The sequence below is a fragment of the Actinosynnema sp. NPDC050801 genome (genome assembly GCF_040673975.1).
Lineage (GTDB): Bacteria > Actinomycetota > Actinomycetes > Mycobacteriales > Pseudonocardiaceae > Actinosynnema.
In genome coordinates this window covers 115,343-201,855 of the sequence record NZ_JBFAQZ010000015.1, presented here as the reverse complement: position 1 = coordinate 201,855, position 86,513 = coordinate 115,343, and the positions used below count along the sequence as shown (strand labels likewise).

At 71.6% G+C, this 86,513-nt stretch carries 62 protein-coding genes (1 of these 62 cut by a window edge); 35 read left to right on the top strand and 27 right to left on the bottom strand.

What is annotated here, in order from left to right; translation table 11 throughout:
* A partial coding sequence (locus AB0K14_RS29115; protein ID WP_364339305.1) for a CHAT domain-containing protein occupies positions 1-3,027 on the bottom strand: 3,027 nt, incomplete at its 3' end.
* A gap of 6 nt (positions 3,028-3,033) precedes the next feature.
* Positions 3,034-3,261: a hypothetical protein gene (locus tag AB0K14_RS29110; protein ID WP_360460531.1), complete on the bottom strand. Its 228-nt coding sequence runs from the start codon at positions 3,259-3,261 to the stop codon at positions 3,034-3,036.
* A gap of 565 nt (positions 3,262-3,826) precedes the next feature.
* Here AB0K14_RS29110 and AB0K14_RS29105 point away from each other — a divergent pair.
* Positions 3,827-4,159 (top strand): hypothetical protein, encoded by a 333-nt coding sequence (locus tag AB0K14_RS29105; RefSeq protein WP_360460528.1) that lies wholly within the window; start codon positions 3,827-3,829, stop codon positions 4,157-4,159.
* A gap of 355 nt (positions 4,160-4,514) precedes the next feature.
* Positions 4,515-8,111, top strand: coding sequence for a tetratricopeptide repeat protein (locus AB0K14_RS29100; RefSeq protein ID WP_360460594.1), 3,597 nt, complete (start codon positions 4,515-4,517; stop codon positions 8,109-8,111).
* 93 nt (positions 8,112-8,204) lie between these two features.
* Here AB0K14_RS29100 and AB0K14_RS29095 read toward each other — a convergent pair whose 3' ends face one another.
* The 3 genes from AB0K14_RS29095 to AB0K14_RS29085 form a co-directional block, all read right to left on the bottom strand.
* Positions 8,205-9,062: an alpha/beta hydrolase gene (locus tag AB0K14_RS29095; RefSeq protein ID WP_360460526.1), complete on the bottom strand. Its 858-nt coding sequence runs from the start codon at positions 9,060-9,062 to the stop codon at positions 8,205-8,207.
* Positions 9,063-9,126: 64 nt separating this feature from the next.
* Positions 9,127-9,540 (bottom strand): hypothetical protein, encoded by a 414-nt coding sequence (locus AB0K14_RS29090; RefSeq protein ID WP_360460525.1) that lies wholly within the window; start codon positions 9,538-9,540, stop codon positions 9,127-9,129.
* Between the two features lie 4 nt (positions 9,541-9,544).
* The gene (locus tag AB0K14_RS29085) at positions 9,545-10,165 is read right to left on the bottom strand and encodes a helix-turn-helix domain-containing protein (protein ID WP_360460523.1); all 621 of its coding nucleotides are present in this window, start codon (positions 10,163-10,165) and stop codon (positions 9,545-9,547) included.
* Positions 10,166-10,225: 60 nt separating this feature from the next.
* On the opposite strand from AB0K14_RS29085, the gene AB0K14_RS29080 reads away from it, so the two are divergent.
* The gene (locus tag AB0K14_RS29080; protein WP_360460521.1) at positions 10,226-10,498 is read left to right on the top strand and encodes a hypothetical protein; all 273 of its coding nucleotides are present in this window, start codon (positions 10,226-10,228) and stop codon (positions 10,496-10,498) included.
* 92 nt (positions 10,499-10,590) lie between these two features.
* A complete protein-coding gene (locus AB0K14_RS29075; protein WP_360460519.1) occupies positions 10,591-11,241 on the top strand; it encodes a hypothetical protein in 651 nt (216 codons plus the stop codon).
* 29 nt (positions 11,242-11,270) lie between these two features.
* Here AB0K14_RS29075 and AB0K14_RS29070 read toward each other — a convergent pair whose 3' ends face one another.
* The 3 genes from AB0K14_RS29070 to AB0K14_RS29060 form a co-directional block, all read right to left on the bottom strand.
* Positions 11,271-12,587, bottom strand: a complete 1,317-nt coding sequence (locus tag AB0K14_RS29070; RefSeq protein ID WP_360460518.1) for a UDP-glucose/GDP-mannose dehydrogenase family protein — start codon at positions 12,585-12,587, stop codon at positions 11,271-11,273.
* Positions 12,588-12,620: 33 nt separating this feature from the next.
* Positions 12,621-13,601, bottom strand: a complete 981-nt coding sequence (locus AB0K14_RS29065; RefSeq protein ID WP_360460516.1) for an NAD-dependent epimerase/dehydratase family protein — start codon at positions 13,599-13,601, stop codon at positions 12,621-12,623.
* A gap of 136 nt (positions 13,602-13,737) precedes the next feature.
* The gene (locus AB0K14_RS29060) at positions 13,738-15,132 is read right to left on the bottom strand and encodes a glycosyltransferase family 4 protein (protein ID WP_360460514.1); all 1,395 of its coding nucleotides are present in this window, start codon (positions 15,130-15,132) and stop codon (positions 13,738-13,740) included.
* Between the two features lie 522 nt (positions 15,133-15,654).
* Here AB0K14_RS29060 and AB0K14_RS29055 point away from each other — a divergent pair.
* The 17 genes from AB0K14_RS29055 to AB0K14_RS28975 all read left to right on the top strand — a co-directional run bounded on the left by AB0K14_RS29055 (position 15,655) and on the right by AB0K14_RS28975 (position 37,824).
* The gene (locus AB0K14_RS29055) at positions 15,655-18,453 is read left to right on the top strand and encodes a glycoside hydrolase family 3 C-terminal domain-containing protein (RefSeq protein ID WP_360460512.1); all 2,799 of its coding nucleotides are present in this window, start codon (positions 15,655-15,657) and stop codon (positions 18,451-18,453) included.
* A gap of 89 nt (positions 18,454-18,542) precedes the next feature.
* Positions 18,543-21,398, top strand: a complete 2,856-nt coding sequence (locus AB0K14_RS29050; RefSeq protein ID WP_360460510.1) for a glycoside hydrolase family 3 C-terminal domain-containing protein — start codon at positions 18,543-18,545, stop codon at positions 21,396-21,398.
* Entirely contained in the window at positions 21,395-22,015 is a 621-nt protein-coding gene (locus AB0K14_RS29045; RefSeq protein ID WP_360460508.1) for a class I SAM-dependent methyltransferase, read from the top strand. The genes AB0K14_RS29050 and AB0K14_RS29045 overlap by 4 nt, the downstream gene beginning before the upstream one ends.
* The gene (locus AB0K14_RS29040; RefSeq protein ID WP_360460507.1) at positions 22,012-22,635 is read left to right on the top strand and encodes an NADPH-dependent FMN reductase; all 624 of its coding nucleotides are present in this window, start codon (positions 22,012-22,014) and stop codon (positions 22,633-22,635) included. The genes AB0K14_RS29045 and AB0K14_RS29040 overlap by 4 nt, the downstream gene beginning before the upstream one ends.
* Positions 22,632-23,912: a glycosyltransferase gene (locus tag AB0K14_RS29035; protein ID WP_360460505.1), complete on the top strand. Its 1,281-nt coding sequence runs from the start codon at positions 22,632-22,634 to the stop codon at positions 23,910-23,912. Before AB0K14_RS29040 ends, AB0K14_RS29035 begins: the two co-directional genes overlap by 4 nt.
* Positions 23,913-24,230: 318 nt before the next feature.
* The gene (locus AB0K14_RS29030) at positions 24,231-26,126 is read left to right on the top strand and encodes an ABC transporter ATP-binding protein (protein WP_360460504.1); all 1,896 of its coding nucleotides are present in this window, start codon (positions 24,231-24,233) and stop codon (positions 26,124-26,126) included.
* Positions 26,123-27,928 (top strand): ABC transporter ATP-binding protein, encoded by a 1,806-nt coding sequence (locus AB0K14_RS29025; protein ID WP_360460502.1) that lies wholly within the window; start codon positions 26,123-26,125, stop codon positions 27,926-27,928. Before AB0K14_RS29030 ends, AB0K14_RS29025 begins: the two co-directional genes overlap by 4 nt.
* A gap of 23 nt (positions 27,929-27,951) precedes the next feature.
* On the top strand, positions 27,952-28,719 hold the full coding sequence (locus tag AB0K14_RS29020; RefSeq protein ID WP_360460500.1) for a PIG-L family deacetylase: 768 nt from the start codon (positions 27,952-27,954) through the stop codon (positions 28,717-28,719).
* Positions 28,720-28,724: 5 nt separating this feature from the next.
* The gene (locus AB0K14_RS29015) at positions 28,725-29,864 is read left to right on the top strand and encodes a histidinol-phosphate transaminase (RefSeq protein WP_360460498.1); all 1,140 of its coding nucleotides are present in this window, start codon (positions 28,725-28,727) and stop codon (positions 29,862-29,864) included.
* Positions 29,861-31,153 carry a glycosyltransferase gene (locus AB0K14_RS29010; RefSeq protein WP_360460496.1) on the top strand — a complete coding sequence of 431 codons (1,293 nt, stop codon included), beginning with the start codon at positions 29,861-29,863 and terminating at the stop codon, positions 31,151-31,153. The genes AB0K14_RS29015 and AB0K14_RS29010 overlap by 4 nt, the downstream gene beginning before the upstream one ends.
* The gene (locus AB0K14_RS29005; protein ID WP_360460494.1) at positions 31,150-32,853 is read left to right on the top strand and encodes a thiamine pyrophosphate-binding protein; all 1,704 of its coding nucleotides are present in this window, start codon (positions 31,150-31,152) and stop codon (positions 32,851-32,853) included. The genes AB0K14_RS29010 and AB0K14_RS29005 overlap by 4 nt, the downstream gene beginning before the upstream one ends.
* A complete protein-coding gene (locus AB0K14_RS29000; protein WP_360460492.1) occupies positions 32,850-33,596 on the top strand; it encodes an SDR family oxidoreductase in 747 nt (248 codons plus the stop codon). Before AB0K14_RS29005 ends, AB0K14_RS29000 begins: the two co-directional genes overlap by 4 nt.
* 8 nt (positions 33,597-33,604) lie before the next feature.
* Complete coding sequence (locus tag AB0K14_RS28995) at positions 33,605-33,982, top strand: cupin domain-containing protein (protein WP_360460490.1); 378 nt, start codon at positions 33,605-33,607, stop codon at positions 33,980-33,982.
* Entirely contained in the window at positions 33,979-35,220 is a 1,242-nt protein-coding gene (locus tag AB0K14_RS28990) for a glycosyltransferase (protein WP_360460488.1), read from the top strand. The genes AB0K14_RS28995 and AB0K14_RS28990 overlap by 4 nt, the downstream gene beginning before the upstream one ends.
* Before the next feature lie 97 nt (positions 35,221-35,317).
* Positions 35,318-36,430 carry a radical SAM protein gene (locus tag AB0K14_RS28985; protein ID WP_360460486.1) on the top strand — a complete coding sequence of 371 codons (1,113 nt, stop codon included), beginning with the start codon at positions 35,318-35,320 and terminating at the stop codon, positions 36,428-36,430.
* A gap of 9 nt (positions 36,431-36,439) precedes the next feature.
* A complete protein-coding gene (locus AB0K14_RS28980) occupies positions 36,440-37,129 on the top strand; it encodes a hypothetical protein (protein WP_360460484.1) in 690 nt (229 codons plus the stop codon).
* Positions 37,126-37,824 (top strand): HAD-IA family hydrolase, encoded by a 699-nt coding sequence (locus tag AB0K14_RS28975; RefSeq protein WP_360460482.1) that lies wholly within the window; start codon positions 37,126-37,128, stop codon positions 37,822-37,824. Before AB0K14_RS28980 ends, AB0K14_RS28975 begins: the two co-directional genes overlap by 4 nt.
* A gap of 46 nt (positions 37,825-37,870) precedes the next feature.
* Here the strand turns inward: AB0K14_RS28975 and AB0K14_RS28970 are convergent, their stop codons facing one another.
* Positions 37,871-38,905, bottom strand: coding sequence for an SAM-dependent methyltransferase (locus tag AB0K14_RS28970; protein ID WP_360460480.1), 1,035 nt, complete (start codon positions 38,903-38,905; stop codon positions 37,871-37,873).
* Between the two features lie 137 nt (positions 38,906-39,042).
* Here AB0K14_RS28970 and AB0K14_RS28965 point away from each other — a divergent pair, with 137 nt between their 5' ends.
* Positions 39,043-40,086, top strand: a complete 1,044-nt coding sequence (locus tag AB0K14_RS28965; protein WP_360460478.1) for a glycosyltransferase family 4 protein — start codon at positions 39,043-39,045, stop codon at positions 40,084-40,086.
* A gap of 8 nt (positions 40,087-40,094) precedes the next feature.
* Here the strand turns inward: AB0K14_RS28965 and AB0K14_RS28960 are convergent, their stop codons facing one another.
* The gene (locus AB0K14_RS28960) at positions 40,095-41,492 is read right to left on the bottom strand and encodes a hypothetical protein (RefSeq protein ID WP_360460476.1); all 1,398 of its coding nucleotides are present in this window, start codon (positions 41,490-41,492) and stop codon (positions 40,095-40,097) included.
* Positions 41,493-41,868: 376 nt separating this feature from the next.
* Between AB0K14_RS28960 and AB0K14_RS28955 the strand changes: the two genes are divergently transcribed.
* Both AB0K14_RS28955 and AB0K14_RS28950 read left to right on the top strand, forming a co-directional pair.
* Positions 41,869-42,432, top strand: a complete 564-nt coding sequence (locus AB0K14_RS28955) for a DJ-1/PfpI family protein (protein WP_360460474.1) — start codon at positions 41,869-41,871, stop codon at positions 42,430-42,432.
* Between the two features lie 223 nt (positions 42,433-42,655).
* A complete protein-coding gene (locus AB0K14_RS28950) occupies positions 42,656-45,550 on the top strand; it encodes an RICIN domain-containing protein (protein WP_360465797.1) in 2,895 nt (964 codons plus the stop codon).
* Between the two features lie 8 nt (positions 45,551-45,558).
* Here the strand turns inward: AB0K14_RS28950 and AB0K14_RS28945 are convergent, their stop codons facing one another.
* Positions 45,559-46,383, bottom strand: coding sequence for a helix-turn-helix transcriptional regulator (locus tag AB0K14_RS28945; RefSeq protein ID WP_360465799.1), 825 nt, complete (start codon positions 46,381-46,383; stop codon positions 45,559-45,561).
* A 70-nt stretch (positions 46,384-46,453) separates the two neighbouring features.
* On the opposite strand from AB0K14_RS28945, the gene AB0K14_RS28940 reads away from it, so the two are divergent.
* Positions 46,454-47,266, top strand: coding sequence for a phytanoyl-CoA dioxygenase family protein (locus AB0K14_RS28940; protein ID WP_360465802.1), 813 nt, complete (start codon positions 46,454-46,456; stop codon positions 47,264-47,266).
* Positions 47,263-47,523 carry a hypothetical protein gene (locus tag AB0K14_RS28935; protein WP_360465805.1) on the top strand — a complete coding sequence of 87 codons (261 nt, stop codon included), beginning with the start codon at positions 47,263-47,265 and terminating at the stop codon, positions 47,521-47,523. The genes AB0K14_RS28940 and AB0K14_RS28935 overlap by 4 nt, the downstream gene beginning before the upstream one ends.
* A gap of 24 nt (positions 47,524-47,547) precedes the next feature.
* On the opposite strand, the gene AB0K14_RS28930 is transcribed toward AB0K14_RS28935, so the two are convergent.
* The 7 genes from AB0K14_RS28930 to AB0K14_RS28900 form a co-directional block, all read right to left on the bottom strand.
* A complete protein-coding gene (locus tag AB0K14_RS28930; protein WP_360465808.1) occupies positions 47,548-48,429 on the bottom strand; it encodes an expansin EXLX1 family cellulose-binding protein in 882 nt (293 codons plus the stop codon).
* Between the two features lie 226 nt (positions 48,430-48,655).
* Entirely contained in the window at positions 48,656-49,678 is a 1,023-nt protein-coding gene (locus AB0K14_RS28925; protein ID WP_360465811.1) for a succinylglutamate desuccinylase/aspartoacylase family protein, read from the bottom strand.
* A gap of 105 nt (positions 49,679-49,783) precedes the next feature.
* A complete protein-coding gene (locus AB0K14_RS28920; RefSeq protein WP_360465814.1) occupies positions 49,784-51,043 on the bottom strand; it encodes an aminotransferase class III-fold pyridoxal phosphate-dependent enzyme in 1,260 nt (419 codons plus the stop codon).
* Between the two features lie 91 nt (positions 51,044-51,134).
* Positions 51,135-51,932, bottom strand: a complete 798-nt coding sequence (locus tag AB0K14_RS28915; protein ID WP_360465817.1) for an ATP-binding cassette domain-containing protein — start codon at positions 51,930-51,932, stop codon at positions 51,135-51,137.
* Positions 51,929-52,936: an ABC transporter ATP-binding protein gene (locus AB0K14_RS28910; protein ID WP_360465820.1), complete on the bottom strand. Its 1,008-nt coding sequence runs from the start codon at positions 52,934-52,936 to the stop codon at positions 51,929-51,931. The genes AB0K14_RS28915 and AB0K14_RS28910 overlap by 4 nt, the downstream gene beginning before the upstream one ends.
* Positions 52,933-54,735 (bottom strand): ABC transporter permease subunit, encoded by a 1,803-nt coding sequence (locus tag AB0K14_RS28905; RefSeq protein WP_360465823.1) that lies wholly within the window; start codon positions 54,733-54,735, stop codon positions 52,933-52,935. Before AB0K14_RS28905 ends, AB0K14_RS28910 begins: the two co-directional genes overlap by 4 nt.
* 5 nt (positions 54,736-54,740) lie before the next feature.
* Entirely contained in the window at positions 54,741-56,201 is a 1,461-nt protein-coding gene (locus tag AB0K14_RS28900) for an ABC transporter substrate-binding protein (RefSeq protein ID WP_360465826.1), read from the bottom strand.
* 238 nt (positions 56,202-56,439) lie between these two features.
* On the opposite strand from AB0K14_RS28900, the gene AB0K14_RS28895 reads away from it, so the two are divergent.
* From AB0K14_RS28895 to AB0K14_RS28880, 4 genes are all read left to right on the top strand, one after another.
* Positions 56,440-57,957: an ABC transporter substrate-binding protein gene (locus tag AB0K14_RS28895; protein WP_360465829.1), complete on the top strand. Its 1,518-nt coding sequence runs from the start codon at positions 56,440-56,442 to the stop codon at positions 57,955-57,957.
* A 6-nt stretch (positions 57,958-57,963) separates the two neighbouring features.
* A complete protein-coding gene (locus AB0K14_RS28890) occupies positions 57,964-59,739 on the top strand; it encodes an ABC transporter permease subunit (RefSeq protein ID WP_360465831.1) in 1,776 nt (591 codons plus the stop codon).
* A 137-nt stretch (positions 59,740-59,876) separates the two neighbouring features.
* Entirely contained in the window at positions 59,877-61,004 is a 1,128-nt protein-coding gene (locus AB0K14_RS28885) for a hypothetical protein (RefSeq protein ID WP_360465834.1), read from the top strand.
* 546 nt (positions 61,005-61,550) lie between these two features.
* Positions 61,551-62,972, top strand: a complete 1,422-nt coding sequence (locus tag AB0K14_RS28880; protein WP_364339280.1) for an endo-1,4-beta-xylanase — start codon at positions 61,551-61,553, stop codon at positions 62,970-62,972.
* Positions 62,973-63,128: 156 nt separating this feature from the next.
* On the opposite strand, the gene AB0K14_RS28875 is transcribed toward AB0K14_RS28880, so the two are convergent.
* Entirely contained in the window at positions 63,129-64,151 is a 1,023-nt protein-coding gene (locus AB0K14_RS28875) for a PaaX family transcriptional regulator C-terminal domain-containing protein (protein ID WP_360466291.1), read from the bottom strand.
* 271 nt (positions 64,152-64,422) lie between these two features.
* Between AB0K14_RS28875 and AB0K14_RS28870 the strand changes: the two genes are divergently transcribed.
* Positions 64,423-65,775, top strand: coding sequence for a PHB depolymerase family esterase (locus AB0K14_RS28870; RefSeq protein WP_360466295.1), 1,353 nt, complete (start codon positions 64,423-64,425; stop codon positions 65,773-65,775).
* A gap of 143 nt (positions 65,776-65,918) precedes the next feature.
* Here AB0K14_RS28870 and AB0K14_RS28865 read toward each other — a convergent pair whose 3' ends face one another.
* The 4 genes from AB0K14_RS28865 to AB0K14_RS28850 all read right to left on the bottom strand — a co-directional run bounded on the left by AB0K14_RS28865 (position 65,919) and on the right by AB0K14_RS28850 (position 72,765).
* Entirely contained in the window at positions 65,919-67,265 is a 1,347-nt protein-coding gene (locus AB0K14_RS28865) for a glycoside hydrolase family 6 protein (protein WP_360466298.1), read from the bottom strand.
* A 12-nt stretch (positions 67,266-67,277) separates the two neighbouring features.
* Entirely contained in the window at positions 67,278-69,086 is a 1,809-nt protein-coding gene (locus AB0K14_RS28860; RefSeq protein WP_360466301.1) for a glycoside hydrolase family 6 protein, read from the bottom strand.
* 402 nt (positions 69,087-69,488) lie between these two features.
* Positions 69,489-70,961 (bottom strand): glycoside hydrolase family 43 protein, encoded by a 1,473-nt coding sequence (locus tag AB0K14_RS28855; RefSeq protein WP_364339275.1) that lies wholly within the window; start codon positions 70,959-70,961, stop codon positions 69,489-69,491.
* Between the two features lie 157 nt (positions 70,962-71,118).
* A complete protein-coding gene (locus AB0K14_RS28850) occupies positions 71,119-72,765 on the bottom strand; it encodes an RICIN domain-containing protein (RefSeq protein WP_360466307.1) in 1,647 nt (548 codons plus the stop codon).
* Between the two features lie 1,220 nt (positions 72,766-73,985).
* Between AB0K14_RS28850 and AB0K14_RS28845 the strand changes: the two genes are divergently transcribed.
* The 4 genes from AB0K14_RS28845 to AB0K14_RS28830 all read left to right on the top strand — a co-directional run bounded on the left by AB0K14_RS28845 (position 73,986) and on the right by AB0K14_RS28830 (position 80,882).
* Positions 73,986-75,422: an endo-1,4-beta-xylanase gene (locus tag AB0K14_RS28845; protein WP_364339272.1), complete on the top strand. Its 1,437-nt coding sequence runs from the start codon at positions 73,986-73,988 to the stop codon at positions 75,420-75,422.
* A gap of 136 nt (positions 75,423-75,558) precedes the next feature.
* Complete coding sequence (locus tag AB0K14_RS28840) at positions 75,559-77,079, top strand: non-reducing end alpha-L-arabinofuranosidase family hydrolase (RefSeq protein WP_364339269.1); 1,521 nt, start codon at positions 75,559-75,561, stop codon at positions 77,077-77,079.
* Between the two features lie 75 nt (positions 77,080-77,154).
* Complete coding sequence (locus AB0K14_RS28835) at positions 77,155-79,257, top strand: family 43 glycosylhydrolase (protein ID WP_360466692.1); 2,103 nt, start codon at positions 77,155-77,157, stop codon at positions 79,255-79,257.
* A 107-nt stretch (positions 79,258-79,364) separates the two neighbouring features.
* Positions 79,365-80,882, top strand: a complete 1,518-nt coding sequence (locus tag AB0K14_RS28830) for a glycoside hydrolase family 43 protein (RefSeq protein WP_360466695.1) — start codon at positions 79,365-79,367, stop codon at positions 80,880-80,882.
* Between the two features lie 52 nt (positions 80,883-80,934).
* Here AB0K14_RS28830 and AB0K14_RS28825 read toward each other — a convergent pair whose 3' ends face one another.
* The 4 genes from AB0K14_RS28825 to AB0K14_RS28810 form a co-directional block, all read right to left on the bottom strand.
* Positions 80,935-81,675 carry a hypothetical protein gene (locus AB0K14_RS28825; RefSeq protein WP_364339265.1) on the bottom strand — a complete coding sequence of 247 codons (741 nt, stop codon included), beginning with the start codon at positions 81,673-81,675 and terminating at the stop codon, positions 80,935-80,937.
* A gap of 238 nt (positions 81,676-81,913) precedes the next feature.
* Positions 81,914-83,038 (bottom strand): ricin-type beta-trefoil lectin domain protein, encoded by a 1,125-nt coding sequence (locus tag AB0K14_RS28820; RefSeq protein ID WP_360466409.1) that lies wholly within the window; start codon positions 83,036-83,038, stop codon positions 81,914-81,916.
* Between the two features lie 77 nt (positions 83,039-83,115).
* Complete coding sequence (locus tag AB0K14_RS28815; RefSeq protein WP_364339319.1) at positions 83,116-84,552, bottom strand: arabinofuranosidase catalytic domain-containing protein; 1,437 nt, start codon at positions 84,550-84,552, stop codon at positions 83,116-83,118.
* A gap of 373 nt (positions 84,553-84,925) precedes the next feature.
* Positions 84,926-86,513, bottom strand: the 3' portion of a protein-coding gene (locus AB0K14_RS28810; protein ID WP_360466404.1) for an alpha-galactosidase. The gene runs 236 nt beyond the window's last position; 1,588 of the gene's 1,824 nt are visible here — the last part of the coding sequence; the start codon falls outside the window, past its right edge; its stop codon occupies positions 84,926-84,928.

Sequence of the window (86,513 nt, the reverse complement as noted above, 5' to 3'; positions counted from 1 at the left end):
GGAGCGGGTATCGCCGAGACGTTCGTAAACCGGGAGTTCGACCTCGCGACGGATGCGCAGGGCCTCGTCGTAATCCCCACGCTGATAAAGGATGTCACCGATCCGGCCCCAGGTGACGGCGGCGGAGCGGGTATCGCCGAGACGTTCGTAAACCGGGAGTTCGACCTCGCGACGGATGCGCAGGGCCTCGTCGTAATCCCCACGCTGATAAAGGATGTCACCGATCTGTCCCCAGGTGATGGCGGCGGAGCGGGTATCGCCGAGGCGTTCGTAAACCGGGAGTTCGACCTCGCGACGGATGCGCAGAGCCTCGTCGTAATCCCCGCGCCGCTCGACGATGTCGCCAATCCGGCCCCAGGTGATGGCGGCGGCACGGGTGTCGCCGAGGCGTTCGTAGACCGGGAGTTGGATCTCGCGGCGGATGCGCAACGCCTCGTCGTAATGCCCGCGCTGCTCGGCGATGTCGCCAATGGTGCCGGTCACCGCAGCGGCTTCAAGTTCGGATCCCTCGGTGATGAACAGGTGGCGTGCCTGGTGGAGGAGTTGTTCGGCCTGGTGTGGTTCGCCGGTGGTGATGAGGCGGCGGGCCTGTTCGGTGAGGACTCTGGCGCGCTCCAGGGGATCGTCGTGGTCCTCGGTGGTGGCCTGGTGTGCGGCTCGGTCCAGCAGGGCGTGGCCTGCGGGCCCCTCGCCGCTGGTGAGGGCCGCGTCGGCGGTCGCGCGCAGGAGGGGGATGGGCATCGGTCGTTGGTGGCGGTCGAGGAGGCCGATCGCGTCGTAGCCCAGTGCGGCGGCATCGGCCGCCGGACCGGTACGCAGGTGTCGGACGGCACCGAAGGCGCACACGGCGGTGACAGTGGGGTTGTCGGCCAGCAGCGCCAGCCGGGTGAGCTGCAGTTCCTGTTCTCCTGTCCGGAAGCCGGATGCGGTGTCCGGGGTCCAGGCGGTCAAGAGGGCATCGACGGTGACGTCGGCGAGCGCGGACCGTTCGGCGGGGGTCAGTGGCGGGATTCGTCCGGCGGCGAGGGGATTGGTGGCCAGGGCGGTGCGTCCCCGTTCGACGGGGTCGGGGTAGGGCTCCAGCAGCCCGAGGCCGCGCAGGCGGGTCGGTGATCCGCCGACGTGGTCGGCGACGCGGTCGACCACAGGTTCCGGGACGGGCAGGTCGAAGAGTGTGACGGCACGCAGCAGGGCGTGGTCGGTCGTGCCTGCCTCGTCGAGGAGCGTGTCCAGGGCGAGGTTCTCCAGGAACTCCCGAACCTCGCCGTCGGCGGGAAGATCCCCCCGGCTGAGGTAGTCCTCCATCCCCGCCACCGCTGCCTGCACCCGCGAGAGGGGCACTTGCTCGTTGTACGCCAGACGCAGGCAGGTCAGGTCCTGAAGTCCGGGATTGCCGCGGCTCACCGCGACCGCCCGGTGTGCGAGGCGGGCGCGCTCGGCCTGCCGGTCCGCCGGGGCGAGGGCCTGTTGGCGGCGGTGCAGTTTGCGTTGCGCCACGGTGGACAGAGGCCGCAGGTGGATGTGGTCGAGGGTGGCTTGCGCGCCGTCGAGGGTGAAGGTGAACCGGCTGGTGAGCAGCAGACGGCTGTCGGTCTCGGCGGGGTCGAAGGCCCGCAGCACGGCGGCCAGCACGAGGGCGTGTTCCGGCGCGACCCGGTGTGGCCCGGCAGGGTCCGGCACGAGGATCTGTTCCAGGTCGTCGACGACCAGCAGCAGGGGCTTGCGCCCGTCGTCGGCCTGGGCGCACGGCCCGGACAGCAGGTCGACCAGGACCTCGCTGATCGCCTCGGGCCGATCGCGCACCTCAGGGAGCCGGCTGTCGATCAGGTCCCGGGCCGCCTGGTTGGTGCGCACCGCGTCGCGCACCGCGTCCAAGACCGCCAGTGCACCGTAGTCGCCGAACACCACGGCGGTGGAGTAGTCGCCGGCGACCCGGTCGGCGATCCGTGCCGCGAGGCTGGACTTGCCCAACCGGCCCTGCCCGTGCAACAACACCCCGGCCCGGTCGCCGTTCCTCAACGCTCGCAGAGCACGCCGCAGTTCCTCGCGGCGGCCGACGAACATCTGCGCTTTGGCCACCGGCACCTGCTGCTTGTGGTCAAGGAACCTCTTCGTGCCGTGCACGGCCGACACCAGCGACCGCTTGCGGCCGCCCGCCACCACCGGTCCGCCCCCGGCCGGCCCCAGCCACAACCGGGCCATGTGCCAGTCCGCCCGCACGACCGGGTCCTCGGAGCCCAACAACGCCCGGCGCGCGTCACCCACCGCGACCGCCAGGTCCACCCGATCGGCCAACGCCCGGTACAGCCGCCCGGCGAACAGCGTGGCCGCCCGGTCCTCCACCGAGCCGTCCCACCCGATCACCGCCGGTATGCCCGCGGTGACCAAACCGGTCGACAGCGAGTGCGCCAGCAGCCCGTCCCGCCCTTCCGGACCCGTCCCGGCCTTCCGCCCACCGCCCGCGGGCAGATGCGCGGAAGCGTCGGCCCCGGTCGCGGTCAGACACGCCGACACGAACACCAACCGCGTACTCCCCGGAAGCAGACCGACCAGTTCCGCCGCCGTGGTCGGCCGGGCACCTCCCGTCTCGTCCTCCATCAGCAGCACCGGCTCGCCGCCCTTGCCCGGCCACGCGTTCACCCCGTGACACGACAGGTGCACCACCGGAAGCCCCGCGCCGGACAGCCGCTCGCCCAACTGCTCCGGATCGCCGGTGTCCTCGACCAGCAGGTCGACACGGGCGTCACCCACCGCGTCGAGAATCGCCATCTCCTCGGCCTCGAAGTCGAGCTCGTGCTGCCCCACCGGCGAGGACGCCATGAACGCCAACCCCAACCGGAACCCGTCCAACCCCGCCAGCCGAGACACCGGGCCCAGACGCCGAACCACACCGAACCGGGTCAACTCGTCCCCGGCCAGAAAGCCCCCGTCCGGCCACGCCAACAACTCGAACGGAGCACGCAGAACCCACCACGCCGCAGCCGACGGCCACTGCGGCCCCCGCACCTCCATCACGACCGGCGCCACCGCCCGCTACAACCACACCCGCAACTGCCCACGCTCACCGTCCAACCAGCCGAACAGCTCCCGCCCCAACCCCAACAGCACATCACCCGAACCTGCCTGCACCGCCCGCACATACCGGGCGGCCAACTCCTCCAAGAACTCGACATCCGCGCGCCCGAGAACCCGCCGCGGACCGATCCGCTCGTCACCCAGGACCAGCTCAAACCCCGAGCCGTCCACCACGAGACCGGTCATAAGCCCTTCCCCACACCCATCCGGTAACCCACACCACCAGCCAGGCCATCCTCCACCTCGACAGGACTCCCCCAAGATCGCAGACCCATCCCCGATGGTTACCGAACACTCCGAACAAACAGCCACTATCCCTCAAATGGCCTAACCAAAATCGAACCACCCGCCCGTACCCGGCCATCCCACCCCGAACGACGCCGTCACAAACCACAGGTGACGACGGGCACAACCACGCTCGCGATCTGTGCCAGGTAGAAGTCAGAGTTCCATGACCGTAAGCCCAGTCGCAGCGCCGACATCCGCTTCTCGGTAGAAAGCGGACATTGCGTACCGCTCGATCAGCGGCATGAGCGGACGTCCGTCGGGTCGAGTCGCGTGGTCAGTGGTGGTGTGGTTGTCATGACGGGGCGAGCAGTCACCGAAAAGTGAGTCATGTTCAGTTCATGTGCTGGTTTTTGCCGTCCGCAGTTGTGCGGTCGGCAGGTCGTCGGTGGTGCTTCGTGTAACGGTTCGTGGGTGTCGAAGTGATATCCGTTGATGTTCGTGTCGGTGGCGGGGAGGGGTGGGTGTGTCGTCTTTTCTGGTGGTGATCGAGCCGGGTGTCGGGTTGTCGACGGCGGAGTTCGTGGCGGCCTGGGGTGCGGACGAGCAGGCGGCCGAGGCCGGTCCGGTGTCGGTGGAGGAGGCGGTGCCGGGGCAGTTCGGTCCGGAGATCCTGGAGTGGATCGCGGTGCCGTTCGCGGTGAACCTGGCGAGCAACGTGGTGTACGACCTGGTCAAGCGGGTGGTGGCGCGGGTGCGTGCGGGTCGGGTGGAGCGGTCGCCGGAGATCGAGTACGTGCGTGCGACGACGGCGTCGGGTGACGAGGTTGTGGTCGTGAGGGTGTCGCGTGGGGCGTGAGGTGGAGACGATCCGGATCGGCGAGCGTGGCCGTGACGGGGAGGGTGTGTTCTCGGTCCGGGTGTCTTTTCCCGGTGGCAGGGAATACGACGTCGCGGTGACCGATCCCGCACGGGATCGGGACGAGGCGGAACTGGAGTGGTACTTCGAGCAGCACCTGCGGTATCCGTTCCTGGACGGTGAGCGGCGGCTGGGCGCGGTGGAGTTGTTGCGTTCCTACGGCGAGTCGCTGTTCGGTCAGGTTTTCGGCGGGGCGGCGCATCGGGCGTTCCTGGACGTGCGGGAGGCGGCGTTCGACGGCTGCCGGGTGGAGGTGGCCGGGTCGGCGGCGTTGCACCGGTTGCACTGGGAGGCGATGAGAGAGCCCGCTGCGGCCTCGCCGTTGGCGGTGCTGGTGCCGGTGTCGCGGCGGGTGGAGCTGCCGGGGTCGGCGTTCGCGATGCCGCCGCCGCGGGGGTCGTTGAACATCCTGGTGGTGACGGCGCGGCCGGACGGTCCGCGGGACGTGGGGTACCGGACCGTGTCGCGGCCGCTGCTGGAGGCGGTGCGTCGTTCGGAGCTGTCGGTGACGGTGGACCTGGTGCGGCCGGGGACGTGGACGGCGTTGCGGGAGCACCTGCGTGCGGCCAGCGAGGAGCACGGGTCGGGGTGGTACCAGTTGGTGCACTTCGACGTGCACGGCACGTTCACCGACTACGCGAGCCTGGACTCGGGGCGCCGCGCGGGTCGTCTGCTGTTCGCGTCGGACAAGGTCGCGGAGTTCGAGGGCCGACGGGGGTTCCTGTCGTTCGAGACCGCGCGCGACGGGGAGCCGGTGCTGGTCGGCGCGTCGGAGGTGGCGGCGTTGTTGGCCGAGCACCGGGTTCCGATGGCGGTGCTCAACGCCTGCCAGTCGGCCAAGCAGACCGCCAGTGAGGCGGCGTTGGCGCAGCAGTTGGTGGAGGCCGGGGTGCCCACGGTGGTGGGCATGGCGTACTCGGTGACGGTGTCCGCGGCGCGGGCGGCGATGCCGGTGCTGTACGAGCGGTTGTCGCGCGGTGTGGACCCGGACCTGGCGCTGCGCGCGATGCGGCGCAGCCTGTTCGACGAGCGCGCCCGGCAGGCGTACTTCGACCAGCAGGTCGAGTTGGAGGACTGGGTGCTGCCGGTGGTGTTCCGGCAGCAGCCGCTCGCGTTGTCGCTGCGCGAGATGACGCCGCAGGAGGAGGAACGGTTCCTCGCGCGGGAGGCCCTGGTCAAGGAGGAACCCCGCCCTGAGTACGGTTTCGTGGGCCGCGATCTGGACGTGCAGGCCGTGGAACGGCGCTTGCTGCTCGACACCAATCGCAACCAGTTGCTGTTGCGCGGCATGGCGGGCGCCGGGAAGTCCACGCTGATCACCCATCTGGGGTGGTGGTGGCAGCGCACCGGCCTGGTCGACCGGGTGTTCGTGTTCGACTACGCCGACCGTGCCTGGACCGCCGGGCAGATGATCCGCGAGATCGCCAAGGCACTGCTGGGCAGGGTCGACCTGGCCCGGTGGGAGGAGCTGTCGGAGCAGGCCGCGACGCAGCGGATCGTGCGGATGCTGCGGGCGGCCCGCCACCTGCTGGTGGTCGACAACGCCGAGTCGATCACCGCCAGCCCCGCCGCGATCCCCCACGCCCTGGACACCGGGCAACGCGACGCGCTGCGGGACCTGCTGTCCCGGCTGCGCGGCGGTCGGACCCTGGTCGTGCTCGGCTCACGTGAGTCGGAGACCTGGCTGGCACCCGCCACGTTCGAGGCCAACGTCTACGACCTGCCGGGCCTGGACCAGCAGGCCGCCTCAACCCTGGCCGAACGCATCCTGGCCCGTCACCACGCCACGCACCACCACACCGACCCCGACCAACGACGCGCCCTGCAACGCCTGCTGACCCTGCTGGGCGGCTATCCGTTGCCGCTGGAGGTCGTGCTACCCACCCTCGCCGACACCGACCCGACCACCGTGCTGGCCGAGCTGGACACCGGCGGCACCATCGCCGACCCCGTCGGCCTGATCCGCACCGCCATCGAGTACAGCCACGGCAAACTCGACCCCGCCACCCAGAACGCCCTGCTGCTGTTGGCCCCGTTCACCACCACCGTCCCGACCGGCCCGGTCCTGGACCGGTACCACGAGCTGCTCACCGAAGATCCTGCTGCCACCCTCGCCGGACCACCTGACCCCCAGGCGGGGTTGCGTGCCGCCGTCACGATCGGCCTTGCCGCCACCGCCGGCGGAAGCGACGCGCAGATCGTGCCGGTCCTGCCCTACTTCCTGCGCCACCGACTCCGCGAACAACCCGACCTGCTCGCCGCCACCCAGACCGCCCACTACCGCCTGTACGCCGAACTCGGCAACATGCTCGGACGCATGCTCGTCTCCCCACAACCTGACGATCGCACTGCGGCACGGGCGGCGGTGCACGCGTGGTATGCCAACCTCACCGCCGCGCTCGACCACGCCCTGCGCAACGTCCTGCCATGCATGCCCCTCCTCGAACCGCTGGAGGAGTACCTCGACCAGATCAGGCAGAACAACACACGCCGAGAACTCCTCGACACCGCCCTCAACGCACTCACCACCGCCGACCGCAACACCGTCCACGCCGAACTGGCGCAGCTACGGCACTTGGCGGGAATTGTCGCGCAGGAGCAGCGACGATTCGACGACGCCGAAAACCTATACCACCAGGCACTCGAACTACTGCTGGAGTTCGGTAATCGGCACAGTGCCGCGTCAACATACCACCAGCTAGGGATGGTCGCTCAGGAGCAGCGACGGTTCGAGGATGCCGGCAACCTATACCACCAAGCACTCGAACTACTGCTGGAGTTCGGTAATCGGCACAGCGCGGCGTTGACCTACCACCAGCTGGGGCGAGTCGCGCAGGAGCAACAGCGATTCGAAGACGCCGAAAACCTATACCACCAAGCACTCGAACTACTGCTGGAGTTCGGTAATCGGCACAGCGCGGCGTCGACCTACCACCAGCTGGGGCGAGTCGCGCAGGAGCAACAGCGATTCGAAGACGCCGAAAACCTCTACCACCAAGCACTCGAACTCAAGCTCGAGTTCGGTGATCGACACAGCGCGGCGTCGACCTACCACCAGCTGGGAACGGTCGCGCAGGAGCAGCGACGATTCGAAGACGCCGACAACCTCTACCGCCAAGCACTCGACCTGGAACTGGAGTTCGGTGATCGACACGGCGCGGCGTCGACCTACCACCAGCTGGGGCGAGTCGCGCAGGAGCAGCGACGATTCGAAGACGCCGACAACCTCTACCGCCAAGCACTCGACCTCAAGCTCGAGTTCGGTAATCGGCACAGTGCGGCGTCGACCTACCACCAGCTGGGAACGGTCGCGCAGGAGCAGCAGCGACTCGAAGACGCCGACAACCTCTACCGCCAAGCACTCGACCTGGAACTGGAGTTCGGTGATCGACACGGCGCGGCGTCGACCTACCACCGGCTGGGGCGAGTTGGGCTGGAGCAGCGGCGATTCGAAGATGCCGACAACTTCTACCGCCAAGCACTCGAACTACTGCTGGAGTTCGGTGATCGACACGGCGCGGCGTCGACCTACCACCAGCTCGGGCGAGTCGCGCAGGAGCAACAGCGACTCGAAGACGCCGACAACCTCTACCGCCAAGCACTGGCTATTTTGACGCAATCCGATCCGAGATCGGCCTCGATCGTCGCAACGCAACTCGGCAAACTACTCGTCGAACAGAATCGCTACAACGATGCACTCGACCTCGTATTGGAAGCCGCTATAGGATGGTATCGATTCAGCGGAAACCTCGACACCTCCGATGTCGACCTCATCGCAGTAATACGAAAAGCCATTGGCGACGAGCATTTTCTCACTCGAGTTGATTCTCTCGTTCCAGAAGACCTTCAAGACCTGATCACAACCACCACAGTTGAGCGTCCGTCTGAGTGAATCGAACGTGTCTACAGGTATGGGAGGGCAGACTTCCCTTCGATGGCTCGCCCCACGCGAGGACGGTGTGGCCGGGTGGCGAACGCTCGGTGGTCAGCCGCGCGGGATGGTCGGCAGGTCGAGCATCGCGGTGGCGACCCGGTCGGTGGCGTCATCGGGAAGGGCGGTGGCCATGTCGTCCAGGACGAGCAACCGTGCGTCGGGGATTTGGGTGGCGAGTGCTTCGCCGTTGCCGACTGGGAAGAACAGGTTCGCGCGGCCGTGTATGACGAGGGTTGGTAGGGCCAGGTCGGCGAGACGCTCGCGCCACCGCGGGGTGCAGTCGAGGCGGGCGAAGACCATTCCGAGTTGGTTCGCCTCGTGCGCTGACGGGGCGGTCGACGTGGTGCGGTCCCACATCCGGGCGGCGGTCGTGCGGGCCTGGTCCGGGTCGTCGCCGAGCAGCGACGCTCGGTCGGCGGGGTATTCGGCGACCGCGGTTCGGTCGCTCCAATCAGGCGCCGACAGGGAGAAGACAGCGCCCATAGCTGCCGCGTCGTGGTCGGGCAGGTCCTCGTCGACGGGGCCTGGCGCGACCGGGCGCGTGTTGATCAGGGTCAAGGCCGAGAACACGTCCGGGTGGTTGAGGGCGGCGACCTGCGCGACCATTCCGCCGACGCCGAAGCCGCCGAGGTGGGCGGTGGTGGCGTCGAGTGCGTCGACGAGCGCGGCGGCGTCGGTGGCGAGGTCGCGGAGTGTGTAGTCGGGTGCCTCCGGATCGACGGTGGTGGAGTTTCCGCAGTCGCGCAGGTCGTAGCGGACCACCCGACGTCCGCCGGCGGCGAGCCGCGTGCACAGCGCGTCCGGCCAGGACAGCATCGTGGTGCCGCCGGCCAGCAGCACGAGAGGATCGGTGTCGCGGCCGAAGATCTCCACGCCGAGTTCGACACCGTTGGCCCGCAACGAAAGCATGCGTCACCGTAGCAAGGGTCGAACCGGCCCGATCGGGTCCGGGGAACCCGGAGTGGACCGACGGTCAGGCGAGGTCTTCGAAGGAGTCCTCTCCTGGGCGCCAGCACATCCACCGGCCGTCGGTGAAGCCGGTCAAGGTGGCGATCTCGGGTCCTTCCAGTTCGGCGGGTGTCGGGTGCAGGGAGAGGGTGCCGTTGTCGAGTTCGATGCGCAGCCCGGTGCCGGTGGCCTCCTGGGTGGCGACCACGGCCGCGGAGATCAACGACCGCAGGGCGTCGGCGTAACCGGGCCGGCCGTCGGTGTGCGGGCCGCCGATGACGGTGACCGTGGGCATGACGTCGCAGGTGAGGACCGGTAGGCCGTGGTCGGGGGCGTCGAAGTGCAGTTGGACGTAGTCGTACACGAACTGCACGGAGTAGAGCCTGGACCCGACCAGCCTGCCCAGCAACTCGTTCGGAACGTACCCACGCGCGCCCATGTCGTCATCCTGCCGGAGCGGCCGGCACGGCATCGGCCATCGGGAAGACGGTGCCCAGGACGTGGGTGAGGATGGCGGCGGAGTCGGCGGGCGGGGCGATCGTCTGGCGCAGGGCCAGTCCGATCCCCAGTGCGCCCAGCATGACGACCGCCTGGTGCAGGGGCATCGCGGGTTCGAGTCGCAGGCGTCGGGTGTGCTCGGTGAGCAGGGCGACGACCTCCTCGTCGTGGCGTTGCTGGACGGCGGCGATCAGCGGGGCGGTGTCGGGTTGCTGTGCCGTTGCGGCGAGCACTTCCGCGGCGGCGGCGCTCCACTTGGCGGCGTGCTCGTCGGCCGGGTCGACGGGGACGAGGGCCGCGATCAGGTCGTCGCGGTCGGTGGTGTGGGCGAGGGCGTCGCGCAGGTGGCGCAGGTGGGCGCCCGCGTCGGCTTCGATGATCGCCAGCCACAGTCCCTCCTTGCCGCCGAAGTGCTTGTAGACGGCACCGCGGGTGTAGCCGGCGTCGGCCGCGATCTCCTCGACCGTCGCGGCCAGGAAGCCGCGCCGGAGGAACACCTGCCGTCCGGCGTCCAGCAGGTGTTCGTGAGTGCGTCGCTGCTGCTCGGCCCGTGTCAGCCTGACCATCGCCCACCACTCGGTAACGAAGCGTTTCTGGAAACGCGATGTTACTATAAGCTCCGGTGCATGGAGTTCCTGGCTGTCGCGGCCTCGTTGCTCAGCCTCCCCCTCTGCCTGGCGGGCTTCGCCTGGTACGCCGTGCGCGCCCGCCGCGGCGGCGGAGGCCAGTCGCTCATGTCGCCGTTCGAGGAGATCTGGGACCCGATCAGCCACCGGACGAACATCGAGATCCAAATAGAGGCCCAGCGGTCCCCCGAGACACCCTCACCCGGCGACCCGCCCCTGCCGCTGCGGATCCCACCGCCGTCCGGTGACGATCAGGTGGACGCACGAGGCTGAGGTCGATCGTGCGGTGCTACGGTGGAAGTGCTGGAGACCCCTTCCGCGCGTCGGACGTGTCTGTCGTCGTCACGTGGAAGGACACGCGAACCATGCCGCGTCTCTACGGTCCCGGGCACTTCACCGAGGACCCCTACGCACAGATCCTCTCGCCGCACGGCATCCCGGTGGACGACCTCGTCTCCGTCCTGCACAAGGAGATCAGGCGCAGCCGCGTCGACAACGCCGTGCTCGCCGCCCACGAGATGTTCACGACCTCGGCGGATGTCGCTCAACACCTGTGGCGACGCCTGCGGATCATCGCGGTGGAGGACGTGGGGATGGGGCTGCCGCTCGGGCCGGTGCTGATCGACGTGCTCCACCGCAACTCCGATGTGAACCCCGGTGGGGACTGGATGATGGCGTGCCACGCGGTGCGCCTGCTCGCCTCCGCGCCCAAGGACCGGACCAGTTCCGAGCACGCCGACTGGGTCGCCACCAAGGTCGCCCTCGGCGAAGCGCTGGTCGAGATCCCGGACTACGCCCACTGCGTGCACACCCGCGCCGGTCAGGAGATGGGCCGCGGTCTCGTGCAGTGGTGGGACAACGGCGCCCGAGTGCGCGACGAACTGCCCTCGGCGGATCACCGGTACCGCGAGGAGCTGATCGAGATCCACCGCCGGGACGAAGCCGAGAACGGGACCGCGCCCCGCCCGTCCCGATGGGCGAGCACCACCGCACCGCCCGACCGCGACGAGGTGTAGGCACCTCGCCGACGCGCCCTCGGCCGGGTTCATCGCCGGCCGAGGGCGCGGTAGTCCCACGAGGCACGGCGCCAGCGCTCCGGGTCGAGCGCGTTGCGGGCGTCGACCACGTGCCGATGGGCCACGACGGTGCCCAGCGCCTCGGGGTCGACCTCCCTGAACTGCGCCCACTCCGTGGCGAGCACGACGGCGTCGGCACCGGCGCAGGCGTCCTCGACCGTGTCCGCGCAGACCAACGCGGGGTGGTGGCGGCGGATGTTGTCGTTCGCCACCGGGTCGTACGCCGTGACCTCGGCCCCGCCGCGGCGCAGTTCCTCCGCCACGTGCAGGGCCGGCGAGTCACGGATGTCGTCGGAGTCCGGCTTGAACGCCCCGCCCAGCACGGCCACGCGACGGCCGTCGAGGGTGCCCCCGCACTGCTCGCGGACCAGGTGCACGGCCCTGGCACGACGGCGCAGGTTGATCGAGTCGACCTCGCGCAGGAACGACAGGGCGTCGCCCACGCCGAGCTCTTCGGCACGAGCCGCGAACGCCCGGATGTCCTTGGGCAGGCAGCCGCCGCCGAAGCCCAGACCGGCGTCGAGGAACCGGTCGCCGATCCGGGGGTCGTAGGACAAGCCCTTGGCCAGCAGGGTGACGTCCGCGCCGGCCACCTCGCACACCTCGGCCATCGCGTTGATGAAGGAGATCTTCGTGGCGAGGAAGGCGTTGGCGGCGGATTTGATCAGCTCGGCGGTGGCGAGGTCGGTGACCACGAACGGCACGCCGGCGTCCGCGAGGGGCGCGTACACGTCCCGCAGGACCTTCTCCGACTCCTGGCCCGTGACGCCCAGGACGATGCGGTCGGGCGACAGGGTGTCCGCGACCGCGTGGCCCTCGCGGAGGAACTCCGGGTTCCACGCCAGGCGCACCGCCACCGCCGCCGGCGCCAGGTCCGCGACGACACCGGCCAGCCGGGCCGCCGTGCCGACCGGCACCGTCGACTTGCCGACCAGGAGGCACTCCCGCCGCAGCAGCGGCACCAGCCGGTGCACGGCGGCTTCCAGGTGGCTCAGGTCCGCCACCTCCCCGCCCGGCTGCTGCGGCGTGTTCACGCACAGGAAGTGGACGTCCGCGAACTCGGCCGCCTCGTCGTAGGACGTGGTGAACCGGAGCCTGCCCGAGGTGACGTGCTCGCGCACCAGCTCGGCCAGGCCGGGTTCGTGGAACGGCAGCTCGCCGCGGGCCAGTCGTGCGACCTTCGCCTCGTCCAGGTCGAGCCCCACCACCTCGCACCCGAGCTCCGCCAGGCCCGCCGCGTGCGTGACGCCGAGGTACCCGCTGCCCACCACCGAGATCCGCTGCACCGATTCCCCCTTCTCCCCCTCGGAACCCCGGGCCTACGACCGCCGGTCGAGCCCGGTCGAGGCGAACCACGAGATCGTCCGCCGCAACCCCTCGTCCAGGTCGACCTCCGGAGCCCAACCCAGCTCACGCCGCGCCAGCGCGATGTCCGGGCACCGGCGCTTCGGGTCGTCCGCCGCCGCCTCCACGAACCGCAGCGGCGACGAGCTGCCGGCCAGGTCGCGGATGCGCACGGCCAGGTCCCGCACCGTCACCTCCTGCGGGTTGCCGATGTTGACCGGGCCGCGGTGGCCGGAGCGCGCCAGGGCGAGGACACCGCGGACCAGGTCGTCGACGTAGCACAGCGAACGGGTCTGCCGCCCGTCGCCGGCCACCGTGATCGGTTCTCCGGCGAGCGCCTGCCGGATGAAGTTGGGCACCGCACGGCCGTCGTGCGGTCGGAGTCCGGGACCGTAGGTGTTGAAGATGCGCACGATGCCCACGTCGACGCCCTCGGCATGGCCGAAAGCGGTGGTCAACGCCTCCGCGAAGCGCTTGGCCTCGTCGTAGACCGACCGGGGGCCGACCGGGTTGACGTTGCCCCAGTAGTCCTCGCGTTGTGGGTGCCGCAACGGATCCCCGTAGACCTCGGACGTCGATGCCATGACGAACCGCGCGCCGCGGTCGCGGGCCAGGCACAGGGCGTGGTGGGTGCCCGCACTGCCCACCCGCAACGTCTCCACCGGGCGGGCCAGGTACTGGGGTGGCGACGCAGCCGAGGCGAAGTGCAGGACGAGGTCCACGTCCCCGGCCACGGAGAGCCCGTCGCTCACGTCCGCGACGACCAGCTCGAACCCGGGATCCCCGCGCAACGGCTCGACCGCCTCGGCGGTGCCGGTCGACAGGTCGTCGACGCACACGACCCGGGTGCCGGCCGCGAGGAGCGCCCGGCACAGGTTCGACCCCAGGAACCCGGCGCCTCCGGTCACCACGGCGCGGCGGAAAACCCTGCCACCGCTCGGGGAACCTGGCGTCATCACGACGACCTCCGTCGGTCCGGCACGTGGTCGGGGGTGATCCCCCGGCTGCCGCGAGCGCGCGGCGACCGCCCGCCCGTCCTGCCGGCAGGACACCCGCCGCCACGCCGCGCACCGGGCCCCGTCGGGCGGAGGGTCACCGGACGCCCGGTTGGTGCTGGGCCATGTCCTCGTCGGGGCGCGAGATCAGCGGCGCGGTCGCGGCGATCGCCTCGTGGATCCCCGCGACCGACCGCGACAGCCGGAACTCGCCCTCGGCGGCGTGCCGGCCGGCCCGCGCGTACCACCGGCGTTCGGCGGGGTTCAGCCAGGCCCAGAGGATGCGCGCCGCCAGGGACGCCGGGTCGTCGCCCTCCGCGATCGCCGCCGCGGCCCGCTCACCGTAGGCGTGCAGGACCGCTTCGGTCTGGCTGCCGTCACCGGTGGTCAGCACCATGCGTTCACTGGACATCCCCTCGATCACGGCCTGGCACAACCCTTCCAACGTCTGCTCGGCGCGCGTGCCGGCCACGGTCGGGCGTTGTGACGGCGTCACGACCAGGTCGGCCGCGCGGTGCGCCGCCGGCATGTCGTCGTACGGCAGCGCCACCAGGGTGACCTGGTCCTGCACGCCGTGTTCGGTCGCCAGCTGCCGCAGCGGTAGCCGGTAGTCGCGTCGTGCGTCCGGATCGGGGTCGAGGGAGTCGCAGAGCACGACGCCGAAGCCGGCAGCGGTCACCGCCCGGAACCGCTCGGCGGACACGCCCAGACCCGGCAACGCCGGGAACTGCTCGGCGAGGAACCCGGTCCCCTCCTCGGCCGCACGGGCGGTCCACAGCTTGATCAGGCCGGCCGCCGCGATGAGGTACTCGGCGCCCTTCACGCGGGAGGCGCGCCCCGGGAGGAACACCTTGAACCCGGGCAAGCGGGAGATCCGCGGGTCGGCCGGCCCGTCGGGGGTGAAGAGGTCGGGGTCGACCCCGGGCCGCGTCACGATGCCGTCGGCGGGCCACGCGCCGCGGGCGGCGTACGCGTCGAGGATCCCCCGGCTGCCGCTGTGGTGCCGGTAACCGGCCGGCACGTAGCGGGGGTCCTCGCCGGGCAGCACCGGCCAGACGTTGTTCGCGAGGTGCACCGCGGGGATCCCGAGGTCGTTCGCGGCGGCGGCCAGGCCTTCGGCCATCGGTCGCACGGCGACGGCGTGGATGTTGTTCGCGTGCACGACCCCGACGCGGCCCACCTCGTCCGTGATGTCCTGGAGGATGCGGTGGAACTCGTCGCGCAGTCGTCCGGTGGCGTCGTCCTCGCCGAACCGGGAGCGGTAGTCGAGGGCCCGCTCGACCGACGCAGTGGGGGTCGCGATCATCGTCGCGCCCAGGAACTCCCAGCGGCGGTGCGCCGTCCACGTCCGGTCTTGGTGGAGGGCGTAGACCGGGTAGCCCCGCGTGGCGAAGTGGTCGATCCACTGGCTCAGCATCGTCTCGATCCCGCCTGTGTAGAGCGGAGGAACGGTGGGGTGCACGAAGACCACGGCAGGCCGTCCATTCGACATGGATCCAGTTATACCGATCGGACGGTGTCCCACGTCGGTCCGATGGACATCCGTGCGGGCCTACTTCCCTTCCGCCTGAACGAAAATCGCTCGCCGTGACCCGAACAGTCGTATGTGGAACCGGCCGTCACTCCACTGTGGGCCGACGCCGCACCACGGCCGCCGGCGCGGCGCTCGCCTGGCACAACGCACGTCTCGCGCGCGGGACATGCCGGTACCACGAGGGCGTCCGACAGGGCCGATAAGGCGACCAATTGATACGTCGTTGGGTCATACGGGTCAAGTTTCCGGCCGTGTCGCGACACAGCGTAATACTCGCTCGTGACACCCCTGTATTTACTCCCGCACGACCTTGTCGAACGTATTCGACAGCCGCCCACGGCGTCCCTGGATCGGTTGACAGGCTCTGCCGGGTCTATCTATGGTCGAACTAAGCGAAGCGCTTCGATTTTCCGGGGACCTGCGGAGCGCGCGTCGGTTGGGGGATCTTTGCGCCAGATTGACTCTCACGTCGATTCCTTGTTGTCCCGACTCACCCTGGACGAGAAGGTGGGCCTGCTGCACCAGTACGCGCCCGCCGTCCCGCGACTGGGCATGGCCGCGTTCCGAACGGGCACCGAAGTGCTCCACGGGGTAGGCTTCACGGGTGTCGCGACGGTGTTTCCGCAGGCAGTGGGCCTGGCGGCGACCTGGGAGCCGGACCTGGTGCGACAGGTGGGCGCCACAGTCGGCAGCGAGGTGAGAGCGCTGCACGAGCGCGACCCCTCGATCGGCCTGAACGTGTGGGGCCCCGTGGTGAACCTCCTGCGCGACCCCCGGTGGGGCCGCAACGAAGAGGGATATTCCGAAGACCCGACGTTGACCAGAGAACTCGCGATCGCCTACTGCCAAGGATTGCGCGGTGAGCACGAGGAGTTTCTCCGGGTCACGCCGACACTGAAAGCCTTCCTGGCCTACAACCATGAAACCGCGAAATTCGAGCGGAGTTCGCAGGTGCCCGCGCGGGTGCTCCACGAGTACGACCTGCGCCCATTCCTGGAGATTATCCGCGCCGGTGTCGCGTCCGCGGTGATGCCCTCCTACGGCCTGGTCAACGGCCGCCCCAGCCACGTCGGCGAGCACCTGCGGGCGCTGTGCGCGGAGTTCCCGGACCTGGTCGTCGTCGCCGACGCCTTCGCGCCGTCGGACCTGGTGGACAAGAGCGGGTACTTCGCCGATCCGGACGTCGCCTCCGCCGCGCTCCTGGGCACCGGATTGGACAACTTCACCGACCACGACGACGATCCGGGCCCCACGACCGAAGTGTTGCGGCGCGCGCTCGACAGCGGTCTGCTGGAGGAGTCCGCGCTCGACGGTCCGGTGCGACGGCTGCTGCGCCTGCGTGCGGAGACCGGCGAGTTCCTGGGCCCCGGCGAGGATCCGCACGCCGACCACGTGGTCGAGGTCGGAACCGGTGCCCCGCAACGGGAACTCGCGCGGGAAGCGGCGCGGCGGGCGATCGTGCTGCTGCGCAACGACCACGACGTGCTGCCGCTGCGGTCGGACCGGGTCACGTCGATCGCCGTGGTGGGCCAGTTCGCCGACCGGGTCTGCAACGACTGGTACGCGCCGGAACCACCGTACGAGGTGACACCGCTCGACGGCCTGCGGACGCGGTTCGCCGGTTCCGCCGTCCGCCACGTCGAAGGCGTCGACCGGGTCGCCTTCAGGTTGTCCGGCACCGACCTCCGCATCACCGCCGATCCGACGACCGGCGGAGGTGTCCTGCGGGTCGCGGACGGGGACGGGGACGGGGACGACAGCACGCTGTTCGACGTCTTCGACTGGGGCGAGGGAGGTCTGTCGTTCCGGTCCGTCGCGAACCGCCGGTTCCTCTCCGGCTCCGACGACTACGAACTGGTCGATGACAAGGAACGCCCCTGGGGCTGGGTGGTGCGGGAGACGTTCCGCCTCGTCCCCTCGGGACCGGACTTCCTGATCTACAACGCGGCCGCGCGCAAGTACGTCACGGTCGTGCCCGAAAGCGGTGCACTCGTCATGACGGCCGCCGGACCCGACACCGCGGCGGCCTTCACCGTGGAACGGTTGTCCGACGGCGTCGCGGCGGCCGTGGAGGCGGCACGCGGCGCGGACGCGGTCGTGGTCGTCGTGGGCAGCTATCCCCAGATCAACGGCCGCGAGATGCACGACCGCACGGAACTGGAGCTGGCGCCGCGCCAGGTGGCGGTCGCCCGGGCCGTGGTGGCCGCGAACCCCTCGACGGTCGTGGTGGTGGCCAGTGGCCACCCCGTGACGATGGACGGGATCGACGGGCAGGCGCCGACGGTGCTCTGGTCCGCGCACGGCGGGCAGGAGTTCGGCACGGCGCTCGCGGAGGTGATCGCCGGCGACCAGGCGCCGACGGGACGGCTGCCCCAGACCTGGCACCGCGACGTCGACCAACTCGGGGACCTGTTCGAGTACGACATCATCAAGAGCGGCGCCACCTACCTGTACCTGCGCGAACCGCCGCTGTACCCGTTCGGGCACGGCCTGTCGTACACGTCGTTCCACTACTCGGACCTGCGCCTGGGCGCCGACGTCGTCACCGAGGCCGACCGGGTCGCGGTGCACGTCACCGTGACCAACACCGGCAAGGTCGACGGTGAGGAGGTCGTCCAGCTGTACGTGCGCGCGCCGGACGGGCCGGTGCCGCGCCCGCTGCGGCAGCTGCTCGGGTTCCGCCGGGTGAGGCTGGCCGCCGGCGGGTCCGCCACGGTGGAGCTGTCGGTCGACGTCGCGGAGTTCGCCTACTGGGACGTCGCCCGCAACCGGTGGCGCGTCGCGCCCGGCGCGCACCGCATCATGGTGGGCAGCTCCTCGGCGGACATCAGGCTGAGCACCGAGGTGGACGTGCGGGCCGATCCGCCACCGCCGCGATCCCTCGGCCCCACGCTCGTGCGGGCCGCCGACTTCGACGACTACCACGGGATCCGCCTCACGGCCGAGCACCGCACCTCCGGCGAGGCGGTCCAGGCGGCCGGAGCGGGCAGCTGGCTGCTGTTCCGCGACGTCGACCTGAGCGACGCGCCCGACACCTTCGTCGCCAGGGTGAGCGGCGGCACGTCCGCCACCTCCTGCCTGGAGGTGCGGTTGGACGACCCCCTGTACGGGCGGATCCTGGCCGCCGTCCCGGTCACGCCGGACATGGCCGGGGGCGGCTGGACGACCGTGCGGATCCCCTGTGACCCGCTGCGCCGACCCGATCCGGTCCAGAACATCTTCCTCAGCTTCACCGGCCCGGTGGCGGTGTCCTCTTTCGCCCTGTACCGGGCTGCCTGAACCACCGTTCCGGTCCCACCCGGCCGCACCGCCACCCCTACCCCACACCGGGCTCCGCCGACCGCGCCCGGCCGAAGGAGATGTGCGCATTGACCGAGTTCGTCGAGTCGGGTCCGCCGCGGACCGGGCTGTCCTTCCGCGATCCGACGCTGCCGCTGGACCACCGGGTCGACGCGTTGCTCCGGTGCCTGACCCTCGACGAGAAGGTGGCGATGCTGCACCAGCACGCGCCGGGGGTGCCCACACTGGGCGTCGACGCGTTCCGCACCGGCACGGAAGCGCTGCACGGCGTCGCGTGGCTCGGTCCCGCCACCGTGTTCCCCCAGGCCGTCGGTCTCGGGGCGACGTGGGACCCGGACCTGCTGCGCGAGGTCGGACGGGCCGTCGGCAAGGAGGTGGAGGCCTTCCACCGCGCCGACCCGACCGTGAGCCGCAACGTGTGGGCGCCCGTGGTGTGCCTGCTGCGCGATCCGCGGTGGGGCCGCAACGAGGAGGGGTACTCCGAGGACCCCGTGCTGACCTCCGCGCTCGCCATCGCCTACTGCACCGGGCTGCGCGGCCCGGACGGCGGGCCGTTGACCACCGCGCCGACGCTGAAGTCCTTCCTGGCCTACAACCACGAGGACGGCAAGCTGGGCGCCTCGGCGCAGGTCCGCCCGAGGGTGTTCTGGGAGTACGAGGCACGGCCGTTCCTGGACGCGATCCGGGCGGGGGTGGTGTCCGGTGTCATGCCGTCCTACCACCGCGTCAACGGCCGTCCGGCGCACGTGGGGCCGTGGTTCGGGGTGCTGCGCGACATCGACCCCGACCTGGTGGTCTTCACCGACGCGTCCGGACCGTCCGCCCTGGTCGAGCGGACCGGGTACTTCCCCGACCACCCGCGGGCGCTGGCCGCCGCGCTGCGGTCCGGAGTGGACAGCTTCACCGACCACAACAAGAACCCCGCGCCGACCGTGGCGGGGTTCCGCGCCGCGCTGGACACCGGGCTGCTGCACGAGGACGACGTTGACGTCGCCGTGCGCCGCCTGCTGCGGATGCGCTTCCAGCTCGGCGAGTTCGACGGGCGGCCGGACACCGGGCCCTCGGTCGAGGAGCTGTACGGGTCGGACGAGCACCGGGCGCTGGCGCTGCGGGCCGCGCGCGAGGCGGTCGTGCTCCTGAAGAACGCGGCGGTCGGCGACACCCCGCTGCTGCCCCTCGGGGAGGACGTCACGAGCGTCGCGGTCGTCGGGCCGCTCGCCGACGAGGTGCACACCGACTGGTACTCGGGCGCCCTGCCCTACCGGCGGACGATCCTCGACGGCGTGCGCGAGCGGTGGCCCGGCGCGGAGGTCACCTTCGCCGGCGGCGCCGACCGGGTCGCGCTGCTGGTCCGCGGCCACGGCTACCTGGCCTCGCCGCCCGACGCCGACGGGGGCCCGCTCGGGATCGACGCCGTCGACACCCCCGACCTGGCGCACCTGTTCGACCGCACCGACTGGGGAGAGGGCGTGGTGTCGCTGCGCAGCGCGGCCAACGACCGGCTGCTGTCGGTGCGCCGCGTCGACGACGTGCTGGTCAACACGGCGTCCTGGCCGCCGGGGTGGATGGTCCGCGAGACGTTCGCGATCGAACCGCACGACGACGCGTTCGTGCTGTGGAACATCGCGACCGGGAGCTACCTCGCGGCACCCGGGCCGGACGGACCGCTGCGGTTCGGCGCGACCACGGCCGGCGCGGCGGTGCACTTCACGCTCGAAGTGCACCGCGACGGGGTCGCCGCGGCCGTCGAGGCGGCGGCGGGCGCCGACGTCGCGCTCGTCACCGTCGGCAACCACCCGCACATCAACGGCAAGGAGGGCGAGGACCGGCCGGGGCTCGAACTGCCCGACCAGCAGGACCGCCTGGCCCGCGCCGTGGTGGCCGCCCAGCGCCGCACGGTGGGGATCGTCGTGAGCAGCTACCCGTTCGCCGTGCCGTGGCTCGCCGAGCACGCGCCTGCCCTGCTCTGGACCTGTCACGGCGGGCAGGAGCTCGGCCGGGCGGTGGCCGACGTCCTGTCCGGGGACCACTCGCCCGCCGGGCGGCTGCCGCAGACCTGGTACCGCGACGAAGCCGACCTGCCACCCCTCGCCGACTACGACATCATCAAGTCGCGGCAGACCTACCTCTACACCGAAGCCACTCCCCTGTTCCCGTTCGGGCACGGCCTGGGCTACGGCACGTTCGAGTACTCGTCCCTGCGCATCGTGCGCACCGACGACGCCATGACGGTCACGTGTGCCGTGGCGAACACGGCCGACCGCGCGGCGGACGAGGTGGTGCAGCTCTACGTGCGTGCGGTCGACCCCGTCGTGCCACGACCGCGTCGGGAGCTGAAGGGCTTCCGACGCGTGCGCGTCGAGGCCGGTGCGACCGTCGACGTGGAGTTCACGGTCGAGGACTCCGACCTGTCCACCTGGGACACCGCGAGCGGGCGGTACCAGGTGACGTCGGGCCGGTTCGAGGTCCTCCTGGGCGGTTCGTCCGAGGACATCCGGCTCACCGGGACCGTCGACGTCGTCGGCCCCGACCTGGAACCACGGCGGCTGGACACCCGGCTGGTGCGCGCGGTGGACTTCGACGACTACCGCGCCACGCGGTTGGTCGCGGAGACCGCGCTGGGCGGTGACGCGGTCGAGGCCGACGAGTCGGGTGCCTGGCTGACGTTCAGGTCCGGCGAGTTCACCACCGGGGCGACGAGCGCCGTGGCCCGCGTCGCCGGGGACGGACCCGGCAGCGTGCTGATCCGCTTGGAGGACCCGGAGGACGGCCCGGTGGTCGCCGAGACCGAGGTCGTGGGCGACGGGCGGTGGCGGACCGTCCAGTTCCCGGCGGTCGTGCCGGTCGGGCGGCACGACGTCCACGTGGTGCTGTCGAAGGGCGTGCGGATCGCGACCTTCACGTTCACCGGGGAGCAGGGATGAGCACGCGGGAGATCGCCAAGCAGACCATGGACTACCTGCTCGGGTGGGGGTATGTGGCGTTCGAGGGGTCGTCGGGGCAGGAGGAGCTGGCCTACCTGGCGGAACTCGTGCGGCGCACGTCGGCGGTGGCCGTCCTGGAGATCGGGTTCAACGCGGGCCTGTCGAGCCAGGCCCTGCTGTCGGCGTCGCCCGCCACCCGTGTCGTCTCGTTCGACGTGGGCGACCACCCGTACGTGCACCGCGCCAAGGAGTACGTCGACCGGCGCTTCCCCGGTCGGCACGAGCTGATCCTCGGCGACTCCCGGACGACCCTGCCGCGCTACGCGGCCGACAGCGCGCGCCCGGTGTTCGACCTCGCCTTCGTCGACGGCGGGCACGAGGTCGACGTGGTGCGCGCCGACCTGCGCAACACGCGGACCCTGTGCAAGCCGAACGCCCACGTCGTGGTGGACGACCTGACGCCGTGGCGGCCCTGGGGCGTCGGCCCCGCGACCGCGTGGCGCGAAGCGCTCCAGGAGGGACTGATCGTGCAGGAGGAGATGCTCAAGGACGGGCAGGTCGTGGACAGCGCGCGTGAACCCGCGGACCGGGTCTTGGCACTGGGGAGGTACACGTGAGCGCGGAGCGGGACGAGGCGCGGAACGTGGCGCGGACCGAGTCCGCGGAGACGACGATCCTCGCGATGTCGGGCAGCCTGCGCCGGGACTCGTACAACAGCAGGCTCATCGGGTACGCGGTGCGCCTCGCCCAGCCCGGTGTCCTCGTGGAGCCCTACGAGCGGTTGCGCGACGTACCTCCCTACGACCAGGACGACGACGGGGCCGAGGTGCCGGAGCCGGTGGCGGACCTCCGCGGACGGGTGCGCCGGGCCGACGGCCTGCTGATCCTCACGCCGGAGTACAACTACGGCGTCCCGGGCCAGCTGAAGAACGCCCTCGACTGGCTGTCCCGGCCGTTCGGGCAGTCGCCGCTGACCCGCAAGCCCGTGGCCGTCGGTGGAGCGTCGATCACGAACTTCGGCACGGTCCGCGCCCAGCTCGCGCTGCGCCAAGCCCTGCTGTGGACCGACTCGCAGGTGGTCGCCAGGCCCGAGCTGCACGTGGCGCTGGCGCACGAGAAGTTCGACAGCTCCGGGTCGCTGGTCGACGAGAGCACCCGCGAACTGCTCGGCGACCTGGTGGCCGCCCTGGCGCGGTTGGTCGGCGAGGTGCGCAAGCTGGCGGTCGAGGCGCCGTGACCGGACGGCCGGACGGATCGGGTCCCGGCGCCCGTCACGGACCTCTGCGGGTCCTGCTCGTCAACGGCAACTTCGAGGACGGCACGGTCGGCGGCACCCAGACGTTCACCCGCAACCTGGCTCACGCGCTGGCCGAGGCCGGTCACGAGGTGGCGGTGCTCTGCCAGGGCGACGACGACCACCAGGAGCGCGTCGGACCGGTGCGGGTCTTCCGGGTCCGACCGCCCGTCCTGCGGTTCGGCGGCGACCGCTACTGGGCGCACCTGGTCAACCAGACCCTCGCGATCCAGAACCCGGCGGTGGCCCCGAAGGTCGCGGCGGTGCTGCGCGGGTTCCGCCCGCAGGTCTGCCACGTCCAGATGCTGCGCAGGCTGACACCGACCGTGCTCGCCGAAGTGAGGCGCCATCCCCGGGTGGCGGTCGTGCAGACCGTGCACGAGCCCTTCTCCTTGTGGAACTTCAACGCCTACCAGCGCGAGGAAACCCCGGACAAGCTGTACACCCGGCGGCCCGCCGCGGTCACCGTTCTCAAACGACACCATCGCAGGCTGTCGGCCACGGTCGATCACCTTTGCGCGCCGTCGGCCACCGCGCTGAGCCCTTATCTGGCGGACGGGTACTTCACGGGCGTGCCCCGCACGATCATCCCGAACACGGTTCCGTTCGAATGGGGAAACCCGCTGCACGCCGCGCGGCGCCGCCGGCAAGCCGACGCGCGCGAGGACGTCACCCGATTCTTGTTCGTCGGCAGGCTCGACCACTACAAAGGTGTGCGCCCGCTCCTGGCGGCATTCGAAGCGCTGGACGTCCCGTCGGCCCGGCTCGACGTCGCGGGCGAGGGGATCCTGGCCGCCGAAGTGGCCGAGCACGCCCGGCGTGACCCGCGGACCACCTTCCACGGTCCGGTCGAAGGCGAGCGCCGCCGCGACCTGTTCGACCGGGCCGATGTCCTGCTCTGCCCGTCCACCTGGGACGAGCCGTTCGGGCTCGTGGTGCTGGAGGCGTACGCCGCCGGGCTGCCCGTCGTCGTCGCCCGCTCCGGCGCACTGCCCGAGCTGGTCGACGACGGCGGGACCGGGCTGGTCGTGGCACCGGGCTCGGCCGGCGCGCTGACCGCGGCGATGCGCCGCGTGCTGGATCCGGCCGATCGCCACCGCATGGCCGCCAACGCCGCGAACCGGGCCTGGACCTACCGCCCGGATCGATTTCTCACCGACCAGCTCACCGTCTACCACCGGGCTCTCGCCGCGAGACCGAGGAACGGAACCCGAACGTGATCCGCCGTTTGTCCCGCCGGGCGGGATTGCGGTGGGTCACGGGCGTCGGGCACCGCCCGAAATCGAACGCATTCGAGTCGAACGCGGTCGAGAGTAAATAAACGGAATCCGGTTGACAGCGTTCAACCGACGAACCTATGGTCGAATGAGCGAAGCGCTTCGATTGCAATGAAGCCGATCCGGAGTGCGCACCTGATTTGGGGGTCTCGTGCACCACGCTGATTCTTTCGAATTCACCGCGAGGATTTCCGCTGCCACCGGACCGACCGGTCGACGCGGTGCGCGCACGGCGGTGCGCGAGCAGGCGGTCGGGGCGCCGTGACCGCCCACCCGCACGGTGGCGCGTTCCGGCAGGCCTGGTCGGACCGGGTGCTCCTGCTGTCCGCGCTGCGGGACGCCCGGCCCGCGACGGTGGCCGGGCTGCTCGTGGCGTCCCTCGTGCAGAACCTGGTGCCGGCCGGCGCCGCGGTGGCGGTGGCGGCGGTGATCGCCGGGCTCGGGTCGTCCGCGACCTGGTGGCCGCTGGTGTGGTTCGGCGTCGTGGTGCTTGCCGGGCACCTGGCCGACATCGCGCTGGTGCCGCTGTCCCAGGCGGTGAAGGCGGGGGTGGACGGACGGCACCGGGCGCGGGTGGCGCGCATCGCCTCGACCCGGATGGGCCTGGTGGAGCTGGAGGACCCGGCGGTGGCGGACCTGATCAGGGTCGCGTCGGCCGACCAGGAGAACTGGGTGGAGCGCAGCCCCGGCTCCGGTGCGGTGGCCCTGCTCGGTCTGCTCGCGAAGTCCGTCGGTGTCGTCGGCATCGCGTTCGTCCTCGCGTCCTGGGAGTGGTGGCTGGTGCCCGTCGTGGTGGTGCCCGCGCTCGCGGGCCGGGTGATCCGGCGGCGCAACATCCTGCGCATCGCCCGCACGTGGGCGTCGGGCGCGTCGGCCGGCCGACAGGCGGAGTACTGGAAAGACCTGGTCATGGCGCCGGCCCAGGGGCGGGAACAGCGGATCTACGGCTTCGGGGACTGGGCGGTCGACCGCGTGGTGGGGCACGTGCGGGAGATGTTCGAGCCGATCTGGCGGTTCGGTCGGCGGGACCGGGCGGTCCAGCTCGGTTTCGCGGCGCTCATGGCCGTGCCGCTCGGGGTGGCCTACACCGCCACCGGCCTGGCCGTCGTCAACGGCCACACCGAGGTGGCGGTGTTCACCGCCGTGATCACCGCGGGCGTCGCGCTCTACCAGGCGGTGGGGCAGACCGACGACGCGTTGGACGTGGAGGGGTCGATCCCGGCGGTCCGGGCGCTGGCGGAGCTGGCCCGCGATCACCCCGTCGAGCAGTCCGCCGCCACCCCCTCCGCCTCTTCCTCTTCCTCTTCCTCTTCCGCAGACGCGGACGCGGACGCGGACGCGGACGCGGACCAACGATCCGACCGGCCTCCGACGATCCGGTTCGACGGCGTGCGGTTCGCCTACCCGGGCGCGACGCGGCCCGTCATCGACCGCCTCGACCTGACCATCAGGCCCGGCGAGCTGTTGGCGGTCGTCGGCCTCAACGGCGCGGGCAAGTCCACCCTGATCAAGCTGCTCACCGGGCTCCTCGCACCGACCGCGGGCCGGATCTCCGCCGACGGCGCGGACATCGCCCGCCTGGGAGACCGGTGGCCGCGCCGCCTCGCCGTGGTGTTCCAGGACTTCGTCCGCTACCCGCTGCCGCTCGCCGACAACGTGGCACCGCTGCGGGCCGCACGCACGGCGGGCGGGTTGCGGGCCGCCGCGGCCGACGCCGGGTTGCACGACGTGCTGGAGCAATTGCCCGACGGCTGGGACACCGTGCTGTCCCGTTCCTACGCGGGCGGCGTGGACCTCTCCGGCGGCCAGTGGCAGCACGTCGCGCTCGCCCGCGCGGCGCACGAATTGCGGCGGGGAGCCGACGTGCTCGTGCTGGACGAGCCGACCGCCCACCTGGACGTGCGCAGCGAGGCGGCGCTGTTCGGTCGGGTGAGCGGCCTGGCCGGGCGCAACACCATCGTGCTCATCTCGCACCGCCTGGCCACGGTGAGGCAAGCCGACCGGATCGCCTACCTGGAGGACGGCCGCGTGGCCGAACTCGGCTCCCACGACGAGTTGATGCGCCTGGGCGGCAGGTACGCCGACGACTTCCGCCGGCAGGCGGCCCGCTTCCACCAGGGCTACGACGACCGGCTGGAGAGGGGCGACCTGACGTGAGCGCCCGACGGTTCCCGCGGTACGTGGCGGTGTGGCTCGACGTACTGCGTCGGTGCCACCGGGTCCGACCGGGCCTGACCAGGGCGGCGCTGCTGTGCCGGCTGGCCGGTCTGGTCACGCTCCCCGCCACCGGTCTCGCCGCTCGCGAGGCGATCGACGCGTCCGGGCGCGGGGTGCCCGACGCGGTCGTGGTCGCGGCGGTCGTCGGCGCGGTGGCGTTCGCGCTCAACGCCACGATCGAGGTGCTGGCCAACGCCTACCGCACCGAGGTCGTCTCCAGGGTCGGGTTGACCGTCCTGGACGCCGAGATCGTCGGCGCGGTGTGCGCGTTGGAGGACACCGACCACCTGGAGAAACCCGAGTACCTCGACCGCGTGACCGTGCTGCGCGGCGCCGCCTGGAGCATCGTCGACGGCGCGTGGGGCGCGCTGGACGGCCTGCTCAACCTCGCCCGGCTGGGCATCGTGCTCCTCCTGCTCGGCACCGTGCACCCGGCGCTGCTCGGGCTGCTCGCCTTCGCCGCGATCCCGTTGTGGTTCGACGTGCGCGGCAGGCGCGCGATCACCCGGGCGGAGGTCGACACCGCCTGGCGGCTGCGGCTGCACCGGCAGCTCTTCTCGCTGCTGACCTCGGCGCACGCGCACAAGGAGGTCAGGCTCGGTGGCACGGCGGCCGAACTGGTCGACCGCGCGGAACGGGAGTGGGACCTGACGCACCGCGCCCGCGTCCGCGCGCAGGCGACCGGTGCCGCGTGGCGGTTCGGCGGGTGGGTGGTGTTCACGGCCGGTTTCGTCGGCACCGTCGCGCTGGTCGTGCACCAGGCACGCGTCGGGCACGCCTCGGCGGGCGATGTGGTGTTGTTGACGACGATCGCGGTCACCTTGCGCACCACCGTGCAGCGGACGGTCGACCGCGCGGCGGAGACCGCGGGCGCCGGGCGGCTCCTGGAGCCGTACCTGTGGCTGCGGGCCTACGCGGAGCGGCACGAGCGTGAGGGCGCCGGAGTGCCCGCTCCCGACCGGCTGCGCCAGGGCATCGGCCTGCACGGCGTGGGCTACCGCTACCCGGGCACCGGGCGGGACGTGCTGCACGACGTGACCGTCGACCTCCCGGCGGGCAGCACGGTCGCGATCGTGGGCGAGTACGGGTCGGGGAAGTCGACGCTGGTCAAGCTGCTGTGCGGGTTCCACCGACCGACCAGCGGCACGATCCGGGTCGACGGCGAGGACCTCGACCGGTTGGACCGGCGGTCGTGGTGGCGGGCCACCGCCGCCGCGTTCCAGGACTTCGGCCGGTTCGAGGTGCCGTTCCGCGAGGCCGTCGGGCTGGGCGACCTGCCCCGCATCGACGACCGCGACGCGGTGCGGGAGGCGGTGGTGTCCGCCGGTGGCGCCGGTCTGCTCGAACGGCTGCCGGACGGCCTCGACACCCGGCTGGGTCGTGCGTTCGGCGGGCTGGAGCTGTCCGAGGGGCAGTGGCAGAAGACCGCGCTGGCGCGCGCGTCGATGCGCCCGGCTCCCGTGCTGTTCGTCCTCGACGAGCCGACGGCGTCGCTCGACGCGCCCAGCGAACGGGAGGTCTTCGGCCGGTACCTGGCGAGGGCACGGGCGGTCGCGGCGGCGACGGGCGGCGTCACCGTCGTGGTGTCGCACCGCTTCTCCACCGTCGCCGACGCCGACCTGATCCTCGTGCTGGAGGGCGGACGGCTGGTCCAGAGCGGCACCCACGCCGAGTTGATGGCGAGGGGTGGTGGCTACGCCGATCTGTTCACGTTGAGCGAGAAGTCGTTCGCGAATCCGTGACCGCAGCTGCCGGGGAGGGCCGCGTGGACGTGCTGATGGTGTTCTCGCCGCACTTGGACGACGCCGTGCTGTCCGTCGGCGCGTCCCTCGCGGCGGTCGTCGAGTCCGAGGGGAAGGTCGTCGTGTGCACGGTGTTCGCCGGTGATCCGCCCGAGCCGTTGTCGCCGGCGGGCCGGGCGTTCCACCGGCACTGCGGACTGGGCGACGACGGCGTGGCCGCCCGCCGGGCCGAGGACCGGGACGCCGCCGCGGTGCTCGGGGTCGAGGTGGTGCACCTGCCGGTGCCGGACTGCCTGTACCGGCGGGGCCCGAGCGGGTGGCTCTACGACCGGCCGGGCGCGTCGCTCGACCCGGGGTGGCCGCCCGAGCCCGCGGTGGCGGCGGAGGTCGCCCGGCACGTGCAACGCCTGCTGCGGGTGATCCGGCCGGCCGCGGTGTGGACGTGCCTGGCGCTCGGCGGCCACGTGGACCACCGCCTCTGCCGGACCGCGGTGGAAACCGCGTGCGCCGGGGAAGGCATCACGCCGCACCTGTGGGAAGACCTGCCGTACGCGCTCGGCACCCCGGCACCGGCCGGGCCCGTCACCGCCCGCCCGGTCCGCGGGACGCACCTCGCCACCAAGCTGGCCGCCGTGGAGCGCTACCGCTCGCAGGTGCGCGTCCTGTGGCCGGACGGCGCCGACTGGCGTGCCGACCTGCTGACCCACCACGCCGGCCGGCGAACCGCGGCGGGCGGGGCCGAACCCCTTCGCCAACCGGCCGCGAGCACCCCTTCCGGAACGAGGAGTTGATCACCGTGTCCCCGCGTTCGACACCGGTGCCGACGGTGCCGCAGCCGCGGCTGCCCCTGTTCGTGCCCCCGCAGTCCGGGCCGTTCGACGACGGGTGGCTGCGGCTCAGCCTGAGTGAGAGCGCCTTCGGGTGCAGCCCGGCCGCCCGGGTGGCCGCCGAGGCGGCGTTGGCCGACGCCGAGCGCTACCCCGACGCCGACGCGACCTCGCTCGCGCAGGCCGTCGCGCGGGTGCACGGGGTGACGCGGGATCACATCGTGGTCGGCAACGGGGTGGACGAACTGCTGCTGTTGTCCGCGTTGGCACTGTCCACACCGGACGCGGGCGGGGTCGTCAGCGCGCAGACCTACGCCGGGCACGCGAACGCGGTCGGTGCGGCGCGGTCGCCGTTGACGACCGTGCCGCTCGCGGCGGGTCGTGTGGACGTCGAGCGGGTCGTGGCGGCCGCCGCACCGGGGGTGGTGGTCTACGTGTGCAACCCGCACAACCCGACCGGGTCGGCCCTGACCGCGGCCGAGTTGCGGACCGTGGTCGAGGGTGTGGCGTCGGCGGGCGGTGTGCTGGTGCTGGACGAGGCGTACATCGAGTACGCCGGACCCGATCGGGCGAGTTCCGGGGTGCGGTACGTGCGGCAGGGGCTGCCGGTGGTCGTGCTGCGCACGTTCTCCAAGATCCACGGCCTGGCCGGGCTGCGCTGCGGCTACTCCGTGACGACACCCGTCCTGGCGCGGGAGTTGCGCCGGTTGAAGAACGTGCTGGTGTTCAACGTCAACCGGGTCGCCCTCGCGGCCGCCGAGGCCAGCCTCGGCGACCCGGCGTTCACCGCGGCGGTGGCACGCGGGACGCGCGCCGTGCTCGGCGGGTTCCGCCGCGCGGTGGACGAGACGGGTTGGGCCGAGGCGCTGCCGTCGGAGACGAACTTCGTGCTGGTGCGCAGCCCCCTGCCCGCCGACGAGCTCACGGCCGAACTCGCCCGGCGGCGCATCGCGGTGAAGTCGCTCGCCGCTCTGGGGTTCCCCCGGCACATCCGCGTCGCCGCGGGACGCGAGGAGGACATGCGACGCATGGCCGCCGCGCTCCACGAGGTCGCCGACCTGCACCGCGGCGCGGCGGGGGCGGACCGGCTGCGCGAGGCGCACCGATGAGCCGTTCAACCGCGTCCGGCCGGGGCGTCGAGGTAACCGACACGACCAACTCGCACATCGACGCGGCCGGCACGCCCGGCCGAGACGTCGGTCTGGTCAGCACAAACGACCCGCAGGTCGATGTGGCCGGCACGCCCGGCCGAGACGTCGGCCTGATCGGCACAGCCGACCGGCAGGCCGACGTGGCCGCCGCGCCCGGGCAGGGCGTCGGCCTGGTCAGCACAGCCGACCGGCAGGTCGACGTGGCCGGCCGGGGCGTCCGTCTGGTCGGCACAACCGATCCGCAGGTCGACGTGGTCGGCACGCCCGACCCACGCGTGCCCGACGTGTCGATCGTCGTCCCCGTCCGGGCGCGCAGTGGACCGCTGCGCCGCCTGCTCGCCTCCGTGGCCGGCCAGGTCGGCGACGGTCCGCGCGTCGAGGTCGTGGTCGTCGACAACCCCACACCGGACAACGCCGGGTGGCTGCGCACCGCCGACCTCCCGTTCCCCGTCCTCTACACGTGCGTGTCGACCGCGAACCGCGGGCTCGCCCGCAACGTCGGCGCGCACCTCGCGCGCGGCGCGACGCTGTTGTTCACCGACTCCGACGTGCGGTTCGCCGCCGGCGCGGTGCGGCGGGTGGCGAAGGCATCGGCCGCGCTCCCGCGCACCCTGGTGATGGCCGACGTGGTGTTCCCGCCCGACGAGCCGCGCGGCCTGGGCACCCACCTGTTCGACGTCGCCGCGTACTTCCGCGCCTACCGCTCGCAGCGCCGGCTCGGCCCGCTCCAGTTCCGCCACTTCGTGTCCTGCTGCTTCGCCGTGCCGCGCGAGGACTTCCTCGGTCTCGGCGGGTTCGACCCGGGGTTCACCGCGTACGGCTACGAGGACGTCGAGTTCGCGATCCGGGCGGAGCGGGACGGACTTTCGTTCGACCTCGAACCGGCCAGGGTCTACCACCACAAGCCGCTGGCGCCCGCGTCGGTGCTGGCGCGGTCGGTCGAACTGGGCCGGTCGGCGGTCCGGCTGGTCGACCTGCACCCCGACATCGAGCGGGTCATGCCGGTCGGCGTGGCCGCCGCGGCGGCGGGCGAGCTCCACTTCGACCCCGACTTCGACGTGCGGGACCTGCTCGACCGCGCACGCCGCGTCGAACGGCGCTGGGCGGGCGGACGCCGGTCCGCACCGCTGTCGGAGACGCGGTCGCTGCTGGCCGAGGCCAGGGACGTCTACGAGCGCATCGCCCGCTACGGGCGCTTCACCGGCATCCGCGAGCACGTACCCACCGACCCGGAGGCGGTCCGATGATCCTCAGCGAGTACGTCCACCGACAACTGTCCGCGCACGACGTCGAGGTGGCCTTCGGCATCCCCGGCTACTTCGTCATGCCAATCTGGCAGGAGTTCAAGAAATCACCGCGGATCGTGCTCTCCAGGCACGAGTCGGGCGCCGCGTTCATGGCCGACGGCTACAGCCGCGCGACCGGCAGGCTGGGCGTGGTGCTCGCCACCAGCGGCCCCGGCATGACCAACTGCGTGACCGGTGTGGCGTGCGCCTACCGCGACTCGCTGCCCATGCTGGTGATCACCGGTCAGGCGCCGACCGCGAGCTTCGGCCGGGGCGCGTTCCTGGAGTCCTACGTGCTCGACCGGGCGGTGTCGCCCGCGGCGCTGTTCGCGCCGATCACCAAGAAGTCGATCGAGGTCGTCGACTCGGCCAACGCGGCGTTCCTCATCGCCACGGCGATCGACCTCGCCCTCTCCGGCCGGCCGGGACCGGTGCACCTCAGCATCCCCGTCGACCTGCAGTCGCAGGACATCCCGGTGCCGGACGGCGTCGAGCGGGCATCGACCACCCTGCCGGTGGCGCCCGGCGCGCTGCGGGACACCGCCGAGCTGCTCGCCGGTGCGCAACGGCCGCTGCTGCTCGTCGGGTGGGGTGTGCCCCGCGCCGGTGTCGGCGCCGACGTGGCGCGGCTGGCCGAGGAGATCGGGGCACCGGTCGTGACGACGACCAAGGCGATCTCCGCGCTCGCCGCGGACGACCCGCTGCTCGCGTGCCACCTGGGGCCCGGCCAGCGGTCGGACGCACCCGCGTTCGTCCGGGACTACCGGCCCGACGTGGTCGTGGCGCTCGGCGCGAGCATGTCGTCGTACTACGCGGAGCCGGTGCTGCCGGTGTTCGAGGGCGCGACGCTCGTCCGCGCCGACGTCGACGCCGACCAGTTGCGCCTGCGGGTCCGCCCCGACATCGCGCTGCACGGCGACCTCGCGGTCATCGCGCCCGCGTTGTCCGACGCCGTGGCGCAGGCCCAGCGATCGGCTCCTCCACCGCACGCCGCCGCGAGGTCGGAGCACGCACGGGCGGTCGTGGCCCGCTTCCGCGACCGCGGCCGCCGGGCCGCCGAGGTGCAGCCGCACGACCACGACGGCGCGCCGTCGATGTCGGGCACCATCGCACGCCTGGCGGACCTGCTGCCGCGCGACGCCGTGGTGCTGCCGGACGCGGGCAACCACTGGCTGGACACCCTGTCCCTGCACCACTCCCCCGTCGCCGACGGCCTCCAGCTCAACTGCGGCATCGGCGCGATGGGCTGGGCGATCGGCGCGGCGGTCGGCATGGCGTTCGGCCGGCCGGACCGGCGCACGGTGTGCGTCACCGGCGACGGCTCGCTGCTCATGCACGGCACGGAGCTGTCGGTGGCCGCCGAGCACGGCCTGGACCTGCTCGTCATCGTGTTCAACAACCGGTCCCACGCGCGGGTGCGCATCAACCAGGCCATGGCGTTCGACGGCGACGTGGTCGGCTCGGACGTCCCGGACCTGCGGCTGCACCGCTGGCTGGCCGAAATGGGGTTGCGCACGTTCGTGGTCGAGCGACCGGAGGACGTCGAGGACGTGCTGCGGGAAGCTATCGCGACGCCGGGGACCGTGGGCGTCGAGGTGCGGTGCAGCCCGGACGAGGCGCCCGCGAGCCTGCGGGCCTGGATCGACGGCGTGGCACCGTGACGCCGGTTGCCGTGGTGACCGGTGCGTCGCGCGGGATCGGCCTCGCCACGCTGCGGCGCCTGGTCTCCGCCGGCTACGACTGCGTCGCGATCGGCCTGCACGCCCCGGACGTCGACGGCCGGGTCGCGTTCCTGCGGCACGACCTCGCCGACCCGCGCGGCGCGCAGGCGGCCGCGGCGGCCGTCACGGAGCTGGCCGCCGGCTCCGGGCCGGTGTCGCTGCTGGTCAACAACGCCGGTGGCGCGGATCCGGTCGCCGCGGCGGAGCTCGACCACGCGCGGGTCGAGCGCGACGTGACGCTCAACCTCACCGCGCCGATGCTGCTGTGCGCCGCGGTGCTGCCCGGCATGTGCGCTGCTGGTGAGGGTGCGGTGGTCAACGTCGCGTCCACGGCCGGGCGGAGGGGCGTGCGGTACCTGCCGACCTACAGCGCGGCGAAAGCGGGTCTGATCGCCTACACGCAGAGCGTGGCCGACGAGCACGCGTCCTCGGGTGTGCGGGCGAACTGCGTCTGTCCCGGCGCGGTCGCCACCGCGCTGGCGACCGCGGGCCGGGCGGAGCTGTCCCGGCGCAACGGCCTCGACCCGGGCGCCTACGAGGCGGCCATGGCGGCCCGCACCGGACTGGGCCGGCTCCTCGACGCCGACGAGGTGGCCGAGGTCGTGGTGTGGCTCGGCACCGGGGTCGGGCGGGCCGTCAACGGCCAGACCATCAACGTCTGCGGCACTGCGAGCATGGATTGAGGACAGGGATGTTCCAACGACTCCGCATCGAAGAACCCGTGCTGCCGGCCGTGCGTGAGATGTTCACGCACCTCGGCGAGCCCCTGCAGGTGCTCACCCCGGACAGCGGCCGGCCGCTCGTCGTCCACCACGTCATGGGGCAGCTGACGATGATCGACCGGGGCACCGGCTACATCACCGTCGACGGCCAGGCGTTCCCGCTGACCGCCGGCGACCTCTACGTCATCGCTCCCGGGACACCGCACTCGTTCCGCAGCACCGGCGATGAGCTGCACCTGCGGCACTGGCACTGGCCTCAGCACCTGCTGCACACCGACCGGGAGATCCTCCTGCCGCACGTCGAGTTCGGCCCCGAGGACGACGTGCCGGCAGGAGGAGCGCCATGAGCCGCGCGGCGCCGGCCGACCCGATCGGGAAGGTGCTGCTGGTCAACGGCAACTACGAGGACGGCACGGTCGGGGGTACGCAGGTCCACACGCGCCTCCTGGCCCACGCCCTGCGCGACGAGGGCCGCACGGTCGCCGTGCTGTGCCAGGGCGACGAGGACGACGTGACGACGCTGGACGGCATCGAGGTCCACCGGATCAAGCCGCCGCGCCTGCCGTCCGGCACGAGGAGCGCCGTCCGGCACGCGGTGAACCAGACGCTGGCGATCCACAACCCGTTCGTGCGCCGCCGCGTGCACGCCGCGGTCCGCCGGTTCCGCCCGGACCTGTGCCACGTCCACATGCTGCGCAGGCTGACCCCGGCCGTGCTGCCGGTGCTGCGCGCGCACCGGCTCCCCGTCGTGCAGACCGTGCACGAGCTGTTCTCCCTGTGGAACTTCAACGCCTACCTGCGCGACGACCGGCCCGAGAAGATCCACTCGAAGCGCCCGTGGCCGGTGACCGCCCTGAAGGAGTGGCACCGGCGGCTGTCCACGACCGTGCACCACGTCTGCGCGCCGTCGCGGTTCGCGCTGGACGCCTATCGGCGCGACGGCTACTTCGCCGGTGTGCCGGCCAGCGTCGTGCCCCTGTCCGTGCCGTTCGAGTGGGGTGACCCGGAACGGATCGCGCGCCGAAAGGCCGCCGAGTCGCGCGATCGCCCCCTGCGCCTGCTGTTCGTGGGCCGGCTGGACAACTACAAGGGGGTGCGTGAGCTGCTGGCGGCCGTGCACGCGCTGCGCGACCTGGACCTGCGACTCGACGTGGCGGGGGACGGCCTGCTCGCCCCGCTGGTCGCCGGGTCCGCCGAGCGCGACCGGCGCATCACGTTCCACGGCCCGGTGCACGGCGCCCGCCGGCACGACCTGTACCGGCGGGCGGACGTGCTGCTGTGCCCGTCGACCTGGACCGAGACGTTCGGGTACGTGGTCCTGGAGGCCTACGCCGCCGGGCTGCCCGTCATCGCCTCCTCCGTCGGCGCGCTCCCCGACGTGGTGCGCCACCGCCGCACGGGGCTGCTGGTGCGGCCCGGCTCCGTCGCCGACCTGGTGGCGGCCATCCGGGCGATGACCGACCGGGTGACCCGGTGCGACCTGGGCGGCGGCGCGGCGCGGTGGATCCGCTCGTTCCAGTCGGCGCGTCCGGTCGACGCGCAGTTGGCCGCCTACCGGGCCGCCGTCGGGCGGCACGCCGGCTGAAGGCACCGGCGTTCCCCCCCTCCACCAGGCCGTCCCACGACGGCGAGACCCCCGCAGCTGATCGACAAGCCCGTGATCGGGCCGGAAGGAGCTCCACGTGCTCACGGACACCGCTTCACCGGACACCCGCAGAGCCCGCAACGCCGCGCTCAACCTGGAGGAGAGCCGCGCCGGCGCCCTGGTGCTGCGCAGCAAGCCGCGCTACGTGCTGGTCGAGCTCACCCAGGGGTGCAACCTCCAGTGCCCGATGTGCCGGGACCGGGCCATCGGCTACCGCGAACGTGAGATGGACCGGGACGTCCTGGCCCACATCGCCGAGGAGCTGTTCCCGACCGCGGAGATGGTCGACATCCGGGGCTGGGGCGAGAGCCTCCTCGTGTCCGACGTCGACGACATCGTCCGGGAGGTCGCGGCCCACGGCGCCCGGTGCCGGGTCGTCACGAACCTGTCGTTCCGCAAGCCCGCGACCCTGGACCTGCTCACCGAGGTCGGTGCGATGGTCGACGTCTCGCTGGACGCGGCGCAACAGGGTCCGCTCGGCGAGGCCCGCAAGGGCGCGAAGCTGCCCCTGATCACCGAGAACCTGCGCCGGCTGGTCGACGGGTTCGCCCGCAACGGCAAACCGGCCGACTCGCTGCGCATCGTCGCCACCGTCCAGCCGGTCACGGTGCCCGAGCTGGCCGGGCTCGTCCGCTACGCCGCCGAGGTGGGCGTCCCGCAGATCGTGCTGAACGCGGTGACCGTCGCGGAGGGCGATCCGACCGGTCTGCACGGCCGGGAGGTCGAGGTGGACCGCGCCGTCGACGAGGCGCGCGAGGTGGCCGCCGAGCTGGGTGTCGACCTGTTCGCCGGCACGTCCCTCGGCCACTGCGTGCCCGCGTTGAAGAACAGCTCGACGTGCATCCACCCGTGGTCGTACCTCACCGTGGGCTACGACGGCAGCGTCGGCTACTGCGACCACCTGGTCGGTCCGATCATGCAGCACTACAGCCTCGGCCACGCCGGGCAGGCGAGCGTGGAGGACATCTGGAACGGTCCGCGCTGGCAGGAGCTGCGCCGCTGGCACGCGGACCCGCACCGCGCCGACCAACGCGCCTTCCACGGCTGCTTCCGCTGCTACCAGCACCGCAACGTGGACTTCGAGGACGTGTTCGAGCCCGCGCTGGAGCGCTACCGGCTCGGCATCGAGCCGGTGACGGGGACGCGGTAGGCGCGACCGGTGGACCTGTACCTCATCAACGACCTGCCCCTCATGGGCGCGTGCGCGGACGAGCAACGCCTCGACGCGCACGTGCGCCGGGTCGTGCGACGCCAGGCCGAGGCGGTCCCGGCGGTGCTCACGTGGCTGGACTTCGCCGAGTTCGAGCGGCTGTGGGCGCGAACGGCGGCCGTGGACGCGGACTGCTACGTCCTGGTCGGCACCCGGCCGGTGCGGCTGTGGGCACGTGATCCGGCGCGCGCCGCAGCCAAGCCCGTCGTCCACGTGCGCACGACCCGCGTGCACGACGACGACGGGCGCACCGGGTCGGTGCGCCTGGCCGATGACGTGTCCGGCCTGAGCGGGCGGATCTGCGTGCTCGACGACGTGCTGATGTCGGGTCTGACGATCCGCGCGGTGGTGGACGGGTGCGGCGGACGTCCCGAGGTCCGGGTGGTCGTCGGCACCGCCGCCGGCGTGCGCAGCCTGTCCACTGTGGACGTGTCGGCGCAGGTGCTGCTCACGGGCGAACCGGTCGTGGACGTGACGGTGATCTTCCTGGCGGACCTGCTGCACGGGTCGTTGCGCGGCAAGCCCTTCCTGGACCAGCGGGAACTGCTGCGCCCGTTCCTCGGCCCCGACCTGGAGCCGTGGCGGCGACTGCGGGACGACCTGGTCTCGGGCGGTCACTGGGCGGGACCGTCGTGGTGACCGGCGGTCGGCCGTGCGACGCCGTGCTGTTCGACTTCGACGGCGTGCTGGTGGACACCGAGACCACGCTGCTGACGAGCTGGCAGGAGGTGTTCCGGGCGCTGGGCGTGCCGTTCGGGCGCACGGAGTACCTGCGCGCCGGTTTCCACTCCCCTCCGCTTCCCCTGGAGGACCGGGTCGCGGCCGCGTTGGCCGAACGTGCCGGGGAGGGCCGGGCCGTGACCGACCTGATCAGGTCGACCAACCTGCGCATGGCGAGCCTGCTGGACACCAGGCCGGGTGTGCGGGAGCTGATCGCCGACGCGCGCCGGCACGGCGTGCCCACCGGCGTGGTCAGCAGTTCGGGCCGGGACTGGGTCGGCCGCCACCTCGCCCGGCTCGACCTCGCGTCGGAGTTCGACGTCGTGGTGTGCCGCGAGGACGTGCGGGAGCGGAAACCGGCGCCGGAGCCGTACGCCGCCGCGGTCGCCCGGCTGGGCGTCGATCCCGGGCGCGCGCTCGCCGTCGAGGACGCGCCCCTGGGGGTGCGGGCGGCGAAGGCGGCGGGACTGCGCTGCGTGGCCGTGCCCGGCCCGGTCACGGCGTCGCTCGACTTCGCCGAGGCCGACGCGGTCGTGACGACGGTGGAGGGCATGTCCCTGGCGGCGCTCGTCGCGCTGACCGGACCGGCCGCGTCCGCCCCGACCGGGAGGTGAGCGCCGTGTCGAGGTCGCTGCCGGGCCGAGGTCGGTGCCGGGTCGGTCAGGCCCGGCGGGTGGCCACCACCGTCAGCTCGTGGCGGTTGTGGTGCAGCTGACGGGCGAAGGTGATGTCGTAGCGCTTGCGCAGCAGCCGCCGGCAGCGGTCCACCACCTCCACCGGGCGGTACGTGCCCGTCTTGAGGGTGAGGATCGCGATCGCGCCGGGTCGCAGGTGCGTCGCCGCGTCGAGCATCACCTCGCAGCTCAGCTCCGGGTCCATCCGCATGTCGTTGACGACCACGTCGAACGCCCGGTTCGAGCGGCGGAAGAACTCGCCCGCGGTCGTGCGCTCGTGGTGCACCCGGCGGTCGCCCGTCAGCTGCGGCGCGAGGTCGCCCGGGTCGACCGCCCACACGTCGAAGCCCTTGGTCCGCAGGATCCGCGTCCAGCCACCGGGGGACGCGCCCAGGTCGACCGCGCGGCCGCCGGTCGGCAGGTCCGAGGGGAACACCTGGAACAGCTCTTCGAGCTTGAACTCGGCCCGGGAGACCTGCGCCGGGTCCCGCGCCAGCCGCACGCGCCCGCCCGGCCAGTCGGTGAGGCTGTCCGCGGCGGTGTTCACGCCCAGGCGCACGCCCTCGGGCGTGATGCAGCAGGACAGCACGACGGGCTCGCCGGCGCGACCGACCCGGACGCCGTCCTCGCCCAACGATTCGGCGATGGCGGTGAACAACTCCCCCGACGTGTAACCCATCCGCGGCGAGCCGCTGGCCCAGGCCTGCACCGCGAGCCCGTGCCCGTCACCGAGGTCGAGCCCCGACACGACCTCGCGCGCCACCCGGCTGATCGCCGCCGGATCGGCCTGGTCGGCGCCCGTGACGTGGGCGACCTGGTTCGTCAGGTGCTTGATGAAGACGATCTCGGCATTCCGGCAGGCTTCGGCGACCTGCGCGGCGGTGAGGCCGACGACCATTCCCTCGTCCGGGCCGACCCGCTTGATGTCGGTCTGCCGGCCGAAAGCGTTCTTCAATTCCAGGGAGGCGGCGCGGTAGCTGTCCTCCGCAGTGGCGAAGAGAACGCCTTCGGGTGAAGTCATCTTGTGGCCAATCGTGAAGAGGGGGAACTGTTCGACGGAGGTTGGCGTGCGAGCGCCGGTAAATCTTACCACTCGGGCCGGTAAGGCGGATTCACGCTCCGGCGGACCGCCCGGTTCACTTAGCGGAGGAGTCACGGGTGCGGGAAAGCGGACGGCCGTTGCGGATCGGGATGGTGGCGCCACCCTGGCTGTCGATTCCGCCGGACGGCTACGGCGGCATCGAGAGCGTGGTCGCCACCCTGGTCGACGGCCTGGTGGACCTCGGTCACGAGGTCACCCTGTTCGCGGCCGGGCCGCACGGCACGAAGGCGCAGCACGCGGTGCGGGTCTTCGACGAGGTGGCCGTTCCCGGTCAGGACGGGGAGTTCCCGGCACTGCTCTACACCGCCCTGGTCTCCGCGGCGGTCGCCGACGCCGGGCTCGACCTCGTCCACGAGCACACCATCACCGGTCTGCTCGCCGCTCCCGCCCGCACCGCGCCGACCGTCCACACCGTACACAACCCGGTCCACGCGCGCTTCGGCGAATACCTCCGGCGCATCGGCGATGCGGTCTCGCTGGTCGCTCTCACGGATTACCAGATCGAGTGCGCGGAGGACCTGAATTGGGTCGGTCGGGTGTTCAACGCGATCGACACGAACGCTTTCCGCCATGTCCCGCTGAAGGACGACTACCTGCTGTACCTCGGTCGGATCACGCCGGAGAAGGGCGTGCACGTGGCGATCGACGCGGCCCGTGCCGCCGGGCGCCGGATCGTGGTCGCCGGGCGGTGCGCCGAGCCGCGGGAGCGGGAGTACTTCGAGCAGGAGGTCGGGCCGCGGCTCGGTCCGGGGGTGGAGTGGTTCGGCCACGCCGACTTCGCGCAGAAGGCGGCGCTGCTCGGCGGGGCGTCGGGCGTGCTGTGCCCGTTCCAGTGGCCGGAGCCGTTCTGCATGGTCATCCCGGAAGCACTGGCGTGCGGCACGCCCGTGGTGGCCCTGCGCCGCGGGTCGGCGGCGGAGCTCGTCGTGGACGGTTACAACGGCTACGCGGTGGACGACGCCGCGGACCTCCCGTCGGCGATCGCCGCGCTGGCGGACGTCGACCCCCGCGACTGCCGCCGTGACGCGGAGGAGCGGTTCGGGGCGGAGCGGATGGCCCGGGCCTACCAGGACGTGTACCGCGCTGTGCTGGGCGGGTGAACCCGTGCTCAGCCGTGGGGAGGGCCGAGGAGCAGCGGTGCGGCGACGGTTTCGAGGACCTGCCAGGCGTTGCGCCACGCCAGTTTCACCGGGTCCCCGACCTCGGGATCGGCCAGGAGGGTGACCAGGTGGGGGCGGAGGTCGCCCATCGCGTACTGCATGAACACCTCGGCGCAGAACTCGTCGAACTTGCCCGCCTGGTAGGACCGGCGTTGTCCGGGTGACAGGCGGTTGCCCTTGGGGTCGCGCCACAGGTCCAGTCCGAGCAGGTGCTGCCGGTGATCGCGCAGCGTCAGCCAGGCGTGGTAGAAGGTCTTGGCGTGCACCGACATGCGGTCCCAGTAGTCCTGCAGCTGCTGGACCTCGTGGCCGAGCTGCGTGAGGTCCTTGTCCTCGTGCACACCGGTCGGCAGGGGGTCGTACTCGGACGGCAGGCCGTCCGCCTTGCCTGCGGTCAGCAGGGGCGGCATGGGGTGGTCGTCCAGGAGGGTCGACTCGAACAGGGCGTGGCCCGTCTCGTGCACCAGCAGGCGGACGAACGCGCCGGGCGGCGTGACGCCCAGCAGGGACATGTAGATCGTCTTCTCCCGCGGTTCGTACAGCCCGCCACCGCGGCTGTTCGCGCGGGAGGAGTTGAACACGATGGTGCACCCCTTCCGCACGAGGTTGCCCCAGAACGCGGGGTAGACCTCCAGGAAGTGCGCGAACGCGGCCGCCTGGGGCAGCGGGAGGTCGAGGTCCGGCACGGCGACCCGGTCGCACAGCGACGCCAACTTCGGCTTGGCGGCCAGCATCGTCGACAGGATCACGACGTGCGGCTCCTCCGGGTCGACGGTCGCGTGGCCGTCGGAGAGCGCCAGGTAGCGGGTCTTGATGCTCGCGACCGGCCCTGCCAGGGTCGCCGCCGTCATCCCGTACCCACCGCCCGCGATGACGAGCTGGATGATGCCCGCCTCGGTGGTGTCGTCGACCGTCATCGCCAGGTCATCGGGGTCGAACGCGGCGAACAGGGCGCCGTCCAGCGTGTTGTGCACGACGACCGGCAGAGGGCTCTCACCCGACGGCGAGGAGCCCCGGTCCGCCGCCGCGTCGACCGTGATGGACCTGAGCAGCCGCTCCGCCTGCTTCCGGACCGCCGCCCGCGCCTCCCCCGTCGACGCCGTGGCCATGTCGGCCAGCATGCCGTCCAGGTCGAGCCCGCCCAGGCCCGCGTCGACGGAGATGGTGTCGTCATCGTCGGCGAGCGTGGGCAGCGCGCGGGTCGGTCGACCCTGGTGCGTCGCGCCGTCGACGGGGTCCGAGTCCTCCATCTGCGCGAGCATCTCCTCGAAGGTCAGCTCGCGGCCCGCTCCGGGTTCGCGGCCGCCCGTGCCGTGCACCGGTAATCCCTCGCCGTTCGGATCCACGGAAGTTCTCCTCGTGCCGCGCTTCGCCCTGCTCCGGGGGCACCGTAGCCCGCACACCCCGCCCGGCCTCCGCCCTTTGTGGGACCGGAGCTCACGATCCGACCACGGCGGACGATCGCGGCACCGGTCGCCGGCCGGCGAGCCCGGCCGGCGAGTCGGGCCCGCCGGCATTTCGGTTGTCAAGGCTCGCCGGTCGCTAAAAAATGCGCGACGAATTTAGCGCCTCCCCCTGGCCTGGAATTGTTCGTGGGTGTGCGGAGACCCGGCGCGAACAATTCGGCCGATCGGTCATTGCTCCTTGTGAACGCGAACGATCCCGTGCCACGCTGGGTCGGAATCCCGTGAACTCCGACGACTGTCCGATGTGGAGTGGCCAATGGCGCGAGTGCTGATCCTGACCGCCGACGCCGCCGAGGAACTCGACTCGATGTACCCGGTCTTCCGCCTGCGCGAGGGCGGTCACGAGGCGATCGTGACCGCTCCGACGACGCGCGCGGTGAAGCTCGTGGTGCACGACTTCGAGCCCGGCTGGGACGCCTACACCGAGAAGCCGGGCCACCTGCTGCCGGTGGACCTGGCGTTCGGCGACGTGGACCCCGCGGACTACGACGCGCTGGTGATCCCCGGCGGCCGGGCACCGGAGTACATCCGGACGGACCCGGACGTGGCCCGGATCGTCGGGCACTTCTTCGACCGCGAACTCCCCGTCGGCACGATCTGCCACGGCCCGCAGGTGCCGGCCGCGCTGGGGCTCCTGCAAGGTCGCACCACGGCCGCGTACCCGCCCCTGAAGTTCGACGTGGAGCTGGCCGGCGCCACGTTCGTCGACGAGCCCGACGTCGTGGACGGCGCGATGGTCTCCTGCCGCGGCTGGCCCGACCTGCCCCTGTGGTCCCGCGCGTTCATGCAGGTGCTGGAGAAGTCGGCCAACCGGGCCTGAGCACAGGAGGAAGGCCCGGCTTCGACCCGCGAGCCCGGACACGACGGGCACGCGGGTCGAAGCCGGGCCTTCGTCGTGTCGGAGGGAGCTCGTCCGGGTCCGGGTCCGGGTCCGAGGCCGGGCCCGGGTCCGAGGCCGGGTTCGGGTCCGGTGCCTCGGTCCCGGCCGCCGTGCTCCCGACCGACGAGCATCCCTGTTCCCACCGCACGAAGGAGTTCGCGTGATGGACGGTCCAGTGGACCGGCGGCGCTTCCTCGCCCTCACCGCGTTGACGACCGGCGCCGCCGTCCTCCCCGGCGTCCTGGCGGCCGGGCGGGCCGACGCCGCCGTGCCCCCGCAGGTCACCCTGCCCGAGCGCGGCATCTACGACACCGGTCAGGCCACGTCCTGGACCGACGGCTTCCTCACCGGGAACGGCGAGTGCGGCGCACTGCTGTACGGCGCGCCCGCGCTGGAGAAGGTGATCTTCAACCACCACCGGCTGGTCTTGCCGAACGGCACGCGCTCCCTCACCCCGCCGGTGATCGCCGGCCGGCTGCCGGGGGTGCGCGACAAGGCCATCGCCGGCGACTACGCCGGGGCGAACCGGGACTTCTCGGCCGGGTGGTCGCTGCGCTGGACGCAGACCTACCACCCGGCCTACGAACTGCGGATCTCCACCGCCGGCCTGACGGCGGTCGACAACTACGCCCGCATCACCGACTTCCGCACCGGCGAGGTCACCTCGACGTGGACCGACGGCAGCGGCACCTGGACCCGCCGCGCGTTCACCTCCCGGGCCGACCGCGTGGTCGTGCACGAGCTGCTGCCGGCTCCCGGCCGGACCGTCGACGTCACGCTCAGCGTCGTCACCGCGCTGGACGGGGTGCCCAACAGCCTGGTCTACCGCACCCTGGCCACGGTCGCCGGCGGCTCGGGTTACCTGAACCTGCGCGGCACCTACCCGGCGGGGCAGGGGGCTTTCGGCTACGAGGGCGTCACCCGGGTCGTCCCGACCGGCGGCACCGTCAGCGCGAACGGGTCGACCGTCGTCGTGACCGGGGCGACCAGGCTGCTGCTGCTCACCAAGCTCGACCGGTACGAGTCGTCGACCGCCTGGGACTCCCGACCGCTGCACGCCCAGCTGGCCGCACTGGCCGCCGACTACCCGGCGCTGCGCTCCCGGCACACCGCGATCCACACCGAGGTCTACGACCGCTCGCGTCTGGACCTGAACGTGTCCGACGCCGACCGGCGGCTGTCCACCGGCGAGCTGATCGCCCGGCAGAACGCCGACCGGAACGTCATCGACATCGCCCTGCTGGAACGCCTCTACGACTCGGGCCGATACCTCTTCATCAGCTCCAGCGGCATCCTGCCGCCCCGGCTGACCGGCATCTGGACCGGCACGTGGTCCGGCGCGTGGGCCGACGACTTCACCACCGACGCCAACGTCAACCTCCAGGTCGCGGGCGGCAACATCCTGGACACCACCGAGGCCATGCAGGGCTACTTCGCCCTGGTCCTCGGCCAACTCGGCCACTGGCGCACCAACGCGCGCAACCTCTACGGCGCCCGGGGCTTCCTCGCGCCGTCGCGCACCGACGGCGAGTACGGCCACATGCTCCACTTCGACGCGGGCTTCCCGGGCCACACCTGGACCGGCGGCGCCGACTGGCTGCTCTACCCGTTGATCGAGTACTACGAGGTCACCGGCGACCAGGCGTTCCTGCGGGACAAGCTCGGTCCCGCGCTCATGGAGCTCGCGCTGTTCTACGAGGACTTCCTGACCCGGACCGACTCGAACGGCAAGGTGGTCTTCGCGCCGTCGTTCTCGATGGAGAACAGCCCCGGCAACACCGGCGTCCTGCTGTCGGTCAACGCGACCGGCGACGTCATGGCGGGCAAGCACGCCCTCCAGGCCGCGATCGCCGCGGCCAACGCCCTTGGTGTCGAGCAGGGCCCGGGCCTCGGCGTCGCGCGCTGGACGGCGTTGCTGAACAAGATCCCCGCCTACCGGATCAACGGCGACAACGCGCTCGCCGAGTGGTCCTGGCCGAGCCTGGGCGACCGGTACGACCACCGCCACGTCCACCACCTCTACGGCGCGTGGCCGCTGCACGAGATCAACCCCGAGGAGAAGCCCGAACTCGTCCGCCCGGCGCTGCGCGCGCTGGAACTGCGCGGCGACCAGAACATCTCCGCCCACGGCAGCCTGCACCGGGCCCTGGCCGGCGCGCGGCTCAAGGACGGCGGCAAGGTCTACCAGAACCTGCGCAAGATCATCGGCAACAACATGGTCTTCAGGTCGTTGATGACCTCGCACAACCCCGACCTGGACATCTACAACGCCGACGCCGCCAACGCGATCCCGGGCGTGCTGGCCGAAGCGCTGGTCTACTCCCGGCCCGGGGTGCTGGAGATCCTCCCGGCGCTGCCCGTGCAGCTGACCAAGGGCGCGATCACCGGTGTGCGTGCCCGCGGCCGGATCCGCGTCCACCGCCTCGGCTGGGACCTGACCGCCCGCACGGCCGTGCTGTCGATCACCTCGGACGTCGGCCAGGAGGTCACCCTGATCAGCCGGCCCGGGATGGCGTCGGTGACCACCTCGGCGCCCGTGGCGGCGTCGCCCCTGGGCAGCCACGCCCGGAAGGTCACGCTCACCGCCGGGCAGCGCACGGACATCACCGTGTTCCTCCCGGCCCCGTCCCTGCCGACCGGGTGGTGCCGGCTGGTCAACCGGGCGGGCGGCAAGGTCCTGGACGTCAACGGCGGTAGCACCGCCGACGGCGGCAAGGTCATCCAGTGGAGCCCGACGGGCAGCACCAACCAGCAGTGGCGGTTCCTCCCCAACCCCGACGGCTCGTTCCGCCTCGCCGCCCGGCACAGCGGACGCGTGCTCAACAGCCCGGGAGGGTCGGGCCAGGGCGTCCAGCTCGACCAGTGGCAGGACACCGGCGGCGACAACCAGTGGTGGCGGCTCGTCGACGCGGGCGGCGGCCACCACCGCATCGTCAACGTGCGCAGCGGCCTGTGCGCGGACGTGGAGGGCGGTTCGACCGCCGACGGCGCCCGCGTCGTCCAGTGGCCCACGACCGGCGGCGCCAACCAGGAGTGGCGGATCGTCGCGGCGGAATGACCGTCCGCTCAGTCGGCGCGAGGTCCCGACGACCGGCGCGGTGCCCGGTGGGCCGACGCACCCGTGCGCCGGCCCACCGCTCCTGCTCGCACGGCGCGCGGTGAGGCGCCCAGCTCGCGGCGGCAAGCCTTGTTGAACGCCTGGAGGTCGCCGAATCCCACCGCCGCCGCGACCGCCGGTATGGGCAACGTCGACTCGCGCAGGAGGTGGCGCGCCCGCTCCAGCCGGCGCCGTCGGATGTAGGCCACCACGGTGTGCCCGGTCTCGGCGCGGAACAGCCTGGTCAGGTGGTTGTGCGAGACCCCGGCCGCCGCGGCGACCCCCGGCACGGTCAGCGGCCCGGCCAGGTGCGCCTCGACGTACGCGACGGCCGCGGCCACCGCGCCGCCCGGCTTCCCGGACGCCGCCAGGTCGGCCACCCGCCACAGCACGGTCCAGACCTCCGCGGCCGCCATCACCTCGGCCGTGGGTGCGATCGCGATGGCGTGCCGCAGCAGGCCGGAGAGCAGCGGTGTGTCGACGCCCGCGTGCTGCATGACCGGCACGGTCAGCGCCGGGCCCTTCCCCGGCAGGCGCAGGTGCGCGTAGAGGTGCTCGGACCGGCCCTGGTAGCGGTAGGCCACCCGCACGCCCGGTGGGACCAGGCTCACGTGCCCCGGTCGGATGGGGTGCGTCGTGCCGCCGACGGTCAGCTCGGCGGTGTAGCCGTACAGGTGCAGCTGCCACAGCTCGGGCAGCAGGAACTCGTCACGACGGCTTGCCACACCGTGCACGGCCACGCCCAGGTTGGCGACGACCGGCGGCGCGTCCAGCCGGACGGCCACGTGGTCCATGGTGAAAAATTACCACTAATGGTGAACACAACCCACTACACGGCAACGTTGCGCACCTAGTGTCGAACGCATGACAACCACCAGCCACCTGCTGTCCTCGGTGCTGATGGCGCGCTTCGCGGCACAGGGGTTCCTCCGCCTCGACGCGGTCGTGCCGGACGACCTCAACTCCGCGGCGATCGAGGCCATGGAGCGCGGCATCCCGGGCGTGCCCCACGGGATCCCGCTGGACGTGGCGTTCCCGGCCGGCTCGTTCGCCCGCCGTCTCGTCGACCTGCCACCCGTCGCCGGGGCGCTGCGCGGCCTCGTCGGCCCCGACCCCGCCGTCGACCACCTGGCCGTGCACGTGCGCGAGCCGAACGAGGGCAGCGCCCAGCCCCTGCACGGCGACGCGATCATCGACACCCGGCGCGACACGTTCGACGTCCAGCTCATGTACTACCCGCACGAGGTCACCCCGGACATGGGCGGAACGCTGCTGGTCCCCGGCAGCCACCTGCGCCTCACCAACGAGAGCGACACCGGGCGCTACCAGAACCTGCTCGGGCAGGTCCGGCTGACCTGCCCGGCGGGCACGGTGCTGCTGCTGCACCACGGCATCTGGCACGGCGGGCGCCGCAACGACTCCGACCGGCGCCGGTACATGTTCAAGATCAGGTTCAACCCGACCGCGCCCCAGGTCCGGCTGTGGGACACCGACGACCTGGACGACCCCGCCGTGAGGGCCGAGCTGTCGACCACCTTCCCCTGGTACGAGTACGCGACCGGGCGACTGGAGGTCTACAACAGGATCGCCCTGTGGCGGACCCTGACCGGTGACGACACCTTCGACATCGAGCACTGGGCCACCAGGGTGCACAACCGTCCCGGGAGGACCGCGTGAAGCAGCGGGTGCTGGTGCTCTACCTGTCCTCGTCGGCCCTCGACGACCGGGTCGTCGGCTGGGCGTCCTACGACGGCACCGGCCGCACGAAGCCCACCACCGGGGACGGCGACGACCCGCCGTACGTGACCGGGGTCGACGCCCTGCGCGACGGATGGCGGCTCTTCCAGGCCTCCCAGCTGATCCCTCCCTACCCGGGGCACGAGTACGACACCTCGTTCCTCAAGCACGAGTTCTTCTTCGAGAAGCTGGAGTGACGTCCCCGGCCGCCCCGCACCGGGTCAGGGTGCGGGGAACTGCAGGCCCGTGGCCTGGACGACGTCGGGCTTGACCGGCAAGGGGTCCACGACCAGGCGCCGGCCGTGGATGTCGGTGACCGCGATGGCCCCGCCGCAGCCCGCGCCGTTCTCGGAGAGGAAGTAGTTGTAGTCGGTGCGGGTCAGCTGCTTCCACTGCCCGCCCGCCTGGACCTCCACCCGGGCCAACGGGTTGCGGTGGTCGATGGCCTGGATGCCGCACCAGTACTGGCTGGACCCGGTCTTGTAGCGGATGGAGATGGTCTTCGACAGCTCGGGGCTCACCAGCGTCCACGTGATCGGGATCTCGCCCAGGTTCGGCGCGGCCAGGCGGGCGAACGCCTCCGCGCTCAGGTCCAACTGCCCCACCCGGCACGGTTGCGGGCACAGGTTGGTGATCCGCACCGTCAGGCTCGCACCGTTGGCCGCGCGGACCAGGACGTACGCGCCGCACGCCTTGGAGTCCTCGTAGTCGGCCCAGTTCATCGCGGCGGTCAACGGATCAGGACCGGGGTCGTACGAGCACGCGCCACCGCCGTCGGAGTCGTAGAACGTCGCCACGCCCTGGTTGGCGACCCCCGGCTTGATCCTCCCGGCCAGCGGCGCGTCACCCGCGGCCGCGGCGGGTGGCGGCGTCGGCGCGGCCACCGGGGTCGACGGTGCGGTGTCGGCCTCGCCGATCGCCGCACTCGGCGACGTGGGCACCGACTCGCTCGCACCCGGTGTCGTCGACGACGTACCGGAGGCGGACAGGTCCACCCCGGCAACGGCGACCGGGGATCCCGCGACACCCCGGTCCTGGACCACGACCACGGCCGCCGACAACACGGCCACCACCACCGAGGCCACCAACCAGCGTCTTGGCACCGAACCTCCTACGCGACGAAGCAATGGCCGGCGCGCCGGGCACGGCGGCCGTGATCGTGCCAAACGCGGACCCACCCCGGCAAGCGAACGTCTCGCACGTCTCCTGCGCCCGACCGCTGCGCGCCACCCGGGTCAACGCGGTGTCGGGTCAACGGGGGTGTCGGGTCAGCGGGGTGCCGGGTCAGCGGGTGCCGGGTCAGCGGGTGCCGGGTCAGCGGGTGCCGGGTCAGCGGGGTGCCGCGATGGCGGCGAGGTCGGTGCCGGGCACCACGGTCAAGCCGTGCATGCCGTAGAAGACGCGTCCGGTCGCCGTCGCGCGGACCTCGTGCTCCCGACCGTCGACGGGGTCGGTGATGCGGCCGATGACCTGGCCCTCGGTCACGTCGGTGCCCGCGGCGAAGTGCGGGTACCACAGGCCGGTGGCCTCGCAGACCACGGCTCCGGCCCAGACCCACTCGGTGACCGGTGGGGTTCCGACGTCGTCGCCGTCGAGGAAGTCGAGCAACCTCAGCAGCGCGTCGACGAGGCGCTCGGCCGCCCGCGGGTCGCGCTCGCCGAGCTGGCCGGTCTCGACCAGGATGGCCGGGATGCCCCGGCGGGCCGCCGCCGCGTGGCTGTTGCCACCGTCGGCGTCCAGGCCGAGGACCACGTCCTCGTAGCCGATGACGCGGGCCATGGCGGCGGCCTTCGCGTCGAGTTCCGGGTCGCCGGTGAGGCGGTAGCCGACGAAGTCGCGGAGGAACTCGTCGATGCGACCGGAGTGCAGGTCGACGTACGCGTCGGCGCCGTCGACCACGTTGGCGAACAGCCAGGCCGCCAACCGCTCGGTGGGGCCGCCCCGGGGGTCGCCGGGGAAGACGCGGTTGATGTTGACCCCGTCGAGCGGGGACGTGCCGAGCCGTCCGTCGTAGACGGCGGGAGGGTTGGCGACCAGGCAGAGGAGCACCTGTCCGCGCACCCGATCGGGGTCCAGGCGGGTCGCGAGCCGGTGGGCCGCGTCGATCCCGGTGAACTCGCCGCCGTGGACACCGGCGGTGATCACAACGCGGGGGCCCGGCCTGCTGCCGTTGACCAGGACCAGCGGGATGTCGACGGTGAGCGTGCCGAGGTCGGCCCGCACGCTGTCGCGCACCTTGGTCCCCGGTCCGGCGGCCAGCGCGCCGACGACGAGCGTGGTCGCACGGCTGTCGGTGATCGCTGCGTCGGTGATCGCTGTGTCGGTCGCTGCGTCGGTCGCTGTGTCGGTCATGGTGGCGTCACGCCTCCGTCCGGTTCGAGGTGGAGTTGAAGTCGATGGGCTGCGTGGACGCGGGTCGAGCGCGAGGCCGCGCCGACGTCGTCGAAGCGTCCGCCGTCACGGCGCCACCACGCCCACCTCGACCGCGGACGCCCACGCCCGCAGCCCTTCGTCGACGGACTGCTCGTCGATCACCAGCGCGGGGATCATCCGCACGACCTGGTTCCACGCGCCGCACAGCAGCAGGAGCAACCCCTCCTCCGCGGCGGCGCGCTGCACCCGGGCGGCGGTCTCCCCGTCGGGGCGGCCGTCCGGGGTGACGAACTCCGTGCCCAGCATCAGGCCGAGGCCACGCACGTCACCGATCGCCGGCGTCGTGGCGGCGACCGCCTCCAGCCCGGCGCGCAGCCGTCGGCCCATCCGCTCGGCGTTGTCGACCAGCCCCTCGTCGCGGACCACGTCCAGCGTCGCGCAGGCGGCGGCGCAGGCGACCGCATTGGCCCCGTACGTGCCGCCCTGCGAGCCCGGCCACGCCTTGCGCATCAGCGACTCGGGCGCCGCGATGCCGGACAGCGGGAAGCCGCTGGCCAGCCCCTTGGCGGTGACCAGGACGTCCGGCACGACGCCGAAGTGGTCGTGCCCCCAGAAGCGGCCCGTGCGGCCGACGCCGGTCTGCACCTCGTCCAGGACCAGCAGGAAGCCGTGCCGGTCGGCGCGTTCGCGCAGGCCCTGCACGAAGCGGCGGGTCGCGGGCACGTACCCGCCCTCGCCCAGCACCGGCTCCACGACGACCGCGGCCGTGTCGGCGGGAGCGGACACGGTCTGCAGCACGTAGTCCAGCTCGCGCAGCGCGAAGTCGGTGGCGGTCTCCTCGTCCCAGCCGTACCGGAACGCGGTCGGGAACGGCGTGACGACCACCCCGCCCATCAGCGGCGAGAACCCGGCCCGGAACCGCGTGCCGGAGGTGGTCATGGACGCGGCGGCCACCGTGCGGCCGTGGAAGCCGCCGTGGCAGACCAGCACGTTCGGGCGGCCCGTGGCGTGCCGCGCCAGCCGCAACGCCGCCTCGACCGCCTCGCTGCCCGAGTTGGCGAAGAAGAGGCTGTCCAGGCCCTCCGGCAGCACCTCGCCGAGCTTGTCCACCAGCCGCAGCAACGGCTGGTGGAGCACCGTCGTGTACTGGCCGTGCACGAGCTTGCCGACCTGCTCCTGGGCCGCGGCCACCACGGCCGGGTGACAGTGACCGGTGCTGGTGACGCCGATCCCGGCGGTGAAGTCGAGGTAGCGCCTGTCGTCCTCGCCGTACAGGTGGACGCCCTCCCCCCGAACCGCGACCATGGGCGTGGCCTGGCGGAGGTGCGGCGACAGTGCGGTCATGGTCGTCTCCCTGGGTCTCGCGGGCGACATAGAGCATCTCCGGGACCGGCAGGCTCGACAACGCGAGCTCCGTCCGCCCGGGGCGTGGACCTCATGGCGCCGGGTCTGCCCAGACGGGGCTCACGACGGACCGCAGCAGCTCGCGCGTGTGGTCGTGGGCGGGTGCGTCGCACACCCGGCGAGCCGGACCGGACTCGACGATGCGGCCGCGGTGCAGCACCGCCACCCGGTGCGCGACGTGCCGGACCAGTGCGAGGTCGTGGCAGATGAACAGCTGGGCGAGCCCCAGTCGGTCCTGCAACTCGGTGAACAGGTTGATCACCCCGGCGCGCACCGACGGGTCGAGCGCCGACACCGGTTCGTCGAGCACCAGCAGCCTCGGCTCGCTCGCCAGCGCCCGCGCGATGCCGACCCGTTGGCACTGCCCGCCGGACAGCTCGTGCGGCAGCCTCCGGGCGACGGACCGGTCGAGGTGCACGAGGTCGAGCAGTTCGGCCACGCGCGCGGGGCCGGCCGCGGCATCCCAGCGACCTTGGACGCGCAGCGGCTCGGCGACCGCGTCGAACACCGTCTTGCGCGGGCTGAGCGCGGCGTGCGGGTCCTGGAACACCGGCTGGACACCGCGCCTGAGCGTGCGGAGTCCGCGTTGGTCCACAGTGGTCAGCTCACGGCCTTCGAACCGGACCGACCCGCCGTCCGGCCTGCGCAGCACGAGCACCGCGGCGGCGGTGCTGGACTTGCCGGACCCGGACTCGCCGACCAGGGCGAGCGTCTCCCCCGCGGCCACGGTGAAGGAGATCCGGTCCACCGCCGTCACGGGCGGGGTGCGGCGTCCCCGTGCCGGGTAGCGGACGACGAGGTCGCGGACTTCGAGCAGTGGCGCGGTCATGCCGCGGACCCCTCGAACAGGTCCGTGGTGCGGCGCGGCAGGTCGTCGAGCCGGTGGCAGGACGCCCAGTGCCCCTCCCGCCACTCGGTGGGCTCGGGCTCGTGGGCCGTGCAGGAGTCCGTCGCCGCGGGGCAACGCGGGGCGAAGGCGCACCCCGGTGGCGGGGAACCGCTCGTCGCGGGCGTTCCGGACATCGCGGGCAGGTACCTGCTCTTCGCGTGCCGCGGCGGCAACGACGCGATCAAGCCGGCCGTGTAGGGGGCACGCGGCTCGCGCAGGACCCGGTGGACCGGTCCGGACTCCACGTGCCGGCCCGCGTACACCACGAGCACGCGGTCGGCGTGGGCGGCGGCGACGGCGAGGTCGTGCGTGACCAGGACGACCGCCATCCCGGCCCGCTCGCGGAGCGTGCCGAGCATGTCCAGGATCCGGGCTTGGACGGTCGGGTCCAGCGCGGTGGTCGGCTCGTCGGCCACCACGAGGTCCGGCTCGTTGACCGTCGCCATGGCGATCACCGCGCGCTGGCGCATGCCACCGGAGAACTCGTGCGGGTAGGCGCGGGCACGGCGGGCGGCGTCCGGGATGCCGACGCGGTCGAGCGCGGCGACAGCCCGTTCCAGCGCCGCCCTGCGCCCGCCTCCCCGCACGGACCGGACGGCGAGGGCGAGTTGGTCCCCGACGGTGTGCACGGGACTGAGCACGGACAGGGCGTCCTGCGGCACGAAGGCCATCCGGCGTCCCCACAACGCCCGGTGCGCCGCACCCGCGGCACCGACCAGCTCCTCGCCGTCGAACCGGATCCGACCGCGCACGCGCATCCCGGTGGGCAGCAACCCGAGCACGGCTCGCGCGATGAGGGACTTCCCGGCGCCCGACTCCCCCACCACGGCGAGCATCTCGCCCGCCGCGACGTCGAAGGACACGTCGCGCACCAGTTCGACCTCGTGCGGCCGGGTCGCGGTGATCCGCAGGCCGCGGACTTCCAGCAGCGCTCCAGCGCTCATCGCGCACCAACCCCTTCGACGATCGGCACCCGGCGTCGCCGGCGCATCGCGCCGAACGGCCCGGAGCCCGTTCGGCCCGATCCGCTCAGCGTGGACAACGAGACCGCGAGCGCGGCGAGCAGCAGCAGCATCGCCGCCGGTGCGAGTGCCGCCAGCGGAGCGCGCTCGACGTAGGGCAGCGACTCGGCCAGCATCAGGCCCCACTCCGGCGCGGGTGGCTGCGCGCCGAGCCCGAGGAAGCCCAGGGACGCCAGGGCGAGCGCGATGATCGGCAGGCGCAGGACGGCGTGGCGGGCGACCGGACCGGCCACCGCCGGCAGCACGTGGCGCAGCAGGATCCACGACGGTGGCGACCCGATGGCGCGCAACGCCGTCACGTAGGAGGCGGCTCGCGTTTCCTGGACCAGTGCCGCCGCGTGGGAGGCCAGCGGCGGCCAGGACACGAGCGCGACCGCGATGGACGCGCCCACGGTGCCGGGGCCGAGCACGGCGGCGACCAGGATGCCGGCGATCACCGGCGGCACGGCGTTGGCCGTCTCCGCCACGCCCGACGCCAGGCTCGGCAGGAATCCCAGCACCACCGCGAGCACGTAGGAGCACAGGCACACGCCCGCCGCCACACCGAGCGTCGCGGCGGCGCCGTGGCCGACCCTGGCGAGGACGTCCCGGCCGAGTGCGTCGGTGCCCAGCGGGTGCGCCCACGACGGGCCCGCGAGCCGGTCGGCCACGTCCAGCCGCAGCGGCTCCAGCAGCAACCCCCAGCAGATGACCACGGCCGGCACCACCGCGCACACGAGCGGGACCACCTGCCGCGCACGGCCGGTCGTCCCCGCCACCGGCGCGGGCAGCGACAACGCGGCGTCGCGCAACCCGGGTCCGAGCAGCCGGTGCCGGACGAGCGCCGCCACCGTTCCCGCGACCACGCCCAGGAGCACCAGCGCGAGCACCGAAGCCTGCAGCAGCGGCAAGTCCTGGGATTCCGCGGCGCCCAGGGCGGCGCGGCCGATGCCGGGCACCGCGAACACGGTCTCGACGGCCACCGCGCCACCGGTCAGGCCGACGGCCACGAGGCCGATCTGCGGCAGCAGGGGAGGCAGGACGCGGCGCAACGCCGCCCACGCGATGACGCGCGGCGTGCACCCCGAGGACCGCCACAGCCCGACCCAGCGCTCCCGCAGCGCGGCCGGCAGGGCGTCGTCGACCAGTCGTCCCAGCACCGCACCCGCCGGGATGCCCATCGCGAGCGCGGGCAGCACCAGGTGCCGCGGTCCGTCCCAGCCGTACGGCGGGAACCACCCCAGCCACACCGAGACGACGATCAACAGGATCGTGGCGACCAGGAACTCCGGCAGCGCCGCCAGCGCCGCGGCCCCACCGCCGCCCGGACCGCCTCGCAGCGTGCCCCGCGCCCCGCGCACGACCGTCCGCGCGCACAACGCGCCGGCCACCAGCAGGGCGACGACCAGCGCCGCGCCCATCAGGGTCGACGAGACGCCCAAACCCGACAGCACCGACGGCAGCACGTCACCGCCGCTGACCCAGGACCGCCCGAGGTCGCCGCGCAGCACCCCGCCCAGCCAGTCACCGAACAGCCCCGCCGGGCCCGCGTCCAGGCCGAGTTCCCGCCGCACGGACGCCAGTGCCTCCGGCGTCGCCTCCTGTTCGGCGGAACGGGCACGCAGCACCGACAGCGCCGCATCACGACCCGACAGCCAGGGCAGCGACCCGACGACCGCGACGACCAGCGCGAGCGCACCGGCGCGGGACAGGAGCGCACCGGCGCGGTCGCGCACCGACACGCCGCTCACCTCAACCGGGTGGCCGCGGTGACCAGCATCCGCTCCCGCGGGTCCTTGGCCGAGTCCGCCACCGACGCCAGGTCGCCTTGGATGACGCGTTCGTGCAGCATCGGGATCGCCGCGTCGGTCCGCAGCACCGCCGCCTCGACCTCCAGGATCGCGGCCCGGCGCTGATCGCCGGCTTCCACCCCCGCCGCCTTCGCCACGGCCGCGTCCACCGCCGGGTCGCACAGCCCCGCGATGTTGAACGACCCGTCGCAGGCGAAGTCCGACCTCAGGTAGGCGACGGGATCGCCGGAGTCCAGCACCGTCGCCCTGGACAGGATGAACGCGTCGAACCTGCCGGCCAGCATGTCCTGTTCGATGTGCGCGTACTCGCGCACGACCTGGTTCACCGTGAAGCCCTTGTCCTGCAGTTGCTGTTGCAGCACCGATGCGACCTCGGGCAGCTCGGCCCGGTCGGTGAACGTCGCGAGGGTGATGGTCGCCCCCGCCGGAGCCGCGGCCTTCGTCCGATCGCCCGGGGCTTTCCGCCCCTCGGCCGCCCACGGCAGCGCCGGTCCGAGCAGGCCCTGCGCCACGTCGGCCCGTCCTTCGTAGACGCCCTTCACGATCGCCTCGGCGTCGATCGCCTCCCGTGCCGCGGCACGCAGTGCGGGATCGGCGAACGGCCCGGTCCTGGTGTTGAGGTACAGGGTGTTGGTGCGCGGCATCGGCACCTCGGTGATCGTCCGCTGGTCCAGCAGCGCCGCCTGGGACACCGGAACCGCCTCCACCACGTGGGCCTCACCGCTGCGGATCGCCGCGGCGCGGGCGGCGCCGTCCGGCACGAACGAGACGTCGATGCCCGCGGCCTTCGCCTTGTCACCCCAGTAACCGTCGAAGCGGTCGAGCGTGGCGCCCGTCGTGCCGTTGACGCGCACCAGCTCGAACGGGCCGCTGCCCGCGCCGATCGGGTTCACCTTGCCGTCCGGGGCGTACGCCCGCTCGGCCAGGACGGACAGCTGCGGCGAGGAGAGTCGTTGCGGCACCAGCGGATCCGGCACGTCGGTGGTGAGCACGATCTTGTCCGCCTCGGCGCGGACCTCCAGGCGGACGCCGTCGAGGATGCGCGGCTTGGGCGAGGCCTTCATCGCGCGGGTCAGCGTGTTCGCGGCCACGGCCGCGGTGAGCACGCTGCCGTCGTGGAACGTCACGCCCTGCCGGACGACGAATTCCCACGTCGTGTCGGACGTGCGGGTCCACCGGGTGGCCAGCGCGGGCCGCGCGTCGCCCTTCTCGTCCAGGTTCACCAGCGTCTCGGCCGTCGACCAGCGGGACAGCTTGAAGGCGTCGTCGCTGAACGGCGACAGCGCCGAGCGCGGCGGCAGCATCATCGCCACCTTGATCCGGCCTTCACCGGACGGGTCGTCGGTGCCGGTCGCCCCGGTCGCGAAGCACCCGGTGAGGAGAACGGAAACAGCCATGAGGCCGGCTGCGGCCAAGGGCGTGCGGTGCTGCATCAGAGCCTGTCCCGGGGTCGTCGAGAAGCGAACGACCGGACCGTAGCTCATGACAATCGTTTCCATCAAAGGCGCGCTCGATCGTTGAGATTTCAATCACCCCGGACCGAGCTTGGTAAGCCTTGCCTTATACGGTGTCGTGGCCCTCACCGCCGTCCGGTGAGTCAGGACGTACCCACCGCTCCGCACGACAGGACCCACCATGCGCTCAACCACCTCCGGCTTCGTCGCCGCGCTCGCCGCCATCCCTTTGCTGGCAGGTTGTTTCGTGTCGGGCTCGGGCGACCCGAACGCGCAAGGCGGGTCGGCCGGCCGGGTCCGGGTCGCCCTCGCGGTGCCGCCGGTGCAGGCCCTGTCCCCCTACAGCAACGACGCGACCGCGCTGAGCAAGCTGTCTGTCGCCGAAGGACTCACGGCGCTGGGCGCGGACGGCGTCGCCGCACCCGCGCTGGCGAAGTCCTGGACCCGGACGGACAGCACGACCTGGGTCTTCGAGCTGCGCCAGGCCAAGTTCCACGACGGCACCGAGGTGACCGCCGAGTCCGTCGTCAACGCGCTCGACCACGCGGGCGCCGCGAAGTCCAAGCCCCGCGTGCTCAGCGACGTGACGCTGACCGCGAAGGCCGAGGACGCCGACACCGTCACGATCGGCACGAAGGTCGCCGACCCGGTGCTCCCTCTCCGTCTCGCCAGCCCCGCGCTGGGCATCTTCGCCGCGAAGGCCTACGCGGCGGACGGCTCCGTCAGCCCCATCGGCGCGGGCACCGGCGCCTTCCGGATCACCGGACTCACCGGGAAGACCAAGGCCACTTTGGACCGCTTCGACGACTACTGGGGCGGCAAGGCCAAGGTGCCCGGGATCGACGTGACCTGGATCGCCGACGGCGCCGCCCGCGCCAACGGCCTGCGCGCGGGCGAGGTCGACGTCGCCGAGTGGATCCCCACCTCCCAGGCGAAGCTGCTGGACGCCGGCACCCGGCACGAGGTGCCCTCCGTGCGGACCGACAGCTTGGTCCTCAACACCTCGGGCGGTGTCTTCGCCGACACCTCGTTGCGCTCGGCCGCCCGTGAGGCGGTGGACGGTTCCGCGCTCGTCGACTCGGTCTTCGGCGGATATGCCGACCCCGCGCGTGGCCTGTTCGGGCCCGCTGTGCCGTGGGCGGCCGACAAGCGGGTCGAGGTGACCGGCCGCGCGCCGGCCGCGACCGCCGACCAGGTCAGGTCGAAGACCGGCGGCACGCCACTGCGCCTGGCCACCTACACCAACCGCGCCGAGCTGCCCGAGATCGCGACCGTCGTGCAGCAGCAGTTGGAGCAGGCCGGGTTCGCGGTGCGGCAGGACGTCCGCGAGTACACGCAGATGGAGGCCGACCTGCTCGCCGGCGGGTACGACGCGCTGGTCTTCTCCCGGGTGACGCTCCTCGACACCGGCGACGCGGTCGCGTACCTCGCGAGCGACTTCGCCGGCAACGGCGTCTACAACATCGCCCGGGTCAAGGACTCCGCGCTCGACCAGGCCATCGCCGCCGCCGCGGCGGAGGACGACCCGACGCGGAGGCAGCAGAAGATCATGCTCGCTGAGGCGGCGGTCCTGCGCACCGACGCCGTGGTGCCGCTGGTCCACGAGAAGGTCGTGCAGGGCATCGGCGCGAACGTCGAAGGCGTGCGCCTCGACCCCCGTGAGCGCAGCCTGATCGACCTCGACACCCGCCTGAAGTAGCGACGGATGATCAGCACCAAGTCCACCGGCGTCGACGCCCGCCCGCCCCGGTGGCAGGCGGGCGCGGGCCGCGTCGCCGCCGGTGCGGGGCTGCTGACGGCCGTCACGCTGCTGCCTTGGCTGTCCGGGACGGACCCCGCGCTGACGGTCCTGCGGGCCCGCTCCGCCGACCAGGACCCCACCCCCGCGCAACTGGCCGCGGTGCGGGCGCAACTCGGCCTGGACGAGGGACCGCTCAAGCACCTCGCGCGGTGGCTGGGAGGACTGCCGCGCGGTGACGCGGGCACCTCCTGGGTGTCGGGTGAACCGGTCCTCCCGCAGGTGACGAGCGCCTTCGCGGTCTCGACCACGTTGATGCTCGGCGCGCTCGTGGTCACGCTCGCGGTGGCCGCGCTGGTCATCGCGCGCACCCTCCACTCCGGCGCACGGCAGGCGCCGGCACCGGGGCGGGCGGGCACCGGTGCCGCCTTCCTCGCCGCGCTGCCCAAGTTCCTCCTCGCCGCGCTGCTCGCCACCGTGTTCGGGGTGTGGCTGGGGTGGTTCCCGTCCAGCGGCTGGGCGGGACCGGCGTCGATGGTGCTGCCCGCCCTCGCCCTCGGCGTGCCGTCCGGGGCGATGATCGGCGGTCTGCTCGACCAGTCCCTGCCCGCCACCTTCGCCGAGCCGTGGGTGCGGACGTGGCACGCCTGCGGGATCCCGCCCGGGCGCATCGCCGTGCGGGCGCTGCGCGGCGCGGTGGCCGGGGTGCTGCCCCAGCTCCTGCCGACCGTCGTCGCCCTCGTCGGCGGCGCGGTCGCGGTGGAGAAGATCTTCAACATCCCGGGGCTCGGCCGACTCGCCCTGGACGCCGCGATCGCCCAGGACCTCCCGCCGCTGCAAACCGCGACCCTGGCGCTCGCCCTGCTCGGCGTCGCCGCCGGAATGCTCATCCAGGCCCTGCGGCACGCCCTGCTCGGTCCGGCCCTGCGGGAAGGCGGGCTGAACGCACCGCACGCACCGGTCCTCCGGTCGCGCCGCTCCACCCGCCGGGTGGCCGGGTTCTGCGCGACGACCCTGTTCGCGCTGGTCCTCCTCGGGTTGCTGCGCGATCCCCTGCACGTCGACACGGCGGCCCGCCTGCTGCCGCCTTCGGCCACGTACCCGTTGGGCACGGACGCGCTCGGTCGTGATCTGCTGGCCCGGCTGGGACACGGCGCGCTGCGCACCGGCGGCCTGGCACTCGCGGTGACGGCGGTCAGCGTCGTCACCGGGCTGCTGCTCGGCATGGCGGGACGGGTGACCGCGGGACCGACCGAGGTCATGTCGACGCTGCCCGCCGTCCTGGTCGGACTCCTGACCACCGCGGTCACCGGGCCCTCGGTGTGGGGTGCCGCGGCCGCGGTGTGCCTGGTCGGCTGGACCCCTTACGCCGCCCAGACCGCGGCGTTGTCCGAACAGGAACGGGCGAGCGGTCACGTCCTGGCGTCGATCTCGTGCGGTGCCGGCCCGACGCACCTGCTGCGCCGCCACCTGCTGCCCGCCGTGCTGCCGGCCGTGCTGCGCAACGCCCTGCTGCGCCTGCCCACGACGGTCCTCGTGCTGGCGTCGCTCGGCTTCCTCGGGCTGGGCGAGCAACCGCCCACACCGGAGTGGGGTCGTCTGCTGGCCGAGAACCAGCCGTACCTGGAACTGGCGCCCTGGGCGGTGCTCGGGCCGGCCTCGGCGCTCGTGCTGCTCTCCGTGCTGGCCATGTCCGGCACCGCGTCGGCAAGGCGCAAGGTCGGACGTGCCACGACGGGTTGACCGAGGAAGTCACACCCCTGCCGCGCCACTACCCCGCACCCGGACGAGGGGGCATCATCTGCGCCATGCCGTTCACCGCATCCCGTGGGCTCGGGCGCCAGACCGAACGCTGGTTCGTCCGAAGTGGAACCCCGACCATGATCGAGGGGTACGGGTTCTTCTCCCACATCCTGCCCCGGATGCTGCCCGCCCTGGTCTTCGTCACGTTCGGGAGCCTCGCGTGGCTCGTGCCGCTGAAGACCGCCGGTGCCCATCGGTGGGCGTTGCTCGGCGTCGTGCTCGTGGTGACGGCGGCCGCGTGGGCGACCGTGCGGACCTTCCTCCGGCGGCTGCCCCGCTTCTCGCCGACGGCCACCGTCGCGATACTCGTCGCGTACGCGGCGATGCCGGTCGCCGCGCCCCTGATGCAACTGGCCGTCGACGACGACGTCACGGCGCCCGCGGGGCAGGACGTGGGACTGCCGGGGTTCGCCCTCTTCTTCGCCGGCGCCTTCGCCGCGACGCTGCTGGCCACCACCTACGGGTTCGGCACGCTGCTACGTCGGGCGATCGTGCACGTGGTGCAGGACCTGCGCAACAGCACGCACCTGCTCGGGCGGGCCCTGCCGTCGATGTTGTTCGTCACCCTGTTCCTGTTCTTCACCGGTGAGCTGTGGCAGGCGATGAACCGGTTCACGACGTGGCGGCTCGTGCTCGTCGTCCTGCTGTTCGCCGCGGTCACCGTCCTCGCCGCAGCCGCGCGCCTGCGCGACGAGATCGGCCGCGTCGAGCAGGACCTCAGCCCGCCCCTGCTCACGGCGGCGTGCCAGGGCACACCGCTGGCCTCCGTGCCGATCGAGGAGCTGGCGCGCGAGCAGCCCTTCCGCGCGGTGCCGCTCAACGGCCGCCAGTCCCGGAACCTGCTGGTCGTGCTCGCCACCCGGCAGCTCGTCCAGGCCGCCGTGGTCGGGCTGGCGCTGTTCGGCTTCTTCATCGTCCTGGGCCTGATCGTGGTCACGCCCGAGACCGCCGAGCAGTGGATCGGCGCCCCGGCCGCGCGGTCCGACCTGCTGCCGTCCGTGCCGGTGGCGCTGCTGCGCAACGCCACCCTCTTCGCCGCGTTCGGCAGCATGTACTTCACCATCACCTCGATGAGCGACACCGATCATCGAGAGCGTTTCTTCGCACCGATCATCGCCGGGATCGAGCGGACGCTGGCGGTCCGGGCGGTCTACCTGGCGGTGCGGCGCGACGGCGGGCCCCGTGCAACGCGCGGCGCACGATGAGCGCCGGTGACCGACCAGCCGGCGTGGTCGAATCGGAATGCCCGCGGGCACGTGTACCGCGCCGTCGGGTACGAAGCCGTTGAGCGTTCCTTGCTCCTGCGGTGTCCGCGCCGGACAGCTCACCGGCCGGCGGTTCCGGCAGCTCCGGCGCGGAAGCGGAGGTGCGAGTCGGACAGGTGGACCGGGATTCGCCATGTCTCCAACCCGCCGCCACCGGTTGGAATGGTTCATTGCCGCCAATGGAGCAGTACGAAATTTTTAGCATCGTTTTAGCTCGGCACATGCCATTCGCGACGCGGCCGAGAGGCCCGTACAACGCTTGTGAGCGCCCACAATAGGTGGGATACTTCCGGCATCCAGGTCGATCCAGGGACAGCCCGTCGAAACTTCCGCCCAAAGTTTCGAGCGGCGAACCCGTTCACCGGTTCGCCGATTCCGGATCCGCCGCTGTCCACCCGCGAAACGTCGCGCACGGAAAGCCTGGACGAGCCCGATTCACCACTACCCGTCGGACACGCGGCGGCTGTCCCTCAGAAGGTGTCACACATGAAGCTGACAGCGAGGTCAGTGTCACGAGCAGCGCTCGTGGCGGCTTTGGTGGCCACAACCGGTGGCGCGGTGATCTTCACGGCCACGACGGCCTCGGCCGCGAGCACGCTCGGCGCGTCGGCGGCGCAGACCGGCCGGTACTTCGGCACGGCGGTGGCCGCGGGCAGACTCGGCGACTCGACCTACTCCGGACTCCTCCAGCGCGAGTTCGACATGGTCACCGCCGAGAACGAGATGAAGATCGACGCCACCGAACCCAACCAGAACCAGTTCACCTACGGCAACGCCGACCGCATCGTCAACCTCGCCCGATCACAGGGCAAACGAGTACGCGGCCACACCCTGGCATGGCACTCCCAGCAACCCGGCTGGATGCAGAACATGTCCGGCTCGGCATTGCGCAGCGCGATGCTCAACCACGTCACCAAGGTCGCCACCTACTACCGAGGCAAGATCTACGCGTGGGACGTGGTGAACGAGGCGTTCCAGGACGGCAGCTCCGGCGCGCGTCGTGACTCGAACCTCCAGCGCACCGGTAACGACTGGATCGAGGCGGCGTTCCGCGCCGCCCGCGCCGCCGACCCGAACGCGAAGCTCTGCTACAACGACTACAACACCGACGACTGGACGCACGCCAAGACCCAGGCCGTCTACCGGTTGGTGCAGGACTTCAAGCAGCGCGGCGTCCCCATCGACTGCGTCGGCCTCCAGTCCCACTTCAACCCCCAGAGCCCGGTGCCCGGCAACTACCAGACCACCCTGCAGAACTTCGCCAACCTCGGCGTGGACGTGCAGATCACCGAGCTCGACATCGAGGGCTCCGGCTCCGCGCAGGCGGCGAACTACGAGCGCGTCGTCAAGGCCTGCCTCGCCGTGACCCGCTGCACCGGCATCACCGTGTGGGGCATCCGGGACACCGACTCGTGGCGCGCCTCGGGCACCCCGCTGCTGTTCGACGGCTCGGGCAACAAGAAGCCCGCCTACACGGCGGTCCTCAACGCGCTCAACGCGGCCCCGCCCTCCTCCACCACCACGACCACCACGACGACGACCACCTCGACGACGACCTCCACGACCACGTCCACCACCACGACGACATCGACCACCACGACGACGCCGGTACCGGGCGGTTGCGCGGCCTCCGTGTCCGCGCTCGACCAGTGGAACGGCGGCTTCGTGGCCACGATCAAGGTCTCGGCGGGCTCGTCGAGCGTCAACGGCTGGTCCGTGTCGCTGGCACTGCCGTCCGGGGTGAGCATCGTGAACTCCTGGAACTCCGGGCGAAGCGGCAACACCGGCACGGTGACGTTCACCAACGTCGCCTACAACGGCGGCATCCCCGCCGGCGGGTCCACCGAATTCGGCTTCCAGGCCAACGGGACCGCGGGCGCCCTCTCCCTCACCTGCTCCGCCGGCTGAGTGCCCGCACAGCACCGGTGACGCCGGCGGCCGGACTCGTTCCGGTCGCCGGCGTGGCGCATCCGCCGGGAAGGACGTCACCGTGACCGCACCGCGCCGCGACGGGCTCGCGGCGCGGTGCGATCACGGTTCGACGGCAGACCCCGTGCGACGCGATCACGGTTCGACGGCGGACCCGGTGCGCTGCCGGGTCGACGGCGACTCGCCGAAGCCGGCGTCGGGGCCGTTGCGCACGCTGTCCAGCAGGTCCGCGACGGTGTGCGCGCGGATGTCGGTGAGGGGTCCGGTGGTGAACCTGCCCGCGACGGCCCGGACGTGGTCCGCGGCCGGGCCGGCGAGGCCGTCGTAGACGGCGGTGAACAGGTCGCGGGCGGGTTCGCGCAGCCATCCCGGTGGGAGCAGGTCGAGAGGCAGTCGGGGGTCGAGGTAGGGCAGCCGTCGGTAGGTGTCCATAACCTCCGTGCGCGCGCGGACCGCCTCCGCCCCGGTGACCCGGGCGTCGCGCACCCGGTCGAGCAGCGGGCTCCAGCACTGGATGAAGGCTTCGTACTGGCGGGCGATGTCGGTGGTGTCCCAGGCGTCGAGGGGGTTGCGGCCGACGACCGAGCCGACTTCGACGTGGCGGGCGCGGAAGACGGTCAAGGCGCCGAAGGCGAGGTCGGCCAGGTACGACCTGGTCTTGTCGGCGAGGTCGTGCGGCGAGATCCACAGACCGTCGTAGAGGGGCGCGAAACCGAGCCAGCGCAGGTGGCTGCGGAACTCGCGCCGCCTGGCGACCTCGTCCTGCGGCAGGGAGAACGCGATCAGGGTCCACCGCTGGTCCCAGGTCCCGGTGTCGACGGCGGAGGAGACGATGGCCCGGCCGCCCGTGGACAGGACGGTCGCGACGGCCTCGGTGAGCCGGTAGGAGCTGTTGCGGCCCTGCTTGCTGCCTTCGAGCACGCCGCGGCGGGCGAGTCGGCTGATCGAGGCCCGTGCACCCGCGTGGCTGACCCCCGCCTCGGCCAGCAGGGCCACGATGGCCGCCGACGGCAGCCAGGCACGGGTGCGCAGCGTGTAGTCGGCGAGCAGGGTCACGGTCAGTCCCTGCGGTGAGTTGCCCGCTTGCCGCCGGGGCAGCCGGACCGGGCCCGCGGCGTCGTCCGGGAAGATCTCCTCGATGTCATAAGGGCTCGTCACGGCGGCTCCGGCGGTGGCTCGGGAGGGCGGTCGGAACCGACTGTAATCGGCGCGAGTGGAGCAGGCCGCAACTGTCGAGACGGTTGATTGACAGTTTCCTGATCGAGGTCCAAGCTAAGTGTCACATAACGGGTGCGGGCAGCCTCGACCAGGCACGACAGCATCCGGCGGGCACGTCCACGCGTGGATCTCCCCTTCGCCGCAGTCGGGTCTCCCTGCCCGCAGCCAACTTCCCCCATCCGGTCGCGCGCGGAACAAAGGAGTCGAGCGCATGAAGATCAGAGGAAGTCTCCTACTCGCCGCAACAGCGGCACTGGCCGTCGGCGGCCTCGCCGCCACAGCACCCACCCCCGCATCGGCGGCGTCGTTGACCGAGGTCACCAGCTTCGGCAGCAACCCCGGCGGGATGCGGATGCACGTCTACGCGCCGGACTCGCGCCCGGCCAATCCCGGGATCCTGGTGGCCATGCACGGGTGCGGCGGCTCGGGCCCCGGCTTCTACTCGGGCAGCGAGTTCGCCTCGCTGGCCGACCGGCACGGCTTCGTCGTGATCTACCCCAGCGCGCAGCAGGAGGCCGGGTTCGGCAAGTGCTTCGACACCTGGTCGGACACGGCCAAGCGGCGCGGCGGCGGCAGCGACCCGGTGTCGATCATCTCGATGGTGACGTACGTCCAGCAGCGCTACGGCGGTGACCCGAACCGCGTCTTCGCCACCGGGTCGTCGTCCGGCGGCATGATGACCAACCACATGCTGGCCCTCTACCCGGACGTGTTCAAGGCAGGTGCGGCGTTCATGGGCGTGCCGTTCAACTGCTTCGCGAACGCCGCCGACTTCCCGCCCGGCAACAGCCGGTGCACCGGCAGCGGAGGCGCGAACCGGACACCGCAGCAGTGGGGCGACGCCGTCCGGCAGGCCTACCCGGGTTACACCGGCCCGCGGCCGCGGGTGCAGCTGTGGCACGGCACCAACGACACCCTCGTGCCGTACTCGCTGCTCCAGGAGACCATCGAGCAGTGGACCAACGTGTTCGGCCTCAGCCAGACACCGACGTCCTCCGACACGCCGCAGCCCAACTGGAACCGCCGCCGCTACGCCGACACCTCCGGCACCGTCCAGGTCGAGGCGTACAGCATCCAGGGCGCCGGGCACAGCCTGCCCTCCACCGGCATGGCCGCGCGGGCGGTCGAGTTCTTCGGCCTGGACCGCACCGGCCCCACCTCGACCACCACGACAACGACTACCACAAGCACCAGCACGAGCACCACGACGAGCACCACCACGACAACGACGACGCCGCCCGGGTCCGACTCGTGCCGGGTCTCCAGCACCGTCAACGCGTGGAACACCGGCCTGACCGAGAGCATCACCATCACCAACACCGGCAGCACCGCGATCAACGGCTGGTCCCTGGTCTTCACCCTCCCCGGCGGGCAGACCATCACCTCGGGCTGGAGCGCCACCTACTCGCCGTCGTCCGGGCAGGTGACCGCGCGCAACGTCGCCTACAACGCCGCGATCCCGCCGAACGGCTCGGTGGGCATCGGGTTCCAGGCCACCCACACCGGCAACACGGCCAAGCCGACCTCGTTCACCCTCAACGGCGCGGCCTGCGCCACCGCCTGATCGGGCAGGTGCGCCGGAGTTCTCCCGGCCACCACACCAGAACGCCCCGGCCACCGAGAGGTGGCCGGGGCGTTCTGGTTCCCTCAGCGGTTCCCCGTCCCGCGGAGGCGATGACCGGGACGGGGATCCGCTTCAGGACCGGGTCAGGAACACGCGGTGCCGTTCAGGGCGGGTGAGCCGAACGGCGGTGTTGCTCCGTTGTAGCCCGCGTTGTAACCGATGGTCGTCGTTCCACCGGTCGGGAGCGAACCGTTCCAGGACGCGTTGGTGACCCGGACCACGTCGCCCGTGTCGGTCCACGTCCCGTTCCAGCCCTGGATCACGGACACACCGGGCGACGAGAACGTGAGGGTCCAGCCGTTGACGGCCTGGCCCCGGTTCACGATCACGATCTCGCCGGTGTACCCGTCCGACCACTTGCTGACCACCCGGTGGGTCACCGTGCAGCCACCGCCGGGGTTGTTGCCCGTGGTGGTGGTGGTCGTCGTGGTCGTGGTCGACGTCGACGTTGTCGTCGACGTCGGACCCGCCGCGATCGCCAGGTCGTACGCGCGCTGCGGCACGAACTGGCCGGCCGGCGCGATGCAGCCGTCCGCCTCGCCCGGCAGCTTGACCCACAGGAACGCGGCGATCTTGGAGTCGCCCGTGTTGGTCGTGCTGGGCGTGCCGATCGCGCGCCCGGGCGGGTCGCACCACTCGGTGCCCTGCGGGCCCTTGCCGTTGCGACTGGTGTCGATCACGGCCGTGAGCCTGCCGTCGCCGACGGCGTTGAGGATGTTCTTGGTGTACGCCACCTCGTCGGACGTGCTGCGGTAGTTCGACACGTTCGAGGCGATGCCGTCGGCGCTGTTGGAGATGTCGGCGGCGCGGAGCCTGTTGGCGGCTTCCGCCGGGCTCAGCCACGCCGAGTTGCCGATGTCGTAGTACACCTTGGCCTGCGCGGAACCGGACTTCAGCTTCTTGCCCGCGTAGGCCATCGACGCCCTGGTCTGGCTCTGCTGATCGGCGTTCTGGCAGTTGCTCATGATCGGCAGCACGTCGGGTTCGAGCACGATCGTCGCGGGACGACCAGCCAATCCCGCCGCGACCTCGTCGACCCACGCCCGGTAGGCCTGGTGCGAGGGCGCGCCGCCACCGCTGGCCCCACCGCAGTCGCGGTTGGGGATGTTGTAGACCACCAGGATCGGGATCTTCCCGGCCGACGCCGCCGCGCCCACGAAGGAGCTGATCTCCGAGCGCACCGTCGAGGTGTTGGTGGTGGTGTACCACCGCGCCTGCGGCACGGAGGCGATCCGGTCACGGATGACCGACGCCCGCGAGTCGCCGGGGTTGGCGGCGACCCACTTCGCGCTGGAGGTCGACGGGTCGACGTAGAACGCCGAGTCGGCCGCTTGCGCGGTCGCACCGCCGCTCACCGCCAGGGCCACCGCCCCGGCCAGGAGTGCACTGGAGAGGACGCACGCGGTCGCGGTCCGTTTCGTGCGCGTCATCGTGTCACCCCCTCACAGGGCCGGGTACGCGTTCTGGACGAGCGAGGTGAACCCGGCGGGGAACCACGAACCGGCGTGCGGCGCACCGGCCATGGCGCCGGTCAGGTTGCCGCCGTTGGCCTGGTCGTCGCCGCGGAAGGCCGGGTCGCACATCGGGTCGTGCTGCTTGCCTTCCTCGTTGGGGCCGTCGGTCTTGGTCGCGATGCCGTCGGACTCACCCGGAGGCTTGATCCACACGTAGGCGTCGAAGCCCGCCCGCGGTGCGGCCGTGGGCCGTGCGCCGATGCCCGCGCCGGCCTGGTTGCACCAGTTGCCCCGGTGCAGCTTGCGGTCGATGCGGCCGGAGTTCACGTACGCGTCCACCGTCGAACCGCTCGCACCGGTGGGCCGGTTCGGACCGCCCCAGCCGTTGCGGGAGGTGTCGATCAGCATGCCGATGCCGCTGGGGAAGCCGGCCGCGATGAAGCGGTTCCGCATCTCGGTGCCGAAGTCGGCCTCGTCGAAGTACGGGTTCCACTGGTAGAAGGTCGCGGACCGCAGCTGCTGGCTCCCGACGGTGAGGTTCGGGTCGGGCAGGTTGGGCTCGTCGGTCGGCGAGGTGTTGGCCATGTTCGACACGAAGCCGTCGATGCTGTTGACGCCCTTGGTGGTGCCCTTGATGGTGTTGCCGATCAACTGCACCGAGGGACCCATGTTGGTGTCCCAGCCCAGCCAACCCGCGTGCCCGATGTCCACGTAGTTGTAGACGTTCGGGATCGCGCTGAGCTTGTTCAGGGCGTACTGGATGCCCTGGACGTACGCGCCGCTGGAGCTGGCCTCGGCGCACTTGGGCTTGCTCAGGTTCGTGACGAGGTTCGGCAGCGAGTCGGGCTCGACGATGTTGACGATCCGCAGGCTGCGGTACTTCGGGTCGGCCAGGATCGCGGCGATCGGGTCGATGTACTCGGCCTTGTACCGGGCCAGACCGTTCTCGCCGACCTTGAGCTCGCCGTTGGACGCGAGCGCGGCGCAGTCGCGGTTGGGGAGGTCGTAGACGACGACCTGGATCACCACGGGCGTGCCGCCGGCGGCCTGCCGCAGTGCTTCGTCGAGGTGACCGGTCAACCCCCGGCCGGCGGTGATGGCGCCGATCCGGTCCATCCACACGGCGGTGGAGTGCTGGGCGACCTTGCGCATGGAGGTGCCGAGGGCGCCACCGGTCGCGTCGGCCAGGGTGTTCACGTTGGCCACGTAGTCGGGGTTCAGGTAGCCCTTGGCGCCCGCGTACGGGTTGGGCAGGTGCTCACCGGGGTTGTCCGGCGTGGTCGAGGTCGTCGTGGTCGTCGACGTCGTGGTCGACGTGGACGTCGAAGTGGACGTCGAGGTCGAGGTGGAGGTCGAGGTGGAGGTCGACGTGGACGTCGAGATCGGGTCGCCGCACGTGGTGCCGTTCAGCTTGAACGACGTGGGGAGGGCGTTCGAGCCCGAGAACGAGGCGTTGAAACCGAAGGACGCGCTCCCGCCCGTGGGCAGCGTCGACGACCACGAGGGGTTCTTCGCGCTCACGTGCTGACCGGACTGGGCGTAGGTGGCGCTCCAGCCGTTGGTGATCTTCTGGTTACCCGGGAAGTCCCACTCCAGCGTCCACCCGCCGGAAATCGGGTCGCCCAGGTTCTTGAGCGTGACGTTGGCCGTGAAGCCGGTGTCCCACTGGTTGACCTTGTAGTCGACCGAACACCCGGGTGCCGCGCTGGCCGAGGTGCTCGCCAGGACCAGCAGCCCCGAACACAGGGTCAGGGCGGCGGCAGCGGCGCCGCCGCGTGCCAGTTTTGTCGCATTCATTCAGGTCCTCGCAGCGTCGTTGCTGTGTTGTGGGTAAGGGGGGAAACTTTCCGGGAGCGCTCCCAGTCGTGCGGTCGCTCGATGGCTGGTCCGAACCGTGGCGGCATTCGGTCCGGCAGCTCGGCTACCGGGACGGTCGCGGCAAGGCCGCGCAGCGGTTGCATCTCCCGCGGAGAAGGATTCACTCTGGGTGTCGAATGTAACCACGCGCAGCAGCGCAGTCAATTGCTCAAGAATGCTAAAATTGTTATCGCTAACTTTAGCTGATTCGCAGCGCAAACCTTTCGCTATTCGATCTTGCAGGCCCGTCACGTGGAAGTTGGGAGCGCTCCCCGAAGGTGTTCACCCACCTGAACCAACGGAATGATTGCGCTCAACCCGTTTTGTTAGCGTGCACAGGTCTCAGCCGAAGCCGCGGTAGTCGAACCAGTCGAACGCCGCGACACCGCGCGTGACGTACATGCCGACGACCCGTCCGGCCGGGTCGGTGCTCACCTCGGGCGAGAGGTAGCGGCCGTCCAACTCCGCCAAGGGACCCGGATCGTCGTCCACGTGGAACGCGATGGTGTCGGGCCCGGCGGGCACGACGCCCGTGGACTCGTCGGTCGGGCGCACGAAGGACGGTGGCACGAGGTCGGTCGTGCGGGTGACCACCGTGAGCGTGATCGGTCCGGGCCGCCTGGTGCGGCTGGCCACGACCTGGCGCACCGGTCCGATCCGGGCGACCACGTCCACCCGGCCGGCCACGACCTCGAAGTCGTAGCGGTGCGCGTCGTCGCGCCGGATGCTCAGACCAGCGCGGCCCGTGCCTGGGTCCAGCCGGACCGACACCCGTGAGTCCGGGTGCCGCAGCCGGCTGCCGACGAACGTGCAGCCGGGGCGGTCGAGGGTGTCGCCGGTGGCGCGCAGCGTCAGCCAACCGGGGCGTTCGGTCAGCGACCAGGACCCGTCCGGCAGCCCGCGCGGGGAGATCCAGGACGGGGCGAGCACGAACTCGTCGAAGTCGTCGCGCGCCGGCAGCGGCGGCAGCGGTCGGCACTCCTCCGGCGTGGGCGCCGTTCCCGTCACCTCGTCGACCACCGGCCACTCGTCCTCCCAGCGCACGGGGGTCAGGAACACCTCCTGCCCGAGCACGTGGAAGCCCGACGGGTGCTCGCGGGTCCCGGGCTGCACCAGCCACCAGCCCCCACCCGGTGTCGTGACGAGGTCCGCGCGGCCGATGCCCCGGATCGCACCCCCGGTGCCGACGAGCGTGCCCGGCGCGGGCTCGAACGGCCCGCGGGGCGTGCGCGCACGGGCGACCGCGAACGCGTGGTCGTCCTTGAACAGCAGGTACCACCAGTCGCCGACGTGGTACAGGTGAGGTGCCTGCGCATACCGGGTTTCCGTGCCGCGCCACGTCCGCCACGGACCGTCCAGCACCGTTCCCCGGTAAGGGTCGATGCGGGCGGTGCCGCCGTCGGACGTGGTGCACCAGCAGTCGCCGTCCTCGTCCCACGCCAGGTCCGGCGCGACGCCGGGCAGGTCGATCCACACCGGGTCGGACCAGCGACCGGCCAGCCGCTCGGCGGTGACGACGAACGTGCCGCCCGTCGACATGTCCGTCGCGATCACCCAGAACCTGCCGCCGTGGTAGCGGATGGTGGGCCGGTGGACCCCGCGCGAGGCGGGCGTGCCGACCGGCGGCCGCAGCTGTTCCGGCCGGCGCAGGACGTTGCCGACCTGTCGCCAGTGCACCAGGTCGCGGCTGTGGAAGATGGGCACGCCGGGGAAGTACTCGAAGCTGGAGCAGACGAGGTAGTAGTCGTCACCGACTCGGCACACGCTCGGGTCGGGGTGGGATCCACCGATCACGGGGTTGCGGGCGGTGCGCACGGTGTTCCTCACTGGATAGCGGGTGGACGTCGAGCAGGCCGGCGCGGTGGGCGCCGGTCCCCTCGCGGTGCCGTGCGAGGGGACCGGCTCGGGAGCCGTGCCGACGGGGTGCGTGACGCGACGGCGCCGGAGGGCGGACGCGCCGTTCGGGCGACCGTCAGGCGCGGCTCCACTTCTGGTTGTTCTGGCCGTTGCAGGTCCACAGGATCAGCCGGGTCCCGTTGGCGGTGCCGGCCTGCTCGGCGTCCAGGCACAGCCCGGCGTGGGTGTTGCGGATGGACCCGTCGGACCCGAGGGTCCACTTCTGGTTGGCCTGTCCGTTGCACGACCACGTGATCACGCGCGTGCCGTTGGCCGTGCCCTGGTTGTAGGCGTCGAGGCACTTGTCGCCGAACACCCGGATCTCGCCGCCCGCCCAACTGGTCCACTGCTGGGCCGCGGCGGTGTGGCAGTCCTGGAGCAGCACGTTCGCACCGGCGGCGGTGGAGGCGTTCTCGACGTCGACGCACCGGTTGGAGCCGGTTCCGCGCAGTCGGGACGTGGTGGCGGAGATCAGGCTGCCGCCGGAGACGCGGAACGCCGCCACGCCGTGCGCCGGCACGCTGGCCGAGATCGCGCCGGTGGAGGTGGAGGTGCCGCCGGTCCACAGGTCGGTGAGGGAGAAGGAGCCGCCGGACAGGCCGATCTGGGCGGCGGTGGTGGACACCGTGGCGGTGCCGCTGCCCCGGTTGAGCAGTCCCACCGCGACCGAGCCGTCGGCCAGGGGCTTGGCGAGGACCTCGGTGTTGCCGTCGTCGCGCACCCGCCGGCCGCCCACGCCGAGCGGGTCCTGGTTCACCGCCAGCAGTCGCGGGTTGCGCAGGATCGCGCTGACGTCGGCGGACATGGTGCGGATGTCGTTGCCCGCCATCAGCGGCGCGGCCATCAGCGCCCACAGCGCGAAGTGCGCCCGCGACTCGGTCAGGCTCAGCCCGGGACGCCCGACGACGAGCATGTCCGGGTCGTTCCAGTGCCCGGGACCGGACTGGACGGCGAGCGGGGCGGTGATGTCCAGGACGTTGCCCACGCCCATGGGGTAGCTGTTGGTGTTGCCGTTCTGCCAGATGTCGAGCAGGTCCTCGGTGGTCCGCCAGAGGTCGGCGATCTCGCCCCAGTTGTACTTGTCACCGGTGGGAGCGTGGAAGCTGTTGGAGTTGATGCTGTACACGATCGGGCGGCCGGTGGCGCGCAGGGCGTCGCGCATGATCTTGAACCGGGCGATCTGCTCGTCCCGGGTGCCGCTGCCCGAGCACCAGTCGTACTTCAGGTAGTCCACGCCCCACGAGGCGAACGACTGCGCGTCCCGGACCTCGTAGCCCTTGCTGCCGGTGGAGCCGGGGTGCGTGCCGACGCCCTGGGCGCAGGTCTTCTCGTTGGGCGCCTGGTAGATGCCGAACTTCAGGCCGCGGGCGTGGATGTAGTCGCCGAGCGCCTTCATGCCGCTGGGGAACTTGGTCGGGTGGGCGCGCAGGTTGCCCTGCGCGTCGCGCTGCGGGTCGAACCAGCAGTCGTCCACGACGACGTACTGGTAGCCCGCGTCGCGCATCCCCGAGCTCACCATCGCGTCGGTGGCCTGGCGGACCTGCCCCTCGGTGATGCCGCAGCCGAAGCTGTTCCAGCTGTTCCAGCCCAGCGGCGGGGTGAGCGCGGGACTGCCCGGCGCGGCCTGGACCGCGGGCCCGGTGGGCGCCGCGGTGAGCAGTCCCAGCGCCACCGCGGCCGCGGCGGCGAGGTGGAGGAGTCGTCTGCGCGTGCCAGTGGGCATCGTCGTCCCTTTCAGCTTCGACCGGGACGCCGTCGGCGTCGGTCACGGGATCGGCAGGGTGGGTCGGTCGCGATGAGCACGCGACGCGGGGCCGACGGACAGCGAGCGCGGAACGCGGTGGCGTCAGGCTCGGCGGGGGTGGGTCCGGCGGAGGCGGGTCCGGCCGGGCACACCTCGTCGCACACCGGATCCCGAGGGCGACCGGCAAGACGTGCCCGTCGCGGTTCGTGCCACCGGAGTTCGTCGCATCGGAGTTCCCCACGTCATCTTCGACGGCGGTCGTGGCGGCGCGCACCGGGCGGGATGACACCCGAAACGGCGCGCCTCAAGGTCACGCCAATGAAACTATGGTCGCCGAGGCGGGTCAAAGCTAAATGTGAGCGCTAACTTTGAGCAACCTGCCCGTGAAGAGGTGGACCAGGTCTTATCGACGCAGCGCGCGGGGGCCACGATCGGCAAGTTGCGCCGTTCAGCGCATCGGGCGACACCGGTCGACCCAGGTCTCTTGTGAGCGTGAACAATGAAAGGGGCACCGAACACCGGTCGAGCGGGCGACGGTGAGATGGGGCGCCTCGACGCATCGCGGGCACGCGGTTCGGCGTGCCGAGCGATCGTCCCCGTCGCTGTCCGGACTTCGAGTCGAGGGACCGAAGCCGGTGGGGCCATCGAGCCACGGTAGCCACCGTTCCGATCAGCGGTCAACGCATCGGCGGAGCTAAAAAAGTTTGCGCTAACTTTAGCTTTCCACGCACATCGCAAGTCGAACGAGGTTCGACCTGGTCCGAGGGTTGAAAACAACCCTCGATGCACCTTCGGACAGCGCCGCGCACCCTCACGCCCACCGGCTCGAATAGAGCTTTCGGACGATCCGACACTGGTCCGAACCCCCGGAAGACGGGGCTAACCTGCACGAAACAGTTGCGTTACGTCTTGACCCACGGTGTGTCATCGTTCACAGTCTGAAGGGCACGACCGACGCTCGCGGCCGTGATTGCCGCGCCCAAATGCGCTCCCATTCCGAGGAGGCTTTCCCAGGGCTCATGTTAGCGCTAACACGTACTGGCCTCGGGTAGCGATCGGCTCGTGCGGACATCGACGGTGTCCCCCCTGCCACCGCAGGCACCAGAGCCTGCGGTGTTCGATCCGAAGGACATGTGATGGAACATTCGATACGAGCGGTCATTCGACCGACGCTCTCGCGTCGGTCGAGAACAACGGCGTTGCTGCTCGTCGCAGGACTGATCGCCACCACGTTGACGGCGGCGTTCACCGGCTCCGCCCAGGCGGCGGGCGCGACGTTGGCCGCCGCGGCGGCGGAGAAGGGCCGGTACTTCGGCACGGCGGTGGCCGCGGGCAGACTCGGCGACTCGACCTACTCCGGACTCCTGCAGCGGGAGTTCGACATGGTCACCGCCGAGAACGAGATGAAGATCGACGCCACCGAGCCGAACCAGAACCAGTTCAGCTACGGCAACGCCGACCGCATCGTCAACCTCGCCCGGTCCCAGGGCAAGCGCGTGCGGGGGCACACCCTCGCCTGGCACTCCCAGCAGCCGCGCTGGATGGAGAACATGTCCGGCAGCGCCCTGCGCTCCGCCATGCTCAACCACGTCACCAAGGTCGCCTCCTACTACGCCGGCAAGATCTACGCGTGGGACGTGGTGAACGAGGCGTTCCAGGACGGCAGCTCCGGCGCGCGTCGTGACTCGAACCTCCAGCGCACGGGCAACGACTGGATCGAGGCGGCGTTCCGCGCCGCCCGCGCCGCCGACCCGAACGCGAAGCTCTGCTACAACGACTACAACACCGACGACTGGACGCACGCCAAGACCCAGGCCGTCTACCGGTTGGTCCAGGACTTCCGGTCCCGCGGCGTGCCGATCGACTGCGTCGGCCTGCAGTCCCACTTCAACGCCCAGAGCCCGGTGCCCGGCAACTACCAGACGACGCTCCAGAACTTCGCCAACCTCGGCGTCGACGTCCAGATCACCGAACTGGACATCGAGGGCTCCGGCTCCGCGCAGGCGGCGAACTACGAACGCGTCGTCAAGGCCTGCCTCGCGGTCACCCGTTGCACCGGCATCACCGTGTGGGGCATCCGGGACACCGACTCGTGGCGCGCCTCGGGCACCCCGCTGCTGTTCGACGGCTCGGGCAACAAGAAGCCCGCCTACACGGCGGTCCTCAACGCGCTCAACGGCGGCTCCATCCCCCAGCCCGGCGTCATCGACCCGACGGCGTGGTACGTGCTGGTGAACCGCAACAGCGGCAAGGCGTTGGACGTGTACGGCCGGTCGACCGCGGATGGCGGCCGCATCGCCCAGTGGACCCGCAACGACGGCACCAACCAGCAGTGGCAGTTCACGGACTCCGGTGGTGGCTACTACCGGGTCAAGTCCCGCCACTCCGGCAAGGTCCTCGACGTGCCCAACTCGTCGACCGCCGACGGCGCCGCGATCCAGCAGTGGGCCGACCACAGCGGCACCAACCAGCAGTTCCGCGCGGTCGAGTCGGGCGGCTACGTCAGGCTGATCAACCGCAACAGCAACAAGGCCGTCGAGGTACAGGGCTCCTCCACGGCCGACGGCGCCAACATCGTCCAGTACAGCGACACGGGCGGCAACAACCAGCAGTGGCAGCTCGTCCGGATGGGCTGATACAGCACCGCGGCGAACGGCGGGAACCCCGTCCCCGCCGTTCGCCGCACCCTCGACGACGAGGAGCACACCCATGGCCGAGTCAGGCGAACACCCACCCCTCACAGTCCCGAGAAGCGGCAGACACCGCCGGCGCGTGGCCGGTGTCGCCGCCGCGGTCGTCACGGTGCTGCTCGGCGGCCTCGTGGTGGCGCTGGGCGTGACACCCGCGTCGGCGGCCACGGTCGACCCGAGCGCGTGGTACGTGCTGGTGAACCGCAACAGCGGCAAGGCGTTGGACGTGTACGGCCGGTCGACCGCGGATGGCGGCCGCATCGCCCAGTGGACCCGCAACGACGGCACCAACCAGCAGTGGCAGTTCACGGACTCCGGTGGTGGTTACTACCGGGTGAAGTCGCGTCATTCGGGCAAGGTCCTGGACGTGCCGAACTCGTCGACCGCCGACGGCGTCGCGATCCAGCAGTGGACCGACCACGGCGGCACCAACCAGCAGTTCCGGCTGGCCGACTCCGACGGCGGTCACGTCAGGTTGATCGCCCGGCACAGCAACAAGGCAGTGGAGGTGCAGGGCTCCTCGACCGCGGACGGCGGCAACGCCGTCCAGTACGGCGACACGGGCGGCAACAACCAGCAGTGGCAGCTCGTCCGCGTCGGCACGCCTTCGACCACCACCACCACGGACAACAACCCGGGCACGGGCCTCCCGTCGTCGTTCCGGTGGGACTCCAGCGGTGTGCTGGCCGGGCCGAAGTCGGACGCGAGCCACAACATCGTGTCCATCAAGGACTACACGGTGGTGCGGCACAACAACCAGTGGCAGGTCTACGCCACCACCGCCAGCCGCTCGGGCGGCTGGAGCCTGGTGCACTTCGCGTTCCCGGACTGGCCGCAGGCGGCGAACGCCACGCACACGTTCCTCGACACCGCCTCGGCCGTGGGCCCGGGCTACAAGGCGGCGCCGCACCTGTTCTACTTCGCACCGCAGAACCTCTGGTACCTGGTCTACCAGACCGGCCTGCCGAGCTACTCGACCAGCAGCGACCCGAGCAACCCGCGCTCCTGGTCCGCACCGCGCAACTTCATGTCCGCCATGCCCGACATCGTGCGGAACAACATCGGCAACGGCCACTGGCTCGACTTCTGGGTGATCTGCGACGCGGTCAACTGCCACCTGTTCTCCAGTGACGACAACGGCCACATCTACCGCGCCCAGACCAGCGTGGGGAACTTCCCCAACGGGTTCGGCAACACCGTGATCGCGTTGCAGGACTCCAACCGCAACAACCTGTTCGAGGGCTCCGCCGTCTACAAGGTCGGCAGCGGCAACCAGTACCTGCTGCTCCAGGAGGCCATCGGCGCCAACGGCCGCTACTACAAGTCCTTCACGTCCAACCGCATCGAGGGTCCCTGGACCCCGCACGCGACGAGCGAGTCCAACCCGTTCGCCGGCATCGCCAACTCCACCTTCCCCGGTGGGAGGTGGACGAGGGACATCAGTCACGGCGAGCTGCTGAGGTCGGGCAACGACCAGACGTTGCCGATCAGCCCGTGCAAGCTCCAGTTCCTCTACCAGGGGCTGGATCCGAACGCGGGCGGCGACTACAGCCAGCTGCCCTACCGCATGGGTCTGCTGACCCAGACCAACTCGCCCTGCTGACCGAACCCGGCGCCCCGCGCACCCGTGCGGGGCGCCGGGCCGCACTCCGCCCCGAAGGGCGGGTAAGGAGCTGACATGTCTGCCCCCGATCAACCCCCGCGGCGCCTCGCGCGGAGACGTGGCCTGGTGGCGCGGACGGCCGCGGTGGTGGCCGCCGTCGTGCTCGGCGGTGTGATGGTCGTCTTCGGATCGGCGACCAGCTCTGCGGCGACCGTCGACACCAACGCGTGGTACGTGCTGGTGAACCGCAACAGCGGCAAGGCGCTGGACCTCTACAACCGCGCCACCAACGACGGCGGTCGCATCACCCAGTGGACCCGCAACGACGGCACCAACCAGCAGTGGCAGTTCGTCGACTCCGGCGGCGGCTACTACCGCCTCAAGTCGCGCCACTCCGGCAAGGTGCTCGACGTCTACAACTTCTCCACCGCCGACGGCGCGAGCATCGTGCAGTGGGCCGACGGCAACGGCACCAACCAGCAGTTCCGCCTCGCCGACTCCGACAACGGACACGTGCGGTTGATCAACCGCAACAGCAACAAGGCCGTCGAGGTGCAGAGCTCCTCCACGGCCGACGGCGCCAACATCGTCCAGTACAGCGACTGGGGCGGCACGAACCAGCAGTGGCAGCTGGTCCCCGTCGGGAGCGGCAACCCCACCACGACGACGACCACGCCGGCGCCGGGTGGCCAGTACACCAACCCGGTTGTGTGGCAGGACTTCGCCGACGTGGAGGTCATCCGGGTCGGTGACGCGTACTACATGACCGCGTCCACGATGCACTACTCCCCCGGCGCGCCGATCCTGCGGTCCTACGACCTGGTGAACTGGGAGTTCGCCGGTCACTCGGTGCCGTCCCTCGACTTCGGCACCAAGTACGACCTGACCAACGGGCAGCGGGCCTACGTCAACGGCATCTGGGCGTCGACCCTGCAGTACCGGGCGAGCAACCGCACCTACTACTGGGCCGGTTGCATCGACTTCAACGACACCTACATCTACACCGCGACCGCCGTCGACGGGCAGTGGAGCAGGCACGCCCAGATCGACAACTGCTACTACGACGCCGGCATGCTCATCGACGACAACGACAAGATGTACGTTGCCTACGGCAACGGCACCATCAGCGTCGCCGAGCTCTCCGCCGACGGGCGCACCCAGGTCCGCGCGCAGCAGGTGTTCCAGACGCCGCAGAACGTCGGCACCCTGGAAGGGGCGCGGTTCTACAAGCGCAACGGCAGCTACTACATCTGGCTGACCCGACCCGCCAACGGGCAGTACGTCCTCAAGGCCAGCAACCCGTTCGGGCCCTACACGATGCGGCAGGTCCTGCTCGACCTGCCCGGCCCGATCCCCGGCGGCGGCGTGCCGCACCAGGGCGGCCTGGTGCAGACGCAGAACGGCGACTGGCACTACATGTCCTTCGTGGACGCCTACCCCGGCGGCCGGGTGCCCGCGCTCGCACCGATCACCTGGACCGCCGACGGCTGGCCGACCTTGCAGACCGTCAACGGCAGGTGGGGCGTGAACTACCCCTCGCCGCTGCCGCCCCGCCCGGTCAAACCGCTCACCGGCACCGACACCTTCACCGGCACCGCACTCGGCCCGCAGTGGGAGTGGAACCACGACCCGGACACCTCCAAGTACTCGGTGAACAACGGGCTGACGTTGCAGACGGCCACGGTCACGAACGACCTCTACGCCGCCCGCAACACCCTGACCCACCGCATCCAGGGGCCGACCTCCACCGCCACCATCGAGCTGGACTACAGCACCATGCGGGACGGTGACCGGTCGGGTCTGGCGATGCTGCGCCAGTCGTCGGCGTGGATCGGCGTCAAGCGCGAGAACGGCCAGTCCCGGGTCGTGATGACCAACGGACTGGCAATGGACGGCAGTTGGCGCACCACGAGCACCGGTACCGAGGCCGCGAGCGCGGGCATCAGCGGCGGCCGGATCTGGCTGCGGATCAACGCCGACATCCAACCCGGTTCGAACCGGCAGGCCCGCTTCTCCTACAGCACCGACGGCACGAACTTCACGCCGCTCGGGCCGGCGTTCACGCTGAACAACGCCTGGCAGTTCTTCATGGGCTACCGCTTCGGCATCTTCAACCACGCCACCCAGGCCTTGGGCGGCTCGGTGACGGTGCGTAAATTCGACCTGACCACACCCTGATACCGAGGAACACCGGCTCGAACGGCGGGCAGTCGCTCGCGACCACCGCGGTCGCGAGCGGCTGCCCGTCCCGGCCATCCCCTTCGACCCACCCACAGGAGGCGGGTTTGCCGCGGTCGTACGACAACCCGATCATCGCGGGCTTCCACCCCGACCCGAGCGTGTGCCGAGTCGGCGACGACTACTACCTCGTCTGCTCCAGTTTCGAGTACTTCCCCGGCGTGCCCATCTTCCACAGCCGCGACCTGGTGCACTGGCGGCAGATCGGCAACGTGCTCGACCGGCCCGAACAGCTGCCGCTGCCGCCGGACTCGCACCCCTCGCGGGGCATCTACGCCCCGACCATCCGCCACCACGACGGCCGCTTCTGGCTGATCACCACGAACGTCTCCACCGGCGGCAACTTCATCGTCACCGCCGAGCGGCCGGAAGGCCCCTGGTCCGACCCGGTGTGGGTGGACCTGCCGGGCATCGACCCCGACCTGGCCTGGGACGACGAGGGCAACTGCTGGGCCGCCTTCCACGGTGTCGGGGTGGCCCGCATCGACCCCGGGACGGGCGAGGTCCTCGAAGGACCGCTGACGGTCTGGTCCGGCACCGGCCTGCAGTGGCCGGAGGCGCCGCACCTGTACCGCATCGGCGACTGGTGGTACCTCATGATCGCCGAGGGCGGCACCGAGCGCGGCCACACGGTCGCGATGGCACGGGCCCGGTCGCCACGCGGTCCGTTCGAACCCGCACCGGTCAACCCGATCCTGACCCACCGCGGCACCGACCACCCCGTCCAGAGCACCGGGCACGCCGACCTGGTGACCACCCCGGAGGGCGACTGGTGGATGGTGCTGCTGGCCACCCGTCCCCGCGGCTTCAGCCCCGGCTTCCACGTCCTGGGCCGGGAGACGTTCCTGGTCCGGGTCGAGTGGGTCGACGGTTGGCCGAGCATCGGCACCGTGGAGCTGCGGGCGGAGGCGCCGCGCGCGTGGCACCCCTGGGAGCTCCCACTCGCGCGTGACGACTTCGACGCGCCGGCGCTCGGTCCCGAGTGGATCTCGCCGCGCAGCCGGCCGGACACCTCGTGGTCGCTGGCCGAGCGGCCGGGGTGGCTCACCCTGCACGCGACCGGGTCGACGCTGGACGCCTCCGGGTGCACCTTCGTCGGGCGGCGGCAGCAGCACCCGGAGTGCCACGTGGAGGTGCGGCTGGATCCCGGGTCGGCGCGCGCCGGGGTCTCCGTGCGACTCGACGAGGCGCACCACTACGACCTGGAGGTGTGCGACGGGCAGGTGGAGGTCATCGCGCGGATCGGTCCGCTGCGGCACGCCGTGGCCCGGCGTGCGGTGCCGACCGGCCCGGTCGTGCTCACCGTGACGACCCGGACCGAGGACCTGCTGCCGCCCTCGGCGACCGGTGCGCACGACGTCCACCTCGGCATCGCGGCCACCGGGCCCGACACGATCGCGTTCCACCTCGGCAACGACCTGCTGGCCGAGCTGGACGGGCGCTACCTGTCCACCGAGGTCGCGAGCGGCTTCACCGGCCGGGTGATCGGCATGTACGCCACCGAGGGCAGTGCGGCCTTCGACTGGTTCGAGTACCGGGAACGGGTCGCCGACGTCACGACGTGACGACCGGGCGCGGCGCGGCGGCACAGGAACCGCCGCGCCGCGTCCGGTGTGGTCAGCCGACGTTGGCGTAGTACGAGTGCACGTCCAACTGCCCGTTCCCGCTGAAGACCTCCGTGCCGTGCTGCACGCTGGTCAGGTACTTCTGGTTGCTCAACCAGCCGCGGCCGGACAGGTGCGACGTGAAGTCGCGCAGGTTGAACGTCGCCGAGTTGGTGTTGCTCGTCCGGATGAACGAGTACACCTCCCAGCCGATGTTGCCCCGGTACAGGTCCCAGGTGGCCCCGGCGATCGACACGGTGGCCTGCCGCGTGCCGACCGGCCCGGCGCCGCCGGCGCGGTAGGTCCAGATCATGATCTCGTCCGACGGGTTGGCCGTGCCGGGGTTGGACGTCGGGTGCAGCCACAGGTCGTAGGCGACGTTCATGACGTTCGCCGTGTTCTGCCGGACCGTGTAGCTCGCGCCCGTGTTCACCGACCTGTTGTCCGACAAGCGGACCGGCAGGCCGGTGCCCGACAGCTTGGTGCCCCAGTGCCAGCCCAGGACCGAACTGGCGTAGGACTTCACCTGCCCCGGGCCGCCGCTCCAGTCCCAACTCGTGCCCCACGAGATCGAGCCGCCGGACGACACGTCCCACACGCACTGCCACCCCTGGCCCGAGTTCTGGCCCCACACGTTGTTGTTGACCCAGTACTTGCCCATGGTGATGGAGTGGAAGTCTTCGCAGCTACCGGCCGCCTGGGCGGTGCCGGTCGTGGGCAGCACCAGTGCGGCGGCGGCCAGCACGATTACCATGAACCTTTTGAGCACGAAGGTCCACCTTTCTCTTCGAAATTCGGCGGTCAACGCACGAGAAACGCTACGCACCGCTTTTCGCGACTGTCAACATCGAATGACAGGAGAGAATTTCGAGTCGAATTCGTGGAAATGACTGGTCGATTTCTGTCGAATACCTCCGGGCAAGCGCCCACCGGGATCGGCGATTCTTCGAATCGCCGTCGAACACCCGGTGGACGCCCGCCGGTTCCCGCGGTCAGGCCGGGGTGCGCTGGATCCACTGCTGGTTGGGCTGCCCGGTGCAGGACCACAGGACCAGCTTGGTGCCGTTGGCGGTGCCCAGGTTGTGCGCGTCGAGGCACAGCCCGGACTGCACGTTGGTGATCGTGCCGTTGCCGTTGACGTTCCACTGCTGGTTGGTGTCACCGTGGCAGTCCCAGATCACCACCTGCGTGCCGTTGGTCGTGCCCCGGCCGTAGGCGTCCAGGCACTTGGTGCCCTGGACGACCAGCTGCCTGCCGGCGTTGTGCGTCCACGACTGGTTGGGTTGGCCGTGGCAGTCCCACAGCTGGATCTGCGTGCCGTTGGTCGTCGACGAACCCGGCACGTCGAGGCAACGGCCCGAGGGCACGCCGACGATCTGCCTGCCCTGCGTGGCGACGGGGTCCCCGATGCTCCCCGGAACGGCGCGCAGCGCGGCGTACCACCTCGCGGCCATCTTGTCGTAACCGGTCGCGGTCGGGTGCACGCCGTCGATCAGGTCGGCCGTGGTCAGCGCGGAGTGCATGTCCACCAGGCGCACCCGCTTGCCCGCGTTGACCTTGCTCTGCACCATGCCGGGGATCGTGGCGTTGAAGTTCCGGGCTGCCGCCGCCTGACCGGAGTTGGCCAGCGGGATGATCGTCGCGACGAACACGTCGGCGTTCGGCACGGTCGCCGTGATGCGGTCGACGAGCGCCGACAGGCGGGCGGGCGCGTTCGCCACGTTGTAGTTCTGCAGGATGTCGTTGGTGCCGATGTGCAGCAGCACCGTGCGCGGGGTCGTGTTCCTGAGCCAGTTGACGACGTTCGCGTCGATCTGGTCGATGCGCCAGCCCGGGTGGCCCTGGTGGTCGTGGTCGCCGAGCGAGCCGGGACCGTTGAACTGCGACCCGACGAAGTCGACCCGGTAGTTGCCCGACCCGAACCGCTGCCACAGCCCGATCCGGTAACCGCCGGGCACCTGCGTCCCCTCGGTGATCGAGTCGCCCAGGGGCATGACCCGCACACCACCGTTGGACTCCGCGACGGCCGGACCGGCCGGCAGCAGCGCGGCGGCGGTCAGCGCGGCGGTGGTCAGGGCCGCGGCACGCGCGGCGAGTCTGCTGAGGCGTTGTCGCACTTGTACTCCTCGGGTTGAGCCGCGGTCCGGCACGGCGTGCCGGACCGCTGTCGAGTCACGAACACTCGTCGTGGGTGTCAGCTGACGCCCCACTGCTGGTTGGAGCCGCCGTTGCAGGTCCACAGCTGCACCTGCGCCCCGTTGGCCGTGGACGCCCCGGACACGTCCAGGCACAGGCCGGACTGCGCGCCGGTGATCGTGCCGTTGGTGTTGACGTTCCAGCGCTGGTTGGCCTGGCCGTTGCACGACCAGAGGACCGCCCTCGTGCCCGCGCTCGTCCCTTGGCCGTAGGCGTCGAGGCACATCTGGGCGGAGCCGGTGTACACGGTCAACTGACCCGAGGACGTCCGGGCCCAGGTCTGGCCGGGACCGCCCTGGCAGTCCCAGATCCGGGCCTGCGTGCCCGCCGTCCCGTTCGGCACGTCGAGGCACTTCCCCGCGCCCACCGCGCGCACCGCACCGTTGGGGGTCTGGCCGCCGCCGGTGGTGTACCCGGCCGCGATGACGTTGGCCTGCACGGCGTTCTCGGTCGCGTCGGACGGGTAGCCCGCGACCATGGCCCCTTCGTAGAAGGTCCCGGCGCTGAGGTTCGCGCCGCCGTCGGGCTTGCAGCAGTCACCGCCGCTTCCCAGGATGATGGCACCCTGCTTCTTCATCGGGCTGTACCCGTTGGGCAGCGGGCCGTCCCACAGCGTGGTCAGGTTGCCGACCTGCGCGTCGCTGCCCTTGAGCGCGAACCGCGTGGTCCCGTTGTTCTTCAGCATCGCGGTGACGAACTTGCTGGTGAACGCGCGCTGGTTCGGGTTCCACGACTGGCTGCCGCCGGGGAACAGGCCCCACTCCAGGTCCGCCTGGACCCACGGACCGGTTCCGGAGCACCCGCCGAACCAGCACTGCGTGCTGAAGTTGATCGCGTCCATGGCACCGGCCGCGTCGGCCTTCCGGGTCGTCTCGCTGTTGCCGTAGTCGAAGCAGCAGCCGCTGTTGACGTGCGTGCCGCTGGTCACCATGTACATGCCTTCCGGCGCGGCGCCGGTCGGCACGCCGGTCAGGTGGCCGTCACGCCAGTAGCTGTTGCCGGGGTTGATGTAGAGCGAGTAGGCCTTGCTGCCGCCGACGGCCAGCGACTCCGACGTCGCGACCGCGGGCCTGCTCTGGGGCGACCCGGGAACCACCGACGAGCCCTGGTACCACAGGTCGTTGCCCCGGCCGGACTGGTCGTAGACGACCGTGATGACGCAGGTGGTGCCGGCGCAGAACGAGTCCTGGGTCGCCGCGTTGGCGGTGCCCCCGGCGGCCAGCAGGCCGATGTCCCTGGTCGTATTGTCCGACGAACGCCTGACCTGGTAGAGGCTGCCGGCGTACGAGCCGTAGAGCGCCCGCGTCGTGCTGTGCGCGGCCACGCAGGGCGTGCCGCCCGAGGCGTAGATGTCGCACGGCCCCGTGCCCGCCGCCAACGCGGTCACCGGTGCCGACCACGTCAGCAACGCCGTGGGCAGGAGGGCGAGCGCCATGACGACCCGCGCGCGCACCGCCGCCCGCGAACGCCACCAACGCTTCACGGACCCCTTGGGGGAACCGGATAAGGGCTGCATCTTCACTCCTACGACGATGTGGGAGGGCAGGGAGAGCGGCGACGGGCGCGCACGCGGACGCGCCGCGTGCGTGGAATGGCGAGCGGATCGCCGCCGGCGGCATCGCCGAGGCGGGATCCACCGGGTGGGGCGGGGTTCGGCGGGGACGGCGTTCGGGTGGGACGGGTTTCGAATCGCTTCGACTGTTGCCGACCGTAGGCGCTAAAACCGCGCTAAAGCAACGGTTGAGACGCCGGGGCCGCCCCGTCGCTCCTCCTCGGAGGAACGACGGGGCGGCCCTGGCCACCGGTGGCTAGGCACCCTGCCGCCGCCAGTGCTGGTTGGTGCCGTTGTTGCAGGTCCACTGGACGAGCTGGGTGCCGTCGGCGGTCGCGGCGTTCGACACGGTCAGGCACTTGCCGCTGTGCTGCGCCACCAGCCGCACGTACCCGCTGCCCGCGTCCTCGAAGCGCCAGCGCTGGTTCGTGCCCGAGTTGCACGTCCACTGCACGACCCGGACCCCGTCGCCGGTGGCCGACGTGCCGCCGTAGACGTCCAGGCACATCCCGCTGCCGACGTTGACGACCTGGTGGTGGCCGCCGCCGACGTCGCGGACCCGCCAGCGCTGGTTGGCCTGGCCGTTCGCGGCCCACTGGACCACGTTGGCGCCGTCGGACGTCGAGGCGTTGAACACGTCGGCGACCTTGCCGCTGTGCCGCGCGGTGAGGGTCTCCGCGGTGGGCACCGGCACGGTGGTCTGCGGGGTCAGGCGGTAGAGGCCGGAGCCGTGCGCCGGCAGCGAGCGGGACAGGGTGCCGCTGACCGTGCCGAGGTTCGCGCCCGACCACAGGTCGACCACCGTGGCGGAGCCGATCCCGAGCTCGGCGAGCGAGGCCGACACGGTCGACGCGCCACCGCCCCGGTTGAACAGCGCGACGTACTTGTCGTTGCCGCCCGGCACGTTCGCGGTCCACGCGGTGTGCGTGCCGCTGAAGAGCTGCCGGTTGTCGGTGCTGTGCTGGTCGACCGCCAGCACGGCGGCGTTGTTCATCAGCGCCAGTTCCGACGCGCGGTTCTGGGTCAGGTCACCGCCCCACATCATCGGCGAGCGGGTGATGGACCACAGGGTCATCAGGGTGCGCTGCTCGTCCGGCGTCAGGTTGGAGTAGCGCGGCGAGCCGACCGGGCCGTTCTGGGACAACCGGCCGATCGGGATCATGTCCGGGTCGGGCCATGCGCCGGGCCTGCGGTGCGGCGTCCACGCGTGCAGTCGCTCGAACAGGGCGTCGACCGATCCCCAGTTGTCCCACAGGTCGTTGACCACCCGCCACATGTTGGCGTTGTTCGCGACGTGCGTGCCGTTGTCGGTCGACGTCGGCCCTGGCGAGAGGCTGAGCACCATGGGTCGGCCGCTGCGCTGGATCGCGAGCTTGTAGCCCTCGATCTCGGCCTGCCGATAGGTGGGCGCGGCGATGTCGTCGACCTTGACGTAGTCCACACCCCACGCGGCGAGCTGCTTGAACTGGGCGTCCAGGTAGGCCTGGGCGCACGGGTTGGCCATGTCCAGGCCCCAGTTGAGGTTCAACCAGGCCGCGGTCGTGTTGTTCTCGATCTCGCCGGCCCGGCAATTCGTGCCCGCCACCGGCAGGTTGTCCGCGACCACCTGCCGCGGGACGCCGCGCATCAGGTGCACCCCGAACTTCAGACCGGCCGCGTGGACGTAGTCCGCCAACGGCTTGAACCCGTTCGTGCCCGCAGCGGACGGGAACCGGGTGGTGTCGGGCAACAGCAGGCCGTTGGCATCGGTACGCAGACGGGGCTGGAAGTTGGCGTCCTGGTTCGGACTCCCCGTGTGCCGACCCGGGTAGTACCAGGCCCAGTCGATGACCACGTACTGCCAA

Coding starts and splice junctions, on each gene's coding strand:
- AB0K14_RS29110 (WP_360460531.1), bottom strand. CDS start 3,261: ATGACCGGTCTCGTGGTGGACGGCTCGGGGTTTGAGCTGGTCCTGGGT.
- AB0K14_RS29100 (WP_360460594.1), top strand. CDS start 4,515: ATGAGAGAGCCCGCTGCGGCCTCGCCGTTGGCGGTGCTGGTGCCGGTG.
- AB0K14_RS29095 (WP_360460526.1), bottom strand. CDS start 9,062: ATGCTTTCGTTGCGGGCCAACGGTGTCGAACTCGGCGTGGAGATCTTC.
- AB0K14_RS29090 (WP_360460525.1), bottom strand. CDS start 9,540: ATGGGCGCGCGTGGGTACGTTCCGAACGAGTTGCTGGGCAGGCTGGTC.
- AB0K14_RS29085 (WP_360460523.1), bottom strand. CDS start 10,165: ATGGTCAGGCTGACACGGGCCGAGCAGCAGCGACGCACTCACGAACAC.
- AB0K14_RS29080 (WP_360460521.1), top strand. CDS start 10,226: ATGGAGTTCCTGGCTGTCGCGGCCTCGTTGCTCAGCCTCCCCCTCTGC.
- AB0K14_RS29075 (WP_360460519.1), top strand. CDS start 10,591: ATGCCGCGTCTCTACGGTCCCGGGCACTTCACCGAGGACCCCTACGCA.
- AB0K14_RS29065 (WP_360460516.1), bottom strand. CDS start 13,601: ATGACGCCAGGTTCCCCGAGCGGTGGCAGGGTTTTCCGCCGCGCCGTG.
- AB0K14_RS29060 (WP_360460514.1), bottom strand. CDS start 15,132: ATGTCGAATGGACGGCCTGCCGTGGTCTTCGTGCACCCCACCGTTCCT.
- AB0K14_RS29045 (WP_360460508.1), top strand. CDS start 21,395: ATGAGCACGCGGGAGATCGCCAAGCAGACCATGGACTACCTGCTCGGG.
- AB0K14_RS29010 (WP_360460496.1), top strand. CDS start 29,861: ATGAGCCGTTCAACCGCGTCCGGCCGGGGCGTCGAGGTAACCGACACG.
- AB0K14_RS29005 (WP_360460494.1), top strand. CDS start 31,150: ATGATCCTCAGCGAGTACGTCCACCGACAACTGTCCGCGCACGACGTC.
- AB0K14_RS28995 (WP_360460490.1), top strand. CDS start 33,605: ATGTTCCAACGACTCCGCATCGAAGAACCCGTGCTGCCGGCCGTGCGT.
- AB0K14_RS28990 (WP_360460488.1), top strand. CDS start 33,979: ATGAGCCGCGCGGCGCCGGCCGACCCGATCGGGAAGGTGCTGCTGGTC.
- AB0K14_RS28970 (WP_360460480.1), bottom strand. CDS start 38,905: ATGACTTCACCCGAAGGCGTTCTCTTCGCCACTGCGGAGGACAGCTAC.
- AB0K14_RS28955 (WP_360460474.1), top strand. CDS start 41,869: ATGGCGCGAGTGCTGATCCTGACCGCCGACGCCGCCGAGGAACTCGAC.
- AB0K14_RS28950 (WP_360465797.1), top strand. CDS start 42,656: ATGGACGGTCCAGTGGACCGGCGGCGCTTCCTCGCCCTCACCGCGTTG.
- AB0K14_RS28945 (WP_360465799.1), bottom strand. CDS start 46,383: ATGGACCACGTGGCCGTCCGGCTGGACGCGCCGCCGGTCGTCGCCAAC.
- AB0K14_RS28940 (WP_360465802.1), top strand. CDS start 46,454: ATGACAACCACCAGCCACCTGCTGTCCTCGGTGCTGATGGCGCGCTTC.
- AB0K14_RS28925 (WP_360465811.1), bottom strand. CDS start 49,678: ATGACCGACACAGCGACCGACGCAGCGACCGACACAGCGATCACCGAC.
- AB0K14_RS28920 (WP_360465814.1), bottom strand. CDS start 51,043: ATGACCGCACTGTCGCCGCACCTCCGCCAGGCCACGCCCATGGTCGCG.
- AB0K14_RS28915 (WP_360465817.1), bottom strand. CDS start 51,932: ATGACCGCGCCACTGCTCGAAGTCCGCGACCTCGTCGTCCGCTACCCG.
- AB0K14_RS28910 (WP_360465820.1), bottom strand. CDS start 52,936: ATGAGCGCTGGAGCGCTGCTGGAAGTCCGCGGCCTGCGGATCACCGCG.
- AB0K14_RS28900 (WP_360465826.1), bottom strand. CDS start 56,201: ATGGCTGTTTCCGTTCTCCTCACCGGGTGCTTCGCGACCGGGGCGACC.
- AB0K14_RS28895 (WP_360465829.1), top strand. CDS start 56,440: ATGCGCTCAACCACCTCCGGCTTCGTCGCCGCGCTCGCCGCCATCCCT.
- AB0K14_RS28890 (WP_360465831.1), top strand. CDS start 57,964: ATGATCAGCACCAAGTCCACCGGCGTCGACGCCCGCCCGCCCCGGTGG.
- AB0K14_RS28885 (WP_360465834.1), top strand. CDS start 59,877: ATGATCGAGGGGTACGGGTTCTTCTCCCACATCCTGCCCCGGATGCTG.
- AB0K14_RS28880 (WP_364339280.1), top strand. CDS start 61,551: ATGAAGCTGACAGCGAGGTCAGTGTCACGAGCAGCGCTCGTGGCGGCT.
- AB0K14_RS28870 (WP_360466295.1), top strand. CDS start 64,423: ATGAAGATCAGAGGAAGTCTCCTACTCGCCGCAACAGCGGCACTGGCC.
- AB0K14_RS28865 (WP_360466298.1), bottom strand. CDS start 67,265: ATGACGCGCACGAAACGGACCGCGACCGCGTGCGTCCTCTCCAGTGCA.
- AB0K14_RS28860 (WP_360466301.1), bottom strand. CDS start 69,086: ATGAATGCGACAAAACTGGCACGCGGCGGCGCCGCTGCCGCCGCCCTG.
- AB0K14_RS28850 (WP_360466307.1), bottom strand. CDS start 72,765: ATGCCCACTGGCACGCGCAGACGACTCCTCCACCTCGCCGCCGCGGCC.
- AB0K14_RS28835 (WP_360466692.1), top strand. CDS start 77,155: ATGTCTGCCCCCGATCAACCCCCGCGGCGCCTCGCGCGGAGACGTGGC.
- AB0K14_RS28825 (WP_364339265.1), bottom strand. CDS start 81,675: ATGGTAATCGTGCTGGCCGCCGCCGCACTGGTGCTGCCCACGACCGGC.
- AB0K14_RS28815 (WP_364339319.1), bottom strand. CDS start 84,552: ATGGCGCTCGCCCTCCTGCCCACGGCGTTGCTGACGTGGTCGGCACCG.